110 protein-coding genes (2 of these 110 cut by a window edge) are annotated in these 114,995 nt (G+C 55.6%); 48 read left to right on the top strand and 62 right to left on the bottom strand.

The features are described 5' to 3' along the window. The 4 genes from ACYAC5_RS08375 to ACYAC5_RS08360 form a co-directional block, all read right to left on the bottom strand. Window positions 1-987, bottom strand: partial view of a sensor domain-containing diguanylate cyclase gene (locus tag ACYAC5_RS08375; protein ID WP_192413563.1) — the 5' portion only. It extends 573 nt beyond the left edge of the window; 987 of the gene's 1,560 nt are visible here — the first part of the coding sequence; it begins with the start codon at window positions 985-987; its stop codon lies beyond the left edge, outside the window. 270 nt (window positions 988-1,257) lie between these two features. Beyond that, window positions 1,258-3,522: a catalase HPII gene (gene katE / locus ACYAC5_RS08370; RefSeq protein WP_192413565.1), complete on the bottom strand. Its 2,265-nt coding sequence runs from the start codon at window positions 3,520-3,522 to the stop codon at window positions 1,258-1,260. A gap of 269 nt (window positions 3,523-3,791) precedes the next feature. After that, complete coding sequence (locus ACYAC5_RS08365) at window positions 3,792-4,247, bottom strand: MDR/zinc-dependent alcohol dehydrogenase-like family protein (protein WP_462062801.1); 456 nt, start codon at window positions 4,245-4,247, stop codon at window positions 3,792-3,794. Then, entirely contained in the window at window positions 4,216-4,926 is a 711-nt protein-coding gene (locus ACYAC5_RS08360; RefSeq protein WP_462062800.1) for an alcohol dehydrogenase catalytic domain-containing protein, read from the bottom strand. The genes ACYAC5_RS08365 and ACYAC5_RS08360 overlap by 32 nt, the downstream gene beginning before the upstream one ends. Window positions 4,927-5,148: 222 nt before the next feature. Between ACYAC5_RS08360 and ACYAC5_RS08355 the strand changes: the two genes are divergently transcribed. Both ACYAC5_RS08355 and ACYAC5_RS08350 read left to right on the top strand, forming a co-directional pair. Then, on the top strand, window positions 5,149-5,541 hold the full coding sequence (locus ACYAC5_RS08355; RefSeq protein ID WP_137385635.1) for a YgiW/YdeI family stress tolerance OB fold protein: 393 nt from the start codon (window positions 5,149-5,151) through the stop codon (window positions 5,539-5,541). 190 nt (window positions 5,542-5,731) lie between these two features. After that, the gene (locus ACYAC5_RS08350) at window positions 5,732-6,346 is read left to right on the top strand and encodes a response regulator transcription factor (RefSeq protein WP_192413569.1); all 615 of its coding nucleotides are present in this window, start codon (window positions 5,732-5,734) and stop codon (window positions 6,344-6,346) included. A gap of 66 nt (window positions 6,347-6,412) precedes the next feature. Here ACYAC5_RS08350 and ACYAC5_RS08345 read toward each other — a convergent pair whose 3' ends face one another. Genes ACYAC5_RS08345 through ACYAC5_RS08325 form a run of 5 tightly spaced genes read right to left on the bottom strand, consistent with a single transcriptional unit; the run spans window position 6,413 to window position 13,642 of the window. Continuing rightward, window positions 6,413-11,974 carry an AAA family ATPase gene (locus tag ACYAC5_RS08345; protein WP_462062798.1) on the bottom strand — a complete coding sequence of 1,854 codons (5,562 nt, stop codon included), beginning with the start codon at window positions 11,972-11,974 and terminating at the stop codon, window positions 6,413-6,415. Further along, a complete protein-coding gene (locus ACYAC5_RS08340) occupies window positions 11,971-12,357 on the bottom strand; it encodes a response regulator transcription factor (RefSeq protein ID WP_192234204.1) in 387 nt (128 codons plus the stop codon). Before ACYAC5_RS08340 ends, ACYAC5_RS08345 begins: the two co-directional genes overlap by 4 nt. Before the next feature lie 41 nt (window positions 12,358-12,398). After that, window positions 12,399-12,650: a XapX domain-containing protein gene (locus ACYAC5_RS08335; protein ID WP_217546879.1), complete on the bottom strand. Its 252-nt coding sequence runs from the start codon at window positions 12,648-12,650 to the stop codon at window positions 12,399-12,401. 2 nt (window positions 12,651-12,652) lie between these two features. After that, entirely contained in the window at window positions 12,653-12,895 is a 243-nt protein-coding gene (locus tag ACYAC5_RS08330) for a DUF1427 family protein (protein ID WP_101760758.1), read from the bottom strand. Window positions 12,896-12,949: 54 nt separating this feature from the next. Beyond that, complete coding sequence (locus ACYAC5_RS08325; RefSeq protein WP_462062796.1) at window positions 12,950-13,642, bottom strand: hydrolase; 693 nt, start codon at window positions 13,640-13,642, stop codon at window positions 12,950-12,952. Between the two features lie 196 nt (window positions 13,643-13,838). Here ACYAC5_RS08325 and ACYAC5_RS08320 point away from each other — a divergent pair, with 196 nt between their 5' ends. Genes ACYAC5_RS08320 through ACYAC5_RS08305 form a run of 4 tightly spaced genes read left to right on the top strand, consistent with a single transcriptional unit; the run spans window position 13,839 to window position 18,609 of the window. Beyond that, window positions 13,839-15,716 carry an amidohydrolase gene (locus tag ACYAC5_RS08320; RefSeq protein WP_462062794.1) on the top strand — a complete coding sequence of 626 codons (1,878 nt, stop codon included), beginning with the start codon at window positions 13,839-13,841 and terminating at the stop codon, window positions 15,714-15,716. A 3-nt stretch (window positions 15,717-15,719) separates the two neighbouring features. Continuing rightward, on the top strand, window positions 15,720-16,139 hold the full coding sequence (locus ACYAC5_RS08315; protein WP_280172719.1) for a DoxX family protein: 420 nt from the start codon (window positions 15,720-15,722) through the stop codon (window positions 16,137-16,139). Further along, window positions 16,126-17,751, top strand: a complete 1,626-nt coding sequence (locus ACYAC5_RS08310; protein WP_309834982.1) for an MFS transporter — start codon at window positions 16,126-16,128, stop codon at window positions 17,749-17,751. Before ACYAC5_RS08315 ends, ACYAC5_RS08310 begins: the two co-directional genes overlap by 14 nt. A gap of 36 nt (window positions 17,752-17,787) precedes the next feature. Further along, on the top strand, window positions 17,788-18,609 hold the full coding sequence (locus ACYAC5_RS08305; protein ID WP_309834984.1) for an alpha/beta fold hydrolase: 822 nt from the start codon (window positions 17,788-17,790) through the stop codon (window positions 18,607-18,609). Between the two features lie 390 nt (window positions 18,610-18,999). Here ACYAC5_RS08305 and ACYAC5_RS08300 read toward each other — a convergent pair whose 3' ends face one another. Further along, window positions 19,000-19,488 (bottom strand): GNAT family N-acetyltransferase, encoded by a 489-nt coding sequence (locus ACYAC5_RS08300; protein ID WP_192234213.1) that lies wholly within the window; start codon window positions 19,486-19,488, stop codon window positions 19,000-19,002. A 95-nt stretch (window positions 19,489-19,583) separates the two neighbouring features. Here ACYAC5_RS08300 and ACYAC5_RS08295 point away from each other — a divergent pair, with 95 nt between their 5' ends. Beyond that, window positions 19,584-20,510: a LysR family transcriptional regulator gene (locus ACYAC5_RS08295; protein WP_354465977.1), complete on the top strand. Its 927-nt coding sequence runs from the start codon at window positions 19,584-19,586 to the stop codon at window positions 20,508-20,510. Between the two features lie 10 nt (window positions 20,511-20,520). Here ACYAC5_RS08295 and ACYAC5_RS08290 read toward each other — a convergent pair whose 3' ends face one another. Beyond that, a complete protein-coding gene (locus ACYAC5_RS08290; protein ID WP_110865972.1) occupies window positions 20,521-20,946 on the bottom strand; it encodes a thiol-disulfide oxidoreductase DCC family protein in 426 nt (141 codons plus the stop codon). Window positions 20,947-20,991: 45 nt separating this feature from the next. Beyond that, window positions 20,992-22,050 carry an NAD(P)H-dependent flavin oxidoreductase gene (locus ACYAC5_RS08285; RefSeq protein WP_462062959.1) on the bottom strand — a complete coding sequence of 353 codons (1,059 nt, stop codon included), beginning with the start codon at window positions 22,048-22,050 and terminating at the stop codon, window positions 20,992-20,994. A 109-nt stretch (window positions 22,051-22,159) separates the two neighbouring features. On the opposite strand from ACYAC5_RS08285, the gene ACYAC5_RS08280 reads away from it, so the two are divergent. From ACYAC5_RS08280 to dcuR, 4 genes are all read left to right on the top strand, one after another. After that, on the top strand, window positions 22,160-22,714 hold the full coding sequence (locus tag ACYAC5_RS08280; protein ID WP_462062792.1) for a flavin reductase family protein: 555 nt from the start codon (window positions 22,160-22,162) through the stop codon (window positions 22,712-22,714). A 63-nt stretch (window positions 22,715-22,777) separates the two neighbouring features. Beyond that, the gene (gene msrA / locus ACYAC5_RS08275; protein ID WP_192413587.1) at window positions 22,778-23,314 is read left to right on the top strand and encodes a peptide-methionine (S)-S-oxide reductase MsrA; all 537 of its coding nucleotides are present in this window, start codon (window positions 22,778-22,780) and stop codon (window positions 23,312-23,314) included. Between the two features lie 109 nt (window positions 23,315-23,423). Further along, entirely contained in the window at window positions 23,424-25,049 is a 1,626-nt protein-coding gene (locus ACYAC5_RS08270; RefSeq protein WP_192413590.1) for a sensor histidine kinase, read from the top strand. Then, window positions 25,046-25,765: a two-component system response regulator DcuR gene (gene dcuR, locus ACYAC5_RS08265; RefSeq protein ID WP_192413592.1), complete on the top strand. Its 720-nt coding sequence runs from the start codon at window positions 25,046-25,048 to the stop codon at window positions 25,763-25,765. Before ACYAC5_RS08270 ends, dcuR begins: the two co-directional genes overlap by 4 nt. On the opposite strand, the gene ACYAC5_RS08260 is transcribed toward dcuR, so the two are convergent. After that, complete coding sequence (locus ACYAC5_RS08260; protein ID WP_192413594.1) at window positions 25,759-26,718, bottom strand: FAD:protein FMN transferase; 960 nt, start codon at window positions 26,716-26,718, stop codon at window positions 25,759-25,761. The genes dcuR and ACYAC5_RS08260 overlap by 7 nt on opposite strands. A gap of 51 nt (window positions 26,719-26,769) precedes the next feature. Then, on the bottom strand, window positions 26,770-29,550 hold the full coding sequence (locus ACYAC5_RS08255; protein WP_462062789.1) for a flavocytochrome c: 2,781 nt from the start codon (window positions 29,548-29,550) through the stop codon (window positions 26,770-26,772). Between the two features lie 605 nt (window positions 29,551-30,155). Between ACYAC5_RS08255 and ACYAC5_RS08250 the strand changes: the two genes are divergently transcribed. Together ACYAC5_RS08250 and fumA are read left to right on the top strand one after the other, a co-directional pair. Continuing rightward, window positions 30,156-31,670 carry an anion permease gene (locus ACYAC5_RS08250; protein ID WP_137385596.1) on the top strand — a complete coding sequence of 505 codons (1,515 nt, stop codon included), beginning with the start codon at window positions 30,156-30,158 and terminating at the stop codon, window positions 31,668-31,670. Between the two features lie 164 nt (window positions 31,671-31,834). Continuing rightward, window positions 31,835-33,478, top strand: coding sequence for a class I fumarate hydratase FumA (fumA, locus tag ACYAC5_RS08245; protein WP_462062788.1), 1,644 nt, complete (start codon window positions 31,835-31,837; stop codon window positions 33,476-33,478). A gap of 101 nt (window positions 33,479-33,579) precedes the next feature. Here fumA and ACYAC5_RS08240 read toward each other — a convergent pair whose 3' ends face one another. Together ACYAC5_RS08240 and exaC are read right to left on the bottom strand one after the other, a co-directional pair. Further along, window positions 33,580-33,792 (bottom strand): hypothetical protein, encoded by a 213-nt coding sequence (locus ACYAC5_RS08240; protein WP_110865967.1) that lies wholly within the window; start codon window positions 33,790-33,792, stop codon window positions 33,580-33,582. A gap of 173 nt (window positions 33,793-33,965) precedes the next feature. Beyond that, window positions 33,966-35,486 (bottom strand): acetaldehyde dehydrogenase ExaC, encoded by a 1,521-nt coding sequence (exaC, locus tag ACYAC5_RS08235; RefSeq protein ID WP_101760773.1) that lies wholly within the window; start codon window positions 35,484-35,486, stop codon window positions 33,966-33,968. A 238-nt stretch (window positions 35,487-35,724) separates the two neighbouring features. Here exaC and ACYAC5_RS08230 point away from each other — a divergent pair, with 238 nt between their 5' ends. Then, entirely contained in the window at window positions 35,725-36,288 is a 564-nt protein-coding gene (locus ACYAC5_RS08230; protein WP_110865965.1) for a class I SAM-dependent methyltransferase, read from the top strand. On the opposite strand, the gene ACYAC5_RS08225 is transcribed toward ACYAC5_RS08230, so the two are convergent. Then, window positions 36,276-37,001 (bottom strand): glutamine amidotransferase, encoded by a 726-nt coding sequence (locus ACYAC5_RS08225; RefSeq protein ID WP_192234227.1) that lies wholly within the window; start codon window positions 36,999-37,001, stop codon window positions 36,276-36,278. The genes ACYAC5_RS08230 and ACYAC5_RS08225 overlap by 13 nt on opposite strands. 190 nt (window positions 37,002-37,191) lie before the next feature. Between ACYAC5_RS08225 and ACYAC5_RS08220 the strand changes: the two genes are divergently transcribed. Together ACYAC5_RS08220 and ACYAC5_RS08215 are read left to right on the top strand one after the other, a co-directional pair. Continuing rightward, window positions 37,192-38,076: a DMT family transporter gene (locus ACYAC5_RS08220; RefSeq protein ID WP_462062785.1), complete on the top strand. Its 885-nt coding sequence runs from the start codon at window positions 37,192-37,194 to the stop codon at window positions 38,074-38,076. Window positions 38,077-38,122: 46 nt separating this feature from the next. Beyond that, window positions 38,123-39,484: a CoA transferase gene (locus ACYAC5_RS08215; protein ID WP_192413601.1), complete on the top strand. Its 1,362-nt coding sequence runs from the start codon at window positions 38,123-38,125 to the stop codon at window positions 39,482-39,484. Between the two features lie 3 nt (window positions 39,485-39,487). On the opposite strand, the gene ACYAC5_RS08210 is transcribed toward ACYAC5_RS08215, so the two are convergent. Genes ACYAC5_RS08210 through ghrA form a run of 3 tightly spaced genes read right to left on the bottom strand, consistent with a single transcriptional unit; the run spans window position 39,488 to window position 41,776 of the window. Further along, entirely contained in the window at window positions 39,488-40,048 is a 561-nt protein-coding gene (locus tag ACYAC5_RS08210; protein WP_192413603.1) for a TorD/DmsD family molecular chaperone, read from the bottom strand. Window positions 40,049-40,075: 27 nt separating this feature from the next. Continuing rightward, the gene (locus ACYAC5_RS08205; RefSeq protein ID WP_137385589.1) at window positions 40,076-40,813 is read right to left on the bottom strand and encodes a phosphatase; all 738 of its coding nucleotides are present in this window, start codon (window positions 40,811-40,813) and stop codon (window positions 40,076-40,078) included. A 24-nt stretch (window positions 40,814-40,837) separates the two neighbouring features. Then, window positions 40,838-41,776, bottom strand: a complete 939-nt coding sequence (gene ghrA, locus ACYAC5_RS08200; protein WP_462062782.1) for a glyoxylate/hydroxypyruvate reductase GhrA — start codon at window positions 41,774-41,776, stop codon at window positions 40,838-40,840. A 207-nt stretch (window positions 41,777-41,983) separates the two neighbouring features. On the opposite strand from ghrA, the gene treA reads away from it, so the two are divergent. Together treA and ACYAC5_RS08190 are read left to right on the top strand one after the other, a co-directional pair. Then, entirely contained in the window at window positions 41,984-43,663 is a 1,680-nt protein-coding gene (treA, locus tag ACYAC5_RS08195; protein ID WP_192413607.1) for an alpha,alpha-trehalase TreA, read from the top strand. Between the two features lie 262 nt (window positions 43,664-43,925). After that, complete coding sequence (locus ACYAC5_RS08190) at window positions 43,926-46,025, top strand: TonB-dependent siderophore receptor (RefSeq protein ID WP_192413609.1); 2,100 nt, start codon at window positions 43,926-43,928, stop codon at window positions 46,023-46,025. A 63-nt stretch (window positions 46,026-46,088) separates the two neighbouring features. Here ACYAC5_RS08190 and ACYAC5_RS08185 read toward each other — a convergent pair whose 3' ends face one another. Next, complete coding sequence (locus tag ACYAC5_RS08185) at window positions 46,089-46,337, bottom strand: GlsB/YeaQ/YmgE family stress response membrane protein (protein ID WP_008102737.1); 249 nt, start codon at window positions 46,335-46,337, stop codon at window positions 46,089-46,091. 186 nt (window positions 46,338-46,523) lie between these two features. On the opposite strand from ACYAC5_RS08185, the gene ACYAC5_RS08180 reads away from it, so the two are divergent. Continuing rightward, a complete protein-coding gene (locus ACYAC5_RS08180) occupies window positions 46,524-47,258 on the top strand; it encodes a flagellar brake protein (RefSeq protein ID WP_101760783.1) in 735 nt (244 codons plus the stop codon). Window positions 47,259-47,386: 128 nt separating this feature from the next. Here the strand turns inward: ACYAC5_RS08180 and ACYAC5_RS08175 are convergent, their stop codons facing one another. The 7 genes from ACYAC5_RS08175 to ACYAC5_RS08145 form a co-directional block, all read right to left on the bottom strand. Continuing rightward, complete coding sequence (locus ACYAC5_RS08175; protein WP_192413611.1) at window positions 47,387-48,874, bottom strand: FGGY family carbohydrate kinase; 1,488 nt, start codon at window positions 48,872-48,874, stop codon at window positions 47,387-47,389. Between the two features lie 2 nt (window positions 48,875-48,876). Beyond that, the gene (locus ACYAC5_RS08170) at window positions 48,877-49,821 is read right to left on the bottom strand and encodes a transketolase family protein (protein ID WP_192413613.1); all 945 of its coding nucleotides are present in this window, start codon (window positions 49,819-49,821) and stop codon (window positions 48,877-48,879) included. Beyond that, window positions 49,814-50,647: a transketolase gene (locus ACYAC5_RS08165; RefSeq protein ID WP_192234240.1), complete on the bottom strand. Its 834-nt coding sequence runs from the start codon at window positions 50,645-50,647 to the stop codon at window positions 49,814-49,816. The genes ACYAC5_RS08170 and ACYAC5_RS08165 overlap by 8 nt, the downstream gene beginning before the upstream one ends. Before the next feature lie 88 nt (window positions 50,648-50,735). Next, window positions 50,736-51,842 (bottom strand): ABC transporter permease, encoded by a 1,107-nt coding sequence (locus ACYAC5_RS08160; RefSeq protein WP_101760787.1) that lies wholly within the window; start codon window positions 51,840-51,842, stop codon window positions 50,736-50,738. A 1-nt stretch (window position 51,843) separates the two neighbouring features. Beyond that, a complete protein-coding gene (locus ACYAC5_RS08155; RefSeq protein WP_110865954.1) occupies window positions 51,844-53,358 on the bottom strand; it encodes a sugar ABC transporter ATP-binding protein in 1,515 nt (504 codons plus the stop codon). Beyond that, window positions 53,358-53,969 (bottom strand): DUF2291 family protein, encoded by a 612-nt coding sequence (locus tag ACYAC5_RS08150; RefSeq protein WP_462062779.1) that lies wholly within the window; start codon window positions 53,967-53,969, stop codon window positions 53,358-53,360. Before ACYAC5_RS08150 ends, ACYAC5_RS08155 begins: the two co-directional genes overlap by 1 nt. A 13-nt stretch (window positions 53,970-53,982) precedes the next feature. Then, window positions 53,983-54,924, bottom strand: a complete 942-nt coding sequence (locus tag ACYAC5_RS08145; RefSeq protein WP_462062778.1) for a substrate-binding domain-containing protein — start codon at window positions 54,922-54,924, stop codon at window positions 53,983-53,985. 183 nt (window positions 54,925-55,107) lie between these two features. Here ACYAC5_RS08145 and ACYAC5_RS08140 point away from each other — a divergent pair, with 183 nt between their 5' ends. Further along, a complete protein-coding gene (locus ACYAC5_RS08140; RefSeq protein WP_137385584.1) occupies window positions 55,108-56,052 on the top strand; it encodes a sugar-binding transcriptional regulator in 945 nt (314 codons plus the stop codon). Between the two features lie 52 nt (window positions 56,053-56,104). Here the strand turns inward: ACYAC5_RS08140 and emtA are convergent, their stop codons facing one another. Further along, the gene (emtA, locus tag ACYAC5_RS08135) at window positions 56,105-56,734 is read right to left on the bottom strand and encodes a membrane-bound lytic murein transglycosylase EmtA (protein WP_192413617.1); all 630 of its coding nucleotides are present in this window, start codon (window positions 56,732-56,734) and stop codon (window positions 56,105-56,107) included. A gap of 163 nt (window positions 56,735-56,897) precedes the next feature. Here emtA and ldcA point away from each other — a divergent pair, with 163 nt between their 5' ends. After that, on the top strand, window positions 56,898-57,821 hold the full coding sequence (ldcA, locus tag ACYAC5_RS08130) for a muramoyltetrapeptide carboxypeptidase (protein WP_192413618.1): 924 nt from the start codon (window positions 56,898-56,900) through the stop codon (window positions 57,819-57,821). Window positions 57,822-57,844: 23 nt separating this feature from the next. Then, window positions 57,845-58,519, top strand: a complete 675-nt coding sequence (locus ACYAC5_RS08125; RefSeq protein WP_101760794.1) for an MBL fold metallo-hydrolase — start codon at window positions 57,845-57,847, stop codon at window positions 58,517-58,519. Between the two features lies 1 nt (window position 58,520). Here the strand turns inward: ACYAC5_RS08125 and ACYAC5_RS08120 are convergent, their stop codons facing one another. Further along, window positions 58,521-58,904, bottom strand: coding sequence for a hypothetical protein (locus ACYAC5_RS08120; RefSeq protein ID WP_101760796.1), 384 nt, complete (start codon window positions 58,902-58,904; stop codon window positions 58,521-58,523). A 129-nt stretch (window positions 58,905-59,033) separates the two neighbouring features. Beyond that, entirely contained in the window at window positions 59,034-59,213 is a 180-nt protein-coding gene (locus ACYAC5_RS08115) for a hypothetical protein (RefSeq protein WP_008108187.1), read from the bottom strand. A 198-nt stretch (window positions 59,214-59,411) separates the two neighbouring features. Here ACYAC5_RS08115 and ACYAC5_RS08110 point away from each other — a divergent pair, with 198 nt between their 5' ends. The 3 genes from ACYAC5_RS08110 (at window position 59,412) to ACYAC5_RS08100 (ending at window position 60,753) form a co-directional block, all read left to right on the top strand. Next, the gene (locus ACYAC5_RS08110) at window positions 59,412-59,741 is read left to right on the top strand and encodes a hypothetical protein (RefSeq protein WP_101761034.1); all 330 of its coding nucleotides are present in this window, start codon (window positions 59,412-59,414) and stop codon (window positions 59,739-59,741) included. Between the two features lie 61 nt (window positions 59,742-59,802). Beyond that, entirely contained in the window at window positions 59,803-60,354 is a 552-nt protein-coding gene (locus ACYAC5_RS08105) for a hypothetical protein (RefSeq protein ID WP_309836687.1), read from the top strand. Between the two features lie 150 nt (window positions 60,355-60,504). After that, window positions 60,505-60,753, top strand: coding sequence for a DUF883 family protein (locus ACYAC5_RS08100; RefSeq protein WP_101760797.1), 249 nt, complete (start codon window positions 60,505-60,507; stop codon window positions 60,751-60,753). Window positions 60,754-60,784: 31 nt separating this feature from the next. Here the strand turns inward: ACYAC5_RS08100 and ACYAC5_RS08095 are convergent, their stop codons facing one another. Both ACYAC5_RS08095 and ACYAC5_RS08090 read right to left on the bottom strand, forming a co-directional pair. Next, window positions 60,785-60,979, bottom strand: a complete 195-nt coding sequence (locus ACYAC5_RS08095) for a hypothetical protein (RefSeq protein ID WP_101760798.1) — start codon at window positions 60,977-60,979, stop codon at window positions 60,785-60,787. A gap of 101 nt (window positions 60,980-61,080) precedes the next feature. After that, a complete protein-coding gene (locus ACYAC5_RS08090; protein ID WP_007891509.1) occupies window positions 61,081-61,278 on the bottom strand; it encodes a DUF6404 family protein in 198 nt (65 codons plus the stop codon). A gap of 204 nt (window positions 61,279-61,482) precedes the next feature. Between ACYAC5_RS08090 and ACYAC5_RS08085 the strand changes: the two genes are divergently transcribed. The 4 genes from ACYAC5_RS08085 to ACYAC5_RS08070 all read left to right on the top strand — a co-directional run bounded on the left by ACYAC5_RS08085 (window position 61,483) and on the right by ACYAC5_RS08070 (window position 65,590). Continuing rightward, window positions 61,483-62,739, top strand: coding sequence for a mechanosensitive ion channel family protein (locus tag ACYAC5_RS08085; protein WP_277974754.1), 1,257 nt, complete (start codon window positions 61,483-61,485; stop codon window positions 62,737-62,739). A 175-nt stretch (window positions 62,740-62,914) separates the two neighbouring features. Beyond that, entirely contained in the window at window positions 62,915-63,274 is a 360-nt protein-coding gene (locus ACYAC5_RS08080) for a GtrA family protein (protein WP_280172708.1), read from the top strand. Continuing rightward, entirely contained in the window at window positions 63,271-64,197 is a 927-nt protein-coding gene (locus ACYAC5_RS08075) for a glycosyltransferase family 2 protein (RefSeq protein WP_192413623.1), read from the top strand. Before ACYAC5_RS08080 ends, ACYAC5_RS08075 begins: the two co-directional genes overlap by 4 nt. Continuing rightward, window positions 64,178-65,590: a glucosyltransferase domain-containing protein gene (locus tag ACYAC5_RS08070; RefSeq protein WP_309835029.1), complete on the top strand. Its 1,413-nt coding sequence runs from the start codon at window positions 64,178-64,180 to the stop codon at window positions 65,588-65,590. Before ACYAC5_RS08075 ends, ACYAC5_RS08070 begins: the two co-directional genes overlap by 20 nt. Before the next feature lie 76 nt (window positions 65,591-65,666). Here the strand turns inward: ACYAC5_RS08070 and icd are convergent, their stop codons facing one another. Continuing rightward, on the bottom strand, window positions 65,667-66,917 hold the full coding sequence (icd, locus tag ACYAC5_RS08065) for an NADP-dependent isocitrate dehydrogenase (protein ID WP_222233270.1): 1,251 nt from the start codon (window positions 66,915-66,917) through the stop codon (window positions 65,667-65,669). Window positions 66,918-67,048: 131 nt separating this feature from the next. Here icd and rluE point away from each other — a divergent pair, with 131 nt between their 5' ends. The 8 genes from rluE to ACYAC5_RS08025 all read left to right on the top strand — a co-directional run bounded on the left by rluE (window position 67,049) and on the right by ACYAC5_RS08025 (window position 74,853). Further along, the gene (gene rluE, locus ACYAC5_RS08060) at window positions 67,049-67,687 is read left to right on the top strand and encodes a 23S rRNA pseudouridine(2457) synthase RluE (protein WP_370581444.1); all 639 of its coding nucleotides are present in this window, start codon (window positions 67,049-67,051) and stop codon (window positions 67,685-67,687) included. A 30-nt stretch (window positions 67,688-67,717) separates the two neighbouring features. Continuing rightward, the gene (locus ACYAC5_RS08055) at window positions 67,718-68,191 is read left to right on the top strand and encodes an NUDIX domain-containing protein (RefSeq protein ID WP_101760804.1); all 474 of its coding nucleotides are present in this window, start codon (window positions 67,718-67,720) and stop codon (window positions 68,189-68,191) included. 42 nt (window positions 68,192-68,233) lie between these two features. Then, the gene (gene mnmA / locus ACYAC5_RS08050; RefSeq protein WP_309835134.1) at window positions 68,234-69,346 is read left to right on the top strand and encodes a tRNA 2-thiouridine(34) synthase MnmA; all 1,113 of its coding nucleotides are present in this window, start codon (window positions 68,234-68,236) and stop codon (window positions 69,344-69,346) included. A gap of 36 nt (window positions 69,347-69,382) precedes the next feature. Continuing rightward, window positions 69,383-70,024, top strand: a complete 642-nt coding sequence (gene hflD, locus ACYAC5_RS08045; RefSeq protein WP_222233269.1) for a high frequency lysogenization protein HflD — start codon at window positions 69,383-69,385, stop codon at window positions 70,022-70,024. Between the two features lie 44 nt (window positions 70,025-70,068). Next, window positions 70,069-71,439, top strand: a complete 1,371-nt coding sequence (gene purB / locus ACYAC5_RS08040; protein WP_192413628.1) for an adenylosuccinate lyase — start codon at window positions 70,069-70,071, stop codon at window positions 71,437-71,439. 102 nt (window positions 71,440-71,541) lie between these two features. Then, complete coding sequence (gene phoP / locus ACYAC5_RS08035; RefSeq protein WP_101760808.1) at window positions 71,542-72,210, top strand: two-component system response regulator PhoP; 669 nt, start codon at window positions 71,542-71,544, stop codon at window positions 72,208-72,210. A gap of 3 nt (window positions 72,211-72,213) precedes the next feature. Next, on the top strand, window positions 72,214-73,674 hold the full coding sequence (phoQ, locus tag ACYAC5_RS08030) for a two-component system sensor histidine kinase PhoQ (RefSeq protein ID WP_101760810.1): 1,461 nt from the start codon (window positions 72,214-72,216) through the stop codon (window positions 73,672-73,674). 57 nt (window positions 73,675-73,731) lie between these two features. Next, window positions 73,732-74,853, top strand: a complete 1,122-nt coding sequence (locus ACYAC5_RS08025; protein ID WP_101760811.1) for a ribosomal protein uL16 3-hydroxylase — start codon at window positions 73,732-73,734, stop codon at window positions 74,851-74,853. Between the two features lie 205 nt (window positions 74,854-75,058). Here ACYAC5_RS08025 and pepT read toward each other — a convergent pair whose 3' ends face one another. Then, complete coding sequence (pepT, locus tag ACYAC5_RS08020) at window positions 75,059-76,288, bottom strand: peptidase T (protein ID WP_101760812.1); 1,230 nt, start codon at window positions 76,286-76,288, stop codon at window positions 75,059-75,061. 299 nt (window positions 76,289-76,587) lie between these two features. Between pepT and potA the strand changes: the two genes are divergently transcribed. Genes potA through potD form a run of 4 tightly spaced genes read left to right on the top strand, consistent with a single transcriptional unit; the run spans window position 76,588 to window position 80,368 of the window. Continuing rightward, window positions 76,588-77,700, top strand: coding sequence for a spermidine/putrescine ABC transporter ATP-binding protein PotA (gene potA, locus ACYAC5_RS08015; RefSeq protein ID WP_277974747.1), 1,113 nt, complete (start codon window positions 76,588-76,590; stop codon window positions 77,698-77,700). After that, complete coding sequence (potB, locus tag ACYAC5_RS08010) at window positions 77,684-78,544, top strand: spermidine/putrescine ABC transporter permease PotB (RefSeq protein ID WP_101760814.1); 861 nt, start codon at window positions 77,684-77,686, stop codon at window positions 78,542-78,544. The genes potA and potB overlap by 17 nt, the downstream gene beginning before the upstream one ends. Beyond that, entirely contained in the window at window positions 78,541-79,314 is a 774-nt protein-coding gene (potC, locus tag ACYAC5_RS08005) for a spermidine/putrescine ABC transporter permease PotC (protein WP_061716930.1), read from the top strand. The genes potB and potC overlap by 4 nt, the downstream gene beginning before the upstream one ends. A 10-nt stretch (window positions 79,315-79,324) precedes the next feature. Next, the gene (gene potD / locus ACYAC5_RS08000) at window positions 79,325-80,368 is read left to right on the top strand and encodes a spermidine/putrescine ABC transporter substrate-binding protein PotD (protein ID WP_192413637.1); all 1,044 of its coding nucleotides are present in this window, start codon (window positions 79,325-79,327) and stop codon (window positions 80,366-80,368) included. Between the two features lie 109 nt (window positions 80,369-80,477). Here potD and cobB read toward each other — a convergent pair whose 3' ends face one another. The 4 genes from cobB to lolC all read right to left on the bottom strand — a co-directional run bounded on the left by cobB (window position 80,478) and on the right by lolC (window position 84,546). Continuing rightward, the gene (gene cobB, locus ACYAC5_RS07995) at window positions 80,478-81,311 is read right to left on the bottom strand and encodes a Sir2 family NAD+-dependent deacetylase (protein WP_101760816.1); all 834 of its coding nucleotides are present in this window, start codon (window positions 81,309-81,311) and stop codon (window positions 80,478-80,480) included. A gap of 97 nt (window positions 81,312-81,408) precedes the next feature. Then, window positions 81,409-82,653, bottom strand: a complete 1,245-nt coding sequence (gene lolE / locus ACYAC5_RS07990) for a lipoprotein-releasing ABC transporter permease subunit LolE (protein ID WP_462062768.1) — start codon at window positions 82,651-82,653, stop codon at window positions 81,409-81,411. After that, window positions 82,653-83,354, bottom strand: coding sequence for a lipoprotein-releasing ABC transporter ATP-binding protein LolD (gene lolD / locus ACYAC5_RS07985; RefSeq protein ID WP_008103026.1), 702 nt, complete (start codon window positions 83,352-83,354; stop codon window positions 82,653-82,655). The genes lolE and lolD overlap by 1 nt, the downstream gene beginning before the upstream one ends. Next, window positions 83,347-84,546, bottom strand: a complete 1,200-nt coding sequence (gene lolC, locus ACYAC5_RS07980; protein ID WP_192413641.1) for a lipoprotein-releasing ABC transporter permease subunit LolC — start codon at window positions 84,544-84,546, stop codon at window positions 83,347-83,349. The genes lolD and lolC overlap by 8 nt, the downstream gene beginning before the upstream one ends. A 229-nt stretch (window positions 84,547-84,775) precedes the next feature. On the opposite strand from lolC, the gene ACYAC5_RS07975 reads away from it, so the two are divergent. Together ACYAC5_RS07975 and mfd are read left to right on the top strand one after the other, a co-directional pair. Further along, entirely contained in the window at window positions 84,776-84,985 is a 210-nt protein-coding gene (locus ACYAC5_RS07975) for a hypothetical protein (protein ID WP_064740896.1), read from the top strand. 104 nt (window positions 84,986-85,089) lie between these two features. Continuing rightward, window positions 85,090-88,533: a transcription-repair coupling factor gene (gene mfd / locus ACYAC5_RS07970; protein ID WP_192413643.1), complete on the top strand. Its 3,444-nt coding sequence runs from the start codon at window positions 85,090-85,092 to the stop codon at window positions 88,531-88,533. Window positions 88,534-88,714: 181 nt separating this feature from the next. Here the strand turns inward: mfd and ACYAC5_RS07965 are convergent, their stop codons facing one another. The 8 genes from ACYAC5_RS07965 to hinT form a co-directional block, all read right to left on the bottom strand. Next, window positions 88,715-89,257, bottom strand: a complete 543-nt coding sequence (locus ACYAC5_RS07965) for a glycine zipper 2TM domain-containing protein (protein WP_007885735.1) — start codon at window positions 89,255-89,257, stop codon at window positions 88,715-88,717. Window positions 89,258-89,553: 296 nt separating this feature from the next. Continuing rightward, window positions 89,554-90,858 carry an NAD(P)/FAD-dependent oxidoreductase gene (locus ACYAC5_RS07960; protein ID WP_085982480.1) on the bottom strand — a complete coding sequence of 435 codons (1,305 nt, stop codon included), beginning with the start codon at window positions 90,856-90,858 and terminating at the stop codon, window positions 89,554-89,556. A gap of 212 nt (window positions 90,859-91,070) precedes the next feature. Further along, window positions 91,071-91,613 carry an alpha/beta hydrolase YcfP gene (gene ycfP, locus ACYAC5_RS07955; RefSeq protein WP_192413645.1) on the bottom strand — a complete coding sequence of 181 codons (543 nt, stop codon included), beginning with the start codon at window positions 91,611-91,613 and terminating at the stop codon, window positions 91,071-91,073. Between the two features lie 39 nt (window positions 91,614-91,652). Further along, the gene (gene nagZ / locus ACYAC5_RS07950) at window positions 91,653-92,696 is read right to left on the bottom strand and encodes a beta-N-acetylhexosaminidase (protein WP_462062766.1); all 1,044 of its coding nucleotides are present in this window, start codon (window positions 92,694-92,696) and stop codon (window positions 91,653-91,655) included. Window positions 92,697-92,711: 15 nt separating this feature from the next. Next, a complete protein-coding gene (gene thiK, locus ACYAC5_RS07945) occupies window positions 92,712-93,527 on the bottom strand; it encodes a thiamine kinase (RefSeq protein ID WP_192234272.1) in 816 nt (271 codons plus the stop codon). Further along, window positions 93,514-94,110 (bottom strand): penicillin-binding protein activator LpoB, encoded by a 597-nt coding sequence (lpoB, locus tag ACYAC5_RS07940; RefSeq protein ID WP_101760823.1) that lies wholly within the window; start codon window positions 94,108-94,110, stop codon window positions 93,514-93,516. The genes thiK and lpoB overlap by 14 nt, the downstream gene beginning before the upstream one ends. Before the next feature lie 10 nt (window positions 94,111-94,120). Further along, the gene (locus tag ACYAC5_RS07935) at window positions 94,121-94,486 is read right to left on the bottom strand and encodes a YcfL family protein (RefSeq protein ID WP_110865934.1); all 366 of its coding nucleotides are present in this window, start codon (window positions 94,484-94,486) and stop codon (window positions 94,121-94,123) included. A gap of 17 nt (window positions 94,487-94,503) precedes the next feature. Then, complete coding sequence (gene hinT / locus ACYAC5_RS07930; RefSeq protein WP_137385568.1) at window positions 94,504-94,854, bottom strand: purine nucleoside phosphoramidase; 351 nt, start codon at window positions 94,852-94,854, stop codon at window positions 94,504-94,506. A 356-nt stretch (window positions 94,855-95,210) separates the two neighbouring features. Here hinT and ACYAC5_RS07925 point away from each other — a divergent pair, with 356 nt between their 5' ends. Beyond that, the gene (locus ACYAC5_RS07925; protein WP_462062765.1) at window positions 95,211-96,815 is read left to right on the top strand and encodes an MFS transporter; all 1,605 of its coding nucleotides are present in this window, start codon (window positions 95,211-95,213) and stop codon (window positions 96,813-96,815) included. Next, window positions 96,812-97,951 (top strand): beta-galactosidase BglB, encoded by a 1,140-nt coding sequence (bglB, locus tag ACYAC5_RS07920; RefSeq protein WP_101760827.1) that lies wholly within the window; start codon window positions 96,812-96,814, stop codon window positions 97,949-97,951. Before ACYAC5_RS07925 ends, bglB begins: the two co-directional genes overlap by 4 nt. A 181-nt stretch (window positions 97,952-98,132) precedes the next feature. Here bglB and ptsG read toward each other — a convergent pair whose 3' ends face one another. The 14 genes from ptsG to yceD form a co-directional block, all read right to left on the bottom strand. Beyond that, on the bottom strand, window positions 98,133-99,566 hold the full coding sequence (gene ptsG, locus ACYAC5_RS07915; RefSeq protein WP_101760828.1) for a PTS glucose transporter subunit IIBC: 1,434 nt from the start codon (window positions 99,564-99,566) through the stop codon (window positions 98,133-98,135). Window positions 99,567-99,851: 285 nt separating this feature from the next. Continuing rightward, on the bottom strand, window positions 99,852-100,643 hold the full coding sequence (locus ACYAC5_RS07910; protein ID WP_192413657.1) for a metal-dependent hydrolase: 792 nt from the start codon (window positions 100,641-100,643) through the stop codon (window positions 99,852-99,854). A 16-nt stretch (window positions 100,644-100,659) separates the two neighbouring features. After that, complete coding sequence (gene holB / locus ACYAC5_RS07905) at window positions 100,660-101,649, bottom strand: DNA polymerase III subunit delta' (RefSeq protein ID WP_192413660.1); 990 nt, start codon at window positions 101,647-101,649, stop codon at window positions 100,660-100,662. After that, window positions 101,646-102,281, bottom strand: coding sequence for a dTMP kinase (gene tmk, locus ACYAC5_RS07900; RefSeq protein ID WP_192234285.1), 636 nt, complete (start codon window positions 102,279-102,281; stop codon window positions 101,646-101,648). Before tmk ends, holB begins: the two co-directional genes overlap by 4 nt. Continuing rightward, window positions 102,271-103,290 (bottom strand): endolytic transglycosylase MltG, encoded by a 1,020-nt coding sequence (gene mltG / locus ACYAC5_RS07895; protein WP_462062764.1) that lies wholly within the window; start codon window positions 103,288-103,290, stop codon window positions 102,271-102,273. The genes tmk and mltG overlap by 11 nt, the downstream gene beginning before the upstream one ends. Further along, a complete protein-coding gene (gene pabC / locus ACYAC5_RS07890) occupies window positions 103,287-104,099 on the bottom strand; it encodes an aminodeoxychorismate lyase (protein ID WP_192413662.1) in 813 nt (270 codons plus the stop codon). Before pabC ends, mltG begins: the two co-directional genes overlap by 4 nt. 75 nt (window positions 104,100-104,174) lie before the next feature. After that, window positions 104,175-105,416, bottom strand: a complete 1,242-nt coding sequence (fabF, locus tag ACYAC5_RS07885; protein WP_101760834.1) for a beta-ketoacyl-ACP synthase II — start codon at window positions 105,414-105,416, stop codon at window positions 104,175-104,177. 86 nt (window positions 105,417-105,502) lie between these two features. Further along, window positions 105,503-105,739 carry an acyl carrier protein gene (gene acpP, locus ACYAC5_RS07880; protein WP_101760835.1) on the bottom strand — a complete coding sequence of 79 codons (237 nt, stop codon included), beginning with the start codon at window positions 105,737-105,739 and terminating at the stop codon, window positions 105,503-105,505. A gap of 153 nt (window positions 105,740-105,892) precedes the next feature. After that, window positions 105,893-106,627 (bottom strand): 3-oxoacyl-ACP reductase FabG, encoded by a 735-nt coding sequence (gene fabG / locus ACYAC5_RS07875; protein ID WP_007885776.1) that lies wholly within the window; start codon window positions 106,625-106,627, stop codon window positions 105,893-105,895. 10 nt (window positions 106,628-106,637) lie between these two features. Next, entirely contained in the window at window positions 106,638-107,570 is a 933-nt protein-coding gene (gene fabD / locus ACYAC5_RS07870) for an ACP S-malonyltransferase (RefSeq protein WP_462062760.1), read from the bottom strand. Between the two features lie 16 nt (window positions 107,571-107,586). Continuing rightward, window positions 107,587-108,540: a beta-ketoacyl-ACP synthase III gene (locus ACYAC5_RS07865; protein ID WP_110865925.1), complete on the bottom strand. Its 954-nt coding sequence runs from the start codon at window positions 108,538-108,540 to the stop codon at window positions 107,587-107,589. Continuing rightward, window positions 108,541-109,581 carry a phosphate acyltransferase PlsX gene (plsX, locus tag ACYAC5_RS07860; protein WP_192413663.1) on the bottom strand — a complete coding sequence of 347 codons (1,041 nt, stop codon included), beginning with the start codon at window positions 109,579-109,581 and terminating at the stop codon, window positions 108,541-108,543. It abuts the gene before it with no gap. 26 nt (window positions 109,582-109,607) lie between these two features. Beyond that, the gene (rpmF, locus tag ACYAC5_RS07855) at window positions 109,608-109,778 is read right to left on the bottom strand and encodes a 50S ribosomal protein L32 (protein ID WP_007885783.1); all 171 of its coding nucleotides are present in this window, start codon (window positions 109,776-109,778) and stop codon (window positions 109,608-109,610) included. A 14-nt stretch (window positions 109,779-109,792) separates the two neighbouring features. Next, the gene (yceD, locus tag ACYAC5_RS07850; RefSeq protein WP_007885785.1) at window positions 109,793-110,314 is read right to left on the bottom strand and encodes a 23S rRNA accumulation protein YceD; all 522 of its coding nucleotides are present in this window, start codon (window positions 110,312-110,314) and stop codon (window positions 109,793-109,795) included. 140 nt (window positions 110,315-110,454) lie between these two features. Between yceD and ACYAC5_RS07845 the strand changes: the two genes are divergently transcribed. Then, a complete protein-coding gene (locus tag ACYAC5_RS07845; protein WP_192413665.1) occupies window positions 110,455-111,039 on the top strand; it encodes a Maf family protein in 585 nt (194 codons plus the stop codon). Window positions 111,040-111,050: 11 nt separating this feature from the next. Here the strand turns inward: ACYAC5_RS07845 and rluC are convergent, their stop codons facing one another. Further along, window positions 111,051-112,007, bottom strand: a complete 957-nt coding sequence (gene rluC / locus ACYAC5_RS07840; RefSeq protein ID WP_137385558.1) for a 23S rRNA pseudouridine(955/2504/2580) synthase RluC — start codon at window positions 112,005-112,007, stop codon at window positions 111,051-111,053. A gap of 301 nt (window positions 112,008-112,308) precedes the next feature. Between rluC and ACYAC5_RS07835 the strand changes: the two genes are divergently transcribed. Next, complete coding sequence (locus ACYAC5_RS07835) at window positions 112,309-112,515, top strand: hypothetical protein (RefSeq protein ID WP_101760841.1); 207 nt, start codon at window positions 112,309-112,311, stop codon at window positions 112,513-112,515. A gap of 64 nt (window positions 112,516-112,579) precedes the next feature. After that, window positions 112,580-114,995 carry the 5' portion of a ribonuclease E gene (rne, locus tag ACYAC5_RS07830; protein WP_192413666.1) on the top strand. Its footprint extends 848 nt past the window's final position, so the window shows 2,416 of its 3,264 coding nt (coding positions 1-2,416); it begins with the start codon at window positions 112,580-112,582; its stop codon lies beyond the right edge, outside the window.

The raw sequence follows: 114,995 nt of genomic DNA, 5'->3' as shown, positions 1-114,995 counted from the left end.
TTCCTGCTGATAGCGCAACACGCTACGCGCCTGACGCAGCTGGAAGACGCCGAGCAGCAAGATGGTCAGCAGCAGGATAATGCTGAGCAGAATATCCTGCGCCCGACGGTTAACCCACACATGGAACAGATCGTCACTGTTGTAACCGGCGGCGACGATAATCGGATAGCGATCGGAACGCGCAAAACCAAAGATCCGCGCCTGGCCATCCAGCACCGATTTCCACTGCCCGCTGCCGCGATCCATTTTCGCCAGCATCTCCTGAAACAACGGGCTGGCTGAAAGATTTTTGCCGATGTAACTGTCAGGCATCGGACGCGCGTACAGCACCGTGCTGTCAGCCAGCATCAACACCAGCACATCGCGCGCACCGAGCTCGTAATAGCTGTAGAAGCGACGGAAAAAATCGACCTTGATGGTGGCCAGCAGCACGCCCTTAAAGCCACCGCTGGCATCACTGACGCGCAGGGAAACGGGGATCACCAAATCACCGGTGCTGCGGCTGTTGATCACCGGGCCGATATGCACGCTGTTGCGCCGGTTATGGCGCTGAAAAGTGAAGTATTCACGATCGGAATTATTGATGTTGTTGGGTGCGCGTTGGGCGGAGGTGGCGATCCACTTGCCATCTTGATCGTAGTAGAACAAGCCGTGTAACTGCGGTAAGCGGCGCTGTAATTCGCGCATGGTATTACTCAGGTCAGCGCCCTGAATGCGCGTTGCCAGCTGTAGCTGCAGATCACGCTGTACCTGGCGTAGCGACAGCTCGGTCTGCAGGAAGGTGTCTTCCGCCTGACGCGATTGTGATAACGCCAGATTCATCGCGGATTCCTGGGTCTGACGCACGGTCGCCAGCCAGTCTTCACGCAAGGTCCAGATACTCATACTGGCTACGGTGATCAATAGCAGCAGTCCAGAGAGCACAATGCTTTTCAGTAAACCGCCGTCAGAAGAAACCGGCTTATCCATTTTTCTTTTAAACTGCATGTTGTCCTCTGTCTTCCCCACCAACAGAGTTAAGCAGGTAAACCACGCATCAGTGGACGAATGCGGTTATTTTTCGGGCCATCGATAACTCCTATGACCAGTTGCGAAATATTACTGTAGTCTGGTTCCACCACATTGAGTGGCAGCAACACACAGTACGCGTTTACACGATCACTTCGGTATGCATCTCGACCAGCCCGCTACGAGCGGGCTTTTTTTTGCCTAAGATGCAGGGAAAACGGGGCGGAGCAATCAACTCCGCCCCGCGCATTAGGCTGCGACGGTCAGCGCTTTTTTGCTGCGCGACCAGACGCGATGGGATGCCATGACAGAAAGGAAGTCCGCCATAAAGGTGCTCTCGGCTTTCACATCTTCCACCAGCCCTTCCTCGACCTCATTGTCCTGCACGTTAAACTGCGCCTTAAACCGGCGTGCATCACCGCTCAGACCGATGGCTTTGAGATGCTTGTAGGCTTCCAGCAGGAAGTAGCGCGCATCACCGCTCAGCAGCAACGCATCGATATTGCCATCCGGCACAATCACCGCATCAAAGGTCAGCGAAGGAAGACCGGTAAAGGTGGCATCAACCGGCAGCACCGATCCATCATCCGCCAGCACTTGTCCCATGTGCGCTGCCAGAATTTTGGCATGCACGCCCTGCGCTTTCAGCGCCTGCAGAATCGCCAGCACGTCGGCGGCTTTCACACCGTCACTCAGCAGTAACGCCACCTGACGGCCTTTGATATCGCCGCTCGGTTGTGCATACAGACTCAGGCTGTCATCTTTTTTCAGGCCGTTGACATCTTTCGGCGGAACGGTGTTGAGCTGCTCATCACTCAGCTTCAGCCCCAGATTGGTGGCCACAGCCTGCGCCAGCGTGACGTCAATCTGCAGCAGATGATCGACCACGCGTTCGCGGATGTAAGGACGCGCTACCTTGCTAAGCTCAAACGAATAAGCGCCGATGATATGCTGCTGCTCTTCCGCGGTCTGGCTCAGCCAAAACAGCCGTGGCTGCGAGTAATATTCGCCAAACGATGGGCTACGCTCGCGCACCTTGCTGCCTTCCACCCGCTCCTGATAGCTCTCGAATCCGCCCTCTTTTGCCGCTGGCGGCACTTCACGTGGCCAGTTGTTGTTGATGGAGTTCGGTTCGTAGTTGGCCGGATTGGTATCGATTTCCGTGCGATGCATGCCCTGACGCTGGAAATTGTGGTACGGGCAAACCGGACGGTTGATCGGGATCTCATGGAAGTTCGGCCCACCCAAACGGCTGATTTGCGTATCGGTGTAGGAGAACAAACGGCCCTGCAACAGCGGATCGTTGGTGAAATCCAGCCCCGGCACAATGTGGCCCGGATGGAACGCCACCTGTTCGGTCTCGGCAAAGAAGTTGTCCGGATTACGGTTGAGCACCATTTTGCCGACCAGTTCGACCGGCACCAGCTCTTCAGGGATCAGTTTGGTGGCATCGAGAATGTCGAAATCGAATTTGAACTCGTCCTCTTCCGGAATCAGCTGCAGGCCGAGCTCATATTCCGGGAAATCGCCGGCTTCAATCGCTTCCCACAGATCGCGACGGTGGAAATCGGGATCGCGGCCGGTCAGCTTCTGTGCTTCATCCCACAGCAGCGAGGCTTTGCCCGCCACCGGTTTCCAGTGGAAACGCACAAAGGTGGCTTTACCCTCGGCGTTAATCAGGCGGAAAGTATGGATGCCAAAGCCTTCCATGGTGCGATAGCTGCGCGGAATGCCGCGATCCGACATCGCCCAGATGACGTTATGCAGCGTTTCAGGTTGCAGCGACACATAATCCCAGAAGGTGTCGTGCGCGCTCTGCCCCTGCGGGATTTCGTTGTGCGGCTCGGGTTTCACCGCATGCACGAAGTCCGGGAATTTATGCGCATCCTGAATGAAAAACACTGGCGTGTTGTTGCCGACTAAATCAAAAACGCCCTCATCGGTATAGAACTTGGTGGCGAATCCACGGATATCGCGCACGGTGTCAGCCGATCCTGCGCCACCCTGCACGGTGGAGAAACGCACGAAGACGGGTGTGATTTTTTCGGCATCGCTGAGGAAACCTGCTTTGGTGAGTTTTTCCAGCGAGCGGTAGGGCTGGAAATAGCCGTGCGCCGCCGAACCGCGCGCATGCACGATACGCTCAGGAATGCGTTCGTGGTCAAAATGCGTGATTTTTTCACGCATGATGAAGTCTTCAAGCAACGTGGGCCCGCGCGAACCGGCACGTAGCGAGTTCTGATCGTTGGCGATGCGCGTGCCCTGATTGGTGGTCAGGTCGGCGTTTTCACCATTTTTACGGTACTCATCGAGCTGCTCAAGTTTGCTGTTTTGCGTGGCGGGCGCTTTCAGGCTGCCGGGCGCGGTAGGCTGCTTGCCCGGCGGCGTCGGTTCAGCGGCAGGTTTATGTCCACCGCCTTGCGGTGCTAAATCACCTAATCCTGGCTCAGAGGTTTCTGGCCCTTTGTGCGGCGCGGTGTGGGTTAAATTCTGTTCTTTTTTATCTTTCGACATGTGACATGCTCCTCCAGTTAAGACCCTATTAACTGTAGAGCATAAAAACGTTTATATTTCGCCTAGTTTAGAAATGATGTTTAAAGAGATTAATGAAGAGAATGTAAAGCGAGGATATTTTAACCAAAGGGTAGCTTTAACGTTTTATTAATAAGATTAATCCTGATAAATACCGTTGCGCTTTATTTTAATTATTTTCGCACCCTCCTCAGGGTCGCCATTAATGGCGACCAAAAATATCATGCGGCGAAACAGGCGCTATGAATGCGTTAAGGTTTCAAAATCACCTTGGTCCAGCCCGCATCACGATCGTCGAAATGGCGGTACGCTTCGGGGCCTTCGGCCAACGACAGTCGATGAGAAATAATACTCGCCGGATGCGCTTTGTCGGTGGCAATCAATCGCGCCAGCTGGCGGTTATAGGCTTTGACGTTGGCCTGGCCGGTACGGATCGACTGCCCTTTAAACCAGAAGCTGCCGAAATCGAACGGCATTTTACCCACTTTGGCTAACTCGCTGGCCGCGCCGGGATCCTGCGGGATAAACACGCCCACCACGCCAATGCCGCCGGTGGCTTTGGTGGAGGCGACCAGGCTGTTCATGGTGGCGCTGTTATCTTCGCGTCCATGCTGATTACAACATTGATAACCCACGCATTCACAACCGCAATCCGTGCCGCGTCCATCCGTCAGATCAAGGATTTGCTGCACCGCTGCGTCGCCCACGGCATTGATGCCCGTTTGCGCCCATCTGCTCCGCCAGCGCCAGGCGATCGGGGTGCGTATCCACCACAAACACCTGCGACGCGCCTTTGATGATCGCCGAATGCGCGGCCATCAAGCCTACCGGGCCCGCACCGTAGATGGCGACGCTATCGCCCGGTCGCAGGCCTGCCAGTTCGGTCGCATGCCAGCCGGTGGGGAAAATGTCTGACAGCATCACATAATCTTCCTCTTTCTCCACCGCATCCGGTGGCAGCAGCAAACAGTTAAAATCGGCAAACGGCACGCGCAGCAGCTCGGCCTGACCGCCTTCCCACTCACCCATTTCAGCAAAACCGTAGGCCGCACCTGCGGTGCCGGGATTGGCTGTCAGACAGAAACCGGTTAACCCTCTCTCACAATTTTCACAGAAACCACAGCCGACGTTGAACGGCATACAAACGTAATCGCCAACCTTAAGTCGCTCGACGCCACTTCCCACTTCCACCACTTCGCCAAGGTTTTCATGACCAAAGATGCGTCCCTGTTCAAAGCTGGTGCGCCCCTCGTACATATGTAAATCGGAACCGCAAATATTGGTGGTGGTAATACGAATAAGCGCATCGGTAGGACGCACAATTTTTGCATCAGGAACATTTTTAACCGAGACATCAAAAGGCCCGTTATAGACGATAGCTTTCATAATTTATTTTCCTGAGTGGCGAGCACTCTTAATTCGAATGAGCAGGTAAGCACGGCGCTAATTTAACGTCGCGCTTAGCCAAAGAAATAAAAACCGCGTCTACATACCCTGGCATAAATAAGTCAGTTGTGCTTTTTTCAATTACCGCTGCGTTTGTCGTGCAGTCGCGCATATTTGTGCCAGACTTAACACCGTGTCAGCAGGAAAATCTATGGAGAGCGTATGAAACAGGTTGTTTTAGCTTCAGTAATCATGATGTTCAGCGTTGGCGTGAGCGCAGCGGAAGGCGGATACCAATCTGGTGAAACAGCACCGCCGCAGAAGAATCAGGATGCCGGTTATAAAGGATCGGAAGACACCGCACAAACCCCGATTTCACGTATTCGTGATTTCCGTCAGGGCGGCTATGTCACGCTCGAAGGCCATATTATTGAAAAGCTGAAAGGTGATAGCTACAAATTCCGCGATGATACCGGCACGATTATCATTAATGCTGAGAAGCCGGCCTTCAAAGAGAAAACCTATTCAGCCAGTGATAAAGTCCGCGTGAGTGGAAAAGTGTATGGGCGTGGCGAACAAACCACCTTGAGGGTATCGCGGATTGATGAACCTTAAGGTTACGCATTTATTACCTTAAGAATAGCGGGTGAGTGCATGGCTTTTCATCCTCACCCTTTTTAGGCCTAACAGCGCAGCAGATAATCACATTCACATATACGTTTTTCGCCATTCCTACAGCACTATTTTGCGGGTATATTAGCGCGCATGTAGTGAATAGAACTCGTAAGAGTCTGAATGAGTTTTTATGGATAGAACGATTTATATTGTTGACGATGACCCCGCTGTCATCAACGCGCTGCAAAATCTGCTGAGCTCAGAAGGCTACCTGATTTCGACCTTTACCTCCCCCGCTGAATTTTTACATCAGCCGCATTACCGCACCCCGAGCTGTTTAATTGTCGATATGAATATGCCGGGCCTCGACGGCTTTGATGTCTCGCACGACCTCACCGCACGCGGATACACCATTCCCACCATTTTCCTCACCGGCTTTGGCACCATTCCTCTGACGGTCCGCGCGATGAAGGCCGGCGCCTTTGAGTTTCTCACCAAGCCGGTGATGCCGGATGACCTGATACAAGTGGTATCCGCTGCCATGGCGCTGGCCGAAAAAAGCGCAGCACTCGCACAGGAAAGAGTTGTACTCACCGGGCGTTATCACTCTTTAACGCCACGGGAAATGGAATTGATGCTGCTTGTCATTCGCGGTTTATTAAATAAGCAGATTGCCGCCGAAATGGGCATCAGTGAAATTACGGCAAAAGTGCATAAACGCCGCGTAATGGAAAAAATGGCGGTGCGTTCAGTATCAGAATTAGTCAGAGCCGCTGAGAAACTTCATTTACTGCAAGATGAATAACGCGCGCGTTAAAGTGATAACGGTCCGATTTTCCTCCCGCGAAATAGCGCGGGAGGATCAGATAAACTATTTCCCCAGATTTAATGGCAGGGTAAAGCTAAATACGCTGCCACCCTGTGGGCGGTTTTCCGCACTCAGCACACCACCATGACGTTTGATGATTTCATTACTGATGGTCAGGCCCATTCCCATTCCTTCCGCTTTGGTGGTGTAGAAAGAGTCAAATATCTTGCCGATAACCTCTGCCGATAATCCGCTGCCGTTGTCGGCAACCTCTATACGAATATGATTCGCGTCAGGATTGGAGGATGAGAGCCGCAGAATACGCGCTCCGGCATTATCTGCCATCGCCTCAATGGCATTAATCACCAGATTCAGCAGCACCTGCTGAATCTGTACGCGCTCGCAAAACACCTCATCCCATGGCGCTTTAATATCCAGTTCAAGTGCCACCGAGCGGCGCTCAAGTTCCAGACGCGACAAGGTTAAAATATCGCGCGCCAGCAGATGCAGCCTGGCCGATGCATACTCCGCGACATTATTGCGCGTCAGTGACTGCAGGCCGCGAATAATTTCGCCAGCGCGCCGCCCTTCGTTAATGATCTCCTCAATGCTTTCACTGGCTTTCTCCAGCTGAGCCGGATCGCGTTTCAACCAGCGCAGGCTGGCGCCAGCATTGGCCACAATCGACATCAGCGGCTGATTGATTTCATGGGCGATCGATGAGGTCAGCTGTCCTACCGTGGTGGCGCGCGCCACGCGAGCCAGCTCGGCCTGGGCAATTCTGGCGGCATCTTCGGACTGACGCTGCGCGGTGATATCCGTCAGCGTGCCGAAATATTCGGCGACATCCGGCCAGTTCTCCACCGGCTCACCTATGCCTTTGATATAACGGCATTCGCCGTCATCACGGATGATACGAAATTCAGCCTGCATGCTCACGCCATGCGCCACGCTGGATTCAATCAGCGCTTTCAGGCACTGAAGATCGTCTGGATGCACCCGCCGCTGAAACTCGGCCATCGAGGTGCTCACCTGCCCGGCGGGCAGCCCCATGATGCGTTTATATTCGTCCGATATCAGCTGGATATCCGGCTCAAGATGCCAGTGCCAGGTACCGGTATTACTGATTTTTTCACCCAGCATCAGGGATGTCTGGCTGGCGCGCAGCTGTTTTTCAATTTTCCGCCGCTGGATGTTCTCCTCCACCAGCTCGGCATACAGCCGCGCCGTTTCCAGAGAAACCGCAGCCTGCGCGCCTAACATCGAGACAATGCGCGAGTGCTCCGCGGTGAAAACATCAGGCATCAGCCGGTTTTCCAGATAGAGCACGCCCACCATTTGCGCCTGGCGGAACATCGGCACACACATCACTGCCGCGCCAGAGGCAACCAGATAGTTATCCTGACTAAACGGGCTAAACACTTCCGGCCGACCGGTACGGATTTCCTGTCCGGTGCGGATCACCGCCGAGAGAATCGACAGCGGCAAATCAGTCGCTACCGGCAGTTCATTAACGATTTTGACTCTGACGCCCTCCACCGTGGAGGAGGCGCGCGCCTGAATTTCCGGCACATTGCCGTCGATGAGGCGGATCAAAATACAGTGCTGCGCGCCGGCGCGCTCCACCAACATCATCATCAAAATATGGATCAGCCGATCAAGATTGATCTCTTCGGTCAATGCGCGCATCGCCGTGACCAGGCTTTGCAGGTCGCTGATCACCGCGCTCTGCTCAAAGGTCACGGTGTTTAACGCGCTCTGCGGCGGGTGCGCCGCCAGATGCGGATAGTGCATTTCAAGCTGGCGCACCTTGGCGCCCGCGCCCCAGCGATCCCAGGCGGCAAGCGCGCCTTTGATGTAGCCCTCGGCGGCGAACGCCATGCCGCGCGCACTGGCGCAGCGCGCGGCCAGTTCGCATGCCAGACCGTTGATCGGATGAAACTGCCCTTTGCGCGACAGCTCAATGGCTTTTTCAAACTGCTCCAGCGCCGCGCCGCGGTTATCCTCCAGCCTGAGCAGTTCGGCGCGCAGCAGCGCCTCTTTGTCGGCGAAGGTGCCGGGGTTCTCCGATGCCCAGGTGATGATTCTTTCAAGATGGCGCTGCAGTTGCTGCCGCTGCGTGGCATCAAGCTCATTCGGTTGCAGCGGTATGCTGAGTGAAAGCGCGCTGTAGAGATGGAAATCCAGCATATGCACATGGCCGGGAATCACGTCTGTGAGCGGTGCGGCGTCGCTGAACTGGCGCTGGGCGGCGGCATACTCACCGGCAAAGAAGTGCGCCATGCCTTTATACAGCCGCGTCCAGAACTGCATCAAAAACAGCGGTTCAATGGCGTATTCGGGTTGCACCACGTTTAGCGCGGGCGCATGGAAATCATCGCCGGACAAGGTCTCACCGGCTGGCTTACGCAGGAACATCACGTAATCCAGCTGCATGCCGAGAATCACTTCCACATCGCGATACTGCGCTTTGCGCACATAGACCATGCCGCGCATGATCGAAGTATGCACGCCATCAAGATGGTCACCGCGCGCCAGGCAATTCATGGTGAGATGACGCAGCGCCAGACACGCCGACGTGCGATCGCCGATATCAACCGCTACATCAAAGGTCGCTTTAGCGCACTCGATGGCGTAACTGAGCGGCATGGTCCAGACGCTCACCTGATCCAGCGGCATCAGCGTGCGCGCTTTGTAGCTAACGAAGTCGTGCTTATACACCAGCTCGCGGGCCAGCAGCGCGCTGGCAAATCCACGGCTGTATTCATTGAACTGATCGCCACACACCACGCCGTACCAGGCCAGCGCCAGCGTGGAGGCACCGCTAATGCCCTTCTCCATCGTCAGATGCAGAAGTTTGCACAGGATAATGAACTGCAGCCGTGGGCTGATAAAAGCGGCGAAGGTGCTGGCGCTGGCCATCAGGTTCATCACCGCTTCGGTTTTATGGCAGGTCACTCGCGCCAGGGAACGGAAGCGCGTATAGGGATTTTTGCCAACCTCTTTTTTCAACCGTTGCCTGGCGACATCGCACTCGGCTTTATCCGGATAGCGCTGCAGATGAATGTCAAACACCGCCAGCCAGGCCAGCGCGGTTTCCAGCGCCAGCTGGCTGTCGGACTGACGCATATGAATTTCAGCAATTAGCGTCGCCGCTTCGGCTTTATCGGTGACCACACCGGGCGTGGCGAGAATCTCAGAGCTCAACGCCAGCGCGCCCGATAAGTTGCCGTTTAAAAACTCACACTCTGCTTGCTCAAACAAAAACGGGCCGCTCTCCTCCGCGCCTGACGCTGCGTTGAGCGCTCGGGCAGCGTGTAAGAAACGCAGCGCGGAAGCGTAATCGCCCATAATTTTCGCGCGTCGGGTGGCGTTTAGTAACAGCAGACTAAACGCAGCGGCTTCGGGCGCTAAAAGTGCGCGATTTTGCAGCGTGATAGTGTGATGCGCGGCACTGAACAGCAGCGCATGCGCGTTATCCTGGCGCGCGGCCTGCATGTAATAGCGCGCAGCGGCAAAGTGAAAATCATCTTTTGCCGCCGACGAAAGCAACTTCAGCGCGGCCTCATGCATGCTGTCATGCATAAAGGTGTAGCTGTGATCGGTCAGCGAGATCAGCCGGGCCTCAGCCGCAGGGCGCAGCGTGGCGTGAAGGGCGCTAAGCGTCGTATCGAGGATGCCGGCCAACACCGGCAGATCGCCGCTACTGCCGATACAGGCCAATCGGCCCAGCAGCTGGCGCAGCGGCAGCGCGAGCAACTGCAGCTGTTGCAGCACGCTGGCGGCAACGTTCGCGGTGTAATGGCAGTTTCTCAACGCGTGCGGATTGTAGGTCCATTTATGGGATGCAGCGTGTGTGATGTGGTGATCGCGCACCGCCTGGCGGTAAAACTCACGCGTGGCGAGCGGATTCCCGGCGGTTTTTTCATGGATGATCTGCGCCAGCTCGGTGGTCTCCGCGCTGCGCGTGTGAAAAATGCCGGCCAGCCAGCTGGCGATATTTTTCACCGACAGCGGCTCGGGCGTGATATCCACAATGCGCGTGGCCGCCGCACGAATGCGCTCCAGGCTGGCAACCACCGTCGGACAGGACAACGAGGCGCGATCGCGATGAGAAATCACCAGCAATAAGGGAATATCTTCACTGGAGCGCAGCAAATTCTGTAGCAGCTGCAAGGTCGCCTGATCGGCCCAGTGCACGTCATCAATCAGCAGGATCAGCGGCCGCCCCGGCACCGTAAAGGCTTTCACCAGGCTGCAGGCCACCAGATTCAGGCGATTGCGTGCATCTAACGAGCGTGCATCCGCCTGCACGCTGGCTTTGTGGTTGAGCAAGATGCCCAGTTCGGGCACCAGATTAACGGCCAGCCCAACATAATTCCCCAGTTGGCGCGTGATGTGTGTTTTCCAGCGCGCCAGCTCTTCGGCGGGCAACCCGAGCAGATGCAGCGTCAGCGATCGAAACGCCGAGGTAAATACCGCGTAGGGCAAAATGGGCGAGTGCTGGTCGGCTTTGGTCACCGTCAGCAGCGCGTTTTTTTCCCGCAGGATTTTAAGCGCCGAGGCCATCAGCGCCGATTTTCCGGCACCGGACGCGCCGCTAATCGCCACCATGCAGTGTTTCCCGCTGCTGCACACCTCATCAAACGCCGCCAGCATCTCGCTGGCCTGAGCATGGTCGCTGTACAGCACATCGGATAACAGCGTTGTGGTTGGCACATCCTGTAAGCCCAGCGCGAAAGATTCAACTACGCCGTCAGGCATCAGGTTGGATTCACAGCGGCGCAGATCGGCCAGCACGCCTTCGACGGTTTGATAACGCTGCTCCGGCGATTTGGTTAGCAGGCGTAAAATGAGGGATGAGAGTACCAGCGGCACATCTTTGCGCAGCCGGTGCGGCGGCAGCGCTTCGGAGGCAATGTGATGGTGCACCCATTCCGCCGCGCCCCCTTCCGCGCTGCCATAGGGAAGCTTGCCGGTGAGTAATTCGTAAAGCACGATGCCCAGACTGTAGAGATCGCTGACCCGGCTGACCGCGTGCGCGGTGCGCGAGGTATGCTCGGGCGACATGTAGGCCAGCGTGCCGCCGGTCACTGAGGCGCGCAGCGGCTGCTGTGAGTCCGCTTCGATAAACGCCAGGCCAAAGCCGCCCAGCACCACGTCGCCTTGATCGGTAAAGAAGAAATTGGCCGGTTTAATGTCGCCGTGCACCAAACCTTGCTCATGCAGCTTGCTGAGCGCATTACACAGCAGCACGGCGCAGCTGATGAACTTCTGAATTTTACCCGCTGGCAGGCGCAGATAATCCGCCAGGGTTTGGTAGCGAAACGCGGGATAAATCAGGGCGTAGCGCCCCTGATATAAGGTGTGGCGCAGCGGTTTTCGCGCCCAGCTTTCTGCTAATAAGGCGCGCAGCGCATACTCATTTTTCAGCAGTTGCGTTACCGGAAACTCCGCCTCTTCGGCCGCCGCCGTGGCCAGCACGAAGCGTTCATCGGAGATCGGGTGACGGCATTCGATCCACTCAACCTGCCCTTCCTGCGCCAGCGGGGTGAAAACGATGTCATCCGCCAGCACCAGCGCCGCGTCATCCGCGATATTTAATGACAGGAAAAGCGTGCTCATTGGCGCGCTGCCTGGGAGGAAAACGCCAGACGGATATGTTCAAACAGCAGGTCGATATCAATGGGCTTTCGCATAAAGGTGATCGCGCCTAGATGGATGGCATACCAGAGCATATTCTCATCGCCATTGCCGGAGATGATAATTCCGGGTGGGTTCGCGCGACGCTGTACCAGCGCACGGAACAACTCAAAGCCCGACATGCCTTTGAGCTCAACATCAATAATAAACAGCGCAGCGTCATTTAGCGCCGTCTCGTCCGCTAATAGCGCTTCAGCCGACTCAAATGCCTGCGTTGCGTATCCTTCCGACTGAAGCAGATTGCTCAAACCACTGCGAACCGATCGTTCATCATCAACAACGACAATGCGCTGCGACAGCTGCATGCTGTGTTCCTTAATTATTATTCACTGCCTGCGGCGCGTCCTCAGGAGGTTTTGTCACTCGATGGCGGCGTGCCGCTGATTTTAGGCACACACTCTTGACGAAACCAGGCCAGCGTGACCGGTTGACGGTTTATCAGGCGCTTACACAGCGGGATAATCTGTTCGCCGACCAGCATACCAAACAGACCAAGCAGCGCAATCACGGGCGGCGCTGGGGAATTGACGTCGATAACGGCATAAATGATGCCGACTAAAATACCGACCGAGAGCGATATCGCATAGGTTTTCAGCATGTTCAACCCGCCTGTTTTGCGGTGAGCGTGGCGGGAGGTAGCGGCCTGTCAGCGGCCATCGCGCGTGAGGTTTTATCGACGGGCGCTACGGGATGCGTCAATTTTCCACCCAGCGAACTGCCCACAATCATGCCCAGCAAGCCCACCAGCGCCACGGCGGGCGGCGCCGGCGATCGCACGTTGAGCAAGGCGTAAATCAGGCCGATAAACACACCCGCCGCCAGAGAAATCAGTAAAGGACTCACCGGTCCTCCTTGAAAAAGAAAGGCGAGCCCGTAAGCGCTCGCCTGGGTGACGATTTAGCGAACGGGCGCAGCAACCGGTGCCAGCGTGCGATGCTCGCTCTTCTGACGCGATGGCGCTTTGTGCACCATGGTGTAAGCGTAATCAACGCCGATGCCGTAAGCACCGGAGTGCTCTTTCGCGATATCCATCACCGCGTTGTAGGTCTCTTTGTGCGCCCAGTCGCGCTGCCACTCCAGCATCACCTGCTGCCAGGTCACCGGGATCACGCCCGCCTGAATCATGCGCTGCATGGCATAGTCGTGCGCTTCTTTGGTGGTGCCGCCGGAGGCGTCAGCCACCATGTAGATCTCATAGCCGCCTTCCAGCATGGCGCACAGCGCGAAGGTGTTGTTACACACTTCGGTCCACAGACCGGAAACCACAATTTTCTTCTTACCGTTGGCCGCCAGCGCATCACGCACTTTCTGGTCATCCCACGAGTTCATCGAGGTACGCTCAAGAATGTCCTGGCCGGGGAACACATCCAGCAGCTCCGGGAAGGTGTTACCTGAGAAGCTCTCGGTCTCCACCGTGGTCAGTACGGTAGGAATGTTGAACACCTTCGCCGCTTTTGCCAACGCGACCACGTTATTTTTCAGCACCTGACGGTCGATGGACTGCACGCCAAACGCCATTTGCGGCTGCTGGTCAATGAAGATGATCTGGCAGTTATGCGGTGTCAGTACTTCTAATTTACTGGTTGTCATTTTTGTATGCCCATTGAGGTGAATGTCTGGGCGCAGTGTAAGAACCTTTGGGCACACGAACCATTATCTATAGGTATAACTATACGAAGGTATACCTATCCTTTTGTATAACTAGACGCTTTCCGCACCGCCTGAACATAATCCCACCCCGTATTTCACCTGCGAAATTGGCAGGACCTCTTATTCAGGAGATTTTATGGTTACGTTAGGCAAAGCAGACATCATTTTGACCAATGGGCGATTTCATACCGTCGATCGCGGCAACCCGATTGCCGAGGCCGTGGCGATACGCGATGGCAAATTTCTCGAAGTGGGTAGCCTGGCCGACGTGATGCAGCATCACTGCGAAGGCACCAAAGTGATTGACCTCAAAGGCCATACCGCCATTCCCGGCCTGAATGATTCCCACCTGCACCTGATCCGCGGCGGCCTGAATTACAACCTCGAACTGCGCTGGGAAGGCGTGCCCTCGATCGCCGATGCGCTGCGGATGCTGAGAGAACAGGCGCTGCGCACGCCGTCACCCCAGTGGGTGCGCGTGGTAGGCGGCTGGACCGAGTTTCAGTTTGCCGAGCGTCGCATGCCGACGCTGGATGAGATCAACGAAGCCGCGCCCGATACGCCGGTGTTTATCCTGCATCTGTACGATCGCGCCTTGCTCAACCGCGCCGCGTTGAAGGTCGTCGGCTACACCAAAGACACGCCCAATCCGCCGGGCGGCGAGATCCAGCGTGACAGCAATGGCAACCCGACCGGCATGCTGATTGCGCGCCCGAACGCCATGATCCTTTACGCCACGCTGGCGAAAGGGCCAAAACTGCCGCTGGAGCAGCAGGTCAATTCCACCCGCCAGTTTATGCGCGAGTTGAACCGCCTCGGCCTGACCAGCGCCATTGATGCGGGCGGCGGTTTCCAGAACTATCCAGAAGATTACGAAGTCATTGCCGAGCTGCATGAGAAAAAGCAGATGACGCTGCGTATCGCCTACAACCTGTTTACCCAACGTCCGGGCCACGAGCTGGAAGACTTCGAGAAGTGGACCGACATGCTGACGCCGGGCCAGGGCAGCGACTATTTCCGTCACAACGGTGCCGGTGAAATGCTGGTGTTTTCCGCCGCCGATTTTGAAGATTTCCTCGAACCGCGTCCGGATTTGGCGCCCGGCATGGAAGATGAGCTGGAGCGTGTGGTGCGTCATCTCGTGGAACATCGCTGGCCGTTCCGCCTGCACGCCACTTACGATGAATCGATCAGCCGCATGCTGGATGTGTTTGAAAAAGTGAACCGCGACATTCCGTTCAACGGCCTGCACTGGTTCTTCGATCACGCCGAAACCGTGACGCAGCGTAACCTTGACCGCATCAAAGAGCTGGGCGGCGGCATTGCCGTACAGCATCGCATGGCGTTCCAGGGCGAGTACTTTGCCGAGCGTTACGGCATTGAGGCCACTCGCCATACACCGCCGGTGGCGCGCATGCTGGAGACCGGCGTGCCGGTGGGTTTAGGAACCGATGCGACGCGCGTGGCCAGTTATAACCCGTGGACCGCGCTTTACTGGCTGGTATCGGGACGCACTGTGGGCGGCATGCAGATGTACGACGTCAACGCGCGCCTCGATCGTGATACGGCGCTGATGTTATGGACGCAGGGCAGCGCCTGGTTCTCCAGCGAGCAAGGTAAAAAAGGCCAGATTAAAATCGGTCAGCTGGCCGATATGGTGGTGCTGAGCAAAGACTACTTCAGCGTGCCTGAAGAGGAGATCAAAGGCATTGAGTCGGTGCTGACCGTGGTGGACGGAAATATCGTTTATGCCGCCGGCGCTTTCAGCTCGGAAGCGCCGCCCCTCATTCCGGTGCTGCCGGAATGGTCGCCGGTGGTCAAGGTTCCCGGCCACTATCGCAGTGCGCCACCGACCGCCACCACACGCGTGGGCATGATGCAGCAAGCGCATCACTGCAGCGGCCCGTGCGGCGTGCATACGCATTCTCACGAGATTGCGCGCGGCGCCAACCTGCCGGTTTCGGAAGAGAACGCCTTCTGGGGCGCGCTCGGCTGCAGCTGCTTCGCCTTCTAAACCATGAAACATTCACTCTCACAGCCGCCTCGCATTGATGCGGGGCTGTTCTTCCTGCGCCTTACCGGCTGCCTGCTGTTGTTGCACGTGCACGGCTTGCCGAAGGTGTTCCATTTCAGTGAAGAACTGACGCGTATCGAGGATCCCTTTGGCCTGGGTGCCTACTTCAGCCTGCTGGCGGCGATCGTTGCTGAAGTGGTCTGCCCGCTGTTTATCCTGCTCGGCGTGTTTACCCGCCTCGCCTGCCTGCCGATTATCGGCGTGCTGCTGGTGGCGATGCTGTTCGTCCATCCCAACTGGAGCATAGCGGAAGGACAGTTTGGCTGGCTGCTGCTGACCATTTTCACCACGCTGGCGCTGACCGGCCCCGGTCGCTGGCGCGTGTTTGGCGGCGTTTCGGAGGTTGTTCATGGCGCAGGTTAATGACATTCATGACATCCCCGAGGCGGATCTGCCGCCCGTTTCGCAGACGGTTTCACCATGGCAGCCGCTGCGCCAGCGCGTGTTCCGCATGCTGTGGATCGCTACCGTGGTATCCAATGTCGGTTCATGGATGAACGACGTAGGCGTTAACTGGACCATGCTGACACTGAGCGCCGATCCGCTCTCGGTGGCGCTGGTGCAGGCCGCCAGCAGCTTACCGATGTTTCTGTTTGCACTGCCGTCTGGCGTGATGGCGGATATCGTTGACCGGCGTAAATACCTGCTGTTCTCGCAAATCTGGGTGTTTATTGCCGCCGCGAGCCTGACATTCCTTTCCTGGGCAGACCTGGTCACACCGATGGTGCTGCTGATTGCGGCGTTCCTGCTGAGTACCGGCGCGGCCATGAGTTCTCCGCCCTTCCAGGCCATCGTGCCGGATTTGGTCAGTAAGGAGGAGCTCGGCCCGGCGATTGCGCTTAACTCGCTCGGCATTAACATCAGTCGCGCTATCGGCCCGGCGCTCGGCGGCCTGATTCTGTCGTTTGCCGGTCCGTGGATGGTGTCTCTGCTGAATGCGCTTTCGGTACTCGGCGTGTTTCTGGTGCTGTATGTGTGGCAAGCACAGCCCAGCGTGCAGCGTTTGCCGCCGGAGCACTTCTTCCCGGCGGTGCGTGCCGGCGTGCGCTATGTGCATGCTGCGCCGGTACTGCGCAATGTGCTAGTGCGCACCATCGCTTTCTTTGTGTTTGGCAGTGCCGGTTGGGCGCTGTTACCGCTGGTGGCTCGACGCGAACTGGGCCTCGGGCCCGGCGGCTACGGCATTATGCTGGGTTGCATCGGCATCGGCGCGATTTGCGGCGCGCTGCTGTTGCCGCGTATGCGCAAACGCTTTAATCCCGATCAGCTGATGGTGCTGGCGAGCCTGATGTTTGCCATCACTCTGCTGGCGCTGGCGTTTATTCGTCACCTCTGGTTGCTGAATGCGTTCGAGTTCTTTACCGGCTTTGCGTGGATTGCAGTGCTTTCCACCCTCAATCTTGGCGCGCAGCGCAGTGCCGCCAAATGGGTGAAAGCCCGGGCGCTGGCGGTCTATCTGACGGTGTTTTTTGGCTCGATGACGTTAGGCAGCGCCATTTGGGGACAGCTGGCATCGACATTCAGCATTCCATTGTCACTGACTGTCGCCACTGTCGGCATGCTGCTGGCGAGCCTGACGGTGCTGCGCTGGCGGCTGGATCAGGATCCGGATCTGAACCTCGACCTCAGCACGGTCAGCGATCCCTTGCCCGAGCTGGAGATTCGTCACGATCGCGGGCCGGTGATGGTCAGCTATCATTATCAGATCAACCGCAGTGATGCGCATGCCTTTGCGGTGTGCATGCAGGATATGCGTCGCGTCAGACGACGTGGTGGCGCGCTGAACTGGTCTCTGTATGAGGACATGCTGCAACCCGACATGTTTGTTGAGACCTTTGTGGTTGGCTCATGGATGGAGCATCTGCGTCAGCGCGAGCGCTATACCATGAACGATCAAAAGATTCAGAACCGCGTGCTGGGATTCCATCAAGGCACTGCAGCTCCGGAAGTTCGTTATCTCGTGGCACCTGAATAAGGCGCTTTCATTCATCGACATTAATAAGGCCGAAACATGAGCACATTTAAGACGCAGGATGGTACGCAGATCTATTTCAAAGATTGGGGTACCGGCAAGCCGGTGCTATTCAGTCACGGCTGGCCGCTCGACGGGGATATGTGGGACAGCCAGCTGAATTTCCTGGCGGAGAAAGGCTACCGCGTTATCGCTTTTGATCGCCGCGGCTTTGGCCGTTCCGATCAACCGTGGGAAGGCTACGACTACGATACTTTTGCATCGGATATTAACGACCTGATTAGCCATCTGGATCTGCAAAACGTGACGCTGGTGGGCTTCTCAATGGGTGGCGGCGATGTGGCGCGCTACATCAACAATTACGGCACAGCGCGCGTGGATAGCTTAGTGCTGCTGGGCGCGGTGACACCGATCTTCGGCAAGGCCGATGATTATCCAGCAGGCGTCGATTTGTCGGTGTTTGAAGGCATTCGTCAGGGCTTACGTAAAGATCGCGCGCAGTTCATCAGTGATTTTGCCACACCGTTTTACGGCACCAACGCCGGTCAAACGGTTTCAGAAGGCGCGCTGACGCAGACGTTGAATATTGCGCTGCTGGCGTCACTAAAAGGGACGATTGATTGTGTTACCGCGTTCTCGGAAACCGACTTCCGTCCTGATATGGCAAAAATCGACGTGCCGACACTGGTGATTCACGGCAGCAACGACCAGGTCGTGCCGTTCGAAACCACCGGGAAAGTCGCCGCCGAAATGATCGCCGGCGCGCAGCTGAAAGTGTATGACAACGCACCGCACGGCTTTGCGGTGACGCATACCGATCAGCTCAACGCCGATCTGCTGACGTTCCTGCAATCGCTTTAACGGGAATAACATTAATCGGCCGGTTTGGCCTAATACTTGTCAGTTATGAAAGAGTTTGGCTTTAAGGCTGCATTAATCGTGCGGGCTCTGACACATCGGCTGCGTCACGCACTGAAGCGTCGAAGCGGGCCGGGGGCAATTTTGGGCCGGCAATTCGCAGCGCTGAACGAAGCGAGGAAGCCAGGAGAGCCCGCAGGACGCGGGCGAAAGGCGAAGCCGGGACAGGGAAGTCCCGTCTTCGCCGGTCCGTTAGGCTGACGAGCGAAGTGAAGGAACCGCGTTAGCGGCGCGAGGACAGCCGGCCCAAAAGTGCCACCGGCCTGCACACTCGTCGTTGGCCTGGCTGACATGAGCATTAGGCCATTTTGGCGGGCCTTTTGTGGCAGAGAACTATTGCGGCGTGGCGGCAGCAAATTTCTCTAATGCCGCCCCGTCGAGCCGATAACGCACCCACTCATTTAACGGCAGCGCATCAATACTGAGATAGAACTCTCTGGCCGACTGATCCCAATCTAACGCACTCCACTCAATGCGGTTGCACTGATGATTGACCGCGTGCTGCGCGACATACTGCAGCAGCGCTTTGCCTGCACCGAGGCCGCGAAAATTGGGCGAGAAGTACAAGTCTTCCATATAGAGTCCGCGACGCCCCAGCCACGCCGAGTAGCTGCGGGTAATCACTGCATACCCGGCGGTTATGCCATCAATCTCGCACATCAACGCCTCGCTATGGCTTTCGGGATTGAATAGCGTCGATCTGATCTCTTCAACGGTAGTTGATGACGGCTGTAATCCATGTTCATAAACCGACAACTCAGCAATCATGTCGTAAATGGCGTCCGCGTCATCAGGATTGGCTGGCCGAATAGTCATCTTCATGCATTATTTTCTTATTTAATCAGATTGATGCTGCCCAGCATAATGGGTATTGTTCGATGAAATAAGTGCAATAAAATCAATGATAGGTGAATTTCATGCATCATGTGCTGCGTCGACTGGACTTGAATCTCCTCCCCGTTTTCGACGCAGTTTTCAGACATCGTTCGGTCAGGCTGGCGGCGATTGAGCTCAGTTTGAGTACTTCCGCGTTAAGCCACGCGCTGTCCCGATTACGTGAGTTTTTTAAAGATCCGCTGTTCTACCGCGAAGGCCACAAAATGTGTCCCAGCGTCTATGCCTGCCAGCTGGCACCCTATATTGCCGAAACGTTAACCGGATTAAATCGGCATCTCAGCCCGCTGCAGCCTTTCGATCCGCTGACCAGTGATGACTGTTTTAGAATTGCGGTAACGGATTACACCGCTTTTTGTGTCTTTCCGCGGCTGATGCATGCGCTGACTGATACGGCACCCAATCTGAGTTTTGAACTCTGCCATTTGCCGCATAATCCGGCGCTGATTGAATTACTGGCGGGTGAAATCGATATGGCACTGAGTTTTAGCGAGCCGGATAGCATGCATCATCCCGATCTCGACGAGACCGATTTATTCAGTGATGAATTTATGGTGATTGCCAATGCGCGACGCAGCAGTCTGAATCTTGACGACTATCTTGCCGCCGGGCATCTGGTGGTTACGCCGTGGAATGAAAAGCAGGGATTGCTGGATTCCCATCTTGCGCGCATGGGCCTTAAACGCCGCATCGCCATCAGAACGCCGTCAATGCTGAGTGCGCCCTTTATTATCGCGGAAAGTGAATTGCTGATGGCGATCCCGTCTTTCGTTGCCAGTAAAATTAAACAGGCCGCCGATGTGACCTCATTCAGGTTGCCGTTTCCCGCGCCAAAGTTCACCGTGAAAATCTATTCACACAAACGCAGCGGTAAACGGGAACCTACGGAATGGATTAAATCGATGATGGCTAAAACCATTACGCAGCAAGCGTACCGTTTCGAGGATTAACGGACGATTTTTACTGGTCTAGAAATCGTCCGTGATAATCGGATTTAATGGGGTAATGCTCGTTGTAGCGACCAAAAAGCCGATAGCGATTTAGCGCAATGCGGTCGTAACAATAATTGCTGATAACGTCAGGCATAAACCTCACGACAGACAAAACGCGCCACGGCCACGGCATATAGTGCATGATGCGGAAAATTGCCTGCGCACGGAGCCAATGATTTTGCCCATCAATCAAAACGATGGTGCGAATATCTTCATCTGGCAGACCGACAAAACGTAATAGCGCTTTCCCCTGCTCACTCTGAACCGCCGCAAAACGTACATGGCGTGGAATGCGGTGACGCAGGAGAAACATCACCCACGCGTTGCACAGTTTGCATACGCCGTCGTATAAAACGACCTGTTCTCCGGGATTTATCCCGGCTGGGTTTGTCATCATCGTCTCCTCAACCCTAGAGATGGTCGCAGCAGAAAAGCTGCGTTACGCCGCCTGCCACTCCGCCACCAGCGTGTTAATTAATTCTGCCGCCGGCATTTCCCGCGCCAGCGCGGCGCCCTGCCCGGCCCACTGCGCGCCAAAGCCGTGCGCGCCTTTAGCGGCGGCGGCGGCAGCGAGCGCTTTGCCCAGCGCGTAGGTGAGTGGATAAGGGGGAATGGCATCCTGCGCGAACTCGCGCGCCAGCTGGCAAAAATCGTTGGTGAGACATCTTGCCGATCGGCCAGAAATGGCGGCAATCATCTCGGTGCTGTTGGCCTGCGCGCTTTTCAGCGCCTGACGATATGCCGCGTTGGCGGCGGATTCCGGGCACAGGATAAACGCGGTACCCAGCTGTACACCCGCCGCGCCCAGCTTGAGCATGGCAGCCATGCCCGCGCCATCCATCACGCCGCCGGCGGCAATCACCGGCAGCCGCGACGCCCGGCGAATCGCCTGCACCAGCGTAAAGGTGCTGAGCTGCTGATCGTCTTTTTCTGGATGGAATATCCCGCGATGCCCTCCCGCCTCAATACCCTGCGCCACAATAAAATCGATGTCAGCGGCTTCGATGGCACCTGCTTCAGCAACGCTGGTGGCGCTCGCCAGCGTGATAATGCCGCGACTTTTCAAGCGCTGCACAACAGCGGCGGACGGCAAGCCAAAGTGGAAACTCACTGCGGCGGGCGCGGTGTCCAGCAGCACATCCAGCATCGCGTGATTATCCACAAACGTTTGATAAATCTCTGACAGCGCATCGGGCGGTGTCGCTTCATAGCGAGCAAACACCGGCTTGAAACGAGCGATCCACGCCTGTTCTTGCTGAGGATTGCGCTGCACCGGCGCGTGGCAGAAGACGTTGACGTTGATGGGCGCGGCTGTCAGGGCGAGCGTTTTGCGGATCATGCTATCCGCCTGTTGCGGCGTTGAAGCGCCCACGCTGATCGAACCCAGCGCCCCGCTGGTGCTCACCGCCGCCGCCAGTTCCGGCGTCGAGACGCCCGCCATCGGCGCCTGAATGATCGGATAGCGAAGGTTAAGGGTCTGACACAGGATGTTGTTCATATTATTGGCCTGTTGGTAAGAGGTAGCCGATAACATGCCGCGATTTTTCGGCTCGGTAAAGGCTGGCATCTACACTTAATGTGTCTGTACCTACAACAGGAGAATCCCGATGCATAAAATCGACTTTCCGGTAAGCAAAGCGCGGAAGTATCTGGAGCCGGGTCCGGTGGTGCTGCTGAGTTCCCAGTTTGAGGATCATCGCGACATCATGACGCTCGGCTGGCACACCATTCTGGAGTTCTCGCCGTCGCTGGTTGGCTGCATGATTGCCGGCGGCAATTACAGCCATGAACTGATTCGCCAGAGCGGCCAGTGCGTGATTAACGTGCCGTCGGCCAATCTGGTGGACAGCGTGGTGGCGATCGGTAACAGCCACGGCGATCGTCTCGATAAGTTTGATGCCTTCAATCTGACACCCGAACCGGCAAGCGTGGTCAATGCGCCGTTAATCGGCAATTGCTTTGCCAGCTTTGAGTGCCAGCTGTATGACGATTCCATGGTAGATAACTACAACTTCTTTATCTTTGAGATCGTTAAAGCGCATGTAGCGGAAACGCCGGAGTTTCCGCCGACGCTGCACTACACCGGCGAAGGACGCTTCAGCGTGATGAGCAATTTGCGGCTCGACAAGCGCGGCGACTTTAAGCCTGAAATGTTAATTTAACTGCTTGAATTGATATGGGCTTGCCCCCACTTTGATTCTTTCGCCCTGACAGGAGTAGATATAATGGCAACCGAATATGCGGTGATCGCAGGTGGCTGTTTCTGGTGTACTGAAGCAGTGTTTAAAGATGTGATTGGCGTGGAGTCAGTCGAGAGTGGATATACCGGCGGCGCACGCCCGAATCCAACCTACGAGCAGGTGTGCAGCGGTGCGACCGGCCACGCAGAAGCGATTCGCATCGGTTTCGATCCAGAGCAGGTGAAGTACGGCGATCTGCTGGATATCAGCTTTGCCACCCACGATCCCACTACGCTGAACCGCCAGGGCAACGATGTGGGCACCCAATATCGCTCTGCGATTTTCCCGGCGAATGCTGAGCAGGAAGCCGAAGCGATTGCCGCGATTGCGCGCGCGCAGGAGAACCTGAGCGATCCGGTAGTGACCACCATCGAGCCGCTGAAAGAGTGGTATGCGGCAGAAGGTTATCATCAGGATTATTGGGAAGGCGCGGGTCAGCGCAACGGCTACTGCATGGCGGTAATCCCACCGAAACTGCAAAAGCTGCGTAAGAGCTTTGCGAATCGCGTTAAATCGAGTTAATTCAGTACCGCCAATGTCGAGGCCGCCACGAATGGCGGCCTTACATGGTGCGCGACCTTCTTCTGTTTATCCGTCATAATATGTGCCCTCTTCTCCTCCGAGAGCGATCATGTCTTCTTCACAGCAAGGAACCGCGGCGCGCAAGCAGCCGATGAAGCTTAATACGCTGGTCACCCTGATGCTCAGCGCAGTGATTGTGCTGGTGCTGCTCAGCGTGCATATGTTCTATTTCTTCCAGATTGGCGCAGCGACCCGCGCGCAGCTGGAAGATAAAGCCATGGCGGTGGCGCGCACGCTGGCCGACTCACCGGAAATCCAGCGTGCATTGGCGTTCCCGCCGGATGGCACGCGCATCCAGCCGATCGCCAAAGCGGTGGAAGAGACCAATAATTTGCTGTTCATTACTGTCACCAACATGGACGGCATCCGCTATTCGCATCGCAATCCTGAACTGATTGGCAAACACTTTATCGGTGACGATCTGGAGCCCGCGCTGCGTGGCCATGAAAACGTCTCGGTGAATAAAGGTTCGCTGGCGAAAGCGCTGCGCGTGTTTACGCCGGTGTACAACAATCAGCATCAGCAGATTGGCGTGGTGGCGATTGGCATCTCGCTGGATGCCGTTTCGGTGCAGATCAACGAGAGCCGCTGGAGCATCCTGTGGACCATCTTTATTGGCACGCTGGCCGGCGCCATCGGTACTTTTGTACTGGTGCGCGTGCTGAAGCGCATTTTGTTTGGCCTCGAACCCTACGAAATTTCTACTCTGTTTGAACAGCGTCAGGCGATTCTCAACTCGCTAAAAGAAGGCGTGGTGGCGATGGACGATCAGGCGCAGGTGACGCTGGTGAATCAGGCGGCGCGATCGCTGCTAAACGATTCGATGGGCACCATCAGCGGCGACCGCATCTACGATGCCTCAGTGATTAACGATCATCTGCGGGATGTGCTGCACAGCGGGCGGGCGCGGCGTGATGAAGAGTTGAATGTGAATGGCCGCGTGTTGCTAAGCAATACCGTGCCGGTGCGCACGCAGGGACGGATTATCGGCGCGGTCTGCACCTTCAGGGACAAGACGGAAATCAGTCAACTGATGCAGCGTCTGACGGGCATGGTAAACTACGTCGATGCGCTGCGTGAGCGCTCGCACGAATTTATGAACAAGCTGCATGTGATCCTCGGCCTGCTGCACATGAAAAACTACACGCAGGTGGAAAGCTACATTCTCAAAACCGCCAATAATTACCAGACGGAGATCGGTTTCCTGCTCGATAAGATTAAGTCGCCGGTGATTGCTGGTTTCTTGCTGAGCAAAATCAACCGCGCGTCTGATTGCGGCCATCGCCTGACCATCAGCGATGCCAGCTTCCTGCCCGACAGCGGCAATGAGCAGCAGATGGCGGCGCTGATTACGGTGATCGGCAATCTGATTGAGAACGCGCTGGATGCAATGAGCGAGCAGGTAGAAGGCGAGATTCACGTGATGCTGCACTACCAAAACGGTTGGCTGACCTGTGAAGTGAGTGATGATGGTCCGGGCATTGAAGCCGATCATCTCAGCACCATTTTCGAAAAAGGCTTCTCCACCAAAGGTGAAAACCGCGGTGTCGGGCTGTTTCTGCTGCAGCAGCAAACCGAAAATATCGGTGGCAGCGTGAGTGTGGAGTCAGAACCCGGCGTGTTTACCCAATTTTTAGTCCAACTTCCCTGGGATGGAGGAAACCAATCCGCATGATCAATGTGTTAGTGGTCGATGATGACGCCATGGTCGCCGAGCTTAATCGCGCGTATATCGGCCAAATTCAGGGCTTTCACTGTTGTGGCACCGCCTCAACCTTGAAGCAGACGAAAGAGATCCTGTTCAATAGCGATACTGCGGTCGATCTGGTGCTGCTGGATATCTATATGCAGCAGGAGAATGGCCTCGATCTGTTGCCGGAGCTGCGCACGGCGCAGAGCGCGGTGGAAGTGATCATCATTTCGTCGGCGGCCGATGCGGAGAATATCAAAACCTCGCTGCACTACGGCGTGGTGGATTACCTGATCAAACCGTTCCAGTTCCCACGTTTTGAAGAGGCGCTGACCGGCTGGCGGCAGAAGAAATCGCTGATGGACAATCAGCATTATTATCAGCAAGCGGATGTGGATCTGCTGATTCACGGCAGCCCGGCGACGCAGCACGACAATAAGCGCCTGCCAAAAGGCTTAACGCCGCAAACGCTGCGCACGCTGTGTCAGTGGATTGATGCGCATCCGGGGCATGAATTTTCGACTGACGAACTGGCAGCTGAAGTGAACATCTCGCGCGTGTCGTGTCGTAAATACCTGATTTGGCTGGCGCAGATTAATATTCTGTTCACCAGCATTCACTATGGCGCGACCGGCCGTCCGGTGTACCGCTATCGCCTGCAGCCGGAATACCATTCGCTGCTGCAGCAATATTGTCAGTAACGTAGCTGCCAGTCGACATCGAGCTGCTGGAAGTGAAAGTGCTGCGGCGAGGAGCAGATGATCTGCCGATCGCGCGTGACAAACACCGCGTCGATGTCGGGCTGGTCAGCGAGATAAGCCAGCCCTTGCTCCACGCCCATGCCAAAGAGCAGCGTGGTGTAGATATCGCCATCAATCGAGCGATCGGAAATCACCGTCACGCTCAGCAGTTCGTTATCAAGCGGATAGCCGGTTTGCGGATCAAAAATATGATGCCAGCAGCGGCCGTCCAGTTCGAAGTAGCGCTCATAAATCCCCGACGTCACCACCGATTTGCCCTGCACCTGCAGCACGCCTAACAGCTCATCATCACGACCAAACGGCTTTTTCAGGCCAATGCCCCAACCCTGCGGCTCGTGCGGCGGCGAACCCAGCGTTTGCACATTGCCGCCCAGATTGATCAGCGCCTGCTGCACGCCCTGCTGGCGTAAAAACGCCTGCACGCGATCGGCGATGTAGCCTTTGGCGATGGCGCCGAGATCGATCTCCATGCCTGGCTGTTGCAAAAACACTGAGCGATCGGCGGGATTGAGCACGACCTGATGCGGATCGGTTAGCTTCAGCAGGGATGCGATTTCTGGCGCAGGCGGCACCGCACGTCCCTGAAAACCGATTTTCCAGCGCTTCACAATCGGCCCAATGGTGAAATTGAAGGCGCTGTCCGGCAGTAAACTGACGGCGTGTGCCACGCTAATTAACGCAAACACCGCTTCGCTGACGATCACCGGATGGTGGCCTGCGGCGTGGTTGACCGACATCACTTCGGATTCAGCGCGGTTAACGGTGAACAGGTTTTCCTGCTGTTTAATCAGTTGAAATACGTGGCGGGCAAGCGTGGGATTGTCATCAAACAATTTGAGCAGAATGGGCGAACCCATCAGAACGGCAGAGTAAGAAAAGACGCCAGCGGTCATTGCATGCCTCTAAAGAAAACGATGCCCGCACAAGGCGGGCATCTTTACAGCTTAGTGTCCTAACGCTAGTTTAGCCGCGTTGTGACCGGCTTTGATACCGAAGATAATGATATCGGCCACCGCGTTGCCGCCGATGCGGTTGGCGCCGTGGATGCCGCCGACCACTTCACCGGCCGCCCATGCGCCTGGAATCACCTCTTTCTGCGCATCCAGCACCGCGGTATCGGTGTTGATGGTCACGCCGCCCATGGTGTGATGCACGCCCGGTGCGATACGAATCGCAAAGTACGGACCTTTATTCAGCGGGTGACGCAGCGCGGTTTTACGACCGAAGTCCTCATCATCCTGCTTCGCCACGAACTCGTTGTAACGACCGAGCGTGGTTTGCAGCGCTTCCTGATCCATGTTGAGTTTCACCGCCAGCTCGTGTGGCGTTGGCGCGCTGATGACAAAGCCTTTAGCGATGTATTCGTCAGCCGCTTTGTTATTGGCGCGTACCTGCTCGTCAAACACAATCCACGCACTCTTCTCAGGCAGCGCGATGATCTCAGCGGACACTTTGTCACGGGTTTCCATTTCATTGTAGAAACGCTTGCCTGCCTGGCTCACCAGAATCGCCCCGCCGCCGCGCATTGCTTCGGAAATCAGGTACGACGTGGTTTGCTCAACCGTTGGGTGAATCTGGATTTCACCCATATCCACGGTATCCGCACCGATGTGTTGCAGCATGGCGATGCCGCTGCCGGTGGCGCCTTTATGGTTGGTGGTGACGAAACCGTCCAGCTCAGGGCGATATTTCACCACCATTTCGCGGTTGGCACTGAAGCCGCCGGTCGCCACAATCACGCTTTTGGCGTTAATGATGCGGCTGTCGTTGTACTCATCCACCACTTTCACGCCGGTGACCGCACCGTCTTCCACTAAAATTTCGGCCACTGAGGTTTCCAGCAACACTTCGATATTGCGCAGATTAACGTTTTTCACCAGCCCGCTGATCAGGAAGCCGCCGACTGCCGAACGATCTTCCGGACGGTGCGTACGATCGATGCTCATGCCCCCGGTGATGGTGATGTCGCACAGCTCGATGTCTTTGGCGGCCAGCCACTCAATCGCTTCGGGCGCCTGCTCAACAAATTCGCGCAGCAGCACCGGATTGTTTTTGAATTTGCCGCCTTTCAGCGTCTCTTCATAGAACAGCTCTTTGCTGTCTTCAATGCCTTTCAACTTCTGATAACGGGTTTCCGCCGCGTTCATACCGACCGAGGCTTTGATGGTGTTACCGCCGATGGTGGGCATCTTCTCGATGATCACCACGCGTGCGCCATCGTCATGCGCCTGAATCGCCGCCGCCAGACCGGCACCGCCGGTGCCCACTACCACCACATCGTAATTCACCGGTGCGTTCGGGTTACCGCCCTCTTCAATCACATACTCTTTGCTTGAGGTGGTCATGGCACGCGATACCGCTTTTTTCAGCGCTTCACTCTGCGTGGTGGCGCCAGTGATGGCGTCAACGTGCGGGCTGTTCGCCACCAGAATGCGTTCACGCAGACTTTCGAAGGTGCTGGTGAAGTCGACGTCGAGGCTCGGATCCGGCACCAGCGAGATGTCGGTGATACGGTCGGTGTCGAGGGTAACGTTGATTTTCAGCTTCAGCGCTTCGGCTTCGACTTTCGCCTGATAAACGCCCGCTTTGTATTTACGGCCGGTATCGCTGACGTCGCGGATCATCGCATCCACCAGCGAGAAGCGCCACAGCGGTTCCGGGATAGTCAACTCTTCGCGCTTGGTGCTGTCGATATACAGCTCCATGTGCTGATTCTTGATGACGCGATCGGTCCAGTCCGGATAGGCGATGCAGGCTTTACCCACCGCCACTAAATCGAAACCGTGCTCCAGCGCGTTCTCGGCATCTTCTTTATTGACGACGCCGCCGACGCCGATTACCGGCACTTTCGCCAGGTTAGGCGAGCGCTGTGCCAGATATTTGGTGATCAGTGGCGTTGGGTCCTGAGTATCAACAATCGACGGACGCAGCAACTGACCAACCGAGAAGTGCACGTAATCGAGACCGCGTTCTGCCAGTTTCTCCAGCAGATAGAGCGTATCGTCCCAGCGGATGCCCGGCACTTCCAGCTCTTCCGGTGAGAAGCGATAGCCGATGATGAAGTCTGCCGCAGCGAAGCGGTCAGCCATTTTGTGGGTGATTTCCAGCACTTCCAGTGGGAAACGCGCGCGATTGTCGCGACTGCCGCCCCATTTGTCGTCGCGCTGGTTGGAGTTTGGCGAGTAGAACTGCTGGATAAGATAGGTGTTGGCGCCGTGAATCTCCACGCCGTCGAAGCCGGCTTTGATCGCGCGGTTCACCGCATCACCAAATTTGGTGATCATCACCTCCACTTCTTCTGCAGTCAGCGCCTGAGGTTGAGTGGCACCGTCGCGCGGTGCGGCGATGGCGCTCGGTGCGACCGGGGTTTTACCGCCGATCAGCGCCGGTTCAACCATACGGCCGCCGTGATAAATCTGCAAAATCGCTTTGGAGCCTTGCGACTTGATGGCGTGGGCGATTTTCGCCAGGCCTGGGATTTTGTTGTCGCTGTCGATACCGAGCGCGCCTGGAAACGCAGGGCCGCGGTTATCAATAAAGCAGCACTCGACAATCACGGTACCGATGCTGCCGGCGCGCACGCGATAATATTCGACAAGGTCACTGGTAACACCGCCATCGTAATAACCGGTACAGGTGGTCATCGGTGCCATAACCAGTCGGTTTTTAAGCACCGCACCTTTCGGTAACGTAAGCGGATTAAGAATCGGGGTGAGCGTATTCATGATGAGCAACTCCAGAATTAAGAAACTTGGTATTCAATTCTTTGGCGGTTCGGAGAATTTTATAATTATTTGAGTGGTCCGATTTCATGGCGCAAATATAGCATTTTATTTACTTACATAACCTTATTCGTTAGTTATATAAGTTTTACGCATGAAAATAATATTTGTGGCTTATTGCTAAAAGCTGCGCTCCGCTAAGTTTTAACCAAGACTTGACAAAAATCAACTTTTTCCTTACATTTAAAACAAATCTAGTCTTATCATAAAGATAAATCGTCTCCTTTCTCTGTTTTTTGCTTGATTTGTGCCGTTTTATTCATCTCACACAGTTAATTCTCACCTAATGGTTCGTTAATTAAGGCGCACAGGTTTAAAGCAAAAAAATCACCAATAAATTTTATTGATCTAGATCAAAATAGATATTTTAATTAATCGCATCATAAGCGCATCCATTAGATAATTCGCGCATCGAATTTTGTAAATGGCGATTTATTAAGACTCAGTTTTAAATGTCACGACTAATCTGTTAAAAGGGTTTTGTAACTAAAAAAACCAGCTTGGTTCGGGGCGTATATCCGCATTCTCCATAACTTGCAGACAAAACTATGAACACACAAACAACCCAGAGTGAATCCCTCACCGCGCCTCCCGCGGCACCAGGGAAAAAAAAGAACCGCCTGATAATGTTGTGCCTGCCAATTATTGTGGCTGTGCTGTTGCTGCTGGTGCCGACTCCTGCGGGATTGGAACCTTACGCCTGGCACTTCTTCGCCATTTTTGTCGGGGTTATTGTGGGACTGATTTTCGAGCCGCTGCCGGGTGCCGTTATCGGGTTAACCGGCGTGGTGGTGATTGCGCTGTTCAGCCAGTGGGTGCTGTTTAGCCCGGCAGAACTGGCGGATCCCAAGTTCAAAACCGCGGCGCAGTCGTTCAAATGGGCGGTGAGTGGCTTCGGCAACTCCACGGTCTGGCTGATCTTCGGTGCCTTCATGTTCGCCGCAGGCTACGATAAAACCCAGTTCGGTCGCCGCCTGGCGCTGATTCTGGTGAAATATCTGGGCCGTCGTAGCCTGACGCTGGGTTACGCCATTACCTTCGCTGACCTGTTGCTGGCGCCGTTTACGCCATCCAACACCGCGCGCAGCGGCGGTACCATCTATCCCATTATTGCTAACCTGCCGCCGCTCTATGGTTCAAAACCGAACGATCCTAGCGCACGTAAGATTGGTTCATACCTGATGTGGGTTGCCATCACCGCCGCCTGTATCACCAGTTCGATGTTCCTTTCTGCTCTGGCACCAAACCTGCTGGCGCTGGCGCTGGTAAAAAGCGTGGTGGGCTTTGATATCTCATGGGGCATGTGGTTCCTCGCCTTCCTGCCGCTGGGCGTGCTGCTGATTCTCACCATGCCGCTGCTGGCTTACTGGCTTTATCCGCCAGAAGTGAAAGTGAACGATGAAGTACCGCGCTGGGCCACCGCTGAGCTGGCCAAACTCGGTAAACTGAAACGTAACGAAATCCTGCTGCTGGGCTTCGTGGTTGCGGCGCTGATGATGTGGATCTTCGCCACCGCCTGGATTGAGCCCGCAATGGCCGCACTGTTAGTCATCGTGCTGATGCTGTGGACCGGCGTACTCAACTGGAATGACATCACCAGCAATAAAGCCGCCTGGAACACCTTCGCCTGGTTCGCCACGCTGGTCGCGCTGGCGGATGGTTTAGCGCGCGTTGGCTTCATCGCGTGGCTGGGTAAAGAAGGCGCAATGCTGTTGCAAGGCTATGACCCGCAGGTTTCTGCCGTCGTCCTTCTGGTCGCCTTCTACCTGCTGCATTATCTGTTCGCCAGTACCACCGCGCATACCACCGCGCTGCTGCCCGCGATGCTGACCATCGCCGCATCCATTCCGGGCATCAACATGCCGGTGTTCTGCCTGATGATGTGTGTTTCTCTGGGTGTGATGGGCATTATCACCCCGTACGGCACCGGCCCTAGCCCGATTTATTACGGTAGCGGCTATCTGCCAACTAAAGATTACTGGCGCCTGGGCACCATCTTCGGCGCGCTGTTCCTGGTTCTTCTGATGGTTGTCGCCTATCCATGGATGGTGATGATGTTCTGATGATGTTGCTTCGATGTTAAAAACGGAGCCGCGCATTACCGTGAAAATGTTATGATACTCGCCAGTCAGCCCCTGCGGAGGGCTGGCGAGAGAAAATCGAATAACAGACTGCCTAATTTGTCGCCCGTCATGCTGGCGGGCCACACGAAGCTAAGTGAGCCAACATGTCGAACAAACCCTTCTATTATCAGAATCCCTTTCCTCTCGCCAAAGATGATACCGAATACTATCTGCTGAGCCGCGATTACGTCTCGGTGGCCAACTTCGATGGCGAAGAAGTCCTGAAAGTCGATCCCAAAGCGCTGACGCTGCTGGCGAAGCAGGCATTCCACGATGCTTCCTTCATGCTGCGCGCCTCGCATCAGGCGCAGGTCGCGTCCATTCTTGCCGACGATGAAGCCAGCAAGAACGACAAATACGTCGCCCTGCAGTTCCTGCGCAACTCCGAAATTGCCGCCAAAGGCGTGCTGCCAACCTGTCAGGATACTGGCACCGCCATCATCATGGGCAAAAAAGGCCAGCGTGTCTGGACCGGTGGCGGCGATGAAGCCGCGCTGTCGCAAGGCGTTTACAACACCTTTATTGAAGATAACCTGCGCTATTCACAGAATGCCGCGCTGGATATGTATAAAGAGGTGAATACCGGCACCAACCTGCCGGCGCAGATCGACCTCTACAGCGTTGATGGCGACGAATACAAATTCCTGTGCATTGCCAAAGGTGGCGGTTCCGCCAACAAAACCTATCTGTATCAGGAAACCAAAGCGCTGATTACGCCCGCTAAATTGAAGAACTACCTGATCGATAAAATGATGTCGCTGGGTACCGCGGCCTGTCCGCCGTACCATATCGCGTTTGTGATTGGCGGGACTTCAGCCGAAGCCACGCTGAAAACCGTCAAACTGGCCTCAACCCACTATTACGATTCGCTGCCGACTGAAGGCAACGAGCATGGTCAGGCGTTCCGCGACATTCAGCTGGAAGAAGAACTGCTGAAAGCCTCGCAGGAGCTTGGCCTCGGCGCGCAGTTTGGCGGTAAATATTTTGCGCATGATATCCGCGTGGTGCGTCTGCCGCGTCACGGCGCATCCTGCCCGGTGGGTATGGGCGTGTCATGTTCCGCAGACCGAAATATCAAGGCCAAGATCAACCGTGAAGGCATCTGGATTGAGAAGTTGGAAGACAATCCAGGCCGCTATATTCCGGAAGCGCTGCGTCAGCAGGGTGAAGGCGAAGTGGTGCATGTCGATCTCAACCAGCCGATGAGCGAAATTCTGGCGCTGCTGTCGGCTTATCCGGTCTCAACCCGCTTGTCGCTTAACGGCACCATTATCGTGGCGCGCGACATTGCGCACGCCAAGCTGAAAGAGCGCATCGATAACGGCGAAGGCCTGCCGCAGTACATCAAGGACCATCCGGTCTATTACGCGGGTCCAGCGAAGACGCCAGAAGGTTATGCCTCCGGTTCACTCGGCCCAACCACTGCAGGTCGTATGGATTCCTATGTTGATCTGCTGCAGGCCAATGGCGGCAGCATGGTGATGCTGGCGAAGGGCAACCGTAGCAAACAGGTTACCGATGCGTGTCAAAAACACGGCGGCTTCTATCTGGGCAGCATCGGCGGCCCGGCTGCGGTGCTGGCACAGCAGAGTATTAAGAGTCTGGAATGCGTGGAGTATGCCGAACTCGGCATGGAAGCGATCTGGAAGATTGAAGTGGAAAACTTCCCGGCATTCATTTTGGTGGATGACAAAGGAAATGACTTCTTCCAGCAGATTCACAATAACTGTGCCGCCTGCGTGAAGTAATCTGCGCATCGCACCACAAAAAAGCCGTTATCTTGTGATAGCGGCTTTTTTATTGCGATATTTCTGACGAATTGATCATCGAATGAGGCAAAACAGAAAGGTTAAAAACGGAATTGGCTCTCCAGTTGACGCAATGTTTCCATGCGTTGTGCCGTGGCGATTTCGCGCGCTTTTACTTCCAGCAGCAGGTCAGCATCGTTTTGGCCAATCACATACACCGCCTGACGCCCAGGCAGGTTAACGGTAATAATATTTTGCTCCACACCGTCCAGCATCTCATCATGCTGTTCCAGGTAGTTATACAACGTGTTCATGAAATCTCCTTGAAAATAGGTGGGCTATTCTGCCCAATCGCCTCCTTTAAACACACAAGACCTGGCTTAAAGATGCCACCTTGATCAGAAAATTCTGGCGAAGTGAATATCCTGCAGCGGCAAGATGACGAAGAGATGAAAAGGCAGCGAGATTGCCCCGCCGCCGTATTCAATCAGAAGAAACCCAGCGGTTGCGTGCTGTAACTCACCAGCAGGTTTTTCGTTTGCTGATAATGATCGAGCATCATTTTGTGGGTTTCGCGACCAATACCCGATTTCTTATAGCCGCCAAACGCCGCGTGCGCCGGATAGAGGTGATAACAGTTAGTCCACACGCGACCGGCTTTAATGGCGCGGCCCATGCGATAGGCGCGATTGATGTCGCGCGTCCAGACGCCCGCGCCAAGTCCGTAAATCGAATCATTGGCGATTGCCAGCGCTTCCGCTTCATCTTTAAAGGTCAGCACACCAACCACCGGGCCAAATATCTCCTCCTGGAACACGCGCATGCTGTTATTCCCTTTGAGCAGTGTCGGCTGAATGTAGTAGCCGCTGGCAAACTCTTCGCCCACTTTCTCTACGCCGCCGCCGTGCAGCACCTGCGCGCCCTCTTGCTGCGCAATTTCCAGATAAGAGAGGATTTTGTCGAACTGCTGCTGCGACGCCTGCGCGCCAATCATGGTTTCGGTATCCAGCGGATCGCCTCGTTTAATGGTTTTGATGCGCTTCATCACCGCCGCCATAAACGGCTCAAAAATCGATTCCTGCACCAGCGCGCGCGACGGACAGGTACAAACTTCACCCTGATTAAGGAAGCCCAGCACCACGCCTTCTGCCGCTTTCTCAATGAAACTCTCTTCGGCATCCATGATGTCTTCAAAGAAGATGTTCGGTGACTTGCCGCCCAATTCAACGGTGGACGGGATCAGGCTTTTCGCCGCCAACTCCAGAATATGGCCGCCGGTGGCAGTGGATCCGGTGAAGGCGATTTTGGCGATGCCCGGATGGGATGCCAGCGCTTCGCCTGCCTCTTTGCCGTAACCATGTACCACGTTGATCACACCCGGCGGCAGCAGATCTTTGATCACGTCCATAAACAGCGTAATCGAAAGCGGCGTTTGCTCGGCCGGTTTCAACACCACGCAGTTACCTGCGCCAAGCGCCGGCGCCAGTTTCCATGCCGCCATCAGCAGCGGGAAGTTCCACGGAATGATTTGCCCGACCACGCCCAGCGGTTCGTGGAAGTGATAGGCGGCGGTGAACTCATCGATTTCAGCGGCGGTGCCTTCCTGCGCACGCACGCAGCCAGCAAAATAGCGGAAGTGATCGACCGCCAGCGGCAGATCCGCCGCCAGCGTTTCGCGTACCGGCTTACCGTTATCCCAGGTTTCGTTGACCGCGATATATTCCAGATTCTCTTCCAGCCGATCGGCAATTTTCAGCAGCACCAGCGAGCGTGCCTGCGGCGAGGTTTTGCCCCACGCATCGGCAGCGGCCTGGGCGGCAGCCACGGCGTTATCGATATCGGCGCGGTCCGAACGGGGAAACTCGCCAATGGTAGAAGCATTGATCGGTGAAGTGTTGACGAAGTAGTTACCGTTCACCGGCGCAACAAATTCGCCGTTGATAAAGTTGCCATAACGCGATTGCAGAGTAATGAGAGAACCTTGTTCTCCCGGAGCAGCGTAACGCATGGTGTTTCTCCTTGCGGGACAGAGTGGCGATTAACAACTATGAAACCTGTTATTAACATTGGGCGATCCACGCCAGCCTGTCAGATCGTAAAAGGGGAAACTGTGACCGCACCGAAGGAAATGTGGCGAGCGTAGGCAGCTACAGATAATTCCGAGTTTTCCCGCTTATGCCGCAAAAAGCGGAACATGGGCGAAATATGTGGTCAATATGAAGCAGGATACTAACCAGGAGAAACAGATGTTGGCTTCAGCCCTGACGTTAATGCGTGCCAAAGCGAACTTTGTTCAGCAATTTATCCGCAACCCGCGCAAAATGGGCAGCATCACGCCCTCTTCAGCCGCGCTATGCCGCACCATGTGCGATGCGGTGAACTGGGATAACAGCCTGCGTATCGCCGAACTGGGTGCCGGAGATGGCGTGCTCACGCGTCACGTGCTGGCGCGCATGTCACCGCAAGCACAGCTTGATGTGTTTGAAATCAGCCCGGAACTGGTGAAAAGCCTGCGTGGATTGCCTGATGCGCGCATGCAGGTACGCGCCTGTTCGGCGGAATATCTCGCCGGAGAATATGATGTGATTTTTTCTGGCCTGCCGCTGCTGTCATTACCGCCCGCCACGCGCGATAACATCCTCAGTGCGGTGCATGATGCGCTGGGTCCACGCGGCGTATTCGTGCAGTTTCAATACACCTCGTTCACCCAGCCAAATTTGTCACGCTACTTCACCTGGGAACGCCAGCGGGTGCTGAAAAATATGCCACCCGCGTGGGTTTATCGCTGCACGCGCAACTACGCGCCCTGAGCCTGCGCGCGCGGCTGCGGCCGCGTTTGTAGCCAGAAGCTGCGCAACAGTTCGCGCGACCAATCTTCGCCTGAAAGAACCGTGTCATCGTCACTGACGCCCGCCGGTAAACAGGCGGTCATAATCTCGCGGGTAAATTCCGGATGGAACTGCACCGACAGCGCCTGCGGCGAATAACGCAAAATCTGACAACCATCCTGCGCCGAGCTCGCCAGCACCTGCGCATGCTGCGGCGGCGTTAACACCGATTGCCGATGTGACAACCACGCCTGAAACTCGCCCGGTAGATCGGCCAGCCAGGGATCATTGTGCGCCTGCGCATTGCGCGTCAGCGGTTTCAGTCCACGCTCCCATCCGTGCGGGTTATCACCCACTTTGCCACCCAGCGCATACGCCATCAGTTGATGCCCGTAACAGACGCCCAGCAGCGGCAGCTCCGCCTCCAGCGCGCCACGAATCCAGGCGGCGGTGCGTTCGCTCCAGTCAGCGTGATCGGTGACCATCGCCCAGGAACCGCTGAGGATCGCGCCACTGACGCGGTCAAAGGCCGGTAAATCATCGCCCAGATGCGGACGCACAATCACATAGTCATCGGGCTGCAGTTGCAGCGCGTCGATAAACCAGCGCGGTTGTTCACCAATTTGCGCCACTACCTGCGGCGGCGGGACTTCGAGTTGAATCAGAGCAAGAGGTAAAGCGCGGGTGTGTGTCATGCCGAATACGGTCCTCGTTATGGTCGCCTTTCGGACGTCCACTTTGACAGTAAATCAGCGACATGTCTTATTTTTTTCCTGCATAAGCTAATGCTTAAGCGAAAAAAATGTTGCCCGACATGCCCGAAGTGCGCGCCTTCATGCCATCATTAGCCGGTGATCATCTTTGTACAGCGTGAAGGAAGACCTCGTGGCAGTGCGGCATTTTTTAACGGTTCTGATGGTGGTTTCCATCTGGGCTTTCAACAACGTGGCGGTGAAGTGGGGATTACTGGAACTTCCGCCGCTGTTTCTCACCTGGATGCGCTTTGTGGTGGTAGCGATTGTGCTGGTGCCATTCTGCCGCATTACGCGCGCGCAACTGCCGTGGCTGTTGACGCTGGCATTCACCTTCGGTTTTATGCACTTCTCGCTGCTGTTTGTCGGCATGCGCTACACCGATGCCGGCACCGGCGCCATCGTGGTTCAGCTCGGTACGCCGATTGCCATGCTGCTGGCGATGGTGATTCTCAAAGAGAAATTGCGGCTGGTGCAGCTGTTTGGTATCGCCATTTCACTGAGCGGCGTGGCGGTGCTGTCGGGCAGTCCGACCATTCCGGCCTGGTGGGTGCTGTGTATTCTGTTGTGCAGCGCGTTTGGCTGGGCGATCAGCAATATGATTGTGAAAAAATCGCCGCCGATACAACCGCTGACGCTCACCGGCTGGATCTCCTTCCTTGCGGTGCCGATTGTCGGTGCCGCTTCGTGGCTGACCGAATCCCATCAGTTTTACGCGCTGAGCCACGCCGGCTGGCGCGGCTGGTTTGGCATTCTTTATAGCGCGCTCGCCTCGTCGATTGTTGCCTATACGCTGTGGTACGCGCTGCTGAAGAAATACAACGTCAACCTGATCATGCCCTATTCGCTGCTGACGCCGGTGCTGGCGGTATTGATGGGCGTTTTCGTCTTGGGTGACAGCATGAACAGCTTCAAGATCCTCGGTGCGTCACTGGTGGTGCTGGGCACCGCGATTGCGGTGATCAACCTGCGTAACCTGCGGATGCACGCGCGTTTCCCGCGCTTACGCCGCCGTTAATCCGCTCTGCTATGCTTGAGTCTCGCGCGTTTTCCGGAGACTCAACATGGATTCTCAACGTGCTGCCGCACTGTGGCAGCAAATGTGGCAGGGATTGCGAGGCGCAGACCCGCTTCCCTCGCCGACTTTTCTCCAGCCCGACACTTTTTCCTCTGCCTTTGCCGTCAGCGAATTGGCGGCCACCAGCATCGGCCTCGCCAGCCAGGCGCTAAGCGATCTGCTCGGCCAATCCGCGCCGGTCAGCGTTAATGTCCGTCTCGCCTCGCGCTGGTTTCAGCACAGCCTGATCCCGCTCAATCGACCGCCTGCTGCGCTGTGGGATGAATTCGCCGGTGATTACGCCAGCGCCGACGGCTGGATCCGCCTGCACACCAACGCGGCTCATCATCGTGCGGCGATGGAGCGCGTGCTCGGCCAGCATGCCGATCGTGCCGCGCTGGCCGATGCGGTGGCCCGCTGGCCCGCCGCCACGCTGGAACAGGCGGTGATTGATGCCGGCGGCTGCGCCGCGCAGATGCGCAGCGAAGCGCAATGGCTGCAGCATCCGCAAGGCAGCGCCGTGCAGCAGGAAGCGCTGATTGCCCAACAGGCCACCGACGCCGCCCCGCCGCCCGCCTGGTTACTGTCGCCCGCGCGGCCGCTGCTCGGCGTGCGCGTACTGGATCTCACGCGCATCATTGCCGGACCGGTGGCGACACGTTTTCTCGCCAGCCTCGGCGCGCAGGTGCTGCGCATCGATCCGCCCGACTGGCACGAACCCACGCTGGAAGAGGAGATCACCTGCGGCAAACGCTGTGCGCGGCTTGATATCAAATCCCGTGCCGGGCGCGAGCAGCTGCGCCAGCTGTTGCAGCACAGCGATGTGCTGGTACACGGTTATCGTGCTGATGCGCTGGAAAAACTCGGGCTGGATGCCGATACGCGCCGCCAACTCGCGCCGGGCCTGGTGGATGTCAGCCTCAATGCGTGGGGCTGGAGCGGGCCATGGCGCAACCGGCGCGGCTTCGACAGTCTGGTACAGATGGGCTGCGGCATCGCCGAACAAGGCATGCGCTGGAGCGGCAATAATCAACCGACGCCGCTGCCGGTGCAGGCGCTCGATCACGCCACCGGTTATCTGATGGCCGCGGCGGTGCTGGAAGGTTTGCGTCAGCGCTTGACCAACGGCGTTGGCTGGCAGGCGCGCTTATCGCTGGCACGCACCGCGCGGCTGTTGCAGCAGTTCGGTGACGCGCCGCAGAATGCGCAAAACGGTATCTACGCGCAGCACGATGACGCGCTGAGCGCGATAGAGATCAATCAGTGGGGAATTGCGGAGAGATTGCGTGCCGCAGCGTATTTGCCCGGCACGCCAATGATCTGCGCAACGCCAGGCGTGAAGCTTGGCAGCAGCGCAGCAAGCTGGTAACGATTACGCCTCGTCGCCCTGCTCTTCGTTCAGTTCGTCGTACATCGCTTGCATTGCCTCACGGCTCAACGCCGCCAGCGTGCGGTAAAACGCCGTGGTGGCATGCGCTTCCACTTTGCCGAGGAACGCGCCGCACCACGGCAGCAGATACTCATCAAACAGCGCCAGCTGCGCGGCAGATTCATCCTCTGCCGGCTGATCTTCCAGCCAGGATGCCGCCAGCAGCAGCACGCCAAAGTGATCGGCAGGCGCTTCGCTCAGCGGCATGCCGCGCGCGCTGAGAAACGCACGCACGTCTGCTTCAGCAACACCGTTCGGCCATTGTGATGCGTACGGCGGCACGCTGCACTCGCTGCCGACAAACAGCGCATTGTAGTCAGCGGCCAGCGCCTGCGGATCGCTATTCTGCTGCAGGCGCGTCAACAGTTCGTCCTGCTCCAGCGGCCACTGCTGTTGCAGTTTGCCTTCACGCAGCAGAGTGAACAGCGGCACCAGCAGCGGATCCTGCGGCTGGCGATTAAACAGCGAGCCAATGACGCGGCAGAGTATGGAAAACTCATTCATGCAACAGAATTCCTTGAGGTAAAAAAGTTAAAAATCAGCAAATTCGGGAATCGTTTTGCCGGTGCGCAACGCGAGAAAGTCGAGCAGGCGACGCGGCGTGACATTTAACACGCGATCTTCGGGAAAATCCACTTCGCTGGTGATGCGCAGGCAGTGTTCGAAATTGCCCAGCGTAAACGCGGTATGCGAATCGGAGCCAAACGCCAGACGTCCACCGGCATCGCGCACCGCTTCGGCAATGGCACGGCAGTTCGGTTCGCTGCCCGGACGCGAATGGGTAAAGGAGGAGTTGTTGATCTCCAGCGCCACATCGTAATGCGCGGCGGCTTCGGCAATTGCGCGAATATCTACCGGGAACTTCGGGTTTCCCGGATGCGAAATGATATGCACCAAACCGCCCGCCATCGCCGCAATCATCGCTTCAGTGTGATGTGCTTTGTCACGCGGCGCATAAACCGGTTCGTGGAAGCCCGCGACGATCAGGTCCAGCGCATCCAGCATCGGGCCGCTGCAATCGATCTCGCCCTGCTGATTTTTGATATTGGCTTCGATACCGCGCAGCACGCCAACACCATCAATCACGCGCGGCCAAATGCGCATGTTGACGAAATGCCAATAGTGCGGCGCATCGGCCATATCCGGGCCGTGATCGGTAATCGCGAACAGCTTCAGGCCGTTCTGTTTCGCCTGCGCCACATAATCATGCAGCGTACTGTAAGCGTGCGTGCTGGCAACGGTGTGCATATGTAAATCAACGGGATACATCTTCATCTCCTGACCCAATGGGAATTAATAACCGCGCTGGCGATCGACTAAACCACCCGGCTGTTGACCTTGCTCCAGAGCAAGTATGGCATCCGCAATGTAATCCATCGCCTCGCCTGGCAAGGTAATCGCCGCAGTATGTGGCGTGATTGTGACATGCGGATGAGACCACAACGGATGATCCTGCGGCAGCGGCTCGCGCTGGAACACATCCAGCGCGGCGGCGGCCAGCTGACCGCTGTTGAGCGCCGCCAGCAGATCGGCTTCTACCACATGCGCACCGCGCGCCAGGTTGAGGAAGCAGGCGCCGTGCGGCAATGCGTTAAGCAGCTGGCTATCAATCAGGTTGGTGGTTTCCGGCGTGGTCGGCAGCAGATCGATCAGCACCTGCGTGCCCGCCAGGAAAGCATTGAGCTGTTCGCGGCCATGAAAGCTTTGCACACCGTCGATCTGCTTCGGCGAACGGCTCCAGCTGCGTAACGGAAAGCCCCACTGACGCAAACTCTCCAGCACGCTACGGCCTAATACGCCCGCGCCGAGCACGCCAATGGTGAAGTTTTCGCGATCGAAACCGTCCAGCTCCTGCCAGCAAGCCTGCTGCTGCAGTTGACGATAGTCGGCAAAACGGCGGAACCAGCCCAGCACGCACCAGTTGGCGTACTCCTGCATCTGGCGCGCCATGCCGGTATCTTCCAGGCGGAATAACGGCACGGTGTGGGCCAGCATCTGTGGATTGTCACGCAGCTGTTTGAGAATCTCGTCGACGCCCGCGCCCATGGCAAACACGCCTTTCAGCTGACGCCCCGCCAGCATCTCGACCGGCGGAGAACGCACTACCGCATAATCGGCCGGCGCGTTGTCGCCCGGCTGCCAGTCACGCACGCGCGCCTCCGGCAAACGCTGACGCAAACCCTCCAGCCAACCTTGCGGCGCCAGCGACGGGTGATACCAGATTATCTCCATACGACTCTCCTTTTTTTGCTTCAGCCTCAGGCAAATAGCCGTACAGGGCAAGCAAAAACCTTAGCCTTGAGGCAATTTCTCACGTGATTAATTCCGGGCGCTTCACATTTCCACCGCTGTGCGAGGCTAAGCGGCGCGATTACGACTAAAGTTGTTCGGGTGGTCAATGCGTTAGCACACCACCTTTTCGGACAAGGAGAAAAACCGATGATAAAAAATGCCGTATTCACGCCCGCGCGTCTGACCTTTTTACTTAGCGCCGCGTTGCTGGCCGGTGCCAGCGCCGCACACGCCGACGATCAAAGCCGCATGCTCAGCAACCAACCGCAGCCACCGGATGTGCGCCTGGGACCGTTGTTCAATGCGGTACAACAGGCTAAATTTTATCCGGATCAGAAAACCTTCGCCGATGCGGTGCCGAAATCCAATCCCTCGTCGATTCTGGCCGACTGGCAGATGCAAAAAAACCAGCGCAACTTCGATCTCAAGCATTTTGTCGACAGCAACTTCACGCTGCCAAAAGAGGGTGACAAATATGTGCCGCCCGCCGGGCAAAGCCTGCGTGAGCACATCAACGGTTTATGGCCGGTGCTGACGCGTACCGCGCAAAGTGCCAGTCAGTACGATTCGCTGCTGCCGCTGCCCAAACCTTATGTGGTGCCTGGCGGACGCTTCCGCGAAGTGTATTACTGGGACAGCTACTTCACCATGCTCGGCCTGGCGGAGAGCGGACACTGGGATCGCGTGCAGGATATGGTGGATAACTTCGCCACCGAACTGGATAAATATGGTCATATTCCCAACGGCAACCGCAGCTACTATCTCAGCCGCTCGCAGCCGCCGTTCTTCAGCTTGATGGTTGACCTGCTGGCAACGCACAAAGGCGACGACGTCTATCGCCAATACCTGCCGCAGCTGCAGAAAGAGTACGATTACTGGATGGCGGACAGCGACAAAGTGGCGGCCGGCCAGGCCAGCAAACGGGTGATTAAACTCAGCGACGGCACGCTGCTTAACCGTTACTGGGACGATCGCGATGCGCCGCGTACCGAATCCTGGCTGGATGACGTCAACACCGCGAATAAAGCGCCGGAACGCAATAAACAGCAGGTTTATCGCGACTTGCGTGCGGGCGCGGCTTCGGGCTGGGATTTCAGTTCGCGCTGGTTCACCGATGCGCACAATCTGGCGTCCATCCGTACCACGCAGCTGGCACCGGTTGATCTCAACAGCCTGATTTTCCACCTCGAACAGACATTATCTAAAGCTGCCAAACTGGATAAGCAGGATGACAAAGCTAAACAGTTCGCGGCGGATGCTGAGAAACGTCAGGCGGCGATCAATCGCTACCTGTGGGATGAGAAAAAAGGCTGGTACGCCGATTACGATTTCCAGAAGAAGCAGGTGCATTCACAGCTGACCGCTGCGACGCTATTCCCGCTCTATATGCAGCTCGCGAGCGATAAGCAAGCTGAACGCACCGCTTCCGCAGTTGAAAAACAGCTGCTGAAACCCGGCGGACTGGTGACCACCACGGTGAATAACGGCCAGCAATGGGATGCACCAAACGGTTGGGCGCCGCTGCAATGGGTGGCGGTGGAAGGTCTGGAGCATTACAAGCAGCCGAAGTTGGCGCAACAGATTGGTCAGCGCTTCCTGCAGAACGTTCAGGCGACCTACGACAAGGAACATAAGCTGGTCGAGAAATACGTGGTTGAAGGCGCGCAGCTGGGCGGCGGTGGCGGCGGTGAATATCCGCTGCAGGACGGCTTCGGCTGGACCAACGGTGTGACGCTGAAGCTGCTTGATAAGTACTGCCCGAAAGACAAAACCTGTAATAACGCTGGCGATATCCCGAATATGCCGGTTTTAAGTAGCGCGAAGTAATTACCTCTATTCTGCCGGGCGAAGTAGCCCGGCAACCGCACATTACTGTAGCGGCGCAATTTATTGCGCGACCCGAACCTGGGTAAGGTTTCGCCAGTGCAATGCGCGATAAATCGCGCCGCTACGGCTCGTGCCTGTCATCTGTGCATTTTCCTCACATCCCTCTAGCAACAAACTCACATCTTGAAACATTCGCGACAAAAGATAATAATTCTCAATCTGATATCGATAGCTATTCCCATTAAAATAACAGGAACCTCTCATGACCTCGTTGTTTACCCTTAAACGTGGCCGCGTACTGTGCGCGCTTGCGCTGGCTTTACCCGCGGCAAGCTTCGCTGAAGAGTCGATTGTCGTGACAGCGCAACCGCAAGAGAGCGCCACCTCGCCGACGCAGGGCTATCTCGCCACGCGCAGCAGCGGTGCCAGCAAAAGCGATCAGCCGCTGATCACTACCCCGCAGTCAATTTCGGTGGTGACGCGTCAGCAGATGGAAGATCAGGGCGCGCAGGATCTCAATCAGGCGCTCGGTTACACGCCGGGCGTCTTCACCAACTTTGGCGGCGCGGCCACGCGTTATGACACCATCGCGCTGCGAGGTTTCCACGGCGGCGATGTCGATAACACCTTCCTCGATGGCCTGCGCGTGATGAGTGACGGCGGCAGCTTCAACATCCTGCAGGTGGATAACTGGTTCCTCGACCGCATCGATGTGATTAAAGGTCCCTCCTCGGCGCTCTACGGCCAAACGGTGCCGGGCGGATTGGTGAATATGGTGAGCAAGCGCCCGCAGTTTGCTGAAGAGGGCCACTTCCGCCTGGCGACCGGCACCAACGCCACCAATAACGCCGCCTTTGATTACACCAACGCCATCAACGATCAGTGGGCATTTCGCGTAACCGGCATTACGCGCAACAGCGATACCCAATACGATCACACCCGCGAAGAGAAATATGCGATTTCGCCACAGCTGATGTGGCAGCCAAGTGAAGATACCAACTTAGTGCTGCGCGCCTACCTGCAGAAAGATCCGTCCGGCGGCTATCACGGCTCGGTACCGGCGGAAGGCACGCTCTATAGCCATAATGACCGCAAATTGAGTGACAGTTTCTATGAAGGTGACACTGCGCTCGATCAGTTCAAACGTCGCGAACAGATTTACAGCTATGACTTCTCGCATCGCTTCAACGATGTGTGGTCGGTGTACTCCACCGGCAGCTACAGCCACTCCAATACCGAGCTCGATCAGGTTTATCAGATTGGCTGGAACGCAACGAATCCAGACCTGCTGAACCGCTACTACTCCGGTGAGCGTTCATCGCTGAGCGCGTGGGCCAACGACAACCGCTTGCAGGCTGATTTCGCTACCGGCGCGGTTCAGCATCGCGTGACGCTGGGCGCGGAATACCATCGCTATAAAAACGACATCACCAAAGCCAGCGGTGCTGCCAGCGCGCTGAATGCGTGGAACGGCGAAGAAGTGGGCATCATGCCGGACTTCGACTGGACATCGCAGACGCGCCGCTACTATCAAACCGGTTTGTATCTGCAGGATGAGTTGCAGCTTGATCGCTGGCATCTGGATTTGTCGGGACGCTACGATCGCATCGTGTCGGAAAACGGCACCAGCCGTCGTCAGGACGATCACATCAGCGGCCGCGCTGCGCTGCTATATGCCTTCGAGAACGGCATCTCGCCTTATGTCAGCTGGAGCCAGGCAATAACGCCGGCTTCGTTAACCGATCCTTTCGGCAATCAGCTAAAACCGACTACGTCAGAGCAGTATGAAGCGGGCGTGAAATATCAGCCGCTGGGCACGCGCGATATGTACTCAATCGCGGTGTACGATTTGACCCAGGACGATGTCGCCAACCGTAACGTGCTGGACGGCACTTACACGCCGTCGGGCAAAGTGCATTCGCAGGGCATTGAACTTGAGGCGCGTAATCAGCTGACGTCGCGTTTTAGCACCATCGCCGGCTACACGCTAAATCATCTGCGCTTTAAAGATTCGGTGGACGGTAACGATGGCCATACACCGTATGTGACGCCGAACAGCATGGCATCGTTGTGGGGACATTATCAGTTTGACTACGGCTTGAGCGCCGGTACGGGTGTGCGCTATATCGGCAAACAGTGGGCGGATAACGAGAACACCACGCGTCTGCCATCGGTTACGCTGTTTGATGCGTCGGTTCGCGCCGATCTTGGCGCATGGAACTCACAGCTGAAAGGCGCCTGGCTGCAGGTGAATGCCAACAACCTGACCGATAAGACGTATCTGGCCGCCTGTTACGGCACCGGTTACTGCTATCGCGGTGCCGAGCGCACGGTTATGGCCACGGTGGGCTACGACTTTTAATCAGGCATAAAAAAATCCGCCATCCTTATGCGAGATGGCGGATTTCATCAAATCCTGGCGCGATTAACTTCGCACTTTACGGTAGATCCACAGCACCACAATGGCACCAATCACTGCCACCACAAAGCTGCCAAAGTTGAAACCGTCAACTTTACCGAAACCAAACAGGGTACTGATCCAGCCACCGACAACCGCACCCACCACACCCAGAACCACGGTGATGATAAAGCCGCCGCCATCTTTACCCGGCATAATCCACTTAGCGATAATCCCGGCAATCAGACCAAAAATAATCCATGAAAGAATACCCATGTACTGCTCCTTACGTTATTAATCAATGTGTTCACCGCCTCTAGTATAGACGGGATTTTATGATCTGCATCCCAACTTGCCGCAGTAAATAGCCGTTAGCTGCCTAAAGGTTAGCGCAGCGACGCCGATAACTGACGAACAGCATTGTCAGTCGTGAAAATAACAATCGGATAAGTGGAGCAGGACGTGGGAGAAGCCGATAAAGAACAATACCTCAAGCGAGGCACGTTAGCGGTTTTGGGCGTGATGAAGGACCTGTTGCGTTTTCAAACCCCGTTGATGGTGAATTTTTCGCGCGGTCAGTTTATCAGTCGCTTGCTGTCAGCCGATGAAGATCAGGTGATCTTTGACCTCGGCAGCAACGCGCTGGATAACGATTTAGCGCTGCAAGGTGGCGAAGTGAATATTGCCGCCGAAACGCACGGTGCCAAAGTCGAATTTGGCTTAACCGGTTTACAGCGGGTTGAATTCGAAGGCTTACCCGCTTTTGCTGCGTCGCTGCCGGAACTGGTGTGGCAGATTCAACGTCGTGAATTCTTTCGCGTCAATGCGCCACTGGAACCGGTTTTTTATTGCCACAGCCAGTGGCCTGATGGGCGTACCGCGCGTTTCCGCCTGCAGGATCTGTCACTGGGCGGCGTCGGCGTGCTGCTGGACGAAGCGCTACCGGAAGGCCTCAATCGCGGCGATACCTTTAAAAACCTGCGCGTGGATTTAGCTGAGTATGGTCACTTTGAGGTGACAGCACAGCTGCTGCACATTGGTGAACGCACCGTAGTGACCAGCAAGAATGAAACCCGCGCCACACCGCGCCTCAGCTTCCGCTTTACCGCCATCGAACCGATTCAGGAACGCCAGCTACAGCAGGTGATTTTTGCGCTGGAACGTCTGGCGCGTGATAAAGCCAACCGTTTCCAGTAGCGCTGGACGTTTATCACCGTACAACATCGTAGCGGCACAATTTATTGCGCTATGTGGCATGAGATACACGTCTACAAAGCGCGATAAATCGCGCCGCTACGAAGCGTGCGCGATTTAAATAACGGTAATCAATGCGGCTGATAACGGCAACGCGCCACCGCATCCAGCCAGCCGTGATAATTCTCCTGCATGTTTTTCGCCTGATCCTCTCGCGGCGTGATCACGCTACCGCCCTGTAACGCCTGCATCTCACTGCCCTGCTGCCACCAGCCTAAGGTGCGACCCGCTAATAGCGCGGCGCCCAGCGCAGAAACTTCTGCCGTCGGCACGCGTTTCAGTGGCCGCTGCAATACATCGGCCTGCATCTGCATCAACCAGCTATTTTCCGTGGCGCTGCCATCCACGCACAGCGCAGGAAGTTGCACGCCGCTGGCCTGCTCCATGGCAAAAAACACATCGGCGATCTGGAAGGTGATCGACTCCAGCGCCACGCGCGCCAGCACCTCCGGCGTCGCCGCATCGGTCAACCCACATACCATGCCGCGCGCTTTCAAATCCCACCAGGGCGCGCCAAGACCGGAAAGCGCCGGCACAAAATAGATGCCCTGATTGTGTTCGCTGCGCTGCGCCAGCGCAGTGAGTTCTCGCGGATCATGAATGCCAAGCATGCGGCCCAGCCACGCCGCGCCGGAACCGGTGTGGGTAATGTTGCCTTCAAAGGCATAGCGCAGCGTGCCGTCGTGCCACGCCACCGTGGTGCTGAGGCCATTTTCCGTCAGCAACGGCGTCGCCATCGACATCATCAGTGATGAACCGGTGCCGTAAGTGGCTTTCACCACCTCTTCGCTGCCGTTGCGCTGCGCTTGCAGCGCAGCGTGCGAATCGCCGATGCGTGACAAAATCGGCGTGCCGGGCGCTAAACCGGGAATATCGTTGCGTGTCACCACGCCTTGCGCGCTGGCCGAGGGCACAATCTGCGGCAGCGCCGCGCGGGGAATATGGAACAGCGCCAGCAATTCATCATCCCAGTCGCCGCTGTGCAGGTTGTAGAGTTGGGTGCGTGCCGCATTGGCATGATCGGTGACGAAGCTTTCGCCGCCGCTCAGCTGCCAGCTCAGCCAGCTATCCACGGTGCCGATACAGAGTTCACCGGCCTGCGCGCGCGCGAATCCATTCGGCAACGCAGTAAGCATGCCGGTAAGTTTGCCGGCCGGAAACATCGGATCCACCGCCAACCCGGTGAGTCCGGTGATGCGCGGTGCTTTACCCGCCACGCGCAGATCGCGGCAAAACGCCTCCGAGCGGCGATCCTGCCAGCTGACCAACGGCGTCAACGGCTGACCGTTATGTCGCTGCCAGATCAGCACCGATTCGCGCTGGTTGCTGATCGCCACCGCCGCAACCTGCGCCCCCGCACACTGCGCCAGACAAGCGCTCACTGCCTGTTTCACCGCCTGCCATATCGCCAGCGGATCCTGCTCCGCCAGACCCGGCTGCGGATGTTCCAGCGTCAGCGGCTGACTGCCGCGTGCCACCACATTGCCGGCACGATCGACCGCAATCGCTTTCGCGTTGGTGGTGCCTTCATCAATTGCCAGTATCAACGAACCTGCCATCTTTACGCTCCTGCACAGATGCGCGCTGCACTCTTCACTACGCTGGCGGCATCAATACCATGTCGGGCACGGGTGGAGGCGCGATCGCCGGCAATCGCGTATTCGCCGTCGGGGATGCCCAAACGCAGCAGCGGGATGCCACAACCGCCTTCCGCCAGCACTTCTGCCACCAGGCTGCCGACGCCGCCGTTGACGTTGTGTTCTTCCACGGTAATGACCGCTGGATAGTGATTTAACAGCTCGCGCAGCTGTTGGGTATCACAAGGTCGAATCGATGGAATGCTGATCACACCTGCTGTAATGTCTTGCTCATGCAGTTGCTCGGCGGCGTGAACCACCTCGTGAACCGTCGAGCCCATCGCCACCAGCACAATGTCATGACCTTCACGTAACACGTCGATTTGGCCAGGACGGAATTGATAGTTTTCATCGTGCAGCTGCGGCAGATCTTTACCGTCCAGACGGATATACACCGGCCCGACATGCGCCAGCGCATACTCAATAATCTGGCGGCACTCCAGCGGGCAGGATGGCGCATAGATTTCGATGTTGCCGAAGCCGCGCATCACCGCAATGTCGTCGATGCTGTGATGGGTGCTGGCCAGCGGGCCGTAGCTGGCACCGGCATTCAGGCCAAACAGTTTAACGTTGGTGTTGTTGTAGCAGACGTCGACTTTAACCTGCTCATTGGCGCGGGAAACCAGGAACGGCGCGGCGTTGCAGGTCACGGCCACTTTGCCGCCAATTGCCAGACCGGCGGCGGTGCCCACCAGCGTTTGCTCCGCGATACCCACGTTGATCAGGCGATCGGGGAATGCTTTGATAAAGGGCGCAATTTTCGCGGTTGAGGTGGAATCGGCCACCACCGGCACTAAATCGACACCGCGATTAACCGCATCAATAAATGCCTCAACCATTACCGTCGCCAAATGTTTTGCATTACTCATCTTTTAATTCCTCCAGTGCCAACGCAATCTCTTCCCCTTTCGGCACGCGGTGATGCCACTCCGGTTTGCCCTGAATAAAGGAGATGCCGAAGCCTTTTTCGGTATGCGCCACAATCACCTGTGGCTTGCCGCTGTTGCGCGGCAGGTTTTCGATGGCGTCCACCACCGCCGCCATGTCATTGCCGTTGCACTCGCTCACATCCAGACCAAAGGCGCGCCATTTTTCCGGCAGCGGATCGGTATTCATGATGTCGCGCGTATGCCCCGCCAGCTGCAGCTTGTTCTTGTCATTGATGATCACCAGGTTATCGAGGCCGTAATGCGCCGCCACCAGCGCCGCTTCCCAGTTGCTGCCTTCCGCCAGCTCACCGTCACCGGTGACGACAAAAATGCGTCGGTCGCTGTTATCTTTCTTCGCCGCCAGCGCAATGCCGACCGCCACCGGTAAACCGTGACCCAGCGCGCCGGTGTTCAGCTCAACGCCCGGCGTTTTTTGCCGCACCGGATGGCCCGGCAGATGCGAATCGGAATGCTGATAAGTCGGCAGCCATTCGGTGGGGAAATAACCGGCTTCTGCCAGCACGCAGTAATAACCGCCCACCGCATGGCCTTTCGACTGGATATAGATGTCGCGCTGCGGATCGTTGGTGCGATCTGGCGCGCAGTTCAGGATGCGGAAATAGAGCGCGGTAAGGATCTCAACCTGTGAGAGATCGGCACCGGTGTGACCGCCCGCCGGGCTGCCCGCATTAAGCTGGATGATGCGGCGGCGCACGGCGCGCGCTTTCGCTGCCAGATCCGCTACCGAGTATTTGAAAGGATTCATAGACACCTCTGAATTTTAAAGCATGGATGAATATTTATTCGTGATGAAGAAAAAAAGGTGCAGACAATCAGCGCCTGCACCCAACCGATTAACTTTTTGCCGGGCTACCGCCCTCCTCAATCAGCGCTTTCTGCGCCACCACCGCCGCTTTCTGCTGCATGCGGCTCTGCATTTGGTCGATGATCACCGCCACGATAATCACGATGCCTTTGATCACCATTTGCCAGAACTCGCTCACACCCATCATGATCAAACCGTCGGCGAGGAAGCCGATCACAAAGGCACCAATCAGCGTGCCAAGAATGGTGCCGCGTCCACCCGCCAGCGAGGTACCGCCCAGCACCACTGCGGCAATCGCGTTCATTTCAAAGGAGGTTCCGTTCGCCGGATGGCTGGCCACCAGCTGCGACGAGACCACGATGCCAGCAATTGCCGCGCAGAAACCGGAGATGGCATAGACCCAGATTTTCACCGACTTCACTTTCACGCCCGAGAGTTCAGCGGCGCGTTCGTTATCGCCAATCGCGTAAACCTGACGGCCAAACGGCAGGCGGCGCGCCACGTAGGCAATCACCAGCGCCAGCAGCACCATCATCCAGATGGCCCACGGCAAACCAAGGAAATAGCCGGCGCCAATCTTGTCGAATCCGGTATTCCCCAGCATTTCATTGCCCTGCAAACCGGGGAAGGTTTCGCCGCCCGAGGTGAGCATCGCCGTGCCGCGCAGGATGTACATGGTGCCGAGCGTGCAGATGAACGGAGCCACGTTATAGCGGGTAATGATCCAGCCATTGACCGCACCAATCAGGCCGCCAATCAGCAATACAATCGGCACGATTAGCCACACGCTGGGAAAGATAGCGATGCCAAACATCGGCAACACAATGCCTTTGGTAATCAGCCAGCCGGCGATCATGCCGCACAGGCCGAGCGTGGCGCCGATGGAGAGATCGATGCCCGCCGTGATAATGACAAACGTGATGCCGAGCGCGAGGAAGGCGTTAATGGCGATGTGTTTCACCATGATCACCATGCTGCCCACCGCGAGGAAATCGGGCACCGTGATAGCGAAGAAGCCGACAATCAGAAACAGCGCAATAAAGGTGCGCAGTTTGAGCAGCAGCAAAATCAGGCTTTCGCGTGAGTTGAATGCTTTGACAGGCGATGCGAGCGCGAGCGCGCCGTTGTTTTTCATATCAGAACCCTTGTGCGCTTGCTTTAACCAGCGCCGCCTCTTCCGCTTCAGCGCGCGGCAGGTCAGCAGTCAATTTGCCGCCGGACATCACAATAATGCGATCGGCAACGGCCATGATCTCTTTCAAATCTGAGGTGGAGAACACCACCGCAATGCCCTGCTCCGACAGCTTCACCATCATGCGGAACACTTCGCCTTTGGCACCGACGTCGATGCCGCGACTCGGTTCATCCAGCAGCAGCAAGCGCGGATTGGTCAGCAGCGATCGGCCAATCACCACCTTTTGCTGATTGCCGCCGCTCAGTGCGCTAATGGCGACATCCGGCGAGGAGATTTTGATTGCCAGATTGCCGACGGTGCTGGTCACCACTTCCCGTTCCGCCTGCTCTGAAATCACGGTGCGATGCGACAGACGCCGCCACAGGCTGGCGATGGTGAGATTACTCGCCACCGATGAGATGGGAAAAATGCCCGAGCGTTTGCGATCCTCCGGCACCAGACTCATGCCCATACGAATGCGTTCAGCGGTCGGCAGACGCGTCGGCAGCGGTTTGCTGTCGAGCCACAGCTTGCCGAGATAGTTACGCTGCGTGCCAAGCAAACACTCAAACAGTTCGGTGCGCCCCGCGCCCATCAACCCGTAAATGCCGACGATCTCTCCGGAACGTACCTGAAAACTGACATCATCCACCAGCGTGTTGCCGTTCGGGCTGACGCAGGTGATGTGTTCGGCTTCCAGCACCGGCGCACCGAACTGGCGATCCGGCGGCAGGAAAGTGCCGACCGGTTCACTGCCCAGCATTTCGCGCACGATCCACGGCACGTCGATATCGCTGACCTGCGCTTCGGCCTGAAAACGCCCGTCGCGCAGAATGGTGATCACATCACCAATCGCCATCAGCTCCTCGAGCCGATGCGAGATATAGATGATGGAGACGCCCTGACGCGTCAGTTCGCGGATCACCCGAAACAGGATCTCCACTTCGGTTTTGCTCAGCGCCGAGGTCGGTTCGTCGAGGATCAGAATGTCGGCGTCCTCCGCCAGCGCTTTGGCGATCTCCACCAGTTGCTGCTGGCCAACCTTCAGGCTGCCGACCTTCTCATCCGGTGAAATTGGCTGATCGAGGCGCTGCATCAGCGCGGCGGTGCGGCGTTTCTGCTCGGCTTCATTGATGGGCCGAATGCCGCTTTGGATTTCCCGGCCAAGGAAAATGTTCTCCGCTACGCTGAGGTTCTCAAACAGGTTGAGCTCCTGATGCACCATGCCGATACCGTGGCGCGCGGCGTCTCGCGTGCTGTGAAACGCCACTTTGTTACCGTTCAGGAACATCTCACCGCTGGTCGGTTGCTGCACGCCGGCGAGAATCTTCATCAGCGTCGATTTTCCCGCGCCGTTTTCGCCGATGATGACGTTAACTTTGCCGCGCCACACGCGGTAATCCACGCGATCCAGCGCTAAGGTGCCGGGGAACAGCATCGACATCTGATTGGCTTGCAGAATGATCTCGTCGCTCATTATGGATTCCCCTGCTGCAGCCGCACCGCCACAACATCTTCCACTGTGCCCGCGCCCATGCTGACGGCCAGCAGCACCTGCGCCGGTTTGCCCACCCAGCTGGCATCCACCGCGGGCAGCTGTTTCACCGCGTGGCGATTCAGTGCTTTGGTCAGTTGCGCGTACTGCACCTGATTGGTGAACTCTTCGAAGCGGAAACCGGCCGCATCGCGAATGGCGTTGCCGCGCAGCACCGGACCAATCAACACTTTCACCGGCTTGCCGTTGATGGTCATGGTGAGACTGCGTTCCCGCTCGTTGCTGTTATCAAACGCCGTTACCGTGCCTGCCGCGCGCACAAACACGCTTTCGCTGCCGCCCGCTTTGACGGTGTGGCTTTTGGTTTCCATATCCGCCCAGCTCAGCGCCTGCTTCTCAGCTGGCTGCTGCACGCGGCTGGCCCAGCTTGACTCCGCAATCTGCTGCGGCGTTTGATCGCTGTAGCCCGGTTTGGCGTTGGGATCTTTCGGCATGATGGGTTTGCCGTTGGCATCGAGATCCACCACGGTGCAGGCGGCTAACATCAGCGTCAGCAGCGCCACCAGCGTGCCGCTCAGCGCTTTCCCCTTCATGCCGGCCTCCATGTTATGGCGCCAGCTTAAAGGTTTTCAGCTTCGCGGCGTTGCTGTCGTCAATCAGCACGCAATCCATCAGCTGCTTCTCCTCTTTCTGCGCTTTGCCGTTCTTCAGGTAGTAATCCACCTGCTCGACGGCCATCTGCGCCTGATCCCAGCCCGGCTGCAGCACCGTCGCTTTGATGTTGCCTTTATTGAGGATGGAGTCGCGGGTGTAATCGCTGCCGTCGAAGCCGACCACAATCACATTGGTTTTGCCCGCCGCTTTCAGCGCCGCTTCCGCACCGAGCGCCATGGTGTCGTTACCGGAGATCACGCCAACGATATTCGGGTTCTTCTGCAGGATGGTTTCCATGCGGCTGAAGGCTTCAGTCTGGCTCCAGTTGGCACTTTGCTGCGCCACCATCTTCAGATCGGGATAATCATCCAGCACATCGTGATATCCCTGCGAACGTACACCCGCATTGGTATCTGACTCTTTGCCCAGCAGCTCGACATAATCCCCTTTGCCGTTCAGCAGTTTGGCGAACTTCTCGGCACCGAGCTGTGCGCCCTGATAGTTGTTGGAGACGATTTGCGCTACGGCGATGCCGGTTTTATTGATTTCGCGGTCAATCAGGAAGGTAGGAATGCCGGCATCTTTGGCTTTTTGCACCGGGCCAACGGTGGCATCTGCACCGGCGTTATCAAGAATGATGGCTTTGGCTTTGCGCGCGATGGCGGTTTCAATCAGCTGATTTTGCTTATTCACGTCATCATCATGCGAGGCCACCAGCGTGGTGTAACCGAGGGCTTTGGCTTTCGCCTGCGCGCCGTCGGCTTCGGCCTTAAAGAACGGGTTATCATGCGATGGCGTAATAATGGCCAGCAACCCCTTATCCGCCGCCAGCGACGCCGCCGAGATCATCATGATTGAAGCAAGTAGAGAGACTTTGAGGACAGAGGCTTTCATTTGTTATCTCCGATTGAATATATATTCAATTGCGATTTTATATGCATAATGACTATGCGCTGGCTTCTTGAGCACGTCCATTGCCCGATCCTCAAAAAGCGAAAACGATCACAAAATGTTCTGCGTTGTTATTTTTGACAGGCTGATTAACAATACCAGGCGGGTTAAGAGAGAGAAAAAACCATGGCAAAACAGGATGAACAGCGGCTGATGGTGAAAATCGCCACGCTTTATTATGTGGAAGGCAGGAAGCAGTCCGACATTGCGCAGCTGTTGAAGCTGTCGCAATCTTTTGTGTCGCGCATCCTTAATCGCAGCGTGAAAGAAGGTGTGGTGAAGATCAGCGTGGTGCCGCCGGCCAATGTGTTCCCTGAGCTGGAAAAAGCCATTGAGCAGCTGTATCAACTGCCGCAGGTGATTGTGGTGGATGTGCCGGATCAGGCTTCTGCGTTGCAGATCAAACAGGCGATCGGTTCCGCCGCCGCGCACTATCTGGAAACGCGGGTGCGTGCCGATGAGCTGATTGGCATTTCCTCCTGGAGCGGCACCATTCGCGCCATGGTCGATGCGCTGCATCCGCTCAGCGCGCCGTGCCAAGGCGTCATTCAGCTACTGGGCGGCGTGGGCGCCAACGGCAATGTGCAGGCCACGATTCTAACGCAGAATCTCGCGGCGCTGCTGGGTTGTCCGGCGTGGCTGCTGCCGTCGCAATCAATCGAACACTCAGTAAAGGATCGCCAGCGTTTGTCGGTTAATCCCGATGTCGCGGTGGTACTGGAAAAGTTTGATCAGGTGGATCTGGCGATTGTCGGCATCGGCGATCTCGAGCCGTCCGCCCTGCTGCGCAATTCCGGCAACTATTACGACGGTGAGATGCTGCAAACGCTGGCCGAACGCGGCGCGGTGGGCGATATCTGCCTGCACTATTTTGACGCCGACGGTCAACCGGTGCTGAGCGCAGAGGAAGATCCGGTAATTGGTATGGAGTTGGCGCAGGTAAAACGCTGTCCGCAGGTGGTGGCGTTAGCGGGCGGCAAAGAGAAAGCGCAGGCGATTCGCGGGGCGTTGCGCGGCGGTTATGTGCAGGTGTTGATTGTGGATTATCCGACGGCGCGATTGTTGGTGTAGCGGCGCAATTCATTGCGTCATAAATCGCGCCGCAACAGATAGGTGTACAGCATCAACCGATGGTGCGGTAGGCGGTGGTGACTTTCCATAAATAACGCGGGGCCTGTGCCGCCGGATGCTTATTCTGTACGTGCTGGTAAAACTCGTCCGGCGTCATGGAATTGATCATCGCAATAGCACGCTCGCGGTCACGTGAGAAAGTACGCAGCAAGGCACCAGCACCGTTGGCGTAGGAGACAATGGTGGCGTAACGCAGGGTCAGCGGATCGCGAATTCCGGCTAAGGCGGAATCCTGCAGAATTTTCAGGTAAGCCGCGCCAATATCGATGTTCTTGGCCGGATCGCGCAGCTCGGACGAGGATGGCTGACCATGACGGCCCTGGATGCGATAGACTTCGCGGCCCGCGGTCGAGGCCTTAATTTGCATCAGACCAACCGCATTGGAACGGCTCACCACGGTGGGATTGCCTCCGGATTCGACACTAATAATGGCGCTGATTAACTTCTCATCAACGCCATAATGACTGGCGGCATCTTCGGTAAACATTGACCATGCATCATTTACTTTCGACGGCGGTGCCTGAGTTAACGGCGTATTCTTCTCGGGCAGTGCCGGTTTTTCCGGCTCGCTTGAACAGCCAGCAAGCAGCAGTGCAGAAAGCATAAGTAGGCGAATTTTCACTGATTTTTGGTTCCGCAATAGGGTTGGCGCAAGCTATCATACCTGGCGCAGCGCGATGCAAAATTACCGTTTATCCTAAATCGGTAAAAAACCTTATGCTACCGTGACTTCGATAACGCATTTCGTCATCATCGGCAGGCCACTCTACAGCAGGATGGAAGTTATGGTTACTCCCCGCACGCTACATCTCATTGCCCCTTCCGGTTATTGCCACAATCAGGACGCCGCCCAGCGCGCGGTGAGTCGTTTACAGGCTGCTGGCCATCATCTTGACAATCTATCGGCGATCACCCGCCGCTTTCAACGCTTTGCCGGCGATGATGCGCAGCGGCTGAATGATATCAATGTGCTGGCCACGCTGGAGGCGCTGCCCGATATCGTGCTGGCGGTGCGTGGCGGCTACGGCGCTTCACGTTTGCTGGATAAGATCGATTACGTTGGCCTGCAACGTCGATTGCTCAATCAACCGGTGGCGCTGTGCGGCCACAGCGATTTCACCGCGCTGCAGCTGGCGTTACTGGCACAAATAGGGCTGATCACCTTTAGCGGGCCGATGCTGGCCGGTAACTTTGGTGCCGAGGCATTATCTGATTTTACCGAATCACACTTTTGGCAAACGCTGACATCACCTACAGTCAATCTAAGCTGGCGCAGCACCAGCCCGGATCACGGCCGCTGGCAAGGCACTTTATGGGGCGGCAATTTAGCGATGATTTGCTCGCTGATTGGTACGCCGTGGATGCCGCAAATTGAAGGCGGCATTCTGGTGATCGAAGATGTGAACGAACATCCGTTCCGTATCGAGCGCATGCTGATTCAGCTGCAGCAGAGTGGCATTTTGTCGCGCCAGCAAGCGATTATTACCGGCAGCTTTACCAGCACATCGCTGTCGGCGTATGACAACGGTTTTGATTTTGCCACCGTGTGGCAGCGCATTCGTGACGAGTTTCAGATTCCAGTGATTAGCGATCTGGCTTTTGGACACGATGCCGATACCGTGACGCTGCCGCTGGGCGCTAGCGCCACGTTGCAGATTGAGAATGGAGAAGCACAGTTCGCCTTCACCGGCCATCCGACATTGCGCTAACGTGTTGCCGCAGGAGACCGACAATGAAGCCACTGTACGACGATTTGTGGATCTCCACGCCAGAATTCCCCGCCGAAGAGACGGCGAGTGACTTAATGATGCATGGCTTTATGCTGTGCCACCCACGCGGCAATTTATTGATTGGCCGCGTGGAGCATCCGCTCGATCATGAGTTCCTTAACGATGCCGGCGGCGTCATTCGCCACTATTTAACTCACTGGCACGAAGCCGCGCCGGGAGCGATCGCCATTCAGCAGCGCTTTAATAGCGCGCTCTATTGCCACAGTCGTTCGCTCGGGCCGGTCAGTTTGGTGATTGAGCCCGACGAAACCTTTACACAGCAAGAGACGCACTTCGGCGATTTTCACCTGCTGCCGACGCCCGGACACACGCCCGGCAGCAGCAGCTATCTCTACCACTCGCCGCTCGGCCACACTTATCTGTTTGTCGGCGATACGCTGACCCGCGATTACAACCGCTGGATCAGCGTGCTGATGCCTGAAAGCAATCCCACCGAACTGCAGCAGTCGCTGGAGTTGTATCGCTCGTTACGCCCGGATGTCGTGCTGATGAGCACCACGCGCGGACATCTTTCGTGGGCTAAGGTGAATTTGCAGAGCTGGCTGGCAGCCATTGATGAGGCGGAACAGTCGCCGCTGGATTTGCGCCAGCGGCAACTCATCAAACCGGGCTATTAACTCACGAGTTTGGACGCGCGCTGTCGTCGTAGCGTTCCAGCGACAGAATCTGCGCATCGCGCTTATCGGTGCGGCTGCAGGGCAACAACTTGTTGCTGTTGGCGTAGACGAAGAAAGTTTCATCGTTCTTTTTATTCACGATTAACTGATCGCCATTACGAAAACGGGTGATGGCGACTTTATCGCCCCCTTTCAGGCTGGTGCGCTGCTGCCCGGCAGCAATCTGGAAGTGGCGCGTTGGCCACATTAACGTACTCAAACCATACTCGGCACGCGATACCGTCATAGTCGGACGGCCGGGACAGGTGATTTGGTATTCGGTTTCGCTCCAGGCGGGCGCTATCTGACATGCCAGCACGCCAACGGCCATGACTAGTGCCTTCATTGGGTTCTCCGCTGAGGTTAAATGATGATTTCGTGGCGTGATTGGCCTTGCTGCTGCATTCCATAAACTTCATCCAACAACAGCAAAGCCTGGTACATCAAGCGCAATGAGATTCTGCGGGAGCAGGCACTATTCAGCGGCCACTTGCGCCGCGACCAACATCAATGCCAGTCCGGCTTCTTCGGCTTCAAAACGCTGCATCACTTCCTGAATGGCCGCTACGCAGTTCATTACCTGCTTCTTTTTGTCGGCTTCTAATTTGTCGATCGCGTGCTGAAGAATCATTAAACTCGCTTCTTCTTCTTTCATTAATTTACCCTTGTTTTGCTTACCTGGTGCGCAACGCTGGCAAGAATACCGTTTCTCTGCTAGTAAAGTCACCCCTTTACATTCCTTCCGCTTAACGATTATACAAATGACAAATGGGAAGCAGCGTCAGACCTGCTATGATCCACTTATCAGTACGCATAGGCGTGCCATGGCAAACAGGGAATGAAGCAGGTGCTCATGTGGCGAATCACGGTTGTACTCACCCTTTTAATGTTAGCTGGCTGCAGTTCCGCACCGAAAGGTGTCGACTGTCCGGGCGAAGTGTCGACGATTTATGGACAATCGATGGGCAACACGCAGGCGCGCATCTTTGATTTGGTGAGCGCCTTCGCCGTATCGCGCGATGGCGTGAAGGTGCAAAGCGGTACGCTGCACTCCACCGATCGCTTTCAGTACGTGCCATCGGCCATCACCGCAGAGGGCTTCTACGCGCAACGCCTGTCTGATAAACAGTTCCGCCTGATCAATCCTTATCAGAACACCATGATTACCTGGACGTGCCCATAAGCCGTGCGTCGCATCGTGAGATGGTTTATTGTCTGCCCATCGCACGCGGCGGACCTGCATGATGGAAAAGAGTCTGGATAACAATGGCTATATCGATTTCCCCTTTCCGGCCAGCACCAATGCGGATGGCTCGGTGAATCCCTGTGGATTTGACCTCACGCTGGAAACCGATCGTATTGATGAGATCACCGCCGGTAAACACTCCGAAAATATGCGGCGCCTGCTGGAAGAAGTGAATCTGCAGGATGGCTTATTTATGACCCTGGCCTGCGACTGGCAGCAACGTGACGATGGCGTGTGCGGATTTATCGATGTGGCATTTCGTCCGACGGTGGCAGGCTTCAATACGGAAGAGACGCAAAGCCTCGATCAGGCGTTTGAAATCTACCTCAGCCGTCAGGAGAAGCAGCACAACATGCAGAGTGGCACGCTAATCAACTACGCGCGTGCGGTGCTTGATTGGAGCTGGTCTCCGCTGCAGCAGCGCCACATGCGCTACGAAAAAGTGACCTTGCGCTATTACTGCCAGCAGGCCGACGATGCCGAATGGTGTTTTGACCACCTGCGTCACTTTCTGGTGAGCTGGTATCCGGCTTATCGCGGTCAGCCCTAACTTCAGGCTTTCGCTTTCCCACTCCGCTGGCATGCGCAGAATTTTTGCGTACTGCAAACTGCTGTTACAACCTTTACCGCTGCGCCATTTGCTGCCTGCAGTTTCTCTGACTACGCTTTACAGGACATTCACCACGATCAGGGAGTCATTATGAGCGATAAAGCGGAAGCAAAATTGAATGAAGCGGCGGGTGCCGTCCAGGAAAAATTTGGTCAATTCACCGGTTCACGCCGTCATGAAGCCAAAGGCGCGGCGCGTCGTTATCCGGCTCAGGCCAGCTATGCGGTTCAGGATGCAGCGGATTGTGTGGTGAAATCGGTACGCGATAACCCCGCGACCGGCCTGGCAGTTGCAGCCAGCATTGGTGTGATTGTCGGTTTTCTGCTCGGACGTAAGTAATCCGTTAAAACGGGGCCTCAAGGCCCCGATTTTAATGGTGCTGACCCACTTCATATATTCCTTCTTTGATATGTTCATCCGGCGTTTCAGCCACATCTACGGTGCTGTTTTCCATCTTCAAATGACGATCGTGCTGCAGGGTTAACGTTATTGAGCTTGAAGGCTGTGCGCAAGCGACCACAGACAGCAGCAGAAAAAACCACGCAGCGACAACTTTCTTTCCCATCGTTCTTTTTCCAGCAAGCTGAGATATGTCGGCCCAGATTGCCCGAGTAAATGAAAATGAGCGTCAATGTGCCGCAAAGCTCTGTCGTCAGTTGTGTATAACTACACCTGCGCGCGCCGTGCTTTGTATCGCGCAACCATGGTCATCAGCGCCTGGTAAATTAATCCCGCATACAAGCTCATCACGATCACCATGCCGATCTCTTTGCCCTGCGCCTGCCACGAAACAAACCACATAAAGATGCCCCACAACAGCGAAAACAGCAGCCAGCCCTTAACGAACTTGATTACACCTTGCATACCACCTCCTGAATCGTAAGCGCTGAAGATAACGGTTTAGTCTTTAATGCACACTGCCATCAGCACGTAAATGTTAACTGTTTCAAAGTTCTGCGAAAGGGAATGTAAACCCACGATGGTGTAGACTAATGCGCACGCGTCGCATATCGCCATCGGCGCGATTATGTTTGAATTCCCGCCAACACTGTCCGGCATGTGGTTGAAATGAATTATTTAAGCAAGATACAAAGTTTTATTGAGGGTAACACGGTGCTGTCGGCCGCTTTCAGCCTGGTATTATTGATGTTTGCCGGCATGATCGCCCATCTGATCTGTAAATTCTTTATCGTTAAAGTGGTCAGAAAGGTGTTCTTCAGCACGCACAAAAATCAGGTGCCGCTGGATAAGGACGTCAGGCTGTCGGAGAAGCTCTCTAACTTTATCCCGGTGATCACGGTCTATTATCTGCTGCAGTTTATGCCAGATTTACCCGAGCATTTGTTGATCGCAATTAAGACCATCTGCGGCATTCTGTTCTTCGTCTATTTATCGCTGTTCTTTACAGAAGTGCTGGAGATCGTTAATAACTCCTATTCGAAAAAAGCCAAGCGCAAAAATCACTCGATCAAGGGTTATATTCAGGTCGGCAAGATTCTGGTGCACATTATTTCGGCGATTATGATTCTGGCGATTATGTCGAATAAATCGCCGGTGATTATTATCTCCAGTTTGGGTGCCGTAGCGGCGGTATTGATGTTGGTGTTCCAGCATACGCTGATGTCGCTGGTGGCCAATATTCAGGTGTCATCGAACGATGTGCTGCAACTCGGCGACTGGATTGAGATGCCGGATAACGGCATCAGCGGCGAAGTGATCGATATCGCGCTGCATACCATCACCATTCGCAACTGGGACAATACGCTGTCGCGTATCCCCACCAAAAACTTCCTCACCGAAACCTACACCAACTGGCAGGCGATGTTCTCCTCCGGCGCGCGCCGCATTATGCGCAGTTTCCATCTTGATCAGATGTCGATACGCTTTCTCGATCACGAGATGGTGCAGCAGATGAGCCAAATCCGCGGCGTCAGTGAGCAACTTTCAGCACTGATGGATGGCCGCGATAGCAATGCGGTGGGCGAACGCTGGTTTGCAGAAAACGGCATTACCAATCTGACGGTGTTTCGTAAATACCTGACGGCGTGGCTGTCGCAGCGCGACGATATCAAAAAGGATATGTATATCGTGGTACGCGCCATGAAGCCTTCGCCCGAGGGTTTGCCGGTGGAGGTTTATTGCTTCACCTCGTCAGTGCTGTGGGTGGATTACGAGGATTCGCAGTCGGCCATTTTTGAGTATATCTATGCGATCGTCGGTCACTTTTCACTGCGGATGTACCAGCAACCGGGTGGCAGCGATTTCTGGCGACTGTCGCAGGAGCGCGCTCAAATCGCCAAACCCAATGAGCAGCAAGTCGATTAATGCATTAAAAAAACGGAAGCGATTAGCTTCCGTTTTTTCTGACGATGAGTGAATAGCCTGCGCTTATGACATACCGGTGAGGACGCTGATTTTTCAACTTTATTTATCGAACCCCTCCATGTAAAATTCGCATCTATTTTGCAAATAATGATGTCGTCATGGCTAATATTTCACTATGTTGAAATTATTCTCACGTTTTTTATCAGTTGGCATCATTAACACACTGATTCATTGGATGGTGTTTGCAGCCCTGTATTCTCTTAATACCCGCCAATGGCTGGCTAATCTGTTGGCTTTCATTGTCGCGGTAACATTTTCATTTTTTGCCAATGCACGCTGGACGTTTAAAGCCGAAGCGACAACTTTTCGCTATGTCATCTTCGTGGCCTTTATGGGCATAATGGCCGCCGGCATCGGCAGTTTCGCCGATCATACGCATATTAATCCGATTATCACGCTTATTTCATTTTCTATAATAAGCCTGGTATTCGGCTTCATCTATTCAAACTTCATTGTTTTTAAGGTGAAAAAGTGAAAATTTCTCTGGTCGTTCCCGTCTTCAATGAAGAAGATGCAATCCCGATATTCTATCGTACCGTCAAAGAAAAACTCTCTTCTTACCCTCTCGAAATTGTCTTCATTAATGATGGCAGTACCGATAGAACAGAGCAGATTATTAAGTCGCTGCGGGATGATGACGAATCTGTGTTAGTCATTAATTTTATTCGTAACTTTGGTAAAGAAACCGCGCTGCTTGCCGGACTTGAACATGCTACCGGTGATGCAGTCATTCCGGTTGACGTTGATCTTCAGGATCCCATCGAAGTGATTCCCTTGCTCATAAGCAAATGGCAAGAGGGATGGCCGATTGTGCTGGCAAAACGCAATGACCGCAGTAGCGATAGTCATTTTAAGCGTAAAACGGCTGCATGGTTTTATAAACTGCATAATAAGATCAGCTCACCAAAGCTTGAAGAAAATGTTGGAGACTTTCGTTTACTTTCGCGCGCGACTGTCGAAAACATAAAGCAATTGCAGGAACGCAATCTATTTATGAAAGGCATCCTGAGTTGGGTGGAGGGTGATGCTGCCATCGTGGAATATAGCCGTTCAGCGCGCGTTGCGGGAGAGGCAAAGTTTAACGGATGGCGACTTTGGAATTTAGCGCTTGAAGGGCTGACCAGTTTCTCAACCTTTCCGCTCAGAGTGTGGACCTATATTGGTTTTTTTGTCGCATTCCTGTCGTTCGTTTATGGCGCGTGGATGATCATTGATAAAATAATATGGGGTAACCCGGTAGCAGGTTATCCATCACTACTGGTATCAATACTGTTTTTGGGTGGAATTCAATTAATTGGAATAGGTGTGCTAGGTGAATATATTGGCAGGATATATATTGAAACCAAGCATAGACCTCGATATATTAAAAAGGAAGCAGATGACAAACATAGCTTGTAATAACTTTAAAGTTTATCTTTTTTTAGCTGCGGCATTATTGGTTTGCTATAGCCCTGTCTTTCTTTCAAGCTATGCCTTTTCGGATGATTGGTACTATCTGTTCAGCGCCCAAACTGATCCTGCCAGCATTTTCAAGTGGGACGTCCTTTCTGGAAGGCCGGCCTATGGTGCTTTGCGCTATGGTTTCTCTTTCCTGATATCCAGCCTGGACTCATTGATACTGATAAGAGTGCTATCCGTTGTCTCTCTTATTTTACTAAGCTTTTACTTTTACAAATTTATCTCTGAGAGAGATATCCTTAAAAATCCACTGCAGAGAGTTATATTCTCTTTAGTGATCTGTTTACTGCCCTCTTTTCAGGTATTCAACGCCTGGTCAGTATGTTTTCCTTTTGTGACGTCTATTCTGCTTGCAGGATGGAGTTACTCAGCGTTAACCCGATTGCGCGGTATCAAGGGAGTCATCTTGTCAGCCTTGCTGATTACGCTCTCTTTCGCTATTTACCAGCCCACTGCGATGTGTTTTCTTTTTTTTGCGTTTATGGACACTTGCCTGACTTCACGTAAAGTCGATAAAAAGGAACTCATTCGTACATTCTTAATGATTTTCTTTGGCATGTTGATGGCATTAATATTAGCCAAAGTCATTCCGCTCCTGTTATTCGGCGAGACACTTTCAAGAAGTAACATTACCATTGATCTCTTGGGAAAAATAAAATGGTTCTTTGTAGAGCCATTAAAAAATGCCATCTGTAATTTTGACACTGGTAGAAAAGCACTATCAGTTATCATCTCTCTGTTATTCATCTTTATTGGGCTGAAAAAAATTAGCGGGAACGGCAAGGAGAAAGTGATTTTATCTTTCCTGTTCGCTGTTGCAGCAGTGACACCAAACTTATTGGTGACAGAGAGTTGGGCGGCTTACCGAACAATCAGTGCGCTCTCGCTGATTACCACGTCTTGCTTCCTTATCGGGCTATTCGTGGTGATCGATAAGACAAAATACTCACGATTCCTTTATCTATTGCTACCTCTCGCTGCCGGATGGCTTGCAGCCAGCAATATTAAAGAGGGTTTTTCTTCACCTCAGCAAAAAGAGTATGCCCTTTTAAAAGCCGAAATAACTAAAATGGTCGCAAAAGATTTCGATGGCGCCCTTTACTACCGCTTAAATAGTGAGAATTTGCCAAAAATTGCAAAATCATCGAAATATGATGAGTTTGGTTCTTTATCTTTAGGCATGCCGTGGACGTTTGCCGGTATGGCATTTACCGTAAAAAAAGAAGCGGGTATGCATTACACTCTAACCAAATCGCCAGTGATCAACGGCAATGAGAGCTGCTCAGGGAAATGCATAATTATTGATGCTCAGGCGGTGCTGGCAAGGCAATAAACCGAGATTATCCGCAAACTTTAGACAAAAAAAGGGAGCCATTGGCTCCCGTTATGCTTTCTGCCTGAGTGGCAAATTACATGTTGCTGATGATCGCGTCACCAAACTCTGAACATTTCAGCAGTTTAGCGCCTTCCATCAGACGTTCGAAATCGTAGGTCACGGTTTTGTTAGCGATAGCGCCTTCAACACCTTTAACGATCAGGTCAGCCGCTTCGAACCACTCCAGATGACGCAGCATCATTTCTGCCGACAGGATCACTGAACCTGGGTTCACTTTATCCTGACCTGCATACTTCGGTGCTGTACCGTGCGTCGCTTCGAACAGGGCACATTCGTCACCGATGTTGGCGCCTGGTGCAATACCGATACCGCCAACCTGTGCCGCCAGGGCATCAGAGATGTAATCACCGTTCAGGTTCATACAGGCGATCACGTCGTATTCCGCCGGACGCAGCAGGATCTGCTGCAGGAAGGCATCGGCGATCACGTCTTTAACGATGATCTCTTTACCGCTGTTCGGGTTCTTGAACTTCATCCACGGGCCGCCATCGATCAGCTCGCCGCCGAACTCTTCTTTCACTAACTGGTAACCCCAGTCTTTGAAAGAACCTTCGGTGAACTTCATGATGTTGCCTTTGTGAACCAGGGTCAGAGAATCACGGTCGTTGGTGATGGTGTATTCAACTGCTGCGCGCACCAGACGTTTAGTGCCCTCTTCCGAGCATGGTTTAACGCCGATACCACACTGCTCAGGGAAGCGAATTTTCTTCACGCCCATCTCTTCGCGCAGGAACTTGATCACTTTATCCGCTTCTGGCGTGCCCGCTTTCCACTCGATACCGGCATAGATATCTTCTGAGTTTTCACGGAAGATCACCATGTCGGTCTCTTCTGGACGCTTAACCGGGCTTGGCGTGCCTTTGTAGTAGCGAACCGGACGCAGACAAACGTACAGATCCAGCTCCTGACGCAGCGCAACGTTCAGAGAACGAATACCGCCACCAACTGGAGTAGTCAGCGGGCCTTTGATGGCAACGCGATATTCTTTAATTAAATCGAGGGTTTCCTGCGGCAGCCAGACGTCCTGGCCGTAGAGTTCTACTGATTTTTCGCCGGTATAAATTTCCATCCAGGAAATTTTTCGCTCGCCGTTGTAGGCTTTCTTCACAGCGGCATCAACCACTTTCAACATTACCGGGGAAACATCAACGCCGATACCGTCACCTTCAATGTAAGGAATAATCGGGTTATTCGGAACATTCAGTTTTCCCTGATCCAGGGTGATTTTTTGACCTTCCGCCGGAACAACTACTTTGCTTTCCATCAACCTCTCCTTCGAGCGATTTTTTGTTAATGATTTGTAAGATGCGGGTCAATACTACTTGATTATTTCCGCTACGCCAATCACCGTAGTTTCGCGCTATAATGCGCCGAATGTTTCCGACTGCAAAGCCCATGCGAAAAACTTCTCAACGAATTCACCAGGATAAGCGCGCAAGCGCCCCGGCACGTAAGCCCGTGCGCCGCGATACCCGTCCGAAAGGCCCAAGACGCGTCATACTCTTTAACAAACCATTCGATGTTTTGCCGCAATTCAGTGACGAAGCCGGACGCCGCACGCTGAAGGATTTTGTGCCGGTGAGCGACGTCTACGCCGCTGGCAGACTCGATCGCGACAGCGAAGGATTGATGATTTTGACCAACGATGGCGCGCTGCAGGCCGCGCTGACGCAGCCCGGCAAGCGCACCGGAAAGGTCTATTTTGTGCAGGTGGAAGGTGCGCCGCAGGAATCAGATTTATCCCTGTTACGCAGCGGCGTGACGCTGAACGATGGCCCCACTTTGCCGGCAGGGATTGAGTTAGTGGGCGAGCCAGAGTGGCTATGGCCGCGCCAGCCGCCGATTCGTGAACGCAAAGCGATTCCCACCAGCTGGCTGAAAATCACCTTGTTTGAGGGACGAAATCGCCAGGTGCGCCGCATGACGGCACACATCGGCTTTCCGACATTGCGCCTGATTCGCTTTGCGATGGGCGAACATCAGTTAGGCGATTTGCCCCCGGGTGAATGGCGCGATATCAGTGCAGCCATTTAATAACTTTTAGTTAACAATTTCGGAGAAAGGATGTTTAAACCTCATGTAACGGTCGCCTGTATTGTGCAGGCACAGGGACATTTGCTGGTGGTTGAAGAGCGCGTGCACGGTCGTATTACCTGGAACCAGCCCGCCGGGCATCTTGAGGCCAATGAAACCCTGCTCGAGGCCGCCCAGCGTGAACTGTTTGAAGAGACCGGCATTGAAGCCAAACCTGAATATTTTCTCGGCGTGCAGCAGTGGATTGCGCCGGACGATACACCTTTTGTGCGTTTCCTGTTTGGCCTCGATCTGGCCGAAAAAGTCGATACCTCGCCGCACGATCGCGACATCGACTGCTGCTGGTGGCTGCCGCCAGAGCAGATTCTGACGGCCAATCGCCTGCGTTCGCCGTTAGTGGCAGAGAGCGTGCGACTGTGGCAACAAGGCGAGCGTTATCCGCTGCATCTGGTCGCGCCGTTCCAGTGGCCGTTTCATGAGGGTGCGCGCCCCGCTTCTGCATGATAGAATGCGCCGCCTGTTTTTATCGTAATTTAAGAGTGCGTCATGTCTGACAACAACCAGAAAAAAGTGATCGTCGGAATGTCCGGCGGCGTCGATTCTTCCGTTTCCGCCTGGTTACTGCAGCAGCAGGGCTACCAGGTTGAAGGCCTGTTCATGAAGAACTGGGAGGAAGACGATGGCGAGGAGTATTGCACCGCCGCCGATGATCTGGCTGACGCACAAGCCGTGTGTGACAAACTCGGCATCAAACTGCACAAAATCAACTTCGCCGCTGAGTACTGGGATAACGTGTTCGAGCACTTCCTGGAAGAGTACAAAGCCGGCCGCACGCCGAATCCTGACATCCTGTGCAACAAAGAGATCAAGTTCAAAGCCTTCCTCGAATTCGCGGCGGATGATCTCGGCGCAGACTTCATCGCCACCGGCCACTACGTGCGCCGTCAGGATGTGGATGGCCAAAGCCGCTTGCTGCGCGGCCTCGACGGCAACAAAGATCAGAGCTATTTCCTCTACACGCTCAGCCACCAGCAGATCGCGCAAAGCCTGTTCCCGGTTGGCGAACTGGATAAGCCGGAAGTGCGCCGCATCGCTGAGCAGCTGGATCTGATCACCGCAAAGAAGAAAGATTCCACCGGCATCTGCTTTATCGGTGAGCGCAAGTTCCGCGACTTCCTTGGTCGTTATCTGCCTGCGCAGCCGGGCGAAATCGAAACCGTTGACGGCGAAATCGTCGGTGAACATCAGGGCTTGATGTACCACACGCTCGGCCAGCGTAAAGGTCTGGGCATCGGCGGCCGTAAAGAGAGCAACGACGATCCCTGGTATGTGGTCGACAAAGATGTGGCGCGCAATCGCCTGATCGTGGCGCAAGGCGGCGAGCATCCGCGCCTGATGTCCGTGGGGTTGATTGCCCAACAGCTGCACTGGGTTGATCGCCAGCCAATGACCGCGCCGCTGCGCTGCACGGTGAAAACCCGCTATCGCCAGACCGACATTCCGTGTGAAATTATTCCGCACGGCGATGACCGTATTGAAGTCCGTTTTGACGAGCCGGTTGCGGCCGTCACGCCAGGCCAATCCGCCGTGTTCTATCTCGGTGAAGTGTGCCTCGGCGGCGGCATTATCGAACAACGCCTGCCTCTGGCAGAAGCCTAAGGTCGGCGCTGCCCGACGCGATGACAGGAGTTAAGCGTGGCTAAGAACTATTATGAGATTACGCTGGCGCTGGCGGGCGTATGCCAGGCCGCCCATGTGGTGCAACAGCTCGCGCAGCAGGGAAATTGCAATAACGCGGCAATGAATGTGTCGCTGCGCAGCCTGATCGATCTCAATCCCGGTTCGACGCTGGCAGTGTTTGGCAACGACGAAGCCAATTTAAAGGTTGGATTAGAGACCTTGATGGCGGTGCTCAACAGCAGCAATCGTCAGGGTGCCAGCGCTGAACTGACCCGTTATACCTTAAGCATGATGGTGCTGGAGCGTAAGCTGCATGGCAACAAAACCGCGATGAACACGCTGGCACAACGCATCGGCCAGCTTGACCGCCAGCTGGCGCATTACGAGCTGGAATCGGACACCATCATCAGCGCAATGGCCGGCATTTATGTGGATGTGATTAGCCCGCTGGGCCCGCGCATTCAGGTGACAGGTTCACCGCAGGTGCTACAGAATTCACAAGTGCAGAGTAAAGTGCGCGCCGCCCTGCTGGCCGGCATTCGCTCTGCGGTGTTATGGCAGCAGGTTGGCGGTGGCCGTCTGCAGCTGATGTTCTCGCGCCAGCGCTTGCTGAGCGAAGCTAAAACCATTTTATCCCGCCTGGGCCCGGCGTATTAAGCGCCGCCCCGGCATAATTGTTAAACGATTCAGGAGTTGCACTGATGGAATTATCCTCTCTGACCGCCGTTTCACCTGTCGATGGTCGTTACGGCGATAAAGTCAGCCCACTGCGCGCCATTTTCAGCGAGTTCGGTTTGCTGAAATTCCGCGTTGAGGTTGAGGTTCGCTGGTTACAAAAATTGGCCACGACTGTCGAGATCAAGGAAGTTCCTGCATTTGATGCCGACGCAAACGCTTTCCTTGATGCCATTGTCGCCAATTTCAGCGAAGAAGACGCGGCACGCATCAAAACCATCGAGCGCACCACCAACCACGACGTCAAAGCCGTGGAGTATTTCCTGAAAGAGAAAGTGGCCGATGTACCCGCGCTGCATGCGGTGTCTGAATTCATTCACTTCGCCTGTACCTCCGAAGATATCAACAACCTGTCGCATGCGCTGATGCTGGAAACCGCTCGTCGTGATGTGATCGTGCCGTTCTGGAACCAACTGATCGATGCTGTTAAAGGTCTGGCACACGAATACCGTGACATTCCGCTGCTGTCGCGCACCCATGGCCAGCCGGCAACGCCGTCAACCATGGGTAAAGAGATGGCGAACGTGGCATACCGTCTCGAGCGCCAGTTGCGTCAGCTGAGCAAAATTGACGTGCTGGGTAAAATCAACGGTGCGGTCGGTAACTATAACGCCCACATCTCCGCTTACCCGGAAGTGGATTGGCACCAGCTGAGTGAGCAGTTTGTAACCTCCTTAGGTCTCACCTGGAACCCGTACACTACGCAGATCGAGCCGCACGATTACATCGCAGAACTGTTTGATTGCATCGCGCGCTTCAACACCATTCTGATCGACTTTGATCGTGATATCTGGGGCTACGTCGCGCTCAATCACTTCAAGCAGAAAACCATCGCCGGTGAAATCGGTTCGTCCACCATGCCGCACAAAGTGAACCCGATTGACTTCGAAAACTCCGAAGGCAACCTCGGCCTGGCTAACGCCATGATGCAGCATCTCGCCAGCAAACTGCCGGTGTCACGCTGGCAGCGCGACCTGACCGACTCCACCGTGCTGCGTAACCTTGGCGTGGGCATCGGTTATGCACTGATCGCTTATCAAGCCACACTGAAAGGCATCTCTAAACTGGAAGTGAACCGCGATCGTCTGCTGGACGAGCTGGATCACAACTGGGAAGTACTGGCTGAGCCGATCCAAACCGTGATGCGTCGTTACGGTATCGAAAAACCGTACGAGAAGCTGAAAGAGCTGACGCGCGGTAAACGCGTTGATGCTGCCGGTATGCAGACCTTTATCGATAGCCTCGAACTGCCGGAAGAGGAAAAAGTGCGTCTGAAGCTGATGACGCCAGCCAACTACCTCGGCCGTGCGATTCAGATGGTTGATGATTTGAAGTAATGCGGTGGCCAGGCGCGTTTCGCGCGCCTGGTTGTTCTCTGGTTTAGCTGGCTTTGCGTATACTCTTCTCATCATCACTACGTTCGAAGCTAAGGAAATACTATGCGTGTTCTGGTTGTGGAAGATAATGCGCTGCTACGCCATCACCTCGCCGTGCAATTGCGTGAAATGGGCCATCAGGTCGACGCCGCAGAAGATGCCAAAGAAGCGGATTATTTCCTGCAAGAACATGTCCCCGACATCGCGCTGGTCGATCTCGGTTTGCCCGATGAAGATGGCATGTCGCTGATTCGCCGCTGGCGCACCGATGCGGTACGTCAACCGATTCTGGTCTTAACCGCGCGTGAAGGCTGGCAGGCCAAAGTGGAAGCGCTGGAAGCGGGTGCCGACGACTATGTCACCAAGCCGTTCCACATTGAAGAAGTGGCTGCACGCTTGCAGGCGTTGATGCGTCGCAACAGCGGACACGCGTCGCAAATTATCTCTATGCCGCCGTTCCAGGTCGATCTCTCTCGCCGCGAACTGACGGTGCAAGATGAACCGGTAAAATTGACCGCTTTCGAATACACCATCGTCGAAACCCTGATTCGCAACGCGGGTAAAGTGGTGAGCAAAGATTCGCTGATGCTGCAGCTCTATCCGGATGCCGAACTGCGCGAAAGTCACACCATCGACGTGTTGATGGGCCGTCTGCGTAAAAAAATTCTCTCACTCTATCCAACCGAAGTGATCAACACCGTACGCGGCCAGGGCTATCGCTTTGATCTCTGATTTATGACGTGGTTCCGGCGTTTACGCCCCTTCTCTCTCCGCGCTCGTTTTCTGCTGGCGACCGCGGCGATCGTGTTGTTTTTGTCACTCTCCTACGGCATGGTCGCGGTGGTTGGCTATGTCGTCAGCTTCGATAAAAATACCTATCGCGTGATGCGCGGTGAGAGCAATCTGTTCTTCACGCTGGCGCAGTGGCACGACAATCAGCTCACTATTGGCCAGCCGGAGCGCATGACGCTCAATTTCCCCACGCTGGTCTTTATCTACGATGAACGCGGCAAACTGCTGTGGCAGCAGCGCGATGTGCCCGAAATCCGCAAAAAGATCCATCGTGAATGGCTGCTCAAGCCCGATTTCTACGAAATCGATACCAGCAATCGCACCAGCATGGCGGCGATGGGCAACAACCCGCAGGCGAAAGAGCGGCTGCACGCGCTGGATAGCGACAGCAGTGACACCTTCACCCACTCGGTCGCGGTCAATCGCTACGATGCCACCACCAACTTACCGGCGCTGACCATTGTGGTGGTCGACTCAATTCCGCAAGAGTTGCAGCATTCCGATGTGGTGTGGTCGTGGTTTAGCTATGTGCTGGCGGCCAATCTGCTGCTGGTGATCCCGCTGCTGTGGCTGGCGGCGCACTGGAGTTTGCGGCCGATTGGCGATCTCACTTCGCAGGTGCGCGAGCTGGAAACCGGTCAGCGCGAGAATCTCGATGACAATCCGCCGCAAGAGCTACGTAGTCTGGTGCGCAATCTTAACCTGCTGCTGACCAACGAACGCCAGCGCTACACGCGCTATCGCACCACCTTGTCGGATGTCACCCACAGCCTGAAAACCCCGCTGGCAGTGCTGCAAAGTACGCTGCGATCGTTACGCAATGGTAAAGAGTTAACCATTGAACAGGCCGAACCGGTGATGCTGGAGCAGATCAGCCGCATCTCGCAGCAGATTGGTTATTACCTGCATCGTGCCAGCATGCAGGCCGATCACAATCCTCTGCAGCGCGATTTGCATTCGGTTTCGGCGCTGCTCGATAGCCTGTGCTCGGCACTGAATAAAGTCTATCAACGCAAGGGCGTGGCGATCACGTTGGATATCTCGCCGGAGCTGACCTTTATCGGCGATAAAAATGACTTCATGGAAGTGCTCGGCAACGTGCTGGATAACGCCTGCAAATATTGCCTCGAATTTATTGAAGTCACCGCACGACAAACCGACAACACCTTGCATCTGTTTATTGATGATGACGGCCCCGGCATTCCGGAAAGCAAACGCGATCTGATCTTCGTGCGCGGTCAACGTGCCGACACCTTGCGTCCCGGCCAGGGATTAGGTTTAGCCGTGGTGCGCGACATCCTCGAACAGTACGCCGGCCAGGTGATCGCCACCACCAGCCCGCTCGGCGGCGCGCGCATGGAAGTGATTTTCCAGCGCCAGGAAGTCGAGCATCACCGCGAGTAGAAAGGGACGCGGGCTGTTATACTTGCCATCATTCTTTGCAGCAAACGGACTCCTCATATGGACTATCAGCTCGATATCAACTGGCCCGACTTTATTCAGCGCTACTGGCAGAAACGCCCGGTGGTGCTTAAACGTGGATTTAAAAACTTCGTCGATCCTATTTCTCCTGACGAGCTGGCCGGTCTGGCGATGGAAAATGAGGTCGATAGCCGTCTTGTCAGCCATAACGAGGGCAAATGGCAAGTCAGCCACGGCCCGTTTGAAAGCTACGATCATCTCGGTGAGAGCAACTGGTCGCTGCTGGTGCAGGCGGTCAACCATTGGCATGAACCTTCTGCCGCACTGATGCGTCCGTTCCGTTTTCTGCCCGACTGGCGTGTTGACGACCTGATGATCTCGTTTGCCGTGCCGGGAGGCGGCGTCGGTCCGCATTTCGATCAGTACGATGTGTTTATCATTCAGGGCACTGGCCGCCGTCGCTGGCGCGTGGGTGAAAAAGTGCCGTTGAAACAGCACTGCCCGCATCCGGATCTGCTGCAGGTTGAGCCTTTCGACGCCATCATCGATGAAGAGATGGAGCCCGGCGATATTCTCTATATTCCGCCAGGATTCCCGCACGAAGGCTATTCGCTGGAAAACGCCATCAACTATTCGGTCGGCTTCCGCGCACCGAACGGTCGCGAGCTGATCAGCGGTTTTGCCGATCACATGCTGGCCAACGAATTGGGCAGCTACCGCTACAGCGATCCCGATGTGCCATCGCGTGAATGCCCATCGCAAATTCTGCCGTCAGAACTGGAAGGCATCCGCAAAGTCATGATGGATGTGATTAACCAGCCGGAGCAGTTTAATCAGTGGTTTGGCGAGTTTATTTCTCAATCGCGTCATGAGCTGGACGTCGCGCCGCCGGAGCCGCCGTATCAACCGGACGAAATTTACGATGCATTGCAGCAAGGCGATGCGCTGACGCGGCTCGGCGGCCTGCGCGTATTGACCATTGGCGATGTGGTGTTTGTGAACGGTGAATCGGTCACCAGCAGCCATCCGCATGTGCTGGCGGCATTGGCGCACAATCACGTGCTGACGCTGGAAGATTTCGGCGATGCGCTGGATGACCCTTCACTGCTGGCGCAGCTGGCGGCGTTGGTGAATAGCGGTTATTGGTTCTTCGGCGAGTAAGTTTCAGTCTGTCTCGGGGTTTCTAAAACTCGGTGGGTGCTCGGACGGTGCTCGCTGTCCCCCTCCTCGGTCCTCCCCCATAAATGGGGGAGGAAGATGCTGCAATATGTGAGTAGGGAGTTGGGAGCTGCATGGGGCAGCGTCTCCTTCCCCCATTTATGGGGGAAGGCCGGGATGGGGGACAACCCGCGCTAAGCAATCACCATCAGCCCTTCTTCTGCCCCGCCAGCTCAGCCAAACGCACAATCACATCCACCGACTGCGCCATCACATTGAGTGAGGCGAACTCGTGCTTGCCGTGATAGTTGTAGCCGCCGGTGAACAGGTTCGGACATGGCAATCCTTTCCACGACAGCGCAGAGCCGTCGGTGCCGCCGCGAATCGGTTTGACGTTCGGTTCGATGCCGCAATCGCGCATCGCCTGCAGCGCCAACTCAATAATGTGCGGATGCGGTTCGACTTTCTCGCGCATGTTGCGATAGCTGTCGCTGATCTCCACTTTCACCGAACATTCGCTTTGCAGCCCTTTGCTGACGCGCTGACCAATCTCTTCCAGCAGCTGTTTACGCTGTTCATAGCTGTCGGCATCAAAATCGCGGATCAAATACATCAGCTCGGCGTGCTCAACCGTGCCTTTAATGGTATGCAGATGGAAGAAGCCTTCATAGCCGTCGGTATACTGCGGCTTCTCTTTGGCTGGCAGTTCCGCGTGGAAGCGCATCGCCAGATCCAGCGCATTGACCATCACATTTTTAGCGCTGCCCGGATGCACGTTGTTGCCGGTGATTTTAACCATCGCGGTAGCGGCATTGAAGTTCTCGAACTCGAACTCGCCGAGATCGCTGCCATCAACGGTATACGCCCAATCGGCGGCAAAGCCTTCGACGTCGAAGTGCGACGCGCCGCGACCAATCTCTTCATCCGGTGTAAAGGCCACGCGAATCGCACCGTGTGGCGTATCCCCTTTTGCCAGACGCGCCATCGCGGTCATGATCTCGGCGATACCGGCTTTATCATCCGCACCGAGCAGCGTTTTGCCATCGGTGGTGATCAGCGTATGACCGATCAGCTTATGCAGAACCGGGAACATCACCGGTGACAGAATTTCATCACCGTTACCGAGCGCGATATCGCCACCGCGATAGTTTTCAATAATCTGCGGATTGACGTTTTTGGCGGTAAAATCCGGCGAGGTGTCCATGTGCGAAATAAAGCCGATCACCGGCGTGGCCCAATCAACGTTAGCCGGTAAGGTGCCCATCACACAGCAGTGATCGCTCAGAGAGACATCAACAAAGCCCAGCGCGATAAGTTCTTCCTGTAATTGACGCGCCAGCGTCCACTGCCCTTCGCTGCTTGGCACCTGTCGTGCCTGAGGTTTTGACTGAGTTTCTACTGCAACATAACTGAGAAAACGCTCAAGTAATTGATCCATCTGTCATCCCTCTAAAGAACCTGCGTCATTATCATGGTGACCAAATGGCACCATGTTGCGTCAAATCATTATCCTTCAGGTTAGCTCTCTCAACGTGACTTGCGTTGAAAATTCGCTCACTCGCGCCTGTCCGACTTATCCGTTACGCATACTCCGGCATTTTTCAGAGTTTTCAAGGTAAATCCGTGGCAAAACATGGCATTGACACATTTTTGCGGTATCATCGCGCCCTTCATCACAGCAAGCGGCCACCAGCGGCTATGCTGTAACCTGATTCACCATCAGACTGAGTGACTAAAATGACGCAAACACGCGCGCCTGCGCTGGTTACGCTTTCTGGCATCAGTAAAGCTTTTGATGGCAAAACCATCATCTCTGACTTTGACCTGACCATCCGTCACGGCGAGTTCATCACGCTGCTTGGCCCTTCCGGCTGCGGAAAAACCACCATTTTACGCTTGATTGCCGGGCTGGAAGCGGCCGATCGCGGTCATATCACTCTTGATGACAACGACATCACCGATCTGCCCGCCGAGCATCGCCACATTAATACCGTGTTTCAGAGCTACGCGCTGTTCCCGCACATGTCGGTGTTTGAGAACGTCGCCTTTGGCCTGCGCATGCAGAAAACTCCGGCGGCGGAGATCACCACGCGCGTTAATGATGCGCTGGCGATGGTGCAGCTGGAGAGTTTTACCGATCGCCGTCCGCATCAGCTTTCGGGCGGTCAGCAGCAGCGCGTGGCGATTGCGCGCGCGGTGGTCAATCGCCCGAAAGTGCTGCTACTGGACGAGTCGCTGTCGGCGCTGGATTACAAGCTGCGGCGCCAGATGCAAAACGAGCTCAAAGCGCTACAGCGTAAGCTTGGCATCACCTTTGTGTTTGTGACGCACGATCAGGAAGAGGCGCTGACCATGTCCGATCGTATCGTGGTAATGCGCGATGGCCGCATCGAACAGGACGGCACGCCACGCGAGATTTACGAAGAGCCCGCCAACCTGTTTGTGGCGCGCTTTATTGGCGAGATTAACGTGTTCGATGCCGAGGTGCTGAACAGCGATCATGCGCCTACAATCCGCGCGCGCGTGGAAGGCCTTGAATGCACGCTGCAATGTGATTTCCCGGTCAGCGTCGGCGATAAACTGCACGTGCTGCTGCGCCCGGAAGATCTGCGCGTTGAAGAGATCGATCACGACAGCCGCAGCGATAATCTGATCGGCTTCGTGCGCGAGCGCAACTATAAAGGCATGACGCTGGAGTCTACTGTTGAGCTGGAGAACGGCAAGCTGCTGACGGTGAGCGAGTTCTTCAACGAAGACGATCCCGATTTTGATCACTCGCTGAACCAGAAAATGGCCGTCAGCTGGGTCGCCAACTGGGAGGTGGTGTTGCCGTATGAAGTTGATGCGTAACCGCCTGCAGAAAGTCATTGTTGCCCTGATCGTCAGCTGGCTCACGCTGTTTGTGCTGCTGCCTAACCTGATGATTTTCGCCACCAGCTTCCTGACGCGCGATGATGCGCATTTTGTCAGTATGGCCTTCACCCTCAATAACTACACGCGGCTGCTCGATCCGCTCTACGCTGATGTGCTGCTGCACTCGCTGAATATGGCGTTGATCGCCACGCTGTGCTGCCTGCTGCTCGGTTATCCGTTTGCCTGGTGTCTGACGAAACTGCCGGCGCGCCTGCGTCCGTTGATGCTGTTCCTGCTGATTGTGCCGTTCTGGACCAACTCGCTGATCCGTATCTACGGTCTGAAAATCTTCCTCAGCACGCGCGGCTGGCTGAATGAATTTTTGCTGTGGCTTGGGGTGATCGATAAACCGTTTCGCATCATGTACACCTCGGAAGCGGTGATTCTGGGGCTGATCTACATTCTGCTGCCGTTTATGGTGCTGCCGCTCTACTCCAGCCTGGAAAAGCTGGATAAATCCTGCCTCGAAGCGGCGCGTGATCTTGGCGCGAACAAAGTGAAAACCTTTTTACGCATCATTCTGCCGCTCACCATGCCGGGCATTGTCGCTGGTTGCCTGCTGGTGTTTATCCCGGCGATGGGCTTGTTCTTTGTAGCGGATTTGCTGGGCGGCGCGAAAAACCTGTTAATTGGCAACGTGATCAAGAGCCAGTTCCTGAATATCCGTGACTGGCCGTTCGGTGCTGCCACCAGCATTGTGATGACGCTGCTGATGGGGCTGATGCTGCTGGCTTACTGGCGCGCAGCGCGTATGCTGAACAGCAAGGTGGAACTGCAATGATGGCGCGCTGGTTACGTGGCGGCTTCATGGCCGTGATTTATGCCTGGTTTTATATCCCGATCATCATTCTGATCGTCAACTCCTTCAACCGTTCGCGTTTCGGCATTAACTGGCAGGGCTTCAGCACGCAGTGGTATCGCCTGCTGATGAATAACGACAGCCTGATTCAGGCGGCACAACATTCATTGCTGATGGGCGTGCTCTCTGCCAGCTGCGCCACGATTATCGGCTCGCTGACCGCCGTCGCGCTCTATCGCTATCGCTTCCGTGGTAAACCGTTCGTCAGCGGCATGCTGTTTGTGGTGATGATGTCGCCGGATATCGTGATGGCGATTTCGCTGCTGGTGCTGTTTATGCTGCTGGGCATTTCGCTGGGCTTCTGGTCGCTGCTGTTCTCGCATATCACCTTCTGCCTGCCGTTTGTGGTCATCACCGTCTATTCGCGCCTGAAAGGGTTTGATGTGCGCATGCTGGAAGCCGCCAAAGATCTTGGTGCCAGCGAAGTCACCATTTTGCGCAAAATTCTGCTGCCGCTGGCGCTGCCGGCGGTCGCAGCGGGTTGGCTGCTGAGCTTTACGCTGTCGATGGACGATGTCGTGGTATCGTCGTTCGTCACCGGCCCGAGCTTCGAAATTTTGCCGTTAAAAATCTATTCGATGGTGAAAGTTGGCGTGTCACCGGAAGTGAACGCGCTGGCGACAATTTTGCTGCTGCTGTCGCTGCTGTTGGTGGCGCTCAGTCAGCTGTTGCTCCGTGATAAAACCAAATAGAGGATAATCGATGAAAAAGTGGTCTCACTGGCTGGCGGCTGGGGCGCTGGCATTGGGCATGCAGAGCGCGCAGGCGGACGCCGGCAAAACGCTCTACTTCTATAACTGGACCGAATACGTGCCGCCGGGACTGCTGGAGCAGTTCACCAAAGAGACCGGCATCAAGGTGATTTACTCCACCTACGAATCCAATGAAAGCATGTATGCCAAGCTGAAGACCTGGAAAGATGGCGCCTACGATTTGGTGGTGCCTTCAACCTACTTCGTCGCCAAAATGCGTAATGAAGGCATGCTGCAAAAGATCGATAAAACCCAGCTCAGCAACTTCAAAAACCTCGATCCTAACCTGCTCAACAAGCCGTTTGATCCTAACAATGATTACTCGATCCCCTATATCTGGGGCGCGACCGCCATTGGCATCAACACTGACGAAGTGGATGCCAAAAGCATTACCCGCTGGGCCGATTTGTGGAAGCCTGAGTATAAGCAAAGCCTGCTGCTGACCGACGATGCGCGTGAAGTGTTCCAGATGGCGCTGCGTAAGCTGGGCTATTCGGGCAACACCCGCGATCCCAAGCAGATCGAAGCCGCTTATGAAGAGTTAAAAAAGCTGATGCCTAACGTGCTGGCGTTTAACTCCGATAATCCAGGAAATCCGTTTATGGAAGGCGAAGTGAACGTTGGGATGATCTGGAACGGTTCCGCCTACGTGGCGCGTCAGGCGGGCACGCCGCTGCAGATTATCTGGCCGCGGGAAGGCGGGATTTTCTGGATGGATAACCTGGCGATTCCGGCCAATGCGAAAAATCGTGAAGGCGCGCTGAAGCTGATTAACTTCCTGCTGCGTCCGGATGTGGCGGCACAGGTGGCGGAAACCATCGGCTATCCCACGCCAAACCTGGCAGCGAAGAAGTTACTGCCGCAGGAAGTGGCCAGCGATCCTTCGCTTTATCCTGCTGAGGATGTGATCAAAAACGGCGAGTGGCAAAACGATGTCGGTGACGCCAGCGTGCAGTATGAGACGTTGTTCCAGAAGCTGAAGGCGGGACGTTAACTCTCTGCGGCTTCCCCTCACTCTGCCCTCTCTCGCAAGCGGGAGAGGGTTCCGTCTAGCCCCTTCTCCCTCTGGGAGAAGGTTGGGATGAGGTAAAGCGCGCACAAATCTACTTATACAACCCACGCAAAAACGTATGCACAAACTCCGGCACCACTTCGCTTGCTAAGCCGTAATGACGCTCGGCAAACTCATTGCCGACCTGGCTCGGTTCCAGATTCAGCTCCACAGTATGCGCGCCCTGCAGTTTCGCTTCGTGGACAAAACCGGCGGCGGGATAGACATGGCCCGACGTGCCAATGGCGATAAACAGATTCGCCTGCTCAATCGCCTGATAAATCTCTTCCATCCCCAGCGGCATTTCGCCGAACCACACGATGTGCGGGCGCAGCATGGCCGGGAACTGGCAGCAGGTGCAGCGATCGTCCGCGGTTAAATCTTCGGTCCAGTCCAGCACTTGTCCACTGCTGACGCAGCGCACTTTCAACAGTTCACCGTGCATATGCAGCACGCGCTGGCTGCCGGCGCGTTCGTGCAGGTTATCGATATTCTGCGTCACCAGCAGGAAGTTATCGCCCAGCACCTGCTCCAGTTCCGCCAGCGCTTTGTGCGCGGCGTTAGGCTGAATTTCTGGCTGCTGCAGCTGTTGACGCCGCGCGTTGTAAAACGCCTGCACCAGCGCCGGATTGCGTTGAAAACCTTCCGGCGTGGCGACATCTTCTACGCGATGCTCTTCCCACAAGCCATCGGCGGCGCGGAAAGTGCGAATACCGGATTCGGCGGAGATCCCCGCGCCAGTCAGCACCACCACGCGCGGTTGCGGATGCGCGGCCAGTTCAGCTTTGCGATCGCGCTCGAAGATGCGCTGCCGAAAGCGCTGATGCACCTTGCGGCGGTTTTTTTTGTCGCGGGCGAGTCGTAGGCGGCGGCGCGGTATGCGCATAAAAGCTCCTTATCTGCGGCGTTTATTGCCGCGCATCGGGGATTTTTCGGGCTACTCTGCCCGATAATAGCAGCCGTACAGCGGCTGCGTTTTATCTTTACTGACCGCTGAGTACGCGGGCCGGATCGATACGGCTGGCGCGTCGTGCCGGATACCAGCTGGCAATCAGGCTCAGGACAATCGCGGTGGCCAGCACCGAAATCACATCAATCCAGTGCAGTTCGGACGGCAGGAAATCGATAAAGTAGATATCGCCCGCCAGCAGCTGATGCCCGGTCAGGTGCTCAAACACGCGCATCACCGGCGTGAGATTGAGCGCTACCAGCACGCCGAGCACCACGCCGCTGACGCTGCCGAGCAGGCCCGCCAGCAAGCCGTACCAGATAAAGATGGCGCGGATCAAACCATCTTTGGCCCCCAGCGTGCGCAGTACCGCGATGTCGCTGCTCTTATCTTTCACCGCCATCACCAGCGTCGAGACGATGTTAAAGCAGGCCACGCCAATCACCAGCACCATGGCTAAATACATAATGGCGCGAATCATCTGGATGTCACGGTACATGTAGCCATAAGTGCCAATCCAGCTCTTGATGTAGACGTAAGAGTGCGTCACTTCACCGGCGTCATGTATCAACTTCTGCGCCTGGAACGGGTCATTCATCTTCAGCGCAATACCGCTGACGCTGTCGCCCATATCCAGATATTTCTGCGCATCGGCCAGCGGCACCAGCGCCAGGCTGTGATCAAGCATGCCGCTCAGTTGCAGCACGCCGCTGACCTGCAGACGAATACGTTTCGGCTGCAGCAGCTTATTCTCGCCATCATTATTGGGGATCATGATGGTGATCCAGTCGCCCTGTTTCACGTTGAGCGATTTAGCGATGCCGCCACCCAGAATGATTTGCTGTTTACCAGCCGCGAACTGCGACCATGCATCTCCGGCAACAAAGCTCGGCAAGGCGCTAAGACGCGCTTCCTGCTGCGGATCGACGCCTTTCACCTGCAGCGCCTGCAGCTTTGCGCCGCTCTCAATCAGCCCGGTGAAGTTGATATAGGGCGCTGCGGCGGCAATGCCGGCCACCTGCTCAATCGGCGCGATCATCGGTTGCCAGTTACGGAACGGCTGATTCACCGGCTCGATTTCACCGTGCGGTACCACCGCCAGAATGCGGTTATTCAGCTCACGCTCAAAGCCGTTCATGGCGCTCAGGCCGATGATCAGCACCGCCACGCCCAGCGCAATGCCGATGGTGGAGATGATGGAGATCAGCGAGACCATGCCACCACGCCGCCGACCGCGGCTAAAACGCAGCCCGAGCAGCAGGGATAATGACGAAGCCATCAGATCACTCCCAGCGTCAGTTGGTCGCTCAGCTCACCGTCGCGCATCTCCATCTGCCGGCTCAGGCGTTTCGCCAGCTGCAGATCGTGCGTCACTACCAGAAAAGCGGTGCCCTGTTTAACGTTCAGCTCGCCGAGCAGTTCAAAAATCGCGTCGGCGTTGCGCGCATCGAGGTTACCGGTAGGTTCATCGGCCATCACCAGCCGCGGACGATTCACCAGCGCGCGGGCAATCGCCACACGCTGACGTTCACCGCCCGACAGCTCAGAAGGCCGATGCGCAGCACGTTTTTCCAGCCCGACCGCCGCCAGCATTTCACGCGCGCGTGATTCCGCTTCCGCTTTGCCAATTTTGCCAATCAGCAGCGGCATCGCCACGTTCTCCAGCGCGCTAAAATCCGGCAGCAGATGGTGGAACTGATAGATAAAGCCCAGCTCACGGTTGCGCAGCTCGGCTTTCGCGGCCGACGACATCGCATTCAGCGATTTACCATCAAAAATCACATCGCCGGAAGTCGGCGCATCCAGACCGCCAAGCAGATGCAGTAAGGTACTTTTACCCGAACCGGAGCTGCCGACAATCGCCGTCAGTTCACCCGGCTGCAGGCTGAAAGCCACATTGCGCAGCACATCGGTCTGCACGCTGCCTTCCTGATAGCGTTTGCACAGGTCACGACACTGCAACAAAGGAGTATTACTCATAACGTAAAGCCTCAGCGGGTTGGACGGCGGCAGCGCGCCACGACGGATAAAGGGTAGAAAGCAGCGCGACGGCCATTGAGACCAGCGCAATGGTGATCACCTGCAACACATTGATGTCGACCGGCAGCGCCGCGCCATCAAGGAACAGACCAATCACCGGCATCAAGTTATTCAGCTGGCTGGCAAGCAGCACGCCAAGCACGGTGCCCAGCAGCGCGCCAATAATGCCCGCGCTGGCGCCCTGCACCATAAACACCGCGACAATCTGGCGGCGGGTTAAACCCAGCGTTTGCAAAATGGCCACTTCGCCCTGCTTCTCCATGATCAGCAGGCCCAGCGAGGTAATGATATTAAAAGCCGCCACCGCGATGATCAGGCTCAGCAGCAGCCCCATCATGTTTTTTTCCATGCGTACCGCCTGGAACAGATCGCCTTTGCGTTCGCGCCAGTCTTTCCACGTCAGCCCCTCCGGCAGTTTCTGCTGGCTGAGCGCATCAACGCTTAACGGCTTATCCAGCCACAAACGCCAGCCGGTGATGTTGCCGAGCGGATAGCGCATCACGCGTGACGCATCCTGCTGATTGACCAGAATTTGATAGCCATCCACTTCGCTGTTGGCGGCATAGGTGCCAGCCACAGTGAAAATACGCTGGCTCGGCAAACGTCCTACCGGCGTGAACTGGCTGACCGATGGCACCATCAGACGCAGCTGATCGCCGCGCTTCACGCCCAGCTGTGCAGCCAGCTGTTCACCGAGGATGACGTTGTACTGGCCCGGCTGCAGCACGCTTTGTTGGGTGTTGACGAGGAATGGCGTCAGCGGATCCTGTTCGTCGGGATTGATGCCGAGCATCACGCCGACCGAGACGTTACGCGCGCTTTGTAGCACCACATCAGCGGTGGTCAGCGGTGCGATGCACTTAACCCCTTGCAGTTGGAGATTATCGGCGGGCAACGCCTTGGGACTGATGCTGCCTTTTTCGCTGGTGATCAGCGCCTGCGGCATCAGGCCGAGGATATTGCCTTCCAGCTCGCGCTCAAAGCCATTCATCACCGATAACACGGTGACCAGCGCCAGCACGCCGAGCGTAATGCCAATAGTTGAGAGCCAGGAGACGAAGCGACCAAAGCGGTCTGAGGCACGTCCACGCATGTAGCGTAAACCGATGAATAACGCGACTGGTTGATACATGAGATCCGTCTTGGCAGTTGCCTGAAAATAAGTAGTGGGATGATAAAGGAGGCGTCCCCTTTATGAAACCTCTAACCCTCTGAGTCTGCGGCAAAGTTGTGTCAAAAACCGTCCCAGCCAACGCTTATGCATAAAATTGCGACAAATTAATGATGTTATTTGTACGTTTATTCGTCATTGGCTGGCGTAGACTTAAAGGTGAATTACCGCAGGCGAGGAGGAGTACACCATGTTCAAATTCCCTAAGAACAGTATCGTGAAGCATAAATCGGGAGAAATCAGAGGCGAGATCGTCAACGTTTTTGAACAGGGAGATGCGCCAACCGGCTATTACGTGAAGTGGGACGATGGCAACCACAGCTACCATCTGGAGAAAGAGCTGTCCTGGGCCAATGTTGACCGCCCACGTATGCACTACACACAGCAATCGAGTAAGTAGCTCAACCGGCAAAAGTGTGAGAAATCGCACCACGACAGATGATCCTCAGGGCGGATTATGGAATGATGACGCCCTGTAATCCAAGGAGAGAATGTCGAGATCCCATGTCGGAACAGAGTCGTTATACCCTGCCAGTCAAAGCCGGCGACCATCGCCAGCTCGGCCAGCTCGTCGGCGCCGCGCAAGCGCTTGAGTGCGCCAGCATCACCGAACGCCACAGCGGTCCGGTGTTGATGATTACCCCGGATATGCAATCTGCCCTGCGTCTGCAGGAGGAGATTCGCCAGTTCACCGATCTGCCGGTCACCCATCTCGCTGACTGGGAAACGCTGCCCTACGACAGCTTCTCGCCGCATCAGGACATCATCTCAGCTCGCCTCTCCACGCTGTATCAACTGCCCAACTTAACGCGCGGGATGCTGATTATGCCGGTCAACACGCTGATGCAGCGCGTGTGTCCGCACAGCTTCCTGCACGGCCATGCGCTGGTGATGCAGCAAGGGCAAAAGCTGTCGCGCGATGCGCTGCGCGATCAGCTGGAGCAGGCCGGTTATCGTCACGTCGATCAGGTGATGGAGCACGGTGAATACGCCACGCGCGGTGCGCTGCTCGATCTGTTCCCGATGGGCAGCGACCAACCTTATCGCATCGACTTCTTTGACGATGAGATCGACAGCCTGCGTCTGTTTGATGTCGATACGCAGCGCACGCTGGAGGCGGTCAACGCGATCAACCTGTTGCCGGCGCATGAATTCCCCACGGATAAAGCCGCCATCGAGCTGTTCCGCAGCCGCTGGCGCGAAACCTTTGACGTACGGCGCGAGCCGGAGCATGTCTATCAGCAGGTGAGCAAAGGCACGCTACCCGCCGGTATCGAATACTGGCAGCCGCTGTTCTTTGAGCAGGCGTTGCCGACGCTGTTCAGCTATCTGCCCGCCAATACGCTGCTGCTCAATAGCGGCGATTTGCTGGCCAGCGCCGAGCGCTTCTGGCTTGACGCCAACGCGCGCTTTGAGAATCGCCGTATCGATCCGATGCGCCCGCTGCTGGAGCCGGTCACGCTGTGGCTGCGTCCCGACACGCTGATGAGCGAACTGAAAGCCTGGCCGCGTATGCAGTTAAGCAGCGAGACGCTGCCGGAAAAAGCGGCGAATACCAATCTCGGTTATCAGCCGCTGCCGGAGTTGACGGTGCAGGCGCAGGCCAAAGCGCCACTCGATCTGCTGCGTCAGTTCCTTGAACAATTCAGCGGTCAGGTGATTTTCTCGGTTGAGAGTGAAGGCCGGCGTGAAAGCCTGCAAGAGCTGTTGGCGCGCATTAAACTGCGCCCACAGGCTATTGATCACTTTGATCAGGCCGCCAATCAGCCGCATAGCCTGATGATTGGCGCCAGCGAGCGCGGCTTTATCGATACGCAACGCCAGCTGGCGTTGATTTGCGAAAGCGATCTGCTTGGCGAGCGCGTCAGTCGTCGTCGCCAGGATAATCGCCGCACCATCAATCCTGATGTGCTGATCCGCAACCTCGCCGAGCTGCATCCCGGCCAGCCGGTGGTGCATCTGGAGCACGGCGTGGGGCGTTATATCGGCCTGACCACGCTGGAAGCTGGCGGCATCGTCGCTGAATATCTGATGCTCTCCTATGCGGGCGACGCCAAGCTGTACGTGCCGGTTTCATCACTGCATCTGATTAGCCGCTATGCCGGTGGCGCTGATGAAAACGCGCCGCTGCATAAACTTGGCAGCGATGCCTGGTCACGCGCGCGGCAGAAAGCCGCTGAGAAAGTGCGCGACGTGGCGGCGGAGCTGCTGGATATTTACGCTCAGCGCGCAGCCAAAACCGGCTTTGCCTTTAAGCACGACCGCGATCAGTATCAGCTGTTCTGCGAAGGCTTCCCGTTTGAAACCACGCCGGATCAAGGCCAGGCGATCAACGCGGTGCTGAGCGACATGTGTCAGCCGCTGGCGATGGATCGTCTGGTGTGCGGCGACGTCGGCTTTGGTAAAACCGAAGTGGCGATGCGCGCTGCGTTTCTGGCGGTTGAGAACGCCAAACAGGTCGCGGTGCTGGTGCCCACCACGCTGCTGGCGCAGCAGCATTACGACAACTTCCGCGATCGTTTCGCTAACTGGCCGGTGCGCATTGAGATGCTGTCGCGCTTCCGCACCGCCAAAGAGCAGAGTCAGGTGCTGGAACAGGCGCGCGAGGGCAAAGTCGATATTCTGATTGGCACCCATAAGCTGCTGTCGAGCGACCTGAAGTGGCACGATCTCGGCCTGCTAATTGTCGATGAAGAGCACCGCTTTGGCGTGCGTCATAAAGAGCGGATCAAGGCGATGCGCGCCGATGTCGATATCCTGACGCTCACCGCCACGCCGATTCCGCGCACCCTGAATATGGCGATGAGCGGCATGCGCGATCTGTCGATTATCGCCACGCCACCGGCACGACGCATGGCGGTGAAAACCTTTGTACGTGAGTACGACAGCCTGGTGGTGCGCGAGGCAATCCTGCGTGAAGTGCTGCGCGGCGGCCAGGTTTACTATCTCTACAATGACGTGGAAAACATCGAGAAAGCGGCGCAGCGATTGGCCGATCTGGTGCCGGAAGCGCGCATTGCCATTGGTCACGGTCAGATGCGCGAACGCGATCTCGAGCGGGTGATGAATGATTTCCACCATCAGCGCTTTAACGTGCTGGTGTGTACCACCATCATCGAAACCGGTATCGACGTACCCAGCGCCAACACCATTATCATCGAACGCGCCGACCACTTTGGTCTGGCGCAGCTGCATCAGCTGCGTGGCCGCGTGGGACGTTCGCACCATCAGGCCTATGCGTGGCTGCTGACGCCGCATCCAAAAGCGATGACCACTGATGCGCAAAAACGTCTGGAAGCTATCGCGTCGTTGGAAGATCTTGGCGCCGGTTTTGCGCTGGCAACCCACGATCTGGAGATTCGCGGCGCGGGTGAGCTGCTCGGCGAAGATCAGAGCGGCCAGATGGAAACCATCGGCTTCACGCTGTATATGGAGCTGCTGGAGAACGCGGTCGATGCGCTGAAGGCGGGCCGCGAGCCGTCGCTGGAAGATCTCACCAGCAATCAAACCGAAATTGAACTGCGTATGCCTGCCCTGCTGCCAGATGATTTTATCCCGGATGTGAATACTCGCTTGTCGCTCTACAAGCGCGTGGCCAGCGCCGCCGATGAGCAGGATTTGGCGGAACTGAAGGTTGAGATGATTGACCGCTTCGGCAAGCTGCCGGATGCCGCGCGTAATCTGCTGGATGTTGCCGGGCTGCGATTAGTGGCACGCGAGTTGGGGATTCGTAAGATTGAAGCCAGCGACAAAGGCGGATTCTTCGAGTTTGCGCCGCAGAATCAGGTTGATCCGGGCTGGCTGATTGGCCTGCTGCAGAAAGATCCCCAGCAATGGAAGCTGGATGGCCCAACGCGATTGAAGTTCACCCGCGATATGGCGGACCGGAAAATCCGTATGGAGTGGGTGCAGGGATTTGTCAGCGAGCTGGCGAAAAACCGGGTTTAGTGGGTATCCGCATGGAATCGTAGCGGCGCGATTCATCGCGCGCCTTTGACTCCGTGCGCCATTGATGATGCGCAACAAATTGCGCCGCTACGAATCTGTGCGCGTTGAGGATCTCACACATAAAAAAAAGCGCCTTGCGGCGCTTTTTTCGTTACTGCTGCTGTGATGCATCTTTGCCCAATTAGGCCTGATTTGAATTCAGGATCAGCTGACCATTACGGTCGAGCGGAATGCGGGTACCAGGGTCGTTTTCCATGCGGATTTTGCCCTGCTGGTCGCCTATTTTATAGGTCACGTCATAACCCAGCATTTTTTCCTGTTTGTCATATACCGTTTTGCAACGCTGCTCGTTGGTGGTGTACGTGTCGCGATCCTGCAGCGCACCCTGCACCTGATTACCACCGTAACCGCCAGCTAACGCGCCCGCTACCGTAGCCACATCGCGTCCGCGTCCGCCACCAAACTGATGGCCCAACACGCCGCCGGCTACCGCGCCCAGCACCGAACCGGCAATGCGATTCTCATCCTGGACCGCACGACGATGGGTCAGCGTCACATTGCGACACTCCTGTCGCGGCTGCTTGATGCTCTCTTTAATCGGCGTCGCCGACAGGACTTGTGCAAACTGCGGGCCGCGATCGAAAACATCCATGCTGGCGACTGCGGCAACACCTAACGCTGCTGCCACGCCGATACCGATACCCGCTAACATTGATTTATTCACAGGAATATCCTCCTGAAGGTTGTTACCGCGCATTCCTGCCGCTACCAGATCCTGTGTAGCCGAGGCATAACCGGCGTGCGCGCCGCGCCGTGTTTGTTGGTGATAAGTTTTACAGATGGACCGTAATTGCAACATCAGATTAATGGAGGAAACGCAGCGGAAACCCATCAGGGCCAGCTTTTAGGAGAGTTCCGAGAGCGGATGAAATAGTGCCGTAACCTAAAGCTGAACGTGCAGTTTTCAGCGGGTTACGGCAGCTGGTGTGGCGTAGGGCGGCATTCACCGCCCGAAAATCATCAGTGCAGCTTGAGACGCGGACGCAGGACGCGGTTAAGACTGCCGACCAGCATCATAAGACCGGTCTTGAAGTATCCGTGGAGCGCAATCTGGTGCATACGATATAGAGAGATGTAGACGAAACGTGCAATGCGCCCTTCCACCATCATCGATCCGCGCATCAGGTTACCCATCAAACTGCCGACGGTGCTGAAGCGCGACAGCGACACCAGCGAACCGTGATCTTTATAAACATAGGCTTTCAACGGTTTGTCTTTACGCTGTGCAAGGATGTTCTCCAGCGCGCGCGACGCCATTTGATGTGCTGACTGCGCGCGCGGCGGTACAAATCCGCCCCCCGGCAGCGCACAGGAGGCGCAATCACCAATGGCGTAGATGTCGTCATCCAGCGTGGTTTGTAGCGTCTCTTTTACCACCAGTTGATTGATGCGGTTGGTTTCCAGACCGCCAATCTCTTTCAGGAAGTCTGGCGCCTTGATACCGGCCGCCCACACCATCAGATCGGCATCAATGAATTCGCCGCCTTTGGTATTCAAGCCATTTTCGGTGGCGCTGGTGACCATGGTTTGCGTCAACACGCGTACGCCAAGTTTGGTCAGCTCCTGATGCGCCGCCGCCGAAATGCGCGGTGGCAGCGCCGGCAGAATGCGTTCACCGGCTTCCACCAGCGTGACATTCAGCGAGCTGCTATCAAGACCTTTGTAGCCGTAGCTGTGCAGCTGTTTCACCGCGTTATACAGCTCTGCAGAGAGTTCCACGCCGGTGGCGCCGCCGCCGACAATGGCGATGTTGACTTTTTCCAGGCTGCCTTCGCTGGCCGAGAAACGCAGGAACAGGTTGAGCATTTCGTTGTGGAAACGACGCGCCTGATGCGGGTTGTCGAGAAAGATGCAGTGATCTTTTACGCCCGGCGTGCCGAAGTCATTTGAGGTGCTGCCAAGCGCGATGACCAGACGATCGTAGGCCAGCTCACGCTGCGGCACTAACAGTGCGCCTTCCGCATCGCGGATTTCGGCCAGCTCAAGGGTTTTGTTTTCACGATTGATTTGCGTCAGCGATCCCAGCTGGAACTGGAAGCCGTGATTACGCGCATGCGCCAGATAGCTCAGCGCATCAATCCCTTCGTCCATCGAACCGGTTGCCACTTCATGCAGCAGCGGTTTCCACAAATGACTGTGGTTACGATCGACCAGGATGATCTCGGCTTTCTTCTTGCGTCCCAGCTTGTGACCGAGCTGCGTTGCCAGCTCTAAGCCGCCAGCACCACCGCCGATGATAACGATTTTTTCCATAGATGTAGTCAACAAGGACCCCCTCAAAGTTGTAAACCAATAGTTAATTAATGGTTAATAAAAACCTTAATAAACATAGGGTTGGCGACGTTAAATCGCGAGCTGAGGGCAGAATATCACGGCGTCAAAGACATAACATAAGAAAATTGATGTACATCAATCTTTCAGCTGCATTATCAGATTGTTACACATTTTATGCGCCGCATCACACGGCGCGCGGACGGTCAGGCGAGGAGTTTGAAGGCTTTGATGCGCTGCAAATGCGGCGCGATGTTCTTGAATTTGTGGCTGGCTGCGTCATCCCAGATGATTTCATAGAACGGCTGCAGGTACGTCGCGCTGCGCTGATTATCCAGCGCTTCATCTTGTCGAGACAAAATCGCCAGACACTTTTCGCGGTTCTTTTCGCGGAAATCGTTGACGCACTTAGTGGCGATATCGAGATACTCTTCCGGGCGATCGATTTTGCCTTCCATGTTCTCAAACGGGAACAGATTTGGATTGAAGATCACCTGACGCATGCCGCACAGGAAGCCAATGCGTTCGGCCCAATAACCCCCCAGCCCAACCCCGCAAATCAGCGGATGCGCATCGTCGCCCTGTTGCAGCAGCTTGTCGCACTCTTTCAGCAGAAACTGCATGTCGTGTTTGGGATGGCGGGTGCTGTAGCTGACTAATCTGACGTCCGGGTCAATAAACTGCAGCTGCAGCACCTTTTCATGGTTGCCCGGACTGTTGGAATCAAAACCGTGCAGATAGATGATCATGATTATCCTCAGCGTGGAGTGAAATCCGGGCAGCGAAGCTTATCTGCCCGAGGCTTTGTGCGCCAGCCAGCGCTCTTGCAACGCGCTTAACTGACGCTGATTTTGCCGCCAGCGCTCGCTTGCCAGCAGGCTTTGACGGGTAAAACGCCCTTGATGGTATAACTGCGTCACGCGCTCTGCCCCGATCGGCGTCAAGTTATCCAGCACGCTCACCGCGCCCGCGCGTTGATTGCACACCAGGATCATATCGCAACCGGCATTCAGCGACTGCTGCGCGCGTTCGGCGTAGCTGCCCATCACCGCGGCACCTTCCATCGACAGGTCGTCGGAGAAAATCACGCCGTTAAAGCTGAGCTCCTCGCGCAATACGGTTTGCAGCCAATACGGCGAACCGCTGGCAGGCAACGGATCCACCTCAGTATAGATAACGTGCGCCGGCATCACCGCATCAAGCAGCTGCTCGTCGATCAACTGCTTAAAGATCGCCATGTCATGCTGACGCAGCGTGGCGGCATCGCGGTTGTCGCGCGGCGTCTCTTTATGCGAATCGGCACTGACCGCACCGTGACCGGGGAAGTGTTTGCCGGTGGTTTTCATGCCGGCTTCATGCATGCCGTTGATAAAACGGCGCGCGACCTGTAGGGCGATGGCCGGATCTTCATGGAATGAACGATCGCCGATAGCCGCGCTGATGTGACCAATATCGAGCACCGGCGCGAAACTGATGTCGATGTCCATGGCGATCATTTCCGACGCCATCTGCCAGCCCGCCTGCTGCGCCAGTTCACCCGCGCTATTGAGATCGTGCAGCGCGGCGAAGGATTGCATCGCCGGCAGCTGCGTGAAGCCGTCGCGGAAACGCTGCACGCGACCGCCTTCCTGATCCACCGCCACCACCAGACGATGACGCGATGCCGCGCGAATCTGGCGCACCAGCTCTGCCAACTGCTCGACATCGTGGAAGTTGCGGGCAAACAGAATCAGTCCGCCCACCAGCGGATGCTGCAGAATTTCGCGTTCTTCGGCGTCCAGCTCATAGCTTTCGACGTCGAGCATCAGCGGTCCGGGTGTGTTCATGGTCATGATTAAAATCCTGGGTTAAAGGTCGTGCCAGCTGGCCTGCGCCAGCTGCAGTAAGGTGTCATCCTGGCTCTGCTCGGCACGCAGCTGATACCAGCTGGCCATCAACAGCTGCAGCCACGGTTGCCAGCGCTGCATCTGGCATGCCAGTGCTGGCTCATCCAGTTGCGCGCGCGCGGCGTAATCAGCAATCCACGCGGAACGCGTATCGCCATCAACCGCACACACCGCCGCCAGCTCCAGCGCCACGTCACCGTCGGCGGCATACTCCCAGTCGATCAGGCGTAAACCTTCCGGCGTGGCAATCAGGTTGCCGGCGTGGACATCCATATGCAGCGGCGCCAGGCGCAGCGGCTGCGGTTCGCCCTGCTGTAATAAGCGTTGCAGACGACGCTGCCAGCGCCAGTGACGCTGCCGGCAAAGCTGCCAATAGCGCTGTAGCAGCGGCGCTAATCGTAAACGGTAGCCGGTGAGCGGCTGTTGGTGCAGACGCTGCAGCAGCGCCACAATCGCCTGCCGCTGCGCGTTAAACTGCGCGGAAGTGAGCACCTCGCCCGGCATCCAGCTTTGCAGCAGCCAGGGATGGCGCCACGCCAGCGGCTGCGGCCCCAGCTGTGCATGCCGCAGTTGCTGCAGAATGCGGTATTCGCGCTGGCGATCGACAAACGGGATCGGCTGCGGCGGCGCACGTCTCGCCAGCAATTCGCCCTGCGGCATCTGCACGCGCACGCTTTGCCCGCTCAGTCCCGGCAGCGCGAAAAAATGACCGGCAGCTTGCGCCGTCGGCCATTGTTGCTGAAGCAGGTTTTGCAGCTGTGGATCAGGGTTGAGCAACACCGTTTCCTGACCAGATTATTTCACCGGTTTGTACCAGCATCAGCTGCATTTGCAGCGTCGGTGATTTCACATCGCCCTGCGCATTGCTGTAGAGCACATACTGCGCGTTAACGTTGCGCGCCAGGCCAATCGCTTTACTGCGCGAGTTGAGGCTGTCATCCGGCGACAAGCCCAGCGTTTGCTTGGCCTGCGCCAGCTGTTCTGGGGTGATCAGCGTGAACTTGCCGTTGTTGGCCAGCGCATTCTGAATCGCGTCGGTGGCTTTATCGGTTTGCAGCGCGCCATTAGTACTGTTCTTGATGCGATCCACCAGCAGCACGCTGCCCGGATTTACGCCTGAAGATTGCACCATCTTACCGACCAACGGCTGGACGCTGGCATCCCAGTTAATGGTTTTCAGCTTTGGTGGCTGCGGCACGGTTTGCGGCGGCGGCACTGGCTGCGGCGTAGGTTCAACCGGCTGAGTGGGCGTAGTCGGCTGCGTGGGTTCTACCGGTGCCGGCGTCTGTTGTTGCACCACACAACCGGTGAGCATTAGCGCAAATAACAACGCGCCCGAACGTTTTACACTGCGAATCACAGCTTACTCCTCAAAGATAAAGATAGAGACGCACCTTACTGGCGGTCGGATTGCCCATTTGTGAGGCCACTTCTACGCTGCCGTGTGCCGGAACGATTTGGCTTTGCGCCGGCTCTTCCGGCGTGATTTCCAATCCTTTGTCGTCGTACCAATAGAAACGATAGTGCACTTTCACTGGCGTTTCACGCTGGTTGTACAACATGCTCATGGCACGCTGCTGACCATCTTGTTCGGTCAACTTCGGATCATCGGTAATAATGCCCGCGGATAACACCGCCGATTCCATCACCAGCGACTGCGAGGTATTAATCATCGGCTTATCGCTGCTGCAACCTGCAAGGGTCAGCAACAGCAAGCCACTCAGCCATTGACGCATCACGTTGTCCGCCTGAGTTAGCTGGCCAGCATCGGGCCCAGCGGCTGACCGCCAACCAAATGCATATGGATGTGATAAACCTCCTGACCGCCATGGCTGTTGCAGTTGATGATCAGACGATAGCCATCTTCGGCAATGCCTTCTTCACGGGCAATTTTGGCGGCCACGATGATCATCCGGCCCAGCGCCTGCTCGTGTGCGGGCTGCGCATCATTGGCGGTGGGAATCAATACGTTGGGGATGATCAAGATATGGGTAGGCGCTTTGGGCGCGATATCACGGAAGGCGGTGACCAGTTCGTCCTGATAAACCACGTCGGCGGGAATCTCGCGACGGATGATTTTACTGAAAATGGTTTCTTCAGCCATGGTGCATTTCCTTAAGCCTGAGTTCAGTCAGGCAGTATGCGTGAGGAATTCCATTTCTTTCAACCTCAGGACCACAATTCCTGCATTAAATGGCTGCCTTTAAGCCGTTTTCTCACTTCGCCACGCATTGTGCTGCAGCTCGCATTTCTAACCTCTCATTAACCACAAAAATGAAACGCTGTTTTATAAATTAGAGATATCACGCCTTTTTCTTTGTGATTTTGCCACTCACCTGCAGGTCATTGCGAAATCACGAAGGTTTGCCAGCTTAAGCCGCTCTACTTTCAATCCAATCCGCGCAAGTTGTACGGAGTGATGAGGGATGTGTTTACCGACTAATTCAAGGAGAACCTGCCATGCGCTCTCGTAAGATTGGCCTGGGCCATTATCTGGCCTATGGGTCCGGGGATTTCCTCGGTGCAGGCACCACGGCGCTAACCGCCGCCTGGCTGCTCTACTTTTACACCACCTTTTGTGGGCTCTCGCCGATTCAGGCGACCTTCATTTTCGCCGCCGCCCGCGTACTGGATGCGGTGGTGAGCCCGCTGATGGGTTTCCTGACCGATAACTTCGGTTCGACCTGGCTCGGCAAGCGCTTTGGCCGCCGCAAATTTTTTATCCTGCTCGGTATTCCGTGCGTGTTCAGCTACAGCCTGATGTGGGTTGGCGACATGAGTTTTTGGTGGTATCTGCTGACTTATCTGCTGTTCGATATGGTCTACACCATGATTCTGGTGCCTTACGAAACGCTGGTACCGGAGATGACCGATGATTTCAAACAGAAAACCCGCTTCTCTGGCGCGCGTATTGGCCTGGCGCAGCTGTCGGCCATTCTGGCAGCGTTCCTGCCGGGCATACTGATTGGATGGTTTGGCAAAGAGAATCCGATCTCCTTCTTCTACGCCAGCCTGGTGTTCTCGGTGATTTGTGCGCTGGTATTAACGTTGGTGTGGCTGTTTACCTGGGAACGCGATCCTGACGATTTCTCTGCCGAATCGCGCCGCGCCGAGCAGGAAAAATCACAGCTGACCTTGCTACAGAGCCTGAAGCGCCTCTACACCGAGCTGGCCTCAACGCTGCGCATTCGTATTTTCCGCCAGCATCTGGGCATGTATCTCGGCGGCTATATCGCGCAGGACGTTTTTAACGCGGTGTTCACCTGGTATGTGGTATTTGTGCTGATGCAAAGCGCGCAGATCGCCTCCAACCTGATGGGCACCATGGCGGTGATGCAGTTTATTGCGGTGATGGCGATGATTCCGCTGTGTATCCGCCTTGGGCCTGCGCCCGCATACCGTATGGTGGTGGTGCTGTTTGGGCTTAGCGCCCTCTCCTACGCCGGATTGTGGTACAGCGGCATGAACGACAACTTCGCTCTGCTGGTACTGATTTCCGGTCTTGCCGGTCTTGGTCGCGGCGGCATCAACTATGTGCCGTGGAATACTTACACCTATATCGCTGACGTCGATGAAGTGATTACCGGCCAACGTCGCGAAGGCATTTTTGCCGGCATCATGACGCTGACGCGCAAAGCCTCGCAAGCAGGTGCGGTGATGTTCGTCGGTATCGTGTTGCAGCTGGCGGGCTTCTCTTCCGGCCAGGCCACGCAGGTGCCGGCTGTCGGCCATACCATTCTGGCGATCCTCAGCGTGGGCACGCTCTGTGTGCTGGCCTGCGGCTTCATTATTTCACTGCGCTTTAAACTCAATCTGCAAACCCACACCGTGCTGCGCGAAGAGACGTTGAAAATGCGCGAAGCCGGACGCGTGGTGCCAGAGCGTATTTCGCCACAGGCGCGTGAAGTGGTCGAAATGCTGGCGGGCATGCCGTATGAAAATCTGTGGGGCAATAACAACGTCGGATATCTCAACCGTCATAAGCCTGCCGCACCGCCGCTGCCGACGCAGCGACGATCTTTACCTTCTCTCTCTACCCTGATTAACGATAGGAATGAACCATGACTGTATTTCCTGTAAAGCACAGCGCGTTACTGCGCCAGCCTGAATATCTGTTGCCACGCACTGAGCTGGTGCAATTGATTCAGCGGCTAACCCATAATCTGGTGAATATTACCGATCACAGCGGCGAGTTTTTGCTGCGCCTCGATGATGGCCGCGTGATCGATACCAAAGGCTGGGCCGGTTGGGAGTGGACGCACGGCATCGGCCTGTACGGCATGCTGCACTATTATCAGCAAACCGGCGATCAAGCGACGCTGAAGATTATCGATGACTGGTTCAGCACACGGCTAGCGGAAGGTACGCCAACCAAGAACGTCAATACCGTTTGCCCGTTCCTGACGCTGGCGTATCGCTATGAAGAGACGCGAAATGCTGCGTGGCGGCCGGTGCTGGAGCGTTGGGCTGAATGGGTGATGTATGAGATGCCGCGCACCGAGCAAGGCGGCTTGCAGCATATCGTCTACAACAACGAAAACACCCAACAGCTGTGGGATGACACCTTGATGATGAGCGTGATGGCGCTGGCGAAGATTGGCCAGCTGCTGGATCGTCCTGAGTTTGTCGAAGAAGCCAGTTATCAATTCCTGATTCATACCCAATACTTAATGGATCGCCAAACCGGTTTGTGGTTCCACGGCTGGACGTTTGAGGGGCGGCACAATTTTGCCAATGCACGTTGGGCGCGCGGCAACAGCTGGCTGACTATCGTTATTCCTGATTTCCTCGAGATGATGAACTGGCCGGAACAGCACGCCACGCGGCGTTTCCTGCAGCAGGTGCTGGAGAGTCAGGTGAAGGCGCTGAGCGCCTGTCAGCATAGCAGCGGTTTGTGGCACACCTTGCTCGACGATCCCAACAGTTATCCGGAAGCCTCCGCCACCGCCGGTTTCGCCTATGGCATTCTTAAAGCGGTGCGCAAACATTATCTTTCGCCCGAATATTTGCCGCTGGCGGAGAAAGCGTTGCGCGGCGTGATCGGCAATATCGATGAGGATGGGGAATTGAAGCAGGTGTCGTTCGGAACAGCGATGGGCAGCGATCTGGCGTACTACCGCCAGATACCGCTCACCTCGATGCCGTACGGTCAGGCCATGGCGCTGCTGTGTTTGACGGAGTATTTGCGGGTATATCTGTAAATAAAAAAATGCCCTCATTTGAGGGCATTTTTACGCACAGTAAGTAATGTGCGTTGAAGCGGCGGCAGAGGAGTAAAGCGTCCCAAGCCATGGATGGCTTGGGCCGAGCCCCAGGGAAGGTTTATGGCGTCTTTACGATCTGACGCGGCTTCATCGCACCAGCTCTGCCCGCCTTTTTCAGTTACATGCTGCGGATATAATCATCCATTTCGGTTTTCAGGTTATCGGACTTGGTGCCGAAAATCGCCTGAACGCCTGAACCTGCTACCACCACACCACGCGCGCCGAGGCTTTTCAGTTCAGCCTGATCAACCTTGCCGACATCCGCCACGCTGACACGCAGACGCGTGATACAGGCATCAAGGTTAGTGATGTTCTCTTTACCACCAAACGCGGTAACCAGTTTACCCGCCATTTCGCTGCCGGTTGCGCTGCTCTGCTCCATCGCGGTCTCCTCACGGCCAGGGGTTTTCAGATTCAGTTTCACAATCAGGAAACGGAATACGGTGTAGTAAATCAGGCCGTAGATGATACCCACAATCGGGAACAACCAGATTTTGCTGCTGTTACCGCTCAGCACGATAAAGTCGATCAAACCGTGTGAGAAGCTGGTGCCATCACGCATCCCCAGCAGAATACAGATTGGGAAGGCCAGACCTGCCAGAATCGCGTGGATCACATACAGAATCGGCGCCACGAACATGAAGGCAAACTCAATTGGCTCGGTGATACCGGTCAGGAACGAGGTCAGCGCGGCGGAGATCATAATACCGCCCACTTTGGCGCGGTTTTCTGGTTTAGCCGTATGCCAAATCGCAATCGCTGCCGCTGGCAGACCGTACATTTTGAACAGGAAGCCGCCAGACAGTTTGCCTGCCGTTGGGTCGCCCGCCATGTAACGTGGGATATCACCGTGGAATACCTGGCCTGCGGCGTTGGTGAATTCACCAATCTGCATCTGGAAAGGGACGTTCCAGATATGGTGCAGACCAAACGGCACCAGCGAACGCTCAATCAGACCGTACAGTCCAAAGGCGACGACTGGGTTTTGATAGGCTGCCCATTGTGAGAATTCCTGAATCGCGGTACCGATTGGCGGCCAAATGAATGACAGCACCACACCGGTGAAAATCGCCGCCAGACCGGAGATGATCGGCACAAAGCGCTTGCCGGCAAAAAAGCCGAGATACTCAGGCAGTTTGATGCGATAGAAGCGGTTAAACATATACGCCGCGATGGAACCGGCGATGATTCCGCCGAGCACACCGGTATCTGCAAGATGCTTAGCCTCAATTTCTCCGGCAGGCATATGCAGCACCAGCGGTGCAACCACCGCCATGGTTTTCACCATGATGCCGTAGGCAACCACGGCCGCCAGCGCGGAAACGCCGTCGTTATTGGTAAAGCCAAGCGCCACACCGATCGCAAAGATCAGCGGCATATTGGCAAATACCGAACCACCCGCTTCGGCCATGACGTGGGAAACCACTTCCGGCAGCCAGCTGAAGTTTGCAGAACCAACACCTAACAAAATACCGGCAATCGGCAGAACCGATACCGGCAACATCAGCGATTTACCTACTTTCTGCAGGTTCGCAAATGCGTTCTTGAACATAGAAACTCCTGAGTATGAGTGCAATTTTTTGCGCAGTGCGCATGGCTTAGGGGGAGGATCCTTCGCCGGGGTGACGCTGAGCGTCTTTTGATTTATTACGAAGAGTAAAATAAATCGCTAATTGTTAAATTGACGGCCATCACATTTCGCTAAGGACGTCCCTTTCCTTTCAGTCATTTCTTACTGACTTGCACTAATAAACAGCAATAAAACACTGCCTGCGTCCCGTAAGACGCAGTGCAGTAGAGTGATTTTTGATTAATTACAGCGTTTGAAATAAAGCGTTTAGCCGCCGAGGCGACTCATCGGGATGTGCAACAGGCGGGAGAAATTTTCGGTGGTGGCAGCGGCCAGCGTTTCGATATCAACGCCTTTTAACACCGCCATGTAATCCGCCACATCACGCGTATACGCCGGCTGATTCTCTTTACCACGGTGCGGTACCGGCGCCAGATACGGCGAATCGGTTTCCACCAGCATACGATCAAGCGGCACGTAGCGCGCCGCATCGCGGATCTGTTCGGCGTTGCGGAAAGTCAGAATGCCGGAGAAAGAGATATAAAAACCGAGATCGAGCAATTTGGCTGCGGTCTCTTTATCTTCGGTAAAACAGTGCAGCACGCCGCCGCACTTCTCTACCTGCTCTTCGCGCAGAATCGCCAGCGTGTCTTCACGCGCATCACGCGTGTGCACGATGATCGGTTTATTTAACGCAATGCCGGTACGAATGTGCTCACGAAACGAAGCTTGTTGCTGCGCTTTGGTTTCCTGCTGATAGAAATAGTCCAGCCCGGTTTCACCCAGCGCGACCACGCGATCCTCTGCGGCCAGACGGCGGAACTCTTCAACGTCGTACGGCGCTTCCTGATTAAGCGGATGGACGCCACAAGCCAGCGCGACGTTTTCACGATCGCCCACCAGCTGTTTGATTTTGTAGTAATCCGGCAAGGTGGTGGCAATCGCCAGCATAAACTTCACATCGCGCGCCGCCGCTTTGGCGATGACATCATCCAGATCGCGATGGTGCTTTTCATAATCGAGGCCATCCAGATGGCAGTGGGAATCGACAATAAACATAGAGCTCTCTTTTCGCTTAGCCGACCGTTGCCGGAGCCAGTAAACGTCCCCAGGCGAGTAAACGATCGGTCAACATTAATTCTCGATTGAGTGCGGCGACATGTAACAGCTGTTCGCGACACTGCATCCATTGCTGCGCGCTGCTGTTGAGCGCACTGCTGTTCATTCTTTGCGCCAACTGTGTGACCACATCCGGACGATCGCCGTTGCTCAGCCACTGACTTGCGTCCTGCTGCACTTTCATCGCATCCACCAGCAGTGAAATCAGCCAGCTGAGACGTACGGCCACATCTTCGCTGTTTAGCGCGGGTAACAGCTGCAGCACATCGCCGTTGAGCGCTTTAATCAGCGTTTCACACAACGTTTCACGCGCCTGCCAGCGCTCGGGCTGCAACAGCGTCAAGGCGGCGGCGGGTGCGCCATTACTCAAACGCAAGGCAGCGCGCAGCTTCTCTTCCGGCTGCGGTTGCTGTTTCTGCAGCCATTGCAAACTATGCGCCTCTTCCGGCGGCGACAGATGCCACGTCATGCAGCGACTGCGCAACGTAGGCAGCAAGCGTGAAGGTTCGCGCACGCTGAGGAAAAACCAGCAATTGGCCGGTGGTTCTTCCAGCGTTTTCAATAATGCGTTGGCGGCGGCTTCCGTCAGCTGCGCAGCATCGGGCAACCAAACGATTTTTGCGCCGCCCTGCTGGGCAAAGTGATACAGCTTTTCAGTGACGTCGCGCACCGCATCAATACCGAGCGAAGATTTCCCCTTTTCGGCTTCCAGGCGATACCAATCGGGATGCGTGTGCGCCTGCATTAACTGGCAGCCGTGGCAATGGCCGCAACTTTTCAATCCTTCCGGCTGTAAACACATCAACCAACGGCTCACGCCCCAAATCAGCGCATCGTCACCCATGCCTGCAATGGCTTGTACCAGCAAGGCGTGATGCGCCTGGCCGCTTTGATGACGGGCGATAATTTGTCGATAAGGCTGATTCAACCACGGATACCAATTCATGCGGATTGGCCTGCCAGCCAGCTACGCAAGGTGCGTTGAAGTGACGATGTCACGTTTGCAATGTTTTGCGTCGCATCAATGGTGAGTATCGAGGGATCCTGAGCAGCTAAGGTCAGATAGCGTTCACGCGTACGCTCGAAGAAGCGCAATGATTCCTGCTCAATGCGATCCAGCTCACCGCGTGCGCGGGCGCGTTGCAGTCCAATTTCTGGCGTGACGTCGAGATAGAGCGTGAGATCGGGACGGAAATCGCCCAGCACCGCATCACGCAGCGTGGTCATCAGTTGCGCATCCAGTCCGCGTCCGCCGCCCTGATAGGCTTGGGAAGAGAGATCGTGACGATCGCCCACTACCCAGGCACCCCGTGCCAGCGCCGGTTTGATGACGTTCTCTACCAGCTGTACGCGTGCCGCGTACAACATCAGCAGCTCGGCTTTATCGGTCACCTGCTCGCCATCTATGCCCTGCTTGACCAATATACGCAATTGTTCCGCCAGCGGCGTACCGCCGGGCTCGCGCGTGAAGACGACATCATTAATGCCGTGCTCATGCAGCACGGCAACCAGCGCATCGCGTGCGGTGGTTTTGCCTGCACCTTCCAGGCCTTCAATGACGATAAACTTACTTTTCATTTTTTTCCTTCATTGCCAGCCGGTAAACCTGCACCGCTTTGTTGTGGCTGGCCAGATTGGTGGTAAAGGTGTGTCCACCTTTGCCATCCGCGACAAAATAGAGGTAGTTGGTTTTTTCCGGATGCGCAGCCGCTTCCAGTGAAGCACGGCCCGGCATCGCAATCGGTCCCGGCGGCAAACCGCTAATGGTATAAGTGTTGTAGTCGGTCGGCGTTTCCAGATTTTTACGCGTTAGCGTGCCGGTGTAGCTGTCGCCCATGCCGTAAATCACCGTGGGATCGGTCTGCAGCTTCATTCCAGTCCGCAGTCGATTGATGAACACTGACGCCACGCGCGCGCGCTCTTCGCTCACGCCAGTCTCTTTCTCAATGATCGACGCCATAGTGACCATGTCCTGCGCTTTCTTATAAGGCAGATTTTCCATGCGTCCTTGCCAAATCTCATCGACCAGCTTGTTCATGCGCGCGTGGGCACGCTCCAGCAGCGCTACATCGCTGGTATTGGCGGTATAGAGATAGGTATCCGGATAGAAACTGCCTTCCAGCTGGCTAACATCAAGCTTAAGCGCGGCGGCAACGGTGGCAAATTGATCGTCGCTCAGCGTGTGTTTCAGGTATGGCGCTTTGCGTAGCTCGGCTAACCACTCGGTAAGACGCGAACCTTCAATAAAACGCACCGGGAACTGCGCTTCTTTACCGCTGGCCAACAGTTGCAGTAGCTGGCGCACCGTCATGTCGGTTTCCAGGCGATAGGTACCGGCTTTAAAACGTGCCAGTTCCGGTTCCAGTTTCAGCAGCGGCCCAAACCAGATAGTTTGCGGAATGATCTTCTGACTTTCCAGTTGCGCTTCCAGTACCACGCGACCGCTGCCAGCGGGCAAGGTGTAAATGGTTTCTTGCTGCAGTGTTAAGGGCGTATCAGCTAAACGTTCAATCTGCCAATAGCCAAAGGCGGCTGTGAGTCCTGCGACAATTACAACGCCTGCGAGAATTTTTTTCATTCGAGTCATGATACTTCCATCGTCGGGCAACTGGCGCGCAGTTGCTGGTACAGCGAGCGTGCGGTAAATGAAACGTCGTCAATTTGTCGCACGGGTAAAACGGGCATCAGGGCGTTACATATTACCACTTCATCGGCGTTCAATACGTCGTCCCTGCTGCCATCAATCAGCTGACAAGTCTGGCCATTTGCGGCCATCTGCGCCATCAGATAACGACGCATAATGCCATCCACGCCAGCCTGCTCAAGCTGCGGCGTAAAAACATTGTTGCCCTTACGCCAGAACAAATTGGCCGCACAGCATTCCACCACCGTCCCGCCAGTGTCAAGCACCAGCGCCTCGTCACCGCCCGTCTGGTCAAGATGCTGGCGAATCAGCACTTGCTCAAGGCGATTTAGGTGTTTTACGCCGGCCAGCAACGGATTGCGCGCCAGACGTATTGGGCTGGTGTGGAGCACAGCGCCCTGCTGTTGCAACGTGGCGTAATGCTGCGGCCACGGCGAGAGCGAAAGAATGCGCGTAGGTGAGTGGCAGCCTGCGCGGCTGTAACCGCGTCCGCCTGCGCCCGGCGTCACGATCACCTTCAGCACCGCCTGTGTGTGTCCCGCAGCGGCATTATGCATTTCTGTAGCGAGCTGAACTAAATCCGGCGCATCCATCATTAGCCTTGCACAGCCCTCTTTGAGCCGCTGCAGATGCGCATCCAGCATCACAACATGGCCGTTAATCACCGCGGCGGTGGTAAAGCAGCCATCACCAAATTGCACTGCGCGATCGCGTGCTGAAAGCTCGGTTTGCGGTATGCCGTTTATCCACATGCTGGCCGCCTTGATTAGCCCGTTAAAAATATAAAAAAGGCCCGCATTGCGGGCCTCTGTATGGCTGAGGAGCGATTAAACCTTGCGGAAGATCAGCGAGCCGTTAGTGCCGCCAAATCCGAAGGAGTTACACAAGGTGTACTCCAGTCCGCTGACCTGGCGCGCCGTATGCGGCACGAAGTCCAGATCGCAACCTTCGTCAGGATTGTCGAGGTTGATGGTCGGTGGAATCGCCTGGTCGCGCAGCGCCAGAATCGAATAAATCGCTTCTACTGCACCCGCCGCACCCAACAGGTGGCCAGTCATCGACTTGGTAGAGCTGACCATAACACTGTGAGCTGCCGCACCAAACACCGATTTCACCGCCTGCGCTTCCGCTTTGTCACCGGCTGGCGTCGAGGTGCCATGCGCGTTGACATAACCGATCTGCTCAGCGTTCAGCTGCGCGTCACGTAGCGCGTTAACCATCGCCGCGGCTGCACCTGAACCGTCTTCCGGAGGTGACGTCATGTGGTAAGCATCGCTGCTCATGCCGAAACCGATGATCTCAGCATAAATCTTCGCACCACGTTTCTTAGCGTGTTCGTACTCTTCCAGTACGACAATGCCAGCACCGTCACCCAACACGAAACCGTCACGATCTTTATCCCACGGACGGCTTGCCGCCTGAGGATTGTCATTACGCGTGGAGAGCGCACGAGCAGCACCAAAACCACCGACACCAAGTGGCGTACTGGCTTTCTCCGCACCACCCGCCAACATCACATCAGCATCGTTATACGCAATGATACGCGCTGCATGACCAATGTTGTGCACACCAGACGTACAGGCAGTTGCGATAGAGATGCTTGGACCTTTCAGGCCGTACATGATGGTGAGATGACCAGCAACCATGTTGACGATGGTTGAAGGCACGAAGAATGGGCTGATTTTGCGCGGTCCACCGTTGACCAGCGAACTGTGGTTATCTTCGATTAAACCCAGTCCGCCAATACCAGAACCGATTGCCGCACCAATGCGACCAGCATTCTCATCGGTTACGACCAGACCGGAGTCTGCCATAGCCTGAATACCAGCAACGATGCCGTATTGGATGAAGTCATCCATCTTGCGCTGATCTTTGCGCGAGATGAAATCATCGCAATTAAAATCTCTTACTAAGCCCGCAAAACGCGTTGCGTAGGCACTAGTATCAAAATGGTCGATCAGGCTAATGCCGCTCTGACCGGCAAGGAGAGCACTCCAGGTAGACTCTACGGTATTGCCGACAGGAGACAACATGCCAAGACCAGTCACAACTACACGACGCTTAGACACGCACGTCCTCCAGGGAGGGAAAAAATAACGCTATGTGGGGCAAACATAAAACTCAGGCGGTCGAGGTGACCGCCTGAAGATATTCATTAACCTTGATGGCTAGTGATGTAGTCGATCGCTGCCTGAACGGTAGTGATTTTCTCAGCTTCTTCGTCTGGAATTTCAGTATCAAACTCTTCTTCCAGAGCCATTACCAGCTCAACGGTGTCAAGAGAATCTGCACCAAGGTCTTCAACGAAAGAAGCAGTGTTAATCACTTCGTCTTCTTTAACACCCAGCTGCTCAGCTACGATTTTCTTAACGCGTTGTTCGATATCGCTCATACTATTTAATTTCCTATCAAAACTCGCTTTCGCGATGGTTTTCGTAGTGTATAAAATGTTGAAAAAGATGCAACAAAATCCCGGCTGGTCGAACCACGATTTTGCGTTATTCTGCGGTGTTTACCGTAGATAAAGCAAATGTTTTCGTGATTATCAGACCATGTACATGCCGCCATTGACATGAAGCGTTTCACCCGTGATATAGGCTGCTTCGTCAGAGGCTAAGAATGCAACAGCATTGGCAATCTCCTGCGGGTCACCTAAACGACCTGCGGGAACTTCTGCCAAAATACCCGAACGTTGATCTTCGTTCAGTGCACGCGTCATGTCCGTCTCGATAAAGCCCGGGGCCACGACGTTTACAGTAATGCCACGTGACGCAATTTCTCGCGCCAGTGATTTGCTAAAGCCAATCAAACCTGCTTTTGCTGCCGCATAGTTTGCCTGACCCGCGTTACCCATGGTCCCAACTACAGAACCGATGGTAATGATACGGCCCACGCGTTTTTTCATCATGGCACGCATAACCGCCTTAGAAAGACGGAAGACAGATGTCAGGTTGGTATCAAGGATATCCGCCCACTCATCGTCTTTCATGCGCATCAACAGATTGTCACGCGTAATGCCTGCATTATTGACTAAAATGTCCACTTCGCCAAATTCGGCGCGAACTTGTTCGAGGACGCTCTCAATTGAGGCGGCATCAGTAACGTTCAGCAGCAGGCCTTTGCCCTTGTCGCCGAGGTAAGCACTGATTGCTTCCGCACCGCTTGCACTGGTGGCGGTTCCCACCACTTTGGCACCGCGCGCAGCCAGCGTTTCCGCAATGGCGCGACCAATTCCACGGCTTGCACCGGTAACCAGCGCTACTTTACCTTCAAAGCTCATGTTTTTCCTCTTATTCCTGGGTAAGTGCAGCGCTCAGTGAAGCAGAATCGTTCACCGCAGCGGCACTCAGGCTATCCACAATACGTTTGGTCAGACCGGTCAGAACTTTACTTGGACCGACTTCCAGCAGCTGCTCAACGCCCTGCGCAGCAATAAATTCGACCGATTCGGTCCAGCGCACGGGGCTATACAGCTGACGGACCAGCGCACTTCGAATCGCAGCACCTTCAGTTTCACACTTCACGTCGACGTTATTCACCACCGGCACCGAAGGCGCACTAAAGGTGATCGCTTCGAGCGCTACTGCCAGCTTATCGGCAGCAGGTTTCATCAACGCACAGTGCGATGGCACGCTGACTGGCAGCGGCAATGCACGTTTGGCACCGGCAGCTTTACAGGCTGCACCCGCACGTTCAACCGCTTCTTTGTTGCCCGCGATAACCACCTGGCCCGGCGAGTTGAAGTTAACCGGTGAAACCACCTGGCCTTGAGCGCTCTCTTCACAGGCTTTACGGATGGATGCATCATCCAGGCCGATAATCGCCTGCATAGCGCCAGTACCTTCCGGTACCGCTTCCTGCATCAGTTTGCCGCGCAGCTCAACCAATTTAATGGCGTCAGCGAAATTCAGCACACCGGCACAAACCAGCGCCGAGTATTCACCAAGGCTGTGACCGGCCATCATGCTTGGCTGCACCGCATTTTTGCTCTGCAATACGCGATAGATGGCAACAGAAGCCGCCAGCAGCGCAGGCTGTGTCTGCCAGGTTTTATTCAATTCTTCAGCTGGCCCCTGCTGGACCAGCTGCCATAAGTCATAACCCAGTGCGTCAGAAGCTTCACGGAAAGTGGCTTCAACCTGCGGGTTTTCAGCGGCCAGCTCGGCTAACATGCCGACGGTCTGCGATCCCTGTCCTGGGAAAACATAAGCAAATTGCGTCATCTTTCGTTCCTGTCAATCAAAAGCGAACCAGCGCAGAACCCCAGGTGAAACCGCCACCAAAGGCTTCCAGCAGAATCAGTTGTCCCGGCTTGATACGGCCATCGCGCACCGCTTCGTCAAGTGCACTTGGCACTGACGCGGCCGAGGTATTACCGTGACGATCCAGCGTGACCACAACTTTCTCCATGCCCATACCGAGCTTTTTGGCGGTTGCGCTAATAATGCGCAGATTCGCCTGATGCGGCACCAGCCAGTCGAGCATTTCACGATCAAGATTGTTGGCTTGAAGGGTTTCATCCACGATATGCGCCAGTTCAGTCACGGCCACTTTGAAGACTTCATTCCCCGCCATCGTCAGATAAGCAGGCTCATCCTGATGGGCACGATCCTGATACGGCAGCGTCAGCAGTTTGCTGTAACGGCCGTCGGCGTGCAGATGGGTAGAAAGGATGCCTGGCTCTTCGCTTTGACTCAGCACCACCGCGCCCGCGCCATCACCAAACAGAATGATGGTGCCGCGATCGTTAGGATCGAGCGTACGTGCCAGCACGTCTGCACCGATCACCAGCGCATGTTTTACCGCACCATTTTTGATGTATTGATCGGCAACGCTCAGTGCATAGGTGAAGCCCGCACAAGCAGCGGCCAAATCGAAGGCAGCGCAATCGTTGATCTCCAGCATTTGCTGAATCATGCATGCTGAACTTGGGAAGGCATGGCTGGAAGAGGTGGTCGCCACAATGATCAGGCCAATTTCGCTCGCATTCACACCCGCCATTTCCAACGCGCGCTGTGCTGCGGTGAAGCCCATAGTAGCAACGGTTTCTTCCGGAGCGGCAATACGACGCTCACGGATGCCGGTACGGGTGACAATCCACTCGTCCGTCGTCTCGACCATTTTTTCCAGATCCGCATTGGAGCGAATCTGCTCAGGCAAATAGCTGCCCGTACCGATAATTTTGGTAAACATCTACGCTTTGTCACTCCTGGCTAATACAGTGTCAAGGCGCGCCGCAATCCTCTCAGGGACTTGCTTTCGCACCGTCTGCTCTGCCTGCTCTATCGCCACGGCAAATGCACGTTGATTCGCCGCACCGTGGCTTTTGATCACTGTCCCGCGCAATCCTAACAGACAAGCGCCATTGTACTGGTCGGGGTTGAGATGGCCGAAACGCTTCGCCAGACGCTTTTGAATCAAGCGTCCCAGCAATGTTAGCCACCAGGCCCGTTTTTTTCCTTCCTCTGACGATTTAATCAGAGAGAGGAACATTCTTACCACGCCTTCCATGGTCTTCAACGTGACGTTACCAACGAAGCCATCACAAACCAGCACATCCGTCTTGCCGGTGAGGAGATCGTTCCCCTCAAGATACCCAATATAGTTGATTTGCGGTGACGCTCGCAGCACCGCAGATGCGGCGCGGATTGTTTCCAATCCTTTGGTCTCTTCCTGACCAATATTCAGCAGCGCAACACGCGGCTGGGCGATCTCCAACACTTCTTCGGCCATCACTGCGCCCATGATCGCAAACTGCACCAGCATGGCGCTGTCGGATTCAACGTTAGCGCCGAGATCCAGCACCACCGTTTTGCCATGCTGCTGATGCGGCAACACCGTCATCAACGCCGGACGCTCAATGCCATCCAGCGGTTTTAATAGCATTTTCGCCAGGCCCATCAGTGCGCCGGTATTTCCCGCACTGACACAGGCTTGTGCTTTCCCCTCTTTGACCAACTCTAACGCCACACGCATGGAACTGCCGCGGCTGTTACGAATCGCCTGAGAAGGTTTGGCATCACTTGCAATAACCGATTCGGCAGGAATAACCTGCACACGCCTCTGTAACGAGGAATCCGCTTTGGCAAGAAATGACGAGATGATGTCGGGATCGCCGACCAGAAGAAGAACCAGCTCCGAATGAGAGGCCAGTGCCTGCAAGGCTGCAGGCACTGTCACGCAAGGACCGAAGTCCCCGCCCATGGCATCAACTGCCAGGGTCAAACGTGTCAAGGTATCGCCTTGTGTAATCGCGAGGATTACTTGGTGATAACCTTGCGACCGCGGTAGTAACCATCCGCAGTGATATGGTGACGCAGATGAGTTTCGCCAGAAACTTTATCTACTGACAGAGCAGCAGTGGTCAGCGCATCGTGTGAACGACGCATACCACGCTTAGAACGGGTTGGTTTATTCTGTTGTACGGCCATGGACCTTACTCCTATTACTTACGCTTTAAACTGGCTAATACGGCAAAGGGATTTGGTTTTTCTGCCTCTGGAGGCAATTGACCAAATACCATGTCCGCGTCGGACACTTCACAGTGTTCAGAATCATGCACCGGAACCACGGGCAGCGCGAGGATGAGCTCATCTTCGATCACTGCCAGCAAGTCGATCTCACCAAAATCATTGACATCAACTGGCTCGTAGGCTTCCGGTAGTGCCTCGGCCTGTTCATCAGAAGAGACAGGACTGAAGCAATAGCTTACGTGAACATGACGTGGAAACGACTGGTTGCAGCGTTGACATGACAGAGTCACCTGCACTTCGGCTGTTCCTTGCAGAACGGCGAGGCGCTGGTTATCAACCGCAAACGACATATCGCATTCAACTTCACTGTCCACACTCACGACCGTTTCGGCCAAGCGCGCCACCAATTCAGGTGCATAAACACCATGATAATCAAGGCGTTTTTGCGCGGCGCGGACCGGATCGAGCGTCAGGGGTAATTTTACCTTTTGCATAGGGCGCGCATATTAACTTTGTAACGTCATAGAGTCAAAGAAAAAGGCCGGTTTACGGCATCTTTCACCCGTTAGTCGCATCCAGTGCGGCGCATAGTTTAAAATGACTGCCATCTTTACGCTATCTATTCTGAAAAAAAATGACGACACCTTTGGTTTTAGCTTCTACCTCCCCTTTTCGTCAGGCGCTGCTAAGCAAACTGGGCCTGCCTTTTATTACCGCCGCTCCCGATTGCGACGAATCCCCGCTGCCGCATGAATCAGCCTCCGAGCTGGTGCAGCGGCTGGCATTAGCCAAAGCGCAGGCGCTGGCTGCACGTTACCCGGACCGCTGGATTATCGGTTCCGATCAGGTTTGTGTATTGAATGGCGAGATAACCGGTAAACCGCATACCGTAGAGAAGGCCTGCCAGCAACTCGCGGCCGCCAGCGGTAACGCCATCACCTTTTATACCGGCCTGGCACTTCTGCAACCGCAGAGCGGCACCCAATCGGTTATTTGCGAACCCTTTACCGTGCATTTCCGCGAGTTGAGTGCCGAAGAGATTCGCGGCTATGTCGAAAAGGAACAGCCGCTACAATGTGCCGGCAGTTTTAAAAGCGAAGGATTGGGGATTTGTTTATTTGACAGGCTAGAAGGTCGCGATCCTAATACCTTGATTGGCTTACCGCTGATCGCGCTAAATGAGATGTTAAGAGCGGTGGGCATCAACGCATTGTGTTGATGCCCCTTTAATCAGTCTTTCTTCTGACGCAGTTGCGCGAGGCAATGTTTCAGTGCGCCATCCAGTGGCGCTTCCATCCGCAGCACTTCTCCGGTGTTGGGATGGGTAAAGGTCAACGCAGCCGCGTGCAGGAACAGACGCGACAAGCCCGTCGAACCCAGCTGTGCGTCAAAGTCGCGGTCGCCGTAACGATCGTCAAAAGCGATCGGATGGCCACCGTGCAGCGTATGCACACGAATCTGATGGGTACGGCCCGTCACCGGGCTGGCTTTCACTAAGGTCGCGAAACCAAAACGCTCTTCTACTTTAAAGCGCGTCTCGGAAGGTTTGCCCTCCGCACTTACGCGCACCACGCGTTCGCCGCTCTGCAAAATGTTCTTTAGCAGCGGAGCCTGCACCACTTTCAGATGCGACGGCCAGTCACCGCGCACCAGCGCAAGGTAATCCTTCTGCATGCCCTTTTCACGCAGTTGCTCGTGCAGCGAGCGCAAAGCAGAACGCTTCTTCGCCACCAGCAGAATGCCAGAAGTATCACGATCCAGACGATGGACTAACTCAAGGAAACGCGCTTCCGGACGCAACGCACGCAGCCCTTCAATCACGCCAAAACTTAATCCGCTGCCACCGTGCACCGCAGTGCCCGACGGTTTATTCAGCACCATCAGGTAATCATCTTCATACAGAATGGCATTGGTGAGCGCCGCGACTTTATCCAGTTTCGGTGAAACCGTATTCTCTTCGCGTTCGGCAACCCGGACCGGCGGAATACGCAGCTCGTCGCCCTCCTCCAGCTTATATTCCGGTTTAACGCGCTTTTTATTTACCCGTACTTCGCCTTTACGCAAAATGCGATAAATCATGCTTTTCGGCACGCCCTTGAGCTGGGTGCGCAAAAAGTTATCAATTCGTTGTCCGGCATTTTCAGCCGTGATGGCGACATACTGTACGCCGGGATTCTCTGTTTTCATGGCGGCGATTCTAATTAGTGTCCCTGGATAGCGCCACCCCTTTTTCTGTGCTTAACTCTCTCTTTGTCGCGTATTGAAACGGTGAAAATGGCGACATTTTCAGCGATGCGATGATTAGCCCTGCAAATGAACAGGTTATGGATGAATAAACTTCTCAGCTTGGCAAAAGTCGCCTTGCTTAATGTGAGTTAGCAATGGAATAATGCAGGGGTTTCTGCCCTGGAAAGATTCAGGCAGGAAAAAGAGCGAAATAAGTCATTTTGCCGGATTTAACGGACACGCAGCAATGGCGTAAGACGTAATGTTAAATCAGGCACTTAGCGGGCTGCGGGTTGCGGCCTGGACGACAGACCAGGATGTGTGGATTTTTGAATACTCTGTAACATTTCCACCTTCAGGCGCTGGATTTCCTTATGAAAAACAGGCCACCGACAAGATTTGCGCCCCTTTAGCCGCCGACAACCGTGAGGTTGACGTCAGTGCATTAAGACACGGGGCCATCGGTTGATTCTCGTCCAGGGTAACGATGCCCGCAGCTAGATCACTCATGTGAGAATAACGAGTAAGTCACGATGAAAAGAATGTTAATTAACGCAACTCAGCAGGAGGAGTTGCGCGTTGCCCTGGTTGATGGACAACGTCTGTACGATCTGGATATTGAAAGTCCTGGACACGAACAGAAAAAAGCCAACATATACAAAGGTAAAATCACCCGCGTTGAACCCAGCCTTGAAGCTGCATTTGTCGATTATGGTGCAGAACGTCACGGTTTCCTCCCTCTGAAAGAAATTTCCCGCGAATACTTCCCCGCCAATTACAACGCACATGGTCGTCCGAATATCAAAGATGTGCTGCGTGAAGGCCAGGAAGTTATCGTTCAAATTGATAAAGAGGAACGCGGTAATAAAGGTGCAGCACTCACCACCTTTATTTCCCTGGCCGGTAGCTATCTGGTATTGATGCCGAACAACCCACGTGCCGGTGGTATTTCACGCCGCATTGAGGGCGACGACCGTACCGAATTAAAAGAAGCACTTTCCGCACTGGAACTTCCAGACGGCATGGGATTGATCGTCCGCACTGCGGGCGTGGGTAAATCTGCCGAATCACTGCAGTGGGATCTCAGCTTCCGTATGAAGCACTGGGAAGCCATTAAGAAAGCCGCAGACAGCCGCCCAGCGCCTTTCCTGATCCATCAGGAAAGCAACGTTATCGTGCGCGCCTTCCGCGACTATCTGCGTCAGGATATCGGTGAAATCCTTATCGATAATCCAAAAGTACTGGAACTGGCCCGTCAGCACATTGCTGCACTGGGTCGTCCGGACTTCAGCAGCAAAATCAAACTCTACACCGGTGAAATCCCGCTGTTCAGCCACTACCAAATCGAATCGCAGATTGAATCCGCCTTCCAGCGTGAAGTGCGTCTGCCATCAGGCGGATCGATTGTTATCGATAGCACCGAAGCCCTGACGGCGATTGATATCAACTCCGCACGCGCTACCCGCGGCGGTGATATCGAAGAAACCGCGTACAACACCAACCTGGAAGCGGCCGATGAGATTGCTCGCCAATTGCGTCTGCGCGATCTCGGCGGCCTGATTGTTATCGACTTCATCGACATGACGCCAGTGCGCCACCAGCGCGCGGTGGAAAATCGTCTGCGTGAGGCGGTACGTCAGGATCGTGCGCGTATTCAGATCAGCCACATTTCACGCTTCGGCTTGCTGGAGATGTCGCGTCAGCGTCTGAGCCCGTCACTGGGTGAATCCAGCCATCACGTCTGCCCACGCTGCAGCGGAACCGGCACCATCCGTGATAACGAATCGCTGTCGCTGTCTATTCTGCGTCTGATTGAAGAAGAAGCGCTGAAAGACAACACCAAAGAAGTGCATGCCATTGTTCCGGTTCAGGTCGCCTCTTACCTGCTGAACGAAAAGCGTGATGCCGTTAGCGCCATCGAAAAACGCCAGGGCGGTGTGCGTGCCATCATCGTGCCAAACGATCAGATGGAAACGCCACACTACTCGGTACTGCGTGTTCGTACTGGCGAAGAGACGCAAACGCTGAGCTATCACTTACCGAAACTGCACGAAGCAGAAATGGCGCTGCCTTCTGAAGAAGAGCACGCTGAGCGTCGTCGTCCGGAGCAGCCAGCACTGGCCGCCTTCGCGATGCCTGATGCGCCGCCTGCGCCGGTTGAAGTGGTGAAAGAGTCTCAGCCAGCAGCAGAAGTGAAAACCAAACCAGCAGTTGCTGCGCCTGCAGTAACCAACACTGGTTTCGTGGCTCGCCTGCTGAGTGGCTTGAAGAAACTGTTTGCCGGTGATGCGCCCGCTGCGGCGCCTGCTGAAACTAAGCAGGAAACCCCAGCCGTTGTTGCCGCTGAATCTGAAAACACCCAGCAGCGTGGCGAACGTCGTAACAATAACAACCGTCGCAACAACCGTCGTGAACGTACGCCGCGTAATGGCGAGAACGGTCAGGTGCGCGAAGGTCGTGAACCGCGCGAGCCGCGTGAAGCACGTGAGCCACGTGAAGCCCGCGAACCGCGTGATAATCAGGACAACCGTCGTAACAAGCGTCAGAACGAGCCGCGTGAAGCGCGTCCAGTGCTGAGCGATGAAGCGCTTGAACAACGTGATGAGCAGCAGCAACAGCGCCGCGAACAGCGTGCCGATCGCCAGCGTCGTCGTCAGGAAGAAAAACGTGCTCAGCAGCAGGATCAGAAAGCCGCTGAACCGGTTGTTCAGGCGCCTGCGGTTGACGAAAACGTTGAGCACGAAGAAGAACGCGTTCAGGTCATGCCGCGTCGTAAGCAGCGTCAGCTGTCACAGCGCGTGCGTGTTGGCGAAACGCCTGACATCACTGTCGAAGCGCCGGTGGTTCATGATGCTGCCGTTGAAACTGCGCCGCGTGCTCAGTACAAAGAGCATCCTGAAGCCAGCAATGACGAGCAAGATGATAGCGATAACCGTGATAGCGCCAATA

The sequence above is a fragment of the Pantoea sp. y20 genome, from assembly GCF_054903455.1.
The sequence above is the reverse complement of the archived record's forward strand: the minus strand, read 5'-3'. Positions and strand labels throughout refer to the sequence as shown.

Bases quoted from the DNA above. Each gene is read 5' to 3' on its own strand.
- katE (WP_192413565.1), bottom strand. From the start codon at position 3,522: ATGTCGAAAGATAAAAAAGAACAGAATTTAACCCACACCGCGCCGCAC.
- ACYAC5_RS08360 (WP_462062800.1), bottom strand. From the start codon at position 4,926: ATGAAAGCTATCGTCTATAACGGGCCTTTTGATGTCTCGGTTAAAAAT.
- ACYAC5_RS08355 (WP_137385635.1), top strand. From the start codon at position 5,149: ATGAAACAGGTTGTTTTAGCTTCAGTAATCATGATGTTCAGCGTTGGC.
- ACYAC5_RS08350 (WP_192413569.1), top strand. From the start codon at position 5,732: ATGGATAGAACGATTTATATTGTTGACGATGACCCCGCTGTCATCAAC.
- ACYAC5_RS08345 (WP_462062798.1), bottom strand. From the start codon at position 11,974: ATGAGCACGCTTTTCCTGTCATTAAATATCGCGGATGACGCGGCGCTG.
- ACYAC5_RS08340 (WP_192234204.1), bottom strand. From the start codon at position 12,357: ATGCAGCTGTCGCAGCGCATTGTCGTTGTTGATGATGAACGATCGGTT.
- ACYAC5_RS08335 (WP_217546879.1), bottom strand. From the start codon at position 12,650: ATGCTGAAAACCTATGCGATATCGCTCTCGGTCGGTATTTTAGTCGGC.
- ACYAC5_RS08325 (WP_462062796.1), bottom strand. From the start codon at position 13,642: ATGACAACCAGTAAATTAGAAGTACTGACACCGCATAACTGCCAGATC.
- ACYAC5_RS08320 (WP_462062794.1), top strand. From the start codon at position 13,839: ATGGTTACGTTAGGCAAAGCAGACATCATTTTGACCAATGGGCGATTT.
- ACYAC5_RS08315 (WP_280172719.1), top strand. From the start codon at position 15,720: ATGAAACATTCACTCTCACAGCCGCCTCGCATTGATGCGGGGCTGTTC.
- ACYAC5_RS08310 (WP_309834982.1), top strand. From the start codon at position 16,126: ATGGCGCAGGTTAATGACATTCATGACATCCCCGAGGCGGATCTGCCG.
- ACYAC5_RS08305 (WP_309834984.1), top strand. From the start codon at position 17,788: ATGAGCACATTTAAGACGCAGGATGGTACGCAGATCTATTTCAAAGAT.
- ACYAC5_RS08300 (WP_192234213.1), bottom strand. From the start codon at position 19,488: ATGAAGATGACTATTCGGCCAGCCAATCCTGATGACGCGGACGCCATT.
- ACYAC5_RS08295 (WP_354465977.1), top strand. From the start codon at position 19,584: ATGCATCATGTGCTGCGTCGACTGGACTTGAATCTCCTCCCCGTTTTC.
- ACYAC5_RS08290 (WP_110865972.1), bottom strand. From the start codon at position 20,946: ATGACAAACCCAGCCGGGATAAATCCCGGAGAACAGGTCGTTTTATAC.
- ACYAC5_RS08285 (WP_462062959.1), bottom strand. From the start codon at position 22,050: ATGAACAACATCCTGTGTCAGACCCTTAACCTTCGCTATCCGATCATT.
- ACYAC5_RS08280 (WP_462062792.1), top strand. From the start codon at position 22,160: ATGCATAAAATCGACTTTCCGGTAAGCAAAGCGCGGAAGTATCTGGAG.
- msrA (WP_192413587.1), top strand. From the start codon at position 22,778: ATGGCAACCGAATATGCGGTGATCGCAGGTGGCTGTTTCTGGTGTACT.
- ACYAC5_RS08270 (WP_192413590.1), top strand. From the start codon at position 23,424: ATGTCTTCTTCACAGCAAGGAACCGCGGCGCGCAAGCAGCCGATGAAG.
- dcuR (WP_192413592.1), top strand. From the start codon at position 25,046: ATGATCAATGTGTTAGTGGTCGATGATGACGCCATGGTCGCCGAGCTT.
- ACYAC5_RS08260 (WP_192413594.1), bottom strand. From the start codon at position 26,718: ATGACCGCTGGCGTCTTTTCTTACTCTGCCGTTCTGATGGGTTCGCCC.
- ACYAC5_RS08255 (WP_462062789.1), bottom strand. From the start codon at position 29,550: ATGAATACGCTCACCCCGATTCTTAATCCGCTTACGTTACCGAAAGGT.
- ACYAC5_RS08250 (WP_137385596.1), top strand. From the start codon at position 30,156: ATGAACACACAAACAACCCAGAGTGAATCCCTCACCGCGCCTCCCGCG.
- fumA (WP_462062788.1), top strand. From the start codon at position 31,835: ATGTCGAACAAACCCTTCTATTATCAGAATCCCTTTCCTCTCGCCAAA.
- ACYAC5_RS08240 (WP_110865967.1), bottom strand. From the start codon at position 33,792: ATGAACACGTTGTATAACTACCTGGAACAGCATGATGAGATGCTGGAC.
- exaC (WP_101760773.1), bottom strand. From the start codon at position 35,486: ATGCGTTACGCTGCTCCGGGAGAACAAGGTTCTCTCATTACTCTGCAA.
- ACYAC5_RS08230 (WP_110865965.1), top strand. From the start codon at position 35,725: ATGTTGGCTTCAGCCCTGACGTTAATGCGTGCCAAAGCGAACTTTGTT.
- ACYAC5_RS08225 (WP_192234227.1), bottom strand. From the start codon at position 37,001: ATGACACACACCCGCGCTTTACCTCTTGCTCTGATTCAACTCGAAGTC.
- ACYAC5_RS08215 (WP_192413601.1), top strand. From the start codon at position 38,123: ATGGATTCTCAACGTGCTGCCGCACTGTGGCAGCAAATGTGGCAGGGA.
- ACYAC5_RS08210 (WP_192413603.1), bottom strand. From the start codon at position 40,048: ATGAATGAGTTTTCCATACTCTGCCGCGTCATTGGCTCGCTGTTTAAT.
- ACYAC5_RS08205 (WP_137385589.1), bottom strand. From the start codon at position 40,813: ATGTATCCCGTTGATTTACATATGCACACCGTTGCCAGCACGCACGCT.
- ghrA (WP_462062782.1), bottom strand. From the start codon at position 41,776: ATGGAGATAATCTGGTATCACCCGTCGCTGGCGCCGCAAGGTTGGCTG.
- treA (WP_192413607.1), top strand. From the start codon at position 41,984: ATGATAAAAAATGCCGTATTCACGCCCGCGCGTCTGACCTTTTTACTT.
- ACYAC5_RS08190 (WP_192413609.1), top strand. From the start codon at position 43,926: ATGACCTCGTTGTTTACCCTTAAACGTGGCCGCGTACTGTGCGCGCTT.
- ACYAC5_RS08185 (WP_008102737.1), bottom strand. From the start codon at position 46,337: ATGGGTATTCTTTCATGGATTATTTTTGGTCTGATTGCCGGGATTATC.
- ACYAC5_RS08175 (WP_192413611.1), bottom strand. From the start codon at position 48,874: ATGGCAGGTTCGTTGATACTGGCAATTGATGAAGGCACCACCAACGCG.
- ACYAC5_RS08170 (WP_192413613.1), bottom strand. From the start codon at position 49,821: ATGAGTAATGCAAAACATTTGGCGACGGTAATGGTTGAGGCATTTATT.
- ACYAC5_RS08165 (WP_192234240.1), bottom strand. From the start codon at position 50,647: ATGAATCCTTTCAAATACTCGGTAGCGGATCTGGCAGCGAAAGCGCGC.
- ACYAC5_RS08160 (WP_101760787.1), bottom strand. From the start codon at position 51,842: ATGAAAAACAACGGCGCGCTCGCGCTCGCATCGCCTGTCAAAGCATTC.
- ACYAC5_RS08155 (WP_110865954.1), bottom strand. From the start codon at position 53,358: ATGAGCGACGAGATCATTCTGCAAGCCAATCAGATGTCGATGCTGTTC.
- ACYAC5_RS08150 (WP_462062779.1), bottom strand. From the start codon at position 53,969: ATGAAGGGGAAAGCGCTGAGCGGCACGCTGGTGGCGCTGCTGACGCTG.
- ACYAC5_RS08145 (WP_462062778.1), bottom strand. From the start codon at position 54,924: ATGAAAGCCTCTGTCCTCAAAGTCTCTCTACTTGCTTCAATCATGATG.
- ACYAC5_RS08140 (WP_137385584.1), top strand. From the start codon at position 55,108: ATGGCAAAACAGGATGAACAGCGGCTGATGGTGAAAATCGCCACGCTT.
- ldcA (WP_192413618.1), top strand. From the start codon at position 56,898: ATGGTTACTCCCCGCACGCTACATCTCATTGCCCCTTCCGGTTATTGC.
- ACYAC5_RS08125 (WP_101760794.1), top strand. From the start codon at position 57,845: ATGAAGCCACTGTACGACGATTTGTGGATCTCCACGCCAGAATTCCCC.
- ACYAC5_RS08120 (WP_101760796.1), bottom strand. From the start codon at position 58,904: ATGAAGGCACTAGTCATGGCCGTTGGCGTGCTGGCATGTCAGATAGCG.
- ACYAC5_RS08115 (WP_008108187.1), bottom strand. From the start codon at position 59,213: ATGAAAGAAGAAGAAGCGAGTTTAATGATTCTTCAGCACGCGATCGAC.
- ACYAC5_RS08110 (WP_101761034.1), top strand. From the start codon at position 59,412: ATGTGGCGAATCACGGTTGTACTCACCCTTTTAATGTTAGCTGGCTGC.
- ACYAC5_RS08105 (WP_309836687.1), top strand. From the start codon at position 59,803: ATGGAAAAGAGTCTGGATAACAATGGCTATATCGATTTCCCCTTTCCG.
- ACYAC5_RS08100 (WP_101760797.1), top strand. From the start codon at position 60,505: ATGAGCGATAAAGCGGAAGCAAAATTGAATGAAGCGGCGGGTGCCGTC.
- ACYAC5_RS08095 (WP_101760798.1), bottom strand. From the start codon at position 60,979: ATGGGAAAGAAAGTTGTCGCTGCGTGGTTTTTTCTGCTGCTGTCTGTG.
- ACYAC5_RS08090 (WP_007891509.1), bottom strand. From the start codon at position 61,278: ATGCAAGGTGTAATCAAGTTCGTTAAGGGCTGGCTGCTGTTTTCGCTG.
- ACYAC5_RS08085 (WP_277974754.1), top strand. From the start codon at position 61,483: ATGAATTATTTAAGCAAGATACAAAGTTTTATTGAGGGTAACACGGTG.
- ACYAC5_RS08080 (WP_280172708.1), top strand. From the start codon at position 62,915: ATGTTGAAATTATTCTCACGTTTTTTATCAGTTGGCATCATTAACACA.
- ACYAC5_RS08070 (WP_309835029.1), top strand. From the start codon at position 64,178: ATGACAAACATAGCTTGTAATAACTTTAAAGTTTATCTTTTTTTAGCT.
- icd (WP_222233270.1), bottom strand. From the start codon at position 66,917: ATGGAAAGCAAAGTAGTTGTTCCGGCGGAAGGTCAAAAAATCACCCTG.
- rluE (WP_370581444.1), top strand. From the start codon at position 67,049: ATGCGAAAAACTTCTCAACGAATTCACCAGGATAAGCGCGCAAGCGCC.
- ACYAC5_RS08055 (WP_101760804.1), top strand. From the start codon at position 67,718: ATGTTTAAACCTCATGTAACGGTCGCCTGTATTGTGCAGGCACAGGGA.
- mnmA (WP_309835134.1), top strand. From the start codon at position 68,234: ATGTCTGACAACAACCAGAAAAAAGTGATCGTCGGAATGTCCGGCGGC.
- purB (WP_192413628.1), top strand. From the start codon at position 70,069: ATGGAATTATCCTCTCTGACCGCCGTTTCACCTGTCGATGGTCGTTAC.
- phoP (WP_101760808.1), top strand. From the start codon at position 71,542: ATGCGTGTTCTGGTTGTGGAAGATAATGCGCTGCTACGCCATCACCTC.
- phoQ (WP_101760810.1), top strand. From the start codon at position 72,214: ATGACGTGGTTCCGGCGTTTACGCCCCTTCTCTCTCCGCGCTCGTTTT.
- ACYAC5_RS08025 (WP_101760811.1), top strand. From the start codon at position 73,732: ATGGACTATCAGCTCGATATCAACTGGCCCGACTTTATTCAGCGCTAC.
- pepT (WP_101760812.1), bottom strand. From the start codon at position 76,288: ATGGATCAATTACTTGAGCGTTTTCTCAGTTATGTTGCAGTAGAAACT.
- potA (WP_277974747.1), top strand. From the start codon at position 76,588: ATGACGCAAACACGCGCGCCTGCGCTGGTTACGCTTTCTGGCATCAGT.
- potB (WP_101760814.1), top strand. From the start codon at position 77,684: ATGAAGTTGATGCGTAACCGCCTGCAGAAAGTCATTGTTGCCCTGATC.
- potC (WP_061716930.1), top strand. From the start codon at position 78,541: ATGATGGCGCGCTGGTTACGTGGCGGCTTCATGGCCGTGATTTATGCC.
- potD (WP_192413637.1), top strand. From the start codon at position 79,325: ATGAAAAAGTGGTCTCACTGGCTGGCGGCTGGGGCGCTGGCATTGGGC.
- cobB (WP_101760816.1), bottom strand. From the start codon at position 81,311: ATGCGCATACCGCGCCGCCGCCTACGACTCGCCCGCGACAAAAAAAAC.
- lolE (WP_462062768.1), bottom strand. From the start codon at position 82,653: ATGGCTTCGTCATTATCCCTGCTGCTCGGGCTGCGTTTTAGCCGCGGT.
- lolD (WP_008103026.1), bottom strand. From the start codon at position 83,354: ATGAGTAATACTCCTTTGTTGCAGTGTCGTGACCTGTGCAAACGCTAT.
- lolC (WP_192413641.1), bottom strand. From the start codon at position 84,546: ATGTATCAACCAGTCGCGTTATTCATCGGTTTACGCTACATGCGTGGA.
- ACYAC5_RS07975 (WP_064740896.1), top strand. From the start codon at position 84,776: ATGTTCAAATTCCCTAAGAACAGTATCGTGAAGCATAAATCGGGAGAA.
- mfd (WP_192413643.1), top strand. From the start codon at position 85,090: ATGTCGGAACAGAGTCGTTATACCCTGCCAGTCAAAGCCGGCGACCAT.
- ycfP (WP_192413645.1), bottom strand. From the start codon at position 91,613: ATGATCATCTATCTGCACGGTTTTGATTCCAACAGTCCGGGCAACCAT.
- nagZ (WP_462062766.1), bottom strand. From the start codon at position 92,696: ATGACCATGAACACACCCGGACCGCTGATGCTCGACGTCGAAAGCTAT.
- ACYAC5_RS07935 (WP_110865934.1), bottom strand. From the start codon at position 94,486: ATGCGTCAATGGCTGAGTGGCTTGCTGTTGCTGACCCTTGCAGGTTGC.
- hinT (WP_137385568.1), bottom strand. From the start codon at position 94,854: ATGGCTGAAGAAACCATTTTCAGTAAAATCATCCGTCGCGAGATTCCC.
- ACYAC5_RS07925 (WP_462062765.1), top strand. From the start codon at position 95,211: ATGCGCTCTCGTAAGATTGGCCTGGGCCATTATCTGGCCTATGGGTCC.
- bglB (WP_101760827.1), top strand. From the start codon at position 96,812: ATGACTGTATTTCCTGTAAAGCACAGCGCGTTACTGCGCCAGCCTGAA.
- ptsG (WP_101760828.1), bottom strand. From the start codon at position 99,566: ATGTTCAAGAACGCATTTGCGAACCTGCAGAAAGTAGGTAAATCGCTG.
- ACYAC5_RS07910 (WP_192413657.1), bottom strand. From the start codon at position 100,643: ATGTTTATTGTCGATTCCCACTGCCATCTGGATGGCCTCGATTATGAA.
- holB (WP_192413660.1), bottom strand. From the start codon at position 101,649: ATGAATTGGTATCCGTGGTTGAATCAGCCTTATCGACAAATTATCGCC.
- tmk (WP_192234285.1), bottom strand. From the start codon at position 102,281: ATGAAAAGTAAGTTTATCGTCATTGAAGGCCTGGAAGGTGCAGGCAAA.
- mltG (WP_462062764.1), bottom strand. From the start codon at position 103,290: ATGACTCGAATGAAAAAAATTCTCGCAGGCGTTGTAATTGTCGCAGGA.
- pabC (WP_192413662.1), bottom strand. From the start codon at position 104,099: ATGTGGATAAACGGCATACCGCAAACCGAGCTTTCAGCACGCGATCGC.
- acpP (WP_101760835.1), bottom strand. From the start codon at position 105,739: ATGAGCGATATCGAACAACGCGTTAAGAAAATCGTAGCTGAGCAGCTG.
- fabG (WP_007885776.1), bottom strand. From the start codon at position 106,627: ATGAGCTTTGAAGGTAAAGTAGCGCTGGTTACCGGTGCAAGCCGTGGA.
- fabD (WP_462062760.1), bottom strand. From the start codon at position 107,570: ATGACGCAATTTGCTTATGTTTTCCCAGGACAGGGATCGCAGACCGTC.
- ACYAC5_RS07865 (WP_110865925.1), bottom strand. From the start codon at position 108,540: ATGTTTACCAAAATTATCGGTACGGGCAGCTATTTGCCTGAGCAGATT.
- rpmF (WP_007885783.1), bottom strand. From the start codon at position 109,778: ATGGCCGTACAACAGAATAAACCAACCCGTTCTAAGCGTGGTATGCGT.
- yceD (WP_007885785.1), bottom strand. From the start codon at position 110,314: ATGCAAAAGGTAAAATTACCCCTGACGCTCGATCCGGTCCGCGCCGCG.
- ACYAC5_RS07845 (WP_192413665.1), top strand. From the start codon at position 110,455: ATGACGACACCTTTGGTTTTAGCTTCTACCTCCCCTTTTCGTCAGGCG.
- rluC (WP_137385558.1), bottom strand. From the start codon at position 112,007: ATGAAAACAGAGAATCCCGGCGTACAGTATGTCGCCATCACGGCTGAA.
- ACYAC5_RS07835 (WP_101760841.1), top strand. From the start codon at position 112,309: ATGTTAAATCAGGCACTTAGCGGGCTGCGGGTTGCGGCCTGGACGACA.